105 protein-coding genes, 1 tRNA gene and 5 pseudogenes (2 of these 111 only partly in view) are annotated in these 114,682 nt (G+C 56.7%); 64 read left to right on the plus strand and 47 right to left on the minus strand.

Annotation, left to right across the window (positions count from 1 at the left end; translation table 11 throughout):
• Positions 1-251 carry the 3' portion of a DUF2214 family protein gene (locus tag ACA063_RS10055; RefSeq protein ID WP_497665715.1) on the plus strand. 199 nt of this gene lie to the left of the window's left edge, so 251 of the gene's 450 nt are visible here — the last part of the coding sequence; the start codon falls outside the window, past its left edge; the stop codon is at positions 249-251.
• 93 nt (positions 252-344) lie between these two features.
• On the opposite strand, the gene csrA is transcribed toward ACA063_RS10055, so the two are convergent.
• Complete coding sequence (gene csrA, locus ACA063_RS10060) at positions 345-536, minus strand: carbon storage regulator CsrA (protein ID WP_045057924.1); 192 nt, start codon at positions 534-536, stop codon at positions 345-347.
• Between the two features lie 250 nt (positions 537-786).
• Between csrA and ACA063_RS10065 the strand changes: the two genes are divergently transcribed.
• Entirely contained in the window at positions 787-1,152 is a 366-nt protein-coding gene (locus tag ACA063_RS10065; protein WP_497665716.1) for an SPOR domain-containing protein, read from the plus strand.
• A 101-nt stretch (positions 1,153-1,253) separates the two neighbouring features.
• Positions 1,254-2,165: a siderophore-interacting protein gene (locus ACA063_RS10070; protein ID WP_497665717.1), complete on the plus strand. Its 912-nt coding sequence runs from the start codon at positions 1,254-1,256 to the stop codon at positions 2,163-2,165.
• Positions 2,166-2,220: 55 nt separating this feature from the next.
• On the opposite strand, the gene ACA063_RS10075 is transcribed toward ACA063_RS10070, so the two are convergent.
• From ACA063_RS10075 to ACA063_RS10085, 3 genes are all read right to left on the minus strand, one after another.
• Positions 2,221-2,910, minus strand: coding sequence for an endonuclease (locus ACA063_RS10075; RefSeq protein WP_497665718.1), 690 nt, complete (start codon positions 2,908-2,910; stop codon positions 2,221-2,223).
• Positions 2,911-2,914: 4 nt separating this feature from the next.
• Positions 2,915-3,184, minus strand: a complete 270-nt coding sequence (locus tag ACA063_RS10080; protein ID WP_497665719.1) for a DUF1654 domain-containing protein — start codon at positions 3,182-3,184, stop codon at positions 2,915-2,917.
• Positions 3,185-3,321: 137 nt separating this feature from the next.
• Positions 3,322-4,410, minus strand: coding sequence for an asparaginase (locus ACA063_RS10085; RefSeq protein ID WP_497665720.1), 1,089 nt, complete (start codon positions 4,408-4,410; stop codon positions 3,322-3,324).
• A 359-nt stretch (positions 4,411-4,769) separates the two neighbouring features.
• On the opposite strand from ACA063_RS10085, the gene ACA063_RS10090 reads away from it, so the two are divergent.
• From ACA063_RS10090 to ACA063_RS10125, 8 genes are all read left to right on the plus strand, one after another.
• On the plus strand, positions 4,770-5,213 hold the full coding sequence (locus ACA063_RS10090) for a hypothetical protein (RefSeq protein ID WP_497665721.1): 444 nt from the start codon (positions 4,770-4,772) through the stop codon (positions 5,211-5,213).
• 198 nt (positions 5,214-5,411) lie between these two features.
• A complete protein-coding gene (locus ACA063_RS10095; protein ID WP_497665722.1) occupies positions 5,412-6,368 on the plus strand; it encodes a sugar ABC transporter substrate-binding protein in 957 nt (318 codons plus the stop codon).
• A 55-nt stretch (positions 6,369-6,423) separates the two neighbouring features.
• Positions 6,424-7,977 carry a sugar ABC transporter ATP-binding protein gene (locus ACA063_RS10100; protein ID WP_497665723.1) on the plus strand — a complete coding sequence of 518 codons (1,554 nt, stop codon included), beginning with the start codon at positions 6,424-6,426 and terminating at the stop codon, positions 7,975-7,977.
• The gene (locus tag ACA063_RS10105) at positions 7,974-8,951 is read left to right on the plus strand and encodes an ABC transporter permease (protein WP_497665724.1); all 978 of its coding nucleotides are present in this window, start codon (positions 7,974-7,976) and stop codon (positions 8,949-8,951) included. Before ACA063_RS10100 ends, ACA063_RS10105 begins: the two co-directional genes overlap by 4 nt.
• 3 nt (positions 8,952-8,954) lie before the next feature.
• On the plus strand, positions 8,955-9,974 hold the full coding sequence (locus tag ACA063_RS10110) for a LacI family DNA-binding transcriptional regulator (protein WP_162437724.1): 1,020 nt from the start codon (positions 8,955-8,957) through the stop codon (positions 9,972-9,974).
• A gap of 24 nt (positions 9,975-9,998) precedes the next feature.
• On the plus strand, positions 9,999-10,916 hold the full coding sequence (gene rbsK / locus ACA063_RS10115; RefSeq protein WP_497665725.1) for a ribokinase: 918 nt from the start codon (positions 9,999-10,001) through the stop codon (positions 10,914-10,916).
• Complete coding sequence (gene rbsD, locus ACA063_RS10120) at positions 10,913-11,317, plus strand: D-ribose pyranase (RefSeq protein WP_497665726.1); 405 nt, start codon at positions 10,913-10,915, stop codon at positions 11,315-11,317. The genes rbsK and rbsD overlap by 4 nt, the downstream gene beginning before the upstream one ends.
• 45 nt (positions 11,318-11,362) lie before the next feature.
• Positions 11,363-12,391 carry a nucleoside hydrolase gene (locus ACA063_RS10125; protein WP_497665727.1) on the plus strand — a complete coding sequence of 343 codons (1,029 nt, stop codon included), beginning with the start codon at positions 11,363-11,365 and terminating at the stop codon, positions 12,389-12,391.
• Positions 12,392-12,422: 31 nt separating this feature from the next.
• On the opposite strand, the gene ACA063_RS10130 is transcribed toward ACA063_RS10125, so the two are convergent.
• Positions 12,423-12,635: a hypothetical protein gene (locus tag ACA063_RS10130; protein ID WP_497665728.1), complete on the minus strand. Its 213-nt coding sequence runs from the start codon at positions 12,633-12,635 to the stop codon at positions 12,423-12,425.
• Between the two features lie 132 nt (positions 12,636-12,767).
• Here ACA063_RS10130 and ACA063_RS10135 point away from each other — a divergent pair, with 132 nt between their 5' ends.
• Both ACA063_RS10135 and ACA063_RS10140 read left to right on the plus strand, forming a co-directional pair.
• Positions 12,768-13,073 (plus strand): hypothetical protein, encoded by a 306-nt coding sequence (locus ACA063_RS10135; protein WP_497665729.1) that lies wholly within the window; start codon positions 12,768-12,770, stop codon positions 13,071-13,073.
• A 165-nt stretch (positions 13,074-13,238) separates the two neighbouring features.
• Positions 13,239-13,559, plus strand: a complete 321-nt coding sequence (locus tag ACA063_RS10140) for an I78 family peptidase inhibitor (protein WP_162437718.1) — start codon at positions 13,239-13,241, stop codon at positions 13,557-13,559.
• Positions 13,560-13,631: 72 nt separating this feature from the next.
• On the opposite strand, the gene ACA063_RS10145 is transcribed toward ACA063_RS10140, so the two are convergent.
• Both ACA063_RS10145 and ACA063_RS10150 read right to left on the minus strand, forming a co-directional pair.
• Complete coding sequence (locus ACA063_RS10145; protein ID WP_003179963.1) at positions 13,632-13,844, minus strand: cold-shock protein; 213 nt, start codon at positions 13,842-13,844, stop codon at positions 13,632-13,634.
• 292 nt (positions 13,845-14,136) lie between these two features.
• Complete coding sequence (locus tag ACA063_RS10150; protein ID WP_162437717.1) at positions 14,137-14,439, minus strand: hypothetical protein; 303 nt, start codon at positions 14,437-14,439, stop codon at positions 14,137-14,139.
• A 374-nt stretch (positions 14,440-14,813) separates the two neighbouring features.
• Between ACA063_RS10150 and thrS the strand changes: the two genes are divergently transcribed.
• The 10 genes from thrS to ACA063_RS10200 all read left to right on the plus strand — a co-directional run bounded on the left by thrS (position 14,814) and on the right by ACA063_RS10200 (position 23,100).
• Positions 14,814-16,736 (plus strand): threonine--tRNA ligase, encoded by a 1,923-nt coding sequence (gene thrS, locus ACA063_RS10155; protein WP_497665730.1) that lies wholly within the window; start codon positions 14,814-14,816, stop codon positions 16,734-16,736.
• Positions 16,736-17,287 (plus strand): translation initiation factor IF-3, encoded by a 552-nt coding sequence (gene infC / locus ACA063_RS10160; protein ID WP_172668659.1) that lies wholly within the window; start codon positions 16,736-16,738, stop codon positions 17,285-17,287. The genes thrS and infC overlap by 1 nt, the downstream gene beginning before the upstream one ends.
• A gap of 60 nt (positions 17,288-17,347) precedes the next feature.
• A complete protein-coding gene (gene rpmI / locus ACA063_RS10165; protein ID WP_008145659.1) occupies positions 17,348-17,542 on the plus strand; it encodes a 50S ribosomal protein L35 in 195 nt (64 codons plus the stop codon).
• Positions 17,543-17,569: 27 nt separating this feature from the next.
• The gene (rplT, locus tag ACA063_RS10170) at positions 17,570-17,926 is read left to right on the plus strand and encodes a 50S ribosomal protein L20 (protein WP_007905879.1); all 357 of its coding nucleotides are present in this window, start codon (positions 17,570-17,572) and stop codon (positions 17,924-17,926) included.
• 109 nt (positions 17,927-18,035) lie between these two features.
• Positions 18,036-19,052, plus strand: a complete 1,017-nt coding sequence (gene pheS / locus ACA063_RS10175; protein ID WP_007905876.1) for a phenylalanine--tRNA ligase subunit alpha — start codon at positions 18,036-18,038, stop codon at positions 19,050-19,052.
• Between the two features lie 26 nt (positions 19,053-19,078).
• Positions 19,079-21,460, plus strand: a complete 2,382-nt coding sequence (gene pheT, locus ACA063_RS10180; RefSeq protein ID WP_497665731.1) for a phenylalanine--tRNA ligase subunit beta — start codon at positions 19,079-19,081, stop codon at positions 21,458-21,460.
• Between the two features lie 3 nt (positions 21,461-21,463).
• Positions 21,464-21,766: an integration host factor subunit alpha gene (ihfA, locus tag ACA063_RS10185; protein ID WP_002553164.1), complete on the plus strand. Its 303-nt coding sequence runs from the start codon at positions 21,464-21,466 to the stop codon at positions 21,764-21,766.
• Positions 21,747-22,103: a MerR family transcriptional regulator gene (locus ACA063_RS10190; protein WP_093218077.1), complete on the plus strand. Its 357-nt coding sequence runs from the start codon at positions 21,747-21,749 to the stop codon at positions 22,101-22,103. Before ihfA ends, ACA063_RS10190 begins: the two co-directional genes overlap by 20 nt.
• An 88-nt stretch (positions 22,104-22,191) precedes the next feature.
• A tRNA-Pro gene (locus ACA063_RS10195) sits at positions 22,192-22,268 on the plus strand.
• A gap of 640 nt (positions 22,269-22,908) precedes the next feature.
• The gene (locus ACA063_RS10200) at positions 22,909-23,100 is read left to right on the plus strand and encodes a hypothetical protein (RefSeq protein ID WP_497665732.1); all 192 of its coding nucleotides are present in this window, start codon (positions 22,909-22,911) and stop codon (positions 23,098-23,100) included.
• Positions 23,101-23,128: 28 nt separating this feature from the next.
• Here the strand turns inward: ACA063_RS10200 and ACA063_RS10205 are convergent, their stop codons facing one another.
• Together ACA063_RS10205 and ACA063_RS10210 are read right to left on the minus strand one after the other, a co-directional pair.
• The gene (locus tag ACA063_RS10205; RefSeq protein WP_480422026.1) at positions 23,129-23,611 is read right to left on the minus strand and encodes a flavin reductase family protein; all 483 of its coding nucleotides are present in this window, start codon (positions 23,609-23,611) and stop codon (positions 23,129-23,131) included.
• Between the two features lie 61 nt (positions 23,612-23,672).
• Positions 23,673-24,890, minus strand: a complete 1,218-nt coding sequence (locus ACA063_RS10210; protein ID WP_497665733.1) for an acyl-CoA dehydrogenase family protein — start codon at positions 24,888-24,890, stop codon at positions 23,673-23,675.
• A 137-nt stretch (positions 24,891-25,027) separates the two neighbouring features.
• On the opposite strand from ACA063_RS10210, the gene ACA063_RS10215 reads away from it, so the two are divergent.
• Positions 25,028-25,765, plus strand: coding sequence for a TetR/AcrR family transcriptional regulator (locus ACA063_RS10215; RefSeq protein WP_497665734.1), 738 nt, complete (start codon positions 25,028-25,030; stop codon positions 25,763-25,765).
• A 212-nt stretch (positions 25,766-25,977) separates the two neighbouring features.
• On the opposite strand, the gene ACA063_RS10220 is transcribed toward ACA063_RS10215, so the two are convergent.
• The 4 genes from ACA063_RS10220 to ACA063_RS10235 form a co-directional block, all read right to left on the minus strand.
• Complete coding sequence (locus ACA063_RS10220; protein WP_497665735.1) at positions 25,978-26,217, minus strand: hypothetical protein; 240 nt, start codon at positions 26,215-26,217, stop codon at positions 25,978-25,980.
• Positions 26,218-26,354: 137 nt separating this feature from the next.
• Positions 26,355-26,570, minus strand: coding sequence for a zinc-binding dehydrogenase (locus ACA063_RS10225; protein WP_497665736.1), 216 nt, complete (start codon positions 26,568-26,570; stop codon positions 26,355-26,357).
• Positions 26,570-26,926, minus strand: coding sequence for a hypothetical protein (locus ACA063_RS10230; RefSeq protein WP_497665737.1), 357 nt, complete (start codon positions 26,924-26,926; stop codon positions 26,570-26,572). Before ACA063_RS10230 ends, ACA063_RS10225 begins: the two co-directional genes overlap by 1 nt.
• Before the next feature lie 50 nt (positions 26,927-26,976).
• Positions 26,977-27,729 (minus strand): TetR/AcrR family transcriptional regulator, encoded by a 753-nt coding sequence (locus ACA063_RS10235; protein WP_497665738.1) that lies wholly within the window; start codon positions 27,727-27,729, stop codon positions 26,977-26,979.
• A gap of 412 nt (positions 27,730-28,141) precedes the next feature.
• Between ACA063_RS10235 and ACA063_RS10240 the strand changes: the two genes are divergently transcribed.
• The 8 genes from ACA063_RS10240 to ACA063_RS10275 all read left to right on the plus strand — a co-directional run bounded on the left by ACA063_RS10240 (position 28,142) and on the right by ACA063_RS10275 (position 37,332).
• Positions 28,142-29,368 carry an acyl-CoA dehydrogenase family protein gene (locus ACA063_RS10240; RefSeq protein WP_497665739.1) on the plus strand — a complete coding sequence of 409 codons (1,227 nt, stop codon included), beginning with the start codon at positions 28,142-28,144 and terminating at the stop codon, positions 29,366-29,368.
• Positions 29,369-29,396: 28 nt separating this feature from the next.
• Positions 29,397-29,903 (plus strand): flavin reductase family protein, encoded by a 507-nt coding sequence (locus ACA063_RS10245; protein WP_497665740.1) that lies wholly within the window; start codon positions 29,397-29,399, stop codon positions 29,901-29,903.
• 108 nt (positions 29,904-30,011) lie between these two features.
• Complete coding sequence (gene mdeB / locus ACA063_RS10250) at positions 30,012-32,675, plus strand: alpha-ketoglutarate dehydrogenase (protein ID WP_497665741.1); 2,664 nt, start codon at positions 30,012-30,014, stop codon at positions 32,673-32,675.
• 23 nt (positions 32,676-32,698) lie between these two features.
• Positions 32,699-33,976, plus strand: coding sequence for a 2-oxo acid dehydrogenase subunit E2 (locus ACA063_RS10255; protein ID WP_497665742.1), 1,278 nt, complete (start codon positions 32,699-32,701; stop codon positions 33,974-33,976).
• A gap of 30 nt (positions 33,977-34,006) precedes the next feature.
• Complete coding sequence (locus ACA063_RS10260) at positions 34,007-34,603, plus strand: VOC family protein (protein ID WP_497665743.1); 597 nt, start codon at positions 34,007-34,009, stop codon at positions 34,601-34,603.
• Between the two features lie 5 nt (positions 34,604-34,608).
• Complete coding sequence (locus ACA063_RS10265; RefSeq protein ID WP_497665744.1) at positions 34,609-35,469, plus strand: fumarylacetoacetate hydrolase family protein; 861 nt, start codon at positions 34,609-34,611, stop codon at positions 35,467-35,469.
• Positions 35,470-35,538: 69 nt separating this feature from the next.
• Entirely contained in the window at positions 35,539-35,919 is a 381-nt protein-coding gene (locus ACA063_RS10270) for a nuclear transport factor 2 family protein (RefSeq protein WP_497665745.1), read from the plus strand.
• A 60-nt stretch (positions 35,920-35,979) separates the two neighbouring features.
• Positions 35,980-37,332: an outer membrane beta-barrel protein gene (locus tag ACA063_RS10275; RefSeq protein ID WP_497665746.1), complete on the plus strand. Its 1,353-nt coding sequence runs from the start codon at positions 35,980-35,982 to the stop codon at positions 37,330-37,332.
• Between the two features lie 59 nt (positions 37,333-37,391).
• Here the strand turns inward: ACA063_RS10275 and ACA063_RS10280 are convergent, their stop codons facing one another.
• The 3 genes from ACA063_RS10280 to ACA063_RS10290 all read right to left on the minus strand — a co-directional run bounded on the left by ACA063_RS10280 (position 37,392) and on the right by ACA063_RS10290 (position 40,837).
• Positions 37,392-38,753: an outer membrane beta-barrel protein gene (locus ACA063_RS10280; RefSeq protein ID WP_497665747.1), complete on the minus strand. Its 1,362-nt coding sequence runs from the start codon at positions 38,751-38,753 to the stop codon at positions 37,392-37,394.
• A 58-nt stretch (positions 38,754-38,811) separates the two neighbouring features.
• Positions 38,812-40,146, minus strand: coding sequence for an MFS transporter (locus ACA063_RS10285; protein ID WP_497665748.1), 1,335 nt, complete (start codon positions 40,144-40,146; stop codon positions 38,812-38,814).
• Positions 40,147-40,261: 115 nt separating this feature from the next.
• Complete coding sequence (locus ACA063_RS10290) at positions 40,262-40,837, minus strand: nuclear transport factor 2 family protein (RefSeq protein WP_497665749.1); 576 nt, start codon at positions 40,835-40,837, stop codon at positions 40,262-40,264.
• Positions 40,838-40,950: 113 nt separating this feature from the next.
• On the opposite strand from ACA063_RS10290, the gene ACA063_RS10295 reads away from it, so the two are divergent.
• The gene (locus tag ACA063_RS10295) at positions 40,951-41,859 is read left to right on the plus strand and encodes a LysR substrate-binding domain-containing protein (protein WP_348124490.1); all 909 of its coding nucleotides are present in this window, start codon (positions 40,951-40,953) and stop codon (positions 41,857-41,859) included.
• Positions 41,860-41,873: 14 nt separating this feature from the next.
• Here ACA063_RS10295 and ACA063_RS10300 read toward each other — a convergent pair whose 3' ends face one another.
• From ACA063_RS10300 to ACA063_RS10335, 8 genes and pseudogenes are all read right to left on the minus strand, one after another.
• Positions 41,874-42,647 carry an ABC transporter ATP-binding protein gene (locus tag ACA063_RS10300; RefSeq protein ID WP_497665750.1) on the minus strand — a complete coding sequence of 258 codons (774 nt, stop codon included), beginning with the start codon at positions 42,645-42,647 and terminating at the stop codon, positions 41,874-41,876.
• Positions 42,648-42,684: 37 nt separating this feature from the next.
• Complete coding sequence (locus ACA063_RS10305; protein ID WP_497666500.1) at positions 42,685-43,548, minus strand: methyl-accepting chemotaxis protein; 864 nt, start codon at positions 43,546-43,548, stop codon at positions 42,685-42,687.
• A pseudogene (locus ACA063_RS10310) lies at positions 43,540-44,349 on the minus strand (MCP four helix bundle domain-containing protein); the annotation flags it as partial. The pseudogene ACA063_RS10310 and the gene ACA063_RS10305, both read right to left, overlap by 9 nt.
• 232 nt (positions 44,350-44,581) lie before the next feature.
• Positions 44,582-45,838, minus strand: coding sequence for an MFS transporter (locus ACA063_RS10315; RefSeq protein ID WP_497665751.1), 1,257 nt, complete (start codon positions 45,836-45,838; stop codon positions 44,582-44,584).
• 60 nt (positions 45,839-45,898) lie between these two features.
• Entirely contained in the window at positions 45,899-47,260 is a 1,362-nt protein-coding gene (locus ACA063_RS10320; RefSeq protein WP_497665752.1) for an outer membrane beta-barrel protein, read from the minus strand.
• Between the two features lie 67 nt (positions 47,261-47,327).
• The gene (gene mhpA, locus ACA063_RS10325) at positions 47,328-48,944 is read right to left on the minus strand and encodes a bifunctional 3-(3-hydroxy-phenyl)propionate/3-hydroxycinnamic acid hydroxylase MhpA (RefSeq protein WP_497665753.1); all 1,617 of its coding nucleotides are present in this window, start codon (positions 48,942-48,944) and stop codon (positions 47,328-47,330) included.
• Between the two features lie 119 nt (positions 48,945-49,063).
• A complete protein-coding gene (locus ACA063_RS10330) occupies positions 49,064-49,984 on the minus strand; it encodes a VOC family protein (protein ID WP_497665754.1) in 921 nt (306 codons plus the stop codon).
• An 82-nt stretch (positions 49,985-50,066) separates the two neighbouring features.
• Positions 50,067-50,900, minus strand: a complete 834-nt coding sequence (locus ACA063_RS10335) for a fumarylacetoacetate hydrolase family protein (RefSeq protein WP_497665755.1) — start codon at positions 50,898-50,900, stop codon at positions 50,067-50,069.
• A 179-nt stretch (positions 50,901-51,079) separates the two neighbouring features.
• On the opposite strand from ACA063_RS10335, the gene ACA063_RS10340 reads away from it, so the two are divergent.
• Complete coding sequence (locus ACA063_RS10340) at positions 51,080-51,781, plus strand: GntR family transcriptional regulator (RefSeq protein WP_497440967.1); 702 nt, start codon at positions 51,080-51,082, stop codon at positions 51,779-51,781.
• 256 nt (positions 51,782-52,037) lie between these two features.
• Here the strand turns inward: ACA063_RS10340 and ACA063_RS10345 are convergent, their stop codons facing one another.
• Positions 52,038-53,420 (minus strand): tyrosine-type recombinase/integrase, encoded by a 1,383-nt coding sequence (locus ACA063_RS10345; RefSeq protein WP_497666501.1) that lies wholly within the window; start codon positions 53,418-53,420, stop codon positions 52,038-52,040.
• Positions 53,421-53,965: 545 nt separating this feature from the next.
• On the opposite strand from ACA063_RS10345, the pseudogene ACA063_RS10350 reads away from it, so the two are divergent.
• Positions 53,966-54,499 (plus strand): annotated as a pseudogene (locus ACA063_RS10350) (IS66 family transposase zinc-finger binding domain-containing protein); the annotation flags it as partial.
• A gap of 51 nt (positions 54,500-54,550) precedes the next feature.
• Here the strand turns inward: ACA063_RS10350 and ACA063_RS10355 are convergent.
• Complete coding sequence (locus tag ACA063_RS10355; RefSeq protein WP_497665756.1) at positions 54,551-55,153, minus strand: helix-turn-helix domain-containing protein; 603 nt, start codon at positions 55,151-55,153, stop codon at positions 54,551-54,553.
• Positions 55,154-55,314: 161 nt separating this feature from the next.
• Here ACA063_RS10355 and ACA063_RS10360 point away from each other — a divergent pair, with 161 nt between their 5' ends.
• Positions 55,315-56,037: a B3/B4 domain-containing protein gene (locus ACA063_RS10360; RefSeq protein WP_497666502.1), complete on the plus strand. Its 723-nt coding sequence runs from the start codon at positions 55,315-55,317 to the stop codon at positions 56,035-56,037.
• Positions 56,038-56,934 carry a dihydrodipicolinate synthase family protein gene (locus ACA063_RS10365; RefSeq protein WP_497665757.1) on the plus strand — a complete coding sequence of 299 codons (897 nt, stop codon included), beginning with the start codon at positions 56,038-56,040 and terminating at the stop codon, positions 56,932-56,934.
• A 66-nt stretch (positions 56,935-57,000) separates the two neighbouring features.
• Here the strand turns inward: ACA063_RS10365 and ACA063_RS10370 are convergent, their stop codons facing one another.
• Positions 57,001-57,483: a DinB family protein gene (locus tag ACA063_RS10370; protein WP_497665758.1), complete on the minus strand. Its 483-nt coding sequence runs from the start codon at positions 57,481-57,483 to the stop codon at positions 57,001-57,003.
• 75 nt (positions 57,484-57,558) lie between these two features.
• Between ACA063_RS10370 and thrC the strand changes: the two genes are divergently transcribed.
• From thrC to ACA063_RS10435, 13 genes and pseudogenes are all read left to right on the plus strand, one after another.
• Complete coding sequence (gene thrC / locus ACA063_RS10375; RefSeq protein WP_497665759.1) at positions 57,559-59,124, plus strand: threonine synthase; 1,566 nt, start codon at positions 57,559-57,561, stop codon at positions 59,122-59,124.
• 14 nt (positions 59,125-59,138) lie between these two features.
• The gene (locus ACA063_RS10380) at positions 59,139-59,576 is read left to right on the plus strand and encodes an Lrp/AsnC family transcriptional regulator (protein ID WP_497665760.1); all 438 of its coding nucleotides are present in this window, start codon (positions 59,139-59,141) and stop codon (positions 59,574-59,576) included.
• A gap of 128 nt (positions 59,577-59,704) precedes the next feature.
• Positions 59,705-60,754 carry a homoserine dehydrogenase gene (locus tag ACA063_RS10385; protein ID WP_497666503.1) on the plus strand — a complete coding sequence of 350 codons (1,050 nt, stop codon included), beginning with the start codon at positions 59,705-59,707 and terminating at the stop codon, positions 60,752-60,754.
• A 2-nt stretch (positions 60,755-60,756) separates the two neighbouring features.
• The gene (locus tag ACA063_RS10390; RefSeq protein WP_497665761.1) at positions 60,757-62,175 is read left to right on the plus strand and encodes an aldehyde dehydrogenase family protein; all 1,419 of its coding nucleotides are present in this window, start codon (positions 60,757-60,759) and stop codon (positions 62,173-62,175) included.
• Between the two features lie 100 nt (positions 62,176-62,275).
• Positions 62,276-63,811, plus strand: coding sequence for an amino acid permease (locus tag ACA063_RS10395; RefSeq protein ID WP_497665762.1), 1,536 nt, complete (start codon positions 62,276-62,278; stop codon positions 63,809-63,811).
• 38 nt (positions 63,812-63,849) lie between these two features.
• The gene (locus ACA063_RS10400; protein WP_497665763.1) at positions 63,850-65,058 is read left to right on the plus strand and encodes a trans-sulfuration enzyme family protein; all 1,209 of its coding nucleotides are present in this window, start codon (positions 63,850-63,852) and stop codon (positions 65,056-65,058) included.
• Positions 65,059-65,229: 171 nt separating this feature from the next.
• Positions 65,230-65,547, plus strand: a complete 318-nt coding sequence (locus ACA063_RS10405) for a DMT family transporter (RefSeq protein ID WP_497665764.1) — start codon at positions 65,230-65,232, stop codon at positions 65,545-65,547.
• 193 nt (positions 65,548-65,740) lie between these two features.
• Positions 65,741-66,505, plus strand: a complete 765-nt coding sequence (locus ACA063_RS10410; protein WP_497666504.1) for a transporter substrate-binding domain-containing protein — start codon at positions 65,741-65,743, stop codon at positions 66,503-66,505.
• Between the two features lie 52 nt (positions 66,506-66,557).
• Entirely contained in the window at positions 66,558-67,286 is a 729-nt protein-coding gene (locus tag ACA063_RS10415; protein WP_497665765.1) for an ABC transporter permease, read from the plus strand.
• Positions 67,283-67,993: an ABC transporter permease gene (locus tag ACA063_RS10420; RefSeq protein ID WP_497665766.1), complete on the plus strand. Its 711-nt coding sequence runs from the start codon at positions 67,283-67,285 to the stop codon at positions 67,991-67,993. Before ACA063_RS10415 ends, ACA063_RS10420 begins: the two co-directional genes overlap by 4 nt.
• A gap of 52 nt (positions 67,994-68,045) precedes the next feature.
• Positions 68,046-68,807 carry an ABC transporter ATP-binding protein gene (locus tag ACA063_RS10425; protein WP_497665767.1) on the plus strand — a complete coding sequence of 254 codons (762 nt, stop codon included), beginning with the start codon at positions 68,046-68,048 and terminating at the stop codon, positions 68,805-68,807.
• 12 nt (positions 68,808-68,819) lie between these two features.
• Positions 68,820-69,323, plus strand: coding sequence for an Lrp/AsnC family transcriptional regulator (locus ACA063_RS10430; protein ID WP_497665768.1), 504 nt, complete (start codon positions 68,820-68,822; stop codon positions 69,321-69,323).
• 35 nt (positions 69,324-69,358) lie between these two features.
• Positions 69,359-70,098 (plus strand): annotated as a pseudogene (locus tag ACA063_RS10435) (cache domain-containing protein); the annotation flags it as partial.
• Between the two features lie 292 nt (positions 70,099-70,390).
• Here the strand turns inward: ACA063_RS10435 and ACA063_RS10440 are convergent.
• From ACA063_RS10440 to ACA063_RS10450, 3 genes are all read right to left on the minus strand, one after another.
• On the minus strand, positions 70,391-70,693 hold the full coding sequence (locus ACA063_RS10440) for a PhzF family phenazine biosynthesis protein (protein WP_497665769.1): 303 nt from the start codon (positions 70,691-70,693) through the stop codon (positions 70,391-70,393).
• Between the two features lie 86 nt (positions 70,694-70,779).
• Positions 70,780-71,415 carry a LysE family translocator gene (locus tag ACA063_RS10445; protein WP_497665770.1) on the minus strand — a complete coding sequence of 212 codons (636 nt, stop codon included), beginning with the start codon at positions 71,413-71,415 and terminating at the stop codon, positions 70,780-70,782.
• Positions 71,416-71,593: 178 nt separating this feature from the next.
• Complete coding sequence (locus ACA063_RS10450; RefSeq protein ID WP_497665771.1) at positions 71,594-72,505, minus strand: LysR family transcriptional regulator; 912 nt, start codon at positions 72,503-72,505, stop codon at positions 71,594-71,596.
• A 110-nt stretch (positions 72,506-72,615) separates the two neighbouring features.
• On the opposite strand from ACA063_RS10450, the gene ACA063_RS10455 reads away from it, so the two are divergent.
• Entirely contained in the window at positions 72,616-73,038 is a 423-nt protein-coding gene (locus tag ACA063_RS10455; protein ID WP_497665772.1) for a DoxX family protein, read from the plus strand.
• 169 nt (positions 73,039-73,207) lie between these two features.
• On the opposite strand, the pseudogene alr reads toward ACA063_RS10455, so the two are convergent.
• From alr to ACA063_RS10470, 3 genes and pseudogenes are all read right to left on the minus strand, one after another.
• Positions 73,208-74,444: pseudogene (alr, locus tag ACA063_RS10460) on the minus strand (alanine racemase).
• 434 nt (positions 74,445-74,878) lie between these two features.
• Positions 74,879-76,336: pseudogene (locus tag ACA063_RS10465) on the minus strand (tyrosine-type recombinase/integrase).
• Between the two features lie 464 nt (positions 76,337-76,800).
• Positions 76,801-77,001 (minus strand): hypothetical protein, encoded by a 201-nt coding sequence (locus ACA063_RS10470; protein WP_497665773.1) that lies wholly within the window; start codon positions 76,999-77,001, stop codon positions 76,801-76,803.
• Between the two features lie 433 nt (positions 77,002-77,434).
• On the opposite strand from ACA063_RS10470, the gene ACA063_RS10475 reads away from it, so the two are divergent.
• The gene (locus ACA063_RS10475) at positions 77,435-78,856 is read left to right on the plus strand and encodes a DUF1254 domain-containing protein (protein WP_497665774.1); all 1,422 of its coding nucleotides are present in this window, start codon (positions 77,435-77,437) and stop codon (positions 78,854-78,856) included.
• Between the two features lie 71 nt (positions 78,857-78,927).
• Here the strand turns inward: ACA063_RS10475 and ACA063_RS10480 are convergent, their stop codons facing one another.
• Positions 78,928-80,550 (minus strand): DUF1254 domain-containing protein, encoded by a 1,623-nt coding sequence (locus ACA063_RS10480; RefSeq protein WP_497665775.1) that lies wholly within the window; start codon positions 80,548-80,550, stop codon positions 78,928-78,930.
• 470 nt (positions 80,551-81,020) lie between these two features.
• Between ACA063_RS10480 and ACA063_RS10485 the strand changes: the two genes are divergently transcribed.
• The 11 genes from ACA063_RS10485 (at position 81,021) to ACA063_RS10535 (ending at position 97,491) form a co-directional block, all read left to right on the plus strand.
• Positions 81,021-82,298 (plus strand): OmpP1/FadL family transporter, encoded by a 1,278-nt coding sequence (locus ACA063_RS10485; protein WP_497665776.1) that lies wholly within the window; start codon positions 81,021-81,023, stop codon positions 82,296-82,298.
• Between the two features lie 46 nt (positions 82,299-82,344).
• Entirely contained in the window at positions 82,345-83,019 is a 675-nt protein-coding gene (locus tag ACA063_RS10490; protein ID WP_497665777.1) for a DUF3313 domain-containing protein, read from the plus strand.
• 154 nt (positions 83,020-83,173) lie between these two features.
• A complete protein-coding gene (locus ACA063_RS10495) occupies positions 83,174-83,986 on the plus strand; it encodes a transporter (RefSeq protein ID WP_497665778.1) in 813 nt (270 codons plus the stop codon).
• Between the two features lie 85 nt (positions 83,987-84,071).
• Positions 84,072-86,738 (plus strand): helix-turn-helix transcriptional regulator, encoded by a 2,667-nt coding sequence (locus tag ACA063_RS10500; protein ID WP_497665779.1) that lies wholly within the window; start codon positions 84,072-84,074, stop codon positions 86,736-86,738.
• Between the two features lie 164 nt (positions 86,739-86,902).
• Positions 86,903-88,066 (plus strand): thiolase C-terminal domain-containing protein, encoded by a 1,164-nt coding sequence (locus ACA063_RS10505; RefSeq protein WP_497665780.1) that lies wholly within the window; start codon positions 86,903-86,905, stop codon positions 88,064-88,066.
• A gap of 68 nt (positions 88,067-88,134) precedes the next feature.
• Positions 88,135-89,964, plus strand: a complete 1,830-nt coding sequence (locus tag ACA063_RS10510; RefSeq protein ID WP_497665781.1) for a DUF1302 domain-containing protein — start codon at positions 88,135-88,137, stop codon at positions 89,962-89,964.
• Between the two features lie 33 nt (positions 89,965-89,997).
• Positions 89,998-91,359, plus strand: coding sequence for a DUF1329 domain-containing protein (locus ACA063_RS10515; RefSeq protein WP_497665782.1), 1,362 nt, complete (start codon positions 89,998-90,000; stop codon positions 91,357-91,359).
• Between the two features lie 78 nt (positions 91,360-91,437).
• Positions 91,438-92,496: a WD40/YVTN/BNR-like repeat-containing protein gene (locus ACA063_RS10520; protein ID WP_497665783.1), complete on the plus strand. Its 1,059-nt coding sequence runs from the start codon at positions 91,438-91,440 to the stop codon at positions 92,494-92,496.
• 36 nt (positions 92,497-92,532) lie between these two features.
• Complete coding sequence (locus ACA063_RS10525) at positions 92,533-94,968, plus strand: efflux RND transporter permease subunit (protein ID WP_497665784.1); 2,436 nt, start codon at positions 92,533-92,535, stop codon at positions 94,966-94,968.
• Between the two features lie 14 nt (positions 94,969-94,982).
• The gene (locus ACA063_RS10530) at positions 94,983-95,816 is read left to right on the plus strand and encodes an SDR family NAD(P)-dependent oxidoreductase (RefSeq protein ID WP_497665785.1); all 834 of its coding nucleotides are present in this window, start codon (positions 94,983-94,985) and stop codon (positions 95,814-95,816) included.
• Between the two features lie 40 nt (positions 95,817-95,856).
• The gene (locus tag ACA063_RS10535; RefSeq protein ID WP_497665786.1) at positions 95,857-97,491 is read left to right on the plus strand and encodes a 3-(methylthio)propionyl-CoA ligase; all 1,635 of its coding nucleotides are present in this window, start codon (positions 95,857-95,859) and stop codon (positions 97,489-97,491) included.
• Between the two features lie 112 nt (positions 97,492-97,603).
• On the opposite strand, the gene ACA063_RS10540 is transcribed toward ACA063_RS10535, so the two are convergent.
• The 12 genes from ACA063_RS10540 to ACA063_RS10595 form a co-directional block, all read right to left on the minus strand.
• On the minus strand, positions 97,604-98,872 hold the full coding sequence (locus ACA063_RS10540; protein ID WP_497665787.1) for an anaerobic sulfatase maturase: 1,269 nt from the start codon (positions 98,870-98,872) through the stop codon (positions 97,604-97,606).
• A gap of 114 nt (positions 98,873-98,986) precedes the next feature.
• Positions 98,987-101,212, minus strand: a complete 2,226-nt coding sequence (locus tag ACA063_RS10545) for a DUF3604 domain-containing protein (RefSeq protein ID WP_497665788.1) — start codon at positions 101,210-101,212, stop codon at positions 98,987-98,989.
• A gap of 42 nt (positions 101,213-101,254) precedes the next feature.
• Positions 101,255-102,253, minus strand: a complete 999-nt coding sequence (locus ACA063_RS10550) for a HupE/UreJ family protein (protein WP_497665789.1) — start codon at positions 102,251-102,253, stop codon at positions 101,255-101,257.
• Entirely contained in the window at positions 102,253-103,161 is a 909-nt protein-coding gene (locus ACA063_RS10555) for a peptidyl-prolyl cis-trans isomerase (RefSeq protein WP_497665790.1), read from the minus strand. Before ACA063_RS10555 ends, ACA063_RS10550 begins: the two co-directional genes overlap by 1 nt.
• Before the next feature lie 162 nt (positions 103,162-103,323).
• Entirely contained in the window at positions 103,324-105,687 is a 2,364-nt protein-coding gene (locus ACA063_RS10560; protein ID WP_497665791.1) for an arylsulfatase, read from the minus strand.
• 80 nt (positions 105,688-105,767) lie between these two features.
• On the minus strand, positions 105,768-106,244 hold the full coding sequence (locus ACA063_RS10565; protein WP_497665792.1) for a 2,4'-dihydroxyacetophenone dioxygenase family protein: 477 nt from the start codon (positions 106,242-106,244) through the stop codon (positions 105,768-105,770).
• A gap of 101 nt (positions 106,245-106,345) precedes the next feature.
• Positions 106,346-106,741 carry a hypothetical protein gene (locus ACA063_RS10570; RefSeq protein ID WP_497665793.1) on the minus strand — a complete coding sequence of 132 codons (396 nt, stop codon included), beginning with the start codon at positions 106,739-106,741 and terminating at the stop codon, positions 106,346-106,348.
• An 11-nt stretch (positions 106,742-106,752) separates the two neighbouring features.
• A complete protein-coding gene (locus ACA063_RS10575; protein ID WP_497665794.1) occupies positions 106,753-107,547 on the minus strand; it encodes an SDR family NAD(P)-dependent oxidoreductase in 795 nt (264 codons plus the stop codon).
• A 62-nt stretch (positions 107,548-107,609) separates the two neighbouring features.
• Positions 107,610-108,848: a thiolase family protein gene (locus ACA063_RS10580; RefSeq protein ID WP_497665795.1), complete on the minus strand. Its 1,239-nt coding sequence runs from the start codon at positions 108,846-108,848 to the stop codon at positions 107,610-107,612.
• Between the two features lie 69 nt (positions 108,849-108,917).
• Positions 108,918-110,474, minus strand: coding sequence for a class I adenylate-forming enzyme family protein (locus ACA063_RS10585; protein WP_497665796.1), 1,557 nt, complete (start codon positions 110,472-110,474; stop codon positions 108,918-108,920).
• A 20-nt stretch (positions 110,475-110,494) separates the two neighbouring features.
• Entirely contained in the window at positions 110,495-111,628 is a 1,134-nt protein-coding gene (locus ACA063_RS10590; protein WP_497665797.1) for a saccharopine dehydrogenase family protein, read from the minus strand.
• Positions 111,629-111,676: 48 nt separating this feature from the next.
• Positions 111,677-112,960: an acyl-CoA dehydrogenase family protein gene (locus tag ACA063_RS10595; RefSeq protein ID WP_497665798.1), complete on the minus strand. Its 1,284-nt coding sequence runs from the start codon at positions 112,958-112,960 to the stop codon at positions 111,677-111,679.
• Positions 112,961-113,395: 435 nt separating this feature from the next.
• On the opposite strand from ACA063_RS10595, the gene ACA063_RS10600 reads away from it, so the two are divergent.
• Positions 113,396-114,157, plus strand: coding sequence for a bestrophin-like domain (locus ACA063_RS10600; protein ID WP_497665799.1), 762 nt, complete (start codon positions 113,396-113,398; stop codon positions 114,155-114,157).
• A gap of 36 nt (positions 114,158-114,193) precedes the next feature.
• Here the strand turns inward: ACA063_RS10600 and ACA063_RS10605 are convergent, their stop codons facing one another.
• Positions 114,194-114,682, minus strand: partial view of a formylglycine-generating enzyme family protein gene (locus tag ACA063_RS10605; protein WP_497665800.1) — the 3' end only. The gene runs 606 nt beyond the window's last position; only the last 489 of its 1,095 coding nucleotides appear in the window; its start codon lies off the right edge, out of view — the gene reads right to left on this strand; the stop codon is at positions 114,194-114,196.

The following is a 114,682-nucleotide window of genomic DNA, read 5'->3' on the forward strand; positions in this document are numbered from 1 at the left end:
GGTATGAAAAGGGCACTGACTACTATCTTCAACAGCCACTTTTCCATTTGAAAATGACTTTATTTGTACTGATTTTGCTATTGGAAGTAGCGCCGATGGTGACGCTGATCAAGTGGCGGATTGCATTGGCGAAAGGCAGGGCTATCGATGACCGTCGTGCAAAGCTGTTTGCGCGAATCAGCCATGTCGAGGCGATGCTGGTGTTGCTGATGGTTGTAGCGGCCACGGGCATGGCGCGAGGGGTGGCATGAGGTTAGTCGGGGGCACAGCAGTCACGTTGCGCTTGAATCTTAGCCAGCCGTGGTTCGGAATGCGAACGGGCTGGCTACTGACTGCTGCGGAACTCAGTTTTGCGGTTTGTCCGGAGCGGTCAAACCAGCCTGAATGCGCTGGTAGATCTCCTCGCGGTGCACCGCAACGTCCTTCGGGGCGTTGATTCCAATCCTGACTTGCTGGCCGCTGACGCCGAGGATGGTGATCGTAATGTCATCGCCAATATTTATGCTTTCACCGACTTTGCGGGTGAGTATCAGCATGGTCTTCTCCTTGATTGCTTTGTAGGGCACCTGATTCGAACAGTGCAGAGGTCGGTGGTACGTATAGATTAGTGCGAAGTCTCACAGTTTGGGTGCCTCTTTCTGACGCGCAGATGCTGCATTAATTCCCAAGGCGTAACTATACAGAGGCCGCAACCATCATTCTCGTTGTTTTACGGCCATTTTGCGGCCCTAAAGAACTATTCATGAATGTTAAAATCCCGGCTTTTAGCCTTCAGAGGGAAGCGTCGTGCGCAAATTGGTCTTGGTAATCGCGGTACTGGCGTTAGCGGGATGCGGGGAAGGCAAGCGCGTTGAAGGGCAAAAGCCCCAGTCGGCGGTGTCGACCGCGCCGGTGACGGCTCCTTCACAGCAGTGGGATCTGGAAGTGCGGGGCGAAATTACCCAGGCAGTCAGCGATCTGAGTGGCTGGCTGATCGAACACAGTTTTGTTGCCAATGTCGTCAAGGAAAATGGCAAGACCCGCATTCTGATGGGACCTTTCAATTCGAAAGCGGAGGCCGAGGCCAAACAGGCAGAGGTCGCCGCTGCGCTCACCCGGGCGAAGAAGCAGAACATTCAACTGTTGGTGGTGGAGCATATGGCCGCGCAGTAACAGGCTTACGCCGGCACCGTTGGGCTGAAAAGTCTTAAAGGAATTGGGCGGTGACACGTTTCCAAACGTAGTCACTCTCGATTTCCTTTAGGAGTACCCCCGTGGCCTCCACGACCCCTTACAAGCTTTTCGACGCGGTCCTGCGTCAAAAATCCACGCTCAGTCCTCATCTTATGCGCGTCACGCTGGCCGGTCCGATGGTCGCCGAGATGGCGACCTGGGCGCCTGATCAGCGCGTGAAGCTGTTTTTTCCGGCTAACGACGGAACACCGTCCAGGCTTTCCCACGACGACGGTTGGTACGCGCGTTATCGCTCGATGCCGACAGAGCAACGTCCGGCAATGCGCACGTACACCATTCGACACTTGCGAGCCGAACAGGGTGAAGTCGACATTGACTTCGTACTGCACGGTGAAACCGGTCCGGCATCCCGTTGGGCCATTCATGCCATTGCGGGCGATCCGATTCAAATCGTCGCGCCAGACCAGCGCTTTTCTGCGCTGGACGCGGGAGGTTTCGAGTGGAAGCCACCGAAAAAACTCAAGCACCTGTTGCTGGTGGCAGACGCCACCGCGCTGCCTGCGGCTCTTGGGATTCTGGAAGAACAGTCAGCGCTCGCGGAGCCACCCGTGACTCAGGCTTTTTTTGAGGTGGACAGCCGGGATGATGCGCTGCCGGTTCCTGACTGGCCCGGACTTACCGTTCAGTGGCTGATTCGAGAGGACGTCACTGACGCAGCAGCGGGCTCGCTAATGGTCGAAGCGGTTCGCGGGGCTCATCTTCCGTCGACCTCATCACACATGGCTGGCGCGAGGGAGTTGGCCGAGGTCGATGTAGACGAAGATATTCTCTGGGAGACATCGGCAACGCCGGGCGAAGGTTTTTACGGTTGGATTGCCGGCGAAACGGTTGCGGTAATGGGTCTTCGCAAACATTTGATCAAGGAGCGTTGCATTGCCCGCGAGTGTCTTAATTTGATGGGTTACTGGCGCTACAACAAAGTCGGCGGCTAGAACGAAAAAAGGCCTCGAGGTTTATGCTCGAGGCCTTTGTATTCTTAGCCAGCCGTCAGCCGCAGGTTTTCATGTCCACCGGCCCGACAAACTCGTTGCCACGGCCCATGACGCACGCAACGGTTTGGTTGCGCTGAAGCTCCCAGGCCTGCACTGGATAGGTTTTGTTCCAGGCTTCGTAAAGCTGGCGGTCCTGTTTCGACAAGCGCAAACCGTACTGTTTACTCATATAGAAGTACGTCCGGGCAATCATGCCGCGTATTGAGGGACGCGGCATCACCTTCTTTGCCTTGAAGTCGACCTGAGTCAGGCACGAGCCGTATTGACCGGTTTGTACCGGCAGCCAGCCGAAACTGAAATTGCTCCGATCCCCGTTCACTTCGCCGATGCTGGGGACCAGGTTATGCAGATCGGCCTCGGCCTTCTGATAAATCGGGTCGTAGCGCGTGCAGTTCTTGCGTCCGCCCTCTTGCCAGCATTGGCGCTGATGGCCGATCTGCCAGGCCGGCACAATGTGCTCCCATTCAATGCGAGAAGCGCGTTTGGCACTTTTGCGCGGTACATAACCACAGGCCGCGAGGTTGACCTTGTTGCCGGTGTACTTGCAGCCGCAATAGAACTCGGTCGATTGCGGGGCATAGAGTTTCCAGGCGACTTTCTTGGCTTCTTCAAAGGTGCGAGGGGCAGCAGCTTGTGCGCTCATGGCGAAGAACAAAAACAGCAGAGTAAAAAAACGGACACTCATTGACTCAATCTTCCTTCGGCACAACCCAGAAAATCTGCACACCACCATCGTCGCGATAGGCGAGGGTGACGTTATCGTTTTCGTCGATTTCTTCCAGCAGTTGCTCCCACTCGTCCACCGGCTCTTCCGGCAGGCGAAAGATCAGCGCCGCTTTGGCTTTCTGAGCGGTAGGGGAATTGATGATTTTTTGAACGCGCATGCCCATGCGTGCATAGGCGTCTGGGGAGTCGGAAGTGGTGGCCACAAAATTATCCTTATTAAGCTGTACGTGCATACAGTATTAAACTGTAGGGATTATCGCAACTGCTTAAAATGCAAGAAAATCTTCTGACAGCGTTTTTCGTGGTTTGGTGTAGGACAGGAGAAATTTGTATCGAGGTGCCCGGCCGGAACCGGCCGGGCGAGGGTCAATCAGTATTCCCAGAACATCCGCTGCAGCTCTTTGCTGTCATTGGTCTTGGTCAGAGCGACCATGGCCAGGATGCGGGCTTTCTGTGGATTCAGGTCGTGAGCCACAACCCAGTCGTACTTGTCGTCTGGCTGTTCGGCGTTACGAAGGACGAAACCACCCGCATTGACGTGGGAAGAGCGAATGATTTGTACGCCGTCCTTGCGCAGGGCCTGCAGGGTAGGGACCACTCGCGAGGACACCGAACCGTTGCCCGTGCCAGCGTGAATGATCGCTTTCGCACCCGACTGCGCCAGGGCTTTGTAGGCAGTATCGCTTACGTTGCCATACGAATAGGCAATTTCGACGTCGGGCAAGCTCTTGATGGTTTTGATATCGAATTCCGAGTCCATGGTGTGGCGCTTGGCTGGCAAGCGGAACCAATAGGATTTGCCTTCAACCACCATCCCTAATGGTCCCCAGACACTCTTGAATGCTTCGGTCTTGATGTTGATCATCTTGCTGACATCACGACCCGACTGAATTTCGTCGTTCATGGTGACGAGCACGCCTTTGCCTCGCGCCTCTTTACTGCTAGCCACAGCTACGGCGTTGTACAGGTTCAACATGCCGTCGGCGGACATTGCGGTGCCTGGACGCATGGAGCCGACGACGATGATCGGCTTGTCGGTTTTTTCCACCAGGTTGAGGAAGTAAGCGGTTTCTTCGAGAGTGTCGGTGCCGTGGGTGATGACGATGCCATCAACGTCTTTGCTGTCGGCCAGTTCAGCCACTCGACGACCCAGTTGCAGCAAGTTGTCGTTGGTGATGCTCTCCGAGGCGATTTGCATGACTTGCTCGCCGCGAACATTGGCCAATTGACTCAGCTCCGGAACGCCGGCGATCAATTGCTCGATACCCACTTTCGCCGCTTGATAAGTCGCACTGTTGGCGGCGCTGGCGCCTGCGCCGGCAATGGTGCCGCCGGTGGCGAGGATCACCACGTTGGCGAGCTTCTGTTGGGTTTCAACTTCTTTTGCCTGGAGGGCAGTCGGCAGGAGGAGCAAAAGGGCCAAGGCGCCCGGTACAAAGGTCTTCAAAGCAGATGTCATTATTTTTCTCTCTAGTGGTGAGACGGTGCAGATTGCAGGTTCATCTAGATACGCCTCAGGTCGATCTGAACGCTTGAGGTGGAGGGGAAGGAGCAAGAGCTGTACCAGTCATGTCTAGCGTTAATTAAACAATGTAACTAAATGATATATAACAATTTTTTTGTTTTATACCGCCGTTTTATCGAAATGGATCGTCCGGCTTTCCGAACGTGCGCGCCTTTTCCGTTCGGTCCACCGAAAATTCCTACGCACTTTTTCCTGTGAGACATTTCACCCGCTCATGCTTGCCAAATCACCTCTAAAGAAACTCACGTAACGGTCGATGCCTCCATACGGATCTTTTTTGGGAGGGAGTTCAGATGTCGTTGACGATCAGTCCATCAAATGCAGTTTTGATCAATATTGGCGGTAAGGCGGCGACAGTCGATGCCCTGAATGACGATGCAACGGAAAAGGTTGCACCAGGCTCGGGACTGGAGAATGGCGATAAAAAACCGGTCGGGGCAGGGGGAGTGCATGGCGATTCAAAGACTGAAAGTACCGCCAGCACCCAAAGCATTACAGTGCAGATGCTGCTCAAACGGATGAAAGAGCTGCAGCAACAACTGCGCGAACAACAGCAACAGTTGGCGTCGACGCAGGCGGCGAAATTCGCGAATGCGGAAGCTAAAATGACGGCCATCGTGTCGATGCAACAAAGAATTATCCAAACCACGGCGGCGATTACTGAAGTAGCGGCGGCGTTGGCGGCGGAGCTAACCAAGGGTGCTGCTACCGGTAATCTGGTCAGCACCTCAGCTTGATTCAGTTGTCTTGCTTTTGCAGGCAGTCGCTAAAAATCGGTACGCTCGGTCGTTGACAAATCTCGGCCGGGTTCGCATAGTTCGGTCTACGCAAACGTTTGCGCAATGTTTCAGACGGGCTGATTGTCTCGATAAGCAGTGTGCAGCCTACGTCAGCGCAAGCGTTGCTCACAATAATCATAAGATCGGAGTGAATCCATGAAGCTGCCATTCGCTGGACGCCTTCTCGCTGTCGCTATGCTGGCTGCCGCATCCGCCGCGTTGCCTGTCTCATCGGCCTTCGCCGAAAGCCCTGAAAAACCGAAAGTCGCGCTGGTCATGAAATCGCTGGCCAACGAATTCTTCCTGACCATGGAAGACGGTGCCAAGGCTTACCAGAAAGATCATTCCGCAGATTTCGATCTGATCTCCAACGGCATCAAGGACGAGACCGACACCGCCGGACAAACGCGCATTGTCGAGCAAATGATCCTGGCCAAGGTCAACGCGCTGGTCATTGCACCCGCTGACTCCAAAGCCATGGTCCCGGTGATCAAGAAAGCGATCGATGCCGGTATCACCGTGATCAACATCGACAATCAACTCGATCCTGCCGTCGTCAAAAGCAAAAATATCACCGTGCCCTTTGTCGGTCCTGACAACCGCAAAGGCGCGCGTCTGGTCGGCGAGTATCTGGCCAAGCAACTGAAGGCCGGTGACGAAGTCGGCATCATTGAAGGCGTGTCCACCACTACCAATGCCCAAGCGCGCACCGCTGGATTCAAGGACGCGATGGAAGCCGCCCAGATCAAGGTCGTTTCGTTGCAGTCCGGTGACTGGGAAATCGACAAAGGCAACAAAGTGGCCGCCTCGATTCTCAGCGAGTACCCGCAAGTCAAAGCCCTGCTGGCAGGTAACGACAGCATGGCCGTCGGAGCTGTGTCTGCCGTGCGCGCAGCAGGCAAGGCTGGCAAGGTGCAAGTGGTCGGTTATGACAACATCAACGCGATCAAACCCATGCTTAAAGATGGCCGCGTGCTGGCCACTGCGGACCAGTTTGCCGCCAAGCAAGCTGTGTTCGGCATCGAAACGGCGTTGAAAATCATCAAGGGTGAGAAGGTCGACAGCGGTCCCAATGGCGTGATCGAAACTCCAGTCGAACTGGTGACCAAGTAGTCCTTCTGGTGACACTACGGTGCTCGCCCGTCTGGGCGAGTGCATGGAGATTTCTATGTCAGTTTCCGCCCCGAACGCTGTCCTCTCGGTCAGCGGCATCGGTAAGACCTACGCTCAACCGGTCCTGACCGGCATTGACCTGACGCTCATGCGCGGGGAAGTGCTGGCGCTGACTGGTGAAAACGGCGCGGGGAAAAGCACGCTGTCGAAGATCATCGGTGGGTTGGTGACGCCGACGACCGGCCAGATGCAGTTCCAGGGACAAGATTATCGCCCCGGCAGTCGGACCCAGGCTGAAGACCTGGGAATCCGCATGGTCATGCAAGAACTCAATCTGTTGCCGACCTTGTCGGTCGCGGAAAACCTGTTCCTCGATAACCTGCCCAGCCGCGGCGGCTGGATCAGTCGCAAGCAGTTGCGCAAAGCGGCGATCGAAGCCATGGCCCAGGTCGGCCTGGACGCCATCGATCCGGACACGCTGGTGGGCGAGCTTGGCATCGGTCACCAGCAAATGGTGGAAATCGCCCGCAACCTGATCGGCGACTGCCACGTGTTGATCCTCGATGAGCCGACCGCCATGTTGACGGCCCGCGAAGTCGAAATGCTGTTCGAGCAGATCACCCGCCTGCAAGCGCGTGGCGTATCGATCATCTATATCTCGCATCGACTCGAAGAGCTGGCGCAAGTTGCCCAGCGTATTGCGGTACTGCGTGACGGCAATCTGGTCTGCATCGAACCGATGGCCAATTACAACAGCGAGCAACTGGTCACCTTGATGGTCGGCCGGGAGCTGGGCGAGCACATGGACATGGGGCCGCGCAACATTGGCGCCCCCGCGTTGACGGTCAAAGGGCTGACCCGTTCCGACAAGGTTCGCGACGTTTCTTTCGAAGTCCGTGCCGGTGAGATTTTCGGGGTTTCTGGTTTGATCGGGGCAGGGCGCACCGAGTTGCTGCGCCTGATTTTCGGCGCGGACATTGCCGACAGCGGCACGGTGGCGCTGGGTTCGCCGGCGCAGGTCGTCAGTATCCGCTCGCCAGCGGATGCCGTCGGTCACGGCATTGCCCTGATTACCGAAGACCGCAAAGGCGAAGGTTTGCTGCTGACTCAGTCGATCAGCGCCAACATAGCGTTGGGCAATATGCCGGTGATTTCCAGTGGCGGCATCGTCAACAATGGTGACGAAATGTCCCTGGCCCAACGCCAGATCGATGCCATGCGCATTCGCAGTTCCAGCCCGACGCAGCTGGTGTCGGAATTGTCCGGCGGTAACCAGCAGAAAGTCGTGATAGGCCGCTGGCTTGAGCGCGATTGTTCGGTGCTGCTGTTCGACGAGCCAACTCGCGGTATCGATGTGGGTGCAAAGTTCGACATCTATGCGTTGCTCGGTGAGCTGACTCGCCAGGGCAAAGCTCTGGTGGTCGTGTCCAGTGACCTGCGCGAACTGATGCTGATCTGTGACCGCATCGGCGTGCTGTCGGCGGGGCGCCTGATCGAAACCTTCGAGCGTGATACCTGGACCCAGGATGACTTGCTTGCAGCCGCGTTTGCCGGCTACCAAAAACGTGATGCGTTGCTCAACGAAGCGGCGCCAAGGGATCTTCCATGAAAACTGCAGTACCTGTCGGCAAACGTAGTGGCAACTTTTACGGCCTTGGCACCTATCTGGGGCTGGCCGGTGCCTTGCTGGCAATGATCGCGCTGTTCTCGGTCCTGAGCAGCCATTTCCTGTCCTACGACACGTTCAGCACCTTGGCCAACCAGATTCCGGACTTGATGGTGCTGGCCGTGGGCATGACCTTCGTGCTGATCATCGGCGGGATCGACCTGTCGGTGGGGTCGGTGCTGGCGCTCGCGGCGTCAGCGGTCAGCGTGGCGATTCTGGGCTGGGGCTGGAGCGTGCTGCCTGCAGCGCTGCTCGGCATGGCGGTCGCAGCGCTGGCAGGCACCATTACCGGTTCGATCACCGTCGCATGGCGTATTCCGTCGTTCATTGTGTCCCTGGGTGTGTTGGAAATGGCCCGCGGCGTGGCCTACCAGATGACCGGTTCGCGCACCGCGTACATCGGTGATTCTTTTGCATGGTTGTCCAACCCGATTGCATTTGGCATCTCGCCATCGTTCATCATCGCTTTGTTGATCATCATCATTGCTCAGGCAGTGTTGACCCGTACCGTGTTCGGTCGGTATCTGATCGGTATCGGCACCAATGAAGAAGCGGTGCGCCTGGCGGGGATCAATCCAAAGCCCTACAAAATTCTGGTGTTCAGTCTGATGGGGCTGCTGGCCGGTATTGCTGCACTGTTCCAGATTTCCCGGCTGGAAGCGGCGGATCCGAATGCCGGCTCCGGCCTGGAGTTGCAGGTGATCGCGGCGGTGGTGATCGGCGGCACCAGTTTGATGGGCGGACGGGGTTCGGTGATCAGTACCTTTTTCGGCGTTCTGATCATTTCCGTCCTGGCGGCCGGGCTGGCGCAGATCGGTGCAACGGAACCCACCAAACGGATCATCACCGGTGCGGTTATCGTGATCGCCGTGGTGCTGGATACTTATCGCAGTCAGCGCGCAAGCCGGCGGACCTGATTCATGGCAACTATCAAGGATGTCGCAGCGCTTGCAGGAATTTCCTACACCACGGTTTCTCACGTGGTGAACAAGACACGGCCGGTCAGTGAAGAAGTGCGGATCAAAGTCGAGGCGGCGATCAAGAGTCTCGACTACGTGCCCAGCGCGGTGGCCCGGTCATTGAAGGCGAAAACCACGGCGACCATCGGGTTGCTGGTGCCTAACAGCCTCAACCCGTACTTCGCCGAACTCGCGCGCGGCATCGAGGATTATTGTGAGCGCAATGGCTACTGCGTGATTCTTTGCAACTCCGACGATAACCCGGACAAGCAGCGCAGCTACCTACGGGTATTGCTGGAAAAGCGTATTGACGGACTGATCGTGGCATCGGCCGGTGGGGATGCCGGGCTGGCGGAAGGTCTCGCCGGTGTGCGCACCCCCATGGTGATTGTCGACCGCAATCTGGAAGGCGTGAATGCCGACCTGGTACGCATCGATCACGAATATGGTGCGTACCTGGCGACGCGTCATTTGCTGGAGCTCGGGCATCGGGACATTGCGACGATCGGCGGGCCGGCGAGTACCAGTGTGGCCCAGATGCGTCTGGCCGGTTTTAGCCGGGCCTTGAAAGAGGCGGGCGTCGACGTAGCGCCGGAGCGCAGGCTTGAAAGCGACTTCACCAGCACGGGAGGTTACAGCGCGGCTGCGATCCTGCTGGAAAACAATCCGCCCACCGCTATTTTCGCCGGTAACGACATGATCGGTATCGGTGTGTTGCGAGCCGCTGCCGAGCGCAATATTCGCGTGCCTAGCGAACTGTCGGTCATCGGTTTCGACGACATCCAGATGAGCCGTTATGTTTATCCGGCCTTGACGACCGTGGGGCAGTCGATCCTGCAGCTCGGGGAGATGGCCGCCGAAGTGCTTTTGCGAAGGATCGCCACACCGGACATGGCCACCGATCAACGGATCGTGACGCCCAGTATTGTCCTGCGAGAATCGACTGCGCCATTGGCCGGGGTGTTCTCGGAATATCGCTAAACCAGAATTGATGAGTAGTGACGAATGTCAGCAAAAGTAGTGGTAATAGGCAGCCTGAACATGGACCTGGTCACCCGGGCGCCAAGGCTGCCCCAAGGCGGCGAAACGCTGATCGGTAACTCCTTTGCCACAGTGTCCGGCGGCAAGGGCGCCAATCAGGCCGTGGCTGCAGCCAGGCTTGGTGCACAAGTGTCGATGGTCGGCTGCGTTGGAAACGATCCCTACGGCGAGGAGTTGCGCGGCGCGTTGCTCGCCGAGCAGATCGACTGCCAGGCGGTCACTTGCGTAGACGGGTCCAGCGGCGTGGCGCTGATCGTGGTCGATGACAACAGCCAGAACGCAATCGTGATCGTCGCAGGTGCCAACGGTGCGCTGACGCCTGCGGTCATCGGTTGCTTCGATCCCGTCCTGCAGGCTGCCGACGTGATCATCTGTCAGCTTGAGATCCCTGATGCCACCGTTGGTCACGCGCTCAAGCGCGGGCGAGAGCTGGGTAAAACCGTGATCCTCAACCCGGCGCCTGCCAGTCATCCGCTGCCAGCGGATTGGTATGCGGCCATCGATTACCTGATCCCCAATGAAAGCGAAGCCGCAGCCTTGAGCGGTTTGCCAGTGAACTCTCTGGAAACCGCCAAAGCTGCTGCCACTCGGCTGATTGCCTTGGGCGCCGGTAAAGTGATCATCACGCTCGGCGCTCAAGGCTCGCTGTTTGCCAGTGGCAGCCGCTTCGAACATTTTCCGGCGCCTCAGGTGAAGGCTGTCGACACCACGGCTGCTGGCGACACCTTTGTCGGTGGATTCGCCGCTGCACTGGCGACCGGTCAAAACGAAGTCGACGCGATCCGTTTCGGCCAGATTGCCGCTGCGCTATCGGTGACCCGAGCTGGCGCGCAACCTTCGATTCCCACGTTACTCGACGTACAGGCCTTTAAAACACAATGAAGAAGACACCTTTGCTCAACGTCGCGCTGTCGCGGCTGATCGCGTCACTCGGGCATGGCGACATGATCGTGATCGGCGATGCCGGTCTACCGGTGCCTGCAGGAGTGGAATTGATCGATCTGGCGTTGACCCACGGTATCCCGGACTTCACCAGTACCCTGAAGGTCGTGCTCAGTGAAATGCAGGTCGAAAGCCATGTGTTGGCCCAGGAGATTCTCGACAAAAAGCCGACGGCACTGGCGGCTTTGAACGAGCTGAATACCGCTGGCGATCTGGGACGGCGTGAGCTGCTCAGCCACGACCAATTCAAGGTGCTTAGCCGGCAAGCGCGAGCGGTGATTCGTACCGGCGAATGCCAGCCTTACTGCAACATCGTCCTGATATCGGGCGTTACGTTTTAACAGTCCTTTGACTCATTTTGTTTCCCCACGCACAAGGAGTGCGCTATGCACCGCTATGCTCAGAAACTGCACCAAATGCTTCGGAGTCTTCTGCTTTTGTCCCTGATTACTGCAACAAGCGCCCAGGCGGCGGAAAAAATCGATTTGATTATCGACACCGACCCAGGTGCGGATGACGTGGTTGCCTTGTTGTTCGCCCTGGCTTCGCCGGAAGAGCTGAGTATTCGTGCGCTGACCACCGTGGCCGGCAATGTGCGGCTGGACAAGACTTCCCGTAATGCGCGGCTGGCTCGTGAGTGGGCGGGGCGCGAAGAGGTGCCGGTCTATGCCGGTGCCCCGCGGCCGCTGATGCGGACTCCGATCTATGCCGAGAACATTCATGGCAAGGAGGGGCTGTCGGGTGTCACGGTGCACGAGCCCAAGAAAGGTCTGGCCGAGGGTAACGCGGTCAATTATCTGATCGATACCTTGAAAGCAGCCAAGCCCCACAGCATCACGATCGCCATGCTTGGCCCGCAGACCAACCTGGCACTGGCGCTGATCCAGGAGCCTGAAATCGTTCAGGGCATCAAGGAAGTGGTGATCATGGGCGGCGCCCATTTCAATGGGGGTAATATCACCCCGGTGGCCGAGTTCAACCTGTTCGCCGACCCGCAGGCTGCAGAAGTCGTGCTTAAAAGCGGCGTTAAGCTGACTTATCTGCCGCTGGATGTGACACATAAAATCCTCACCAGCGAGGCGCGCCTGAAACAGATTGCGGCACTCAACAACAACGCCAGCAAGCTGGTGGGCGATATTCTCAATGAATACGTCAAGGGCGATATGGAACACTACGGCATTCCCGGCGGCCCGGTGCATGACGCTACGGTGATCGCCTACCTGCTCAAGCCAGAGTTGTTCACGGGGCGTTCGGTCAACGTAGTGGTTGATAGCCGTGAAGGTCCGACCTTCGGCCAGACCATCGTCGACTGGTATGACGGCCTGAAAGCGCCGAAGAACGCCTTCTGGGTTGAGAGCGGGGATGCTCAGGGTTTCTTCGATCTGCTAACCCAGCGTCTGGCCCGCTTAAAATAAGATTCGCCCGCAGGTGCCAGCCTGCGGGGTTTTACCCTCGGCCTGACTGCGTCACACCTATATAGTCTGCCGGGTACTTTTCGAAGATCTGCGCGATAAATGTCCTCGCTGCTTCGGTACCAAGTTCCTTGACCAAAAGATCTATGCCGATAATTGCCAACTCTTCCGGGCTGCCGGGGCTGTAGGAGCTGTGACCCTGTGGCCACTTGGCTTTGATGTCGGCGTCGATACTTACGGTGGTCATGAAGGCGCTCGTGAAGTCGGGAATGTCTGGCTGTGGAGTTAACCATTTTGCGCGGCATTTGGCACTCCGACTTAGGCATGAGAAGAGGGCTATGCGACACTTGGCCTTTGTAGACTCTCCAAGGACCTCGTTGTGCAGATCGATTTGAACACACCTGACGGCTTGACCCTTGAGTCTGTCCGTCAACTCCTGGCCTCTGCCAGTGATGATGAGCACACTCAGCTGCGGGTGACCAAAGGCGGCATCGCCTACCTGTCTTCAGGTATCGTCGGCGGTACCGATATCGGTGGGCTGCTGTTTCGTCTGGAGACCTGGGCGAAAGGCTCCGGCTATGTCGGACGAGTCGCTGCCAGCGATGAGGTCTGGGTCATGCAAATCTTCAACGCGCTCAAGCAGAACTGGCCGAACCCGCCGTTCGACTACATCGACGTGTATTAAGGACTGTTCATATCCGGTCACGATTGAGGGATGAACAACTGTCCAGCGCTCGGGCAAACTCTGCGTTTAATTCGTTGAGGGCAAGGTGCTACCACGTTGGGTGAAACCAAACGTCGGAACGGTGGTCGCACAATCTCAGCATAACTATTGAAAAGAGGAGGCTGCATGCCTTGGAAGTTCGCGTCATTGGGTATTTTGTTGGGCGCCACGTTGCTGGCTGGTTGCAGCAGTACGTCTACCGAGTCGGCAACTGACCCTGTCACGACGACTGACGCAGGTCATAGCCGTTGCGAAGCAAAGGCAGCCGAATTCACCATCGGCAAAAAGGCTTCCGCTGAACTGCTGGAACAGGCGCGTACCCGCGCAGGCGCACAAAATGCCCGGTTTCTGATGCCCGACGACATGGTCACTCTGGAATACCGCTCCGACCGCTTGAACCTGAACACCGATGCCAATCGGGTGGTCACGCGCGTCAACTGCGGCTGATTGCTCCGGACTTTTGTTTGACCCATAAAAAACCCCGTCACATGGACGGGGTTTTTTTAGTGCGCCTGGAAATTACTCTGGGCGAACTTGAGCAGCTTGCATACCCTTTTGGCCTTTCTCAGCCACGAAGGAAACAGTCTGGCCTTCTTTCAGGCTTTTGAAACCGTCGCTTTCGATAGCTTTGAAGTGTACGAACAGGTCGTCACCGCCACCTTGAGGAGTGATGAAGCCGAAGCCTTTTTCATCGTTGAACCATTTAACGGTGCCGGTTTGGCGATTAGACATGGTGTATCTCCAAGAAACATATATTTTCAGTAGTACTGTGCTGCTCAGGCCAACTGGGCACACCGGGGTATCATAGTCGAAATGTTCGCTTTGGGAGCCCCCCGGAGGAGCTGTTTGCCCTGCCATCACGCTTTTCTTGTTGCTTGAATCGGCTGAAAGCCCCGGTTTAAAGGGCTTTCAGTCGAAAGTAAAGACGATAAAAAAAGCTGTAAAACCTGCATAAATTGTACGAAAAAACGATTTTCAGGGGCTTTTCATGGATCGCTGAGCCCCTCAAAGCACGTCTTTGCGCTTATTTTTTTGCCTTGTTATCGGCCTTGCAGGAAGAAATCTGGGTCAGTGCTTTTTGTTTCAGGGCATCACTGGCCTTGTTGTCCATCAATGCCTGAATGTCGCTGGCCGGGTACGACTTGATCGCATCAGCACCGCAAGCGCAGTGGGCTTTTGCCGCGGCTGCGCCAATCTGCGGGGTGGCCGCCTGGGTGCACTGAGCCATGTATTTCTCGCGCTCGCCCTTGGGCCAGTCGGCATGGGCAGTCAGCGGCAGCAGCAGGACTACGGGGGCGATGACGGCGAATAAACGATTCAGACGCATGCTGGGATGCTCCTTGTGGGTCAATGTCTTGTTATCTGAGGGGTAAAGCCGGGTTCAAGTTCAGCACTCTGGCACAAAAATGCCCGATCTGCCCTTGTCTATAGGCTCGTTGCATCGACGACCGTTCATCTGTGCTAGCATGCCCCGCTCGGGCGTTTGCAGGCTCCGGATGACCTTCAGTCCCGGCAGCGGCGAATGACCGAATAACCCTGATTTGAATCCCAGTCACTCTGGTTCGGTTTTCCGGTTGGCCGCAAGGCTCCTGCCGCTGTAAGGCAGGCGTTCGTTATTGAATGGCCTGGACCGGATCTTGTACTGGCTCATCCCAACCCACGTGACCTTTGGTAGGGGTCACCACTAGGAGAGGAGGCGCCATGCCAACTATTACTCTTCCCGACGGCAGTCAACGTTCATTCGATCACCCGGTTTCCGTAGCCGAGGTCGCCGCATCCATTGGTGCAGGTCTGGCCAAAGCCACTGTGGCCGGCAAGGTCAATGGCAAGCTGGTTGATGCCAGCGACATCATCGACAGCGATTCCACGCTGCAAATCATTACGCCAAAGGATGAAGAGGGGCTGGAGATCATTCGCCACTCTTGCGCCCACCTGGTTGGCCATGCGGTCAAGCAGTTGTACCCGACGGCCAAAATGGTCATCGGGCCGGTCATTGACGAAGGCTTCTATTACGACATCGCCTTCGAACGTCCTTTCACCCCGGACGACCTGGCCGCCATCGAACAGCGCATGCAACAGCTGATCGAGAAAGATTACGACGTGATCAAGAAAGTCACTCCGCGCGCCAAAGTGATCGAAGTGTTCAAGGCCCGCGGCGAAGACTACAAGCTGCGCCTGGTCGAGGACATGCCGAACGAGCAGGCCATGGGCCTGTACTATCACGAAGAATACGTCGACATGTGCCGCGGTCCGCACGTGCCGAACACGCGTTTCTTGAAGTCGTTCAAGCTGACCAAGTTGTCGGGCGCCTACTGGCGTGGCGATGCCAAGAACGAGCAATTGCAGCGCGTCTACGGCACTGCATGGGCCGACAAGAAGCAGCTGGCGGCTTACATCCAGCGCATCGAAGAAGCTGAAAAGCGCGATCACCGCAAGATCGGCAAGCGTCTGGGCCTGTTCCATACCCAGGAAGAGTCGCCGGGCATGGTGTTCTGGCACCCGAACGGCTGGACGCTGTACCAGGTGCTCGAGCAGTACATGCGCAAGGTTCAGCGCGACAACGGTTATCTGGAGATCAAGACTCCTCAGGTCGTTGACCGCAGCCTGTGGGAGAAATCCGGGCACTGGGCCAACTACGCCGACAACATGTTCACCACCCAATCGGAAAACCGCGATTACGCGATAAAACCGATGAACTGCCCTTGCCACGTGCAGGTGTTCAATCAGGGCCTGAAAAGCTACCGCGAGCTGCCGATGCGTCTGGCCGAGTTCGGTGCCTGCCACCGTAACGAGCCATCGGGTGCGTTGCACGGCATCATGCGCGTGCGTGCGTTCACTCAGGACGACGCCCACATCTTCTGCACCGAAGAGCAGATGCAGGCCGAATCTGCTGCGTTCATCAAGCTGACCATGGACGTCTACGCCGATTTCGGCTTCAAAGACGTCGAAATGAAGCTGTCCACTCGTCCGGAAAAACGCGTGGGTTCCGACGAACTGTGGGATCGCGCCGAAGCCGCTTTGGCTGCAGCCCTTGATAGTGCTGGCCTGCCGTACGATCTGCAGCCGGGAGAAGGGGCGTTCTACGGTCCGAAGATCGAGTTCTCGCTGAAAGATTGCCTTGGCCGTGTCTGGCAGTGTGGTACCCTTCAGCTCGATTTTAACCTGCCTGTCCGTCTGGGAGCCGAATACGTCTCCGAAGACAACAGTCGCAAGCACCCGGTTATGTTGCACCGGGCGATCCTCGGTTCCTTCGAACGTTTTGTCGGAATCCTGATCGAGCACTACGAGGGCGCGTTCCCTGCGTGGCTGGCTCCGACCCAGGCAGTGATTATGAATATCACTGATAAACAAGCGGATTTCGCTGCTGAAGTTGAAAAAACTCTCAACGAAAGCGGATTTCGTGCCAAGTCTGACTTGAGAAATGAAAAGATCGGCTTTAAAATCCGCGAGCATACTTTGCTCAAGGTTCCCTATCTCTTGGTTATCGGAGATCGGGAAGTCGAGATGCAGACTGTCGCTGTGCGTACTCGTGAAGGTGCTGACCTGGGCTCGATGCCCGTCGCCCAGTTCGCTGAGTTTCTCGCGCAAGCGGTTTCCCGGCGTGGTCGCCCAGATTCGGAGTAATTATTATTAAGCGTGAAATGAGACAAGATAAACGAGCTGCACCGAAAGCCCCGATCAACGAGAATATCTCGGCACGCGAGGTTCGGTTAATTGGGGCTGAAGGCGAGCAGCTTGGGATTGTGTCAATTGAAGACGCGCTTCTTAAGGCTGAAGAAGCCAAGCTCGATTTGGTGGAAATTTCCGCCGATGCAGTACCTCCTGTCTGCAAGCTGATGGACTACGGCAAATCGATCTTCGAAAAGAAGAAGCAGGTTGCCGCAGCCAAGAAGAACCAGAAGCAGATTCAGGTTAAAGAAATCAAGTTTCGTCCAGGGACGGAGGAAGGGGATTACCAGGTAAAACTGCGCAACCTGGTACGTTTCCTGAGTGATGGGGACAGGGCCAAGGTATCCTTGCGATTCCGCGGCCGTGAGATGGCCCACCAGGAGCTGGGGATGGAACTCCTCAAGCGAGTTGAAGGTGACTTGCTCGAGTACGGTTCGGTCGAACAGCATCCTAAGATGGAAGGACGCCAACTGATCATGGTCATCGCCCCGAAAAAGAAGAAGTAATCAATAGGGCACGGCAGGCCTTCTGATTATGTTTATCAACTGAATGCGGAGTATCCGAACATGCCAAAAATGAAAACTAAAAGTGGTGCTGCTAAGCGGTTTCTGAAAACTGCTAACGGTATCAAGCACAAGCACGCTTTCAAGAGCCACATCCTGACTAAAATGTCGACCAAGCGTAAGCGTCAACTGCGCGGTAGCAGCTTGCTGGCACCGTGTGACGTGGCAAAAGTCGAGCGCATGCTGCGCCTTCGTTAATTTAGTCAAGAATAGAGGAAGTAACTCATGGCTCGTGTAAAGCGTGGCGTCATTGCCCGTAAACGTCACAAAAAAATTCTGAAACTTGCTAAAGGCTACTACGGCGCTCGCTCGCGCGTATTCCGTGTTGCCAAGCAAGCGGTAATCAAGGCAGGCCAATACGCCTACCGTGACCGTCGTCAGAAAAAACGTCAGTTCCGCGCTCTGTGGATCGCTCGTATCAACGCTGGTGCACGTATCAACGGCCTGTCCTACAGCCGTTTCATCGCCGGCCTGAAAAAAGCGTCCATCGAGATCGACCGTAAGGTTCTGGCTGATCTGGCAGTGAACGAAAAAGCGGCGTTTGCTGCGATTGTCGAGAAAGCTAAAGCCACCTTGGCTTAAGTACCCCCGACAGTCACCCGGCCTCATCTCTGTGGGGCCAGGTGTTAAACGTCATAAATAGGGGAAGAGCCTTCAAGCTCTTCCCCTATTTTGTATCTGGAGTCTGTACATGGAAAACCTGGACGCGCTCGTCTCTCAAGCTCTAGAGGCTGTGCAAAGCGCTGAAGATATCAATGCCCTGGAGCAAATCCGGGTTCACTACCTTGGCAAAAAGGGCGAATTGACTCAGGTGATGAAGACCCTGGGGAATTTGCCGGCTGAAGAGCGTCCGCAAGTCGGCGCCCTGATCAACGTTGCCAAGGAGCGTGTCACAGAGGTTCTCAATGCCCGCAAGGCACTGTTTGAAGAGGCCGACCTGGCCGCCAAACTGTCTGCCGAGTCCATTGACGTGACCCTGCCTGGCCGTGGCCAGACCTCGGGTGGTCTGCATCCGGTTACTCGCACTCTGGAACGTATCGAACAGTTCTTCACCCACATTGGCTACGGCATCGCCGAAGGCCCCGAGGTCGAAGACGATTACCACAACTTTGAAGCGCTCAACATCCCAGGCCATCACCCGGCCCGGTCGATGCATGACACCTTCTATTTCAATGCCAACATGTTGCTGCGCACCCATACCTCACCGGTCCAGGTCCGCACCATGGAATCGAAACAGCCGCCGATCCGCATCGTCTGCCCAGGCCGTGTGTACCGTAGCGACTCGGATATCACTCACTCCCCGATGTTCCACCAGGTCGAAGGCCTGCTGGTCGACCGCGATATCAACTTCGCCGACCTGAAGGGCACCATCGAAGAGTTCCTGCGCGTGTTCTTCGAGAAAGAACTGGCAGTGCGTTTCCGTCCTTCGTATTTCCCGTTCACCGAGCCATCCGCCGAAGTCGACATGGAATGCGTGATGTGCAGCGGCAAAGGCTGCCGCGTCTGCAAGCAGACTGGCTGGCTGGAAGTGATGGGCTGCGGCATGGTTCACCCGAACGTGCTGCGCATGTCCGGGATCGACCCGGAAGAGTTTTCGGGCTTTGCCTTCGGCATGGGCGTTGAGCGTCTGGCCATGCTGCGTTACGGCGTGAACGACTTGCGTCTGTTCTTCGACAACGACTTGCGGTTCCTCGCGCAATTTCGCTAGTCGTAACGAATTCTTAGGAGAGCAGGATGAAATTCAGTGAACAATGGCTGCGTGGCTGGGTAAGCCCGCAGGTAAGTCGCGACGAGCTGGTTGCTCGTCTGTCGATGGCCGGTCTTGAGGTCGATAGCGTTACGCTGGCCGCCGGCGAATTCACCGGTGTGATCGTGGGCGAGGTGGTGAGCACCGAACAGCACCCGGACGCCGACAAGCTGCGTGTTTGCCAGGTCAGCAATGGCTCGGAGACTTTCCAGGTGGTATGCGGCGCGCCAAACGTGCGCCCGGGCCTGAAGATCCCGTTCGCCATGATCGGTGCCGAACTGCCGGGCGACTTCAAAATCAAGAAAGCCAAGCTGCGTGGCGTTGAATCCAACGGCATGCTGTGCTCGCAAGCCGAGCTGCAGGTCGGTGAAGGCAACGATGGCCTGATGGAATTGCCGGCGGATGCGCCGGTGGGCCAGGATATTCGTGAATACCTGAAACTCGACGACGCCAGCATCGAAGTCGACCTGACCCCGAACCGCGGCGACTGCCTGTCCCTGGCCGGCCTGGCTCGTGAAGTTGGCGCGCTGTATGACGCCGAAGTCACTCGCCCAGTCGTTGCCAGCGTTCCTGCCGTGCACGACGAAGTGCGCTCGGTTGAGGTGCTGGCCCCAGCGGCTTGCCCACGTTACCTGGGTCGTGTGATCCGTAACGTCGACTTGTCCAGGCCAACCCCGCTGTGGATGGTCGAGCGCCTGCGTCGTTCCGACGTGCGCAGCATCGACGCTGCCGTCGACATTACCAACTACGTAATGATTGAACTGGGTCAGCCGCTGCACGCCTTCGATCTCGCCGAAATCAATGGCGGCATCCGTGTGCGCATGGCCGAAGAAGGCGAGAAGCTGGTGCTGCTCGACGGTCAGGAAGTCAGCCTGCGTAGCGATACGCTGGTGATCGCCGACCACACCCGCGCCTTGGCAATCGCTGGCGTCATGGGCGGTGAGCATAGCGGCGTCAACACCGCGACGACTCGCGATATCTTCCTGGAAAGCGCGTTCTTCGATCAGATCGCTGTGGCTGGCAAGGCTCGTTCCTATGGCCTGCACACCGACGCCTCGCACCGCTACGAGCGTGGCGTGGATTGGCAACTGGCTCGTGAAGCCATGGAGCGCGCCACTGGCCTGCTGCTGGAAATCACCGGTGGTGAAGCTGGCCCGATCATCGAAACCGTCAGCGAACAGCACTTGCCATCGATCGCACCGGTGACTTTGCGCTCCCAGCGCATCACCCAGATGCTCGGCATGGAAATGGAATCGGCTGAAGTCGAGCGCTTGCTCAACGGCTTGGGCCTGAAGATTTCCGCCGATGGGGCAGGGCAGTGGCGCGTTGAAGTGCCAAGCCACCGCTTCGACATCAGCCTGGAAGTCGACCTGATCGAAGAGCTGGCCCGTCTCTACGGCTACAACCGCCTGCCGGTTCGTTACCCGCAAGCGCGCCTGGCGCCGCAAGCCAAGGCAGAAGCCCGCAGCGATCTGCCGGAACTGCGTCGTCTGCTGGTCGCCCGTGGTTACCAGGAAGCGATCACCTACAGCTTCATCGATCCGAAACAATTCGAGTTGTTTAATCCAGGTGTAGAGCCGCTGCTGCTGGCCAACCCGATTTCCAACGACATGGCCGCCATGCGTTCATCCCTGTGGCCAGGTCTGGTCAAGGCGCTTCAGCACAACCTGAACCGCCAACAGGACCGCGTCCGTCTGTTTGAAAGCGGTCTGCGCTTCGTCGGTCAGCTGGAAGGCTTGAAGCAAGAACCGATGTTGGCCGGAGTCGTGTGCGGTAGCCGTCTGCCGGAAGGTTGGGCGCAGGGTCGCGATGTCGTGGACTTCTTCGACGTCAAGGCTGACGTGGAAGCGGTGCTGGGTTTCGCCGGTGCTCTCGATTCGTTCACCTTCGTGCTGGGCAAACACCCTGCGCTGCACCCGGGTCAAACCGCGCGCATCGAACGAGAAGGTCGCCTGGTAGGTTTCGTCGGTGCTATCCACCCTGAATTATCGAAAACCCTCGGTCTCGACCGTCCGGTCTTCGTTTTCGAGCTGGTTCTGGCGGAGGTGGCGTTGGGCAAAATGCCTAAATTCCAGGAGTTATCGCGTTTTCCTGAAGTGCGTCGTGACCTCGCGCTGCTGGCCGACAAAGACGTCGCAGCCAGTGCCGTATTGGACGTAATCCGTGAAAATGCAGGCGAATGGCTGACAGACCTCAGGCTATTTGACGTGTATCAGGGTAAAGGCATTGATCCTGATAGAAAAAGCCTCGCCGTCGGCTTGACCTGGCAGCATCCATCGCGCACTCTTAATGACGATGAGGTGAATACCACGACACAAAACATCCTCACCTCGCTCGAACAAAGGTTGAACGCCACGTTAAGGAAGTGACGTATGGGGGCTCTGACGAAAGCTGAAATGGCGGAACGTCTGTATGAAGAGCTGGGCCTGAATAAACGGGAGGCCAAGGAATTGGTCGAACTGTTTTTTGAGGAAATCAGGCACGCTCTTGAAGACAACGAACAAGTCAAATTGTCCGGTTTCGGCAATTTCGACCTTCGGGACAAACGCCAGCGGCCTGGCCGCAATCCGAAAACGGGAGAAGAAATCCCGATCACGGCTCGCCGTGTGGTCACCTTTCGTCCAGGGCAGAAGTTGAAGGCCCGAGTTGAGGCTTATGCTGGAACCAAGTCATAACGACGAGCTACCCGTCATCCCAGGCAAACGCTACTTCACCATTGGTGAAGTTAGCGAGCTGTGCGCAGTAAAGCCGCACGTGCTGCGCTACTGGGAGCAGGAGTTTCCTCAACTCAACCCCGTCAAACGCCGCGGGAACCGCCGGTATTATCAGCGACAAGACGTGCTGATGATCCGGCAGATCCGCGCGCTCCTTTACGATCAGGGGTTCACCATCGGTGGCGCACGCTTGCGTTTATCCGGCGATGAAGCCAAAGACGACACCACTCAGTACAAGCAGATGATTCGGCAGATGATTGCTGAATTGGAAGATGTGCTGATTGTTCTCAAGAAATAATTTCTGCTTTTAAATACTTCCAGTTTTCAAAAGCTTGCGATATATTCTTGAGCGTCCTTCGAGATGAAGGACGTGTTTAACGCCTAGTCGGGGCGTAGCGCAGTCCGGTAGCGCACTAGCATGGGGTGCTAGGGGTCGAGTGTTCGAATCACTCCGTCCCGACCATATAATTCAAGGGGTTGCGAGATTTTATCTCGCGACCCTTTTTTATTTTTGTTCGTTTTTACCCCCCACAAAACCACTGGCTCTGGGTGGAATCCTCAGCTGATACAAAGGCCAGAGTTTGTCCCGGAAGGCACAAGAAGCACGTGTATGCGTCCAGAGGTGTAATTGCATCTCACTTGACCACCTAATTGCACCGCGACTGACCACCTGTTTGGATTCGACTTGACGAGGCTAGCGGCGGGCCTTCAACGCCTGGGTTCTTCACGGGCGTTCGCATCGTGACAAAAGCCTTGTAGCCTGACGATAGGCGATCAATCTTCACGTTCCATTCATTGCGAGACTGGAAGGGCGATAGCGCAGCGACAGCAGGCGGATGGCGTCCATCTGCCGCCGAGTCAAATCGTTCTACATCTATCTGATGAGGCGCGTTATTTGGCGTCGGAGGCAACGTCTTATCGAGTCTTGCGAGCAGCGGGTCGAGAAAAGAGCGGTATAGTTGTACGGTTGGCGCGACAACTACCGAGAAAAACGCCGCTATCCAGACCCCACAAGGGGTAGCGGGGCAGACTTTGGGCTTAAGTGCACTTTCTGTTCCGTTGCTCCCCAACCCCCAATGCCGTATTGAACGGCCAGTTGATGGATGACCTGCGGGTCTTCCATCAATCCTTCCCGCCCGGACGCCAAATCGGTGGTGCAGGAAGTTGCCCCGCAACACCAGTTAGTCTACAAGACGCTTGATCTACCGTTGCATATCGAGCTGAACACGCTCAGCCGAACCGTTGAGACGCAGGGTACGGTGAAGGCGTACCTGGCGTTGGCGCGGGAGCAATGAAGCCGTCTCGCCGTCGACCCTCCCGGCCTCAAGCTGCGTTCAACTTGCCGTATTGGCCGGAGAAGAACAGTAGCGGTCGCGCCTGTTCTGCTTCGACAAGCTCGACCACCTCAGCGATGTACAGTTGGTGGTCGCCGGCCGCATGGATCTGGACCACCCGAGCAACAATGTGGGCCAGGCTGCCCTCGATGATTGGCACGCCCTGAACCTTGTTCATGGCCACGTCCAGTCCCTCCACAGCACGCCCGGCGAAGTGGCCGCTAAGGTGCTCCTGTTGTTCGGTCAAAAAGTTCACGCCGTAACAGTCGCCTTGCTTGATGTGGTTGCAAAAGCGTGACTCGTTCTTGATCGACACCAGGATCAGTTGCGGCTCCAGTGACACCGACAGGAACGCATTGGCCGTCATACCTGCCGGTTGGTTTTCCCGTTCGTAGGTCACTACCGTTACACCCGTGGCAAAGCGGCCCATCACGCGGCGAAATTTGGCAGCGTCATTGTGTGCATTATTCATTGTCATTCTCCATTCGTTTGCCGAGCGGCCAGTGCGCGTGGCCGCCGCCTGAGTCGTGCTTTTACACCAGGGGTGTATTGGCCTCTTTGCCACACAGGATTCGCCCAAACAGTTCCAGATTGGTGGAGGTACACACCACACCGTGCAGATTGGCCACTCTTGCGTCGCGCCACAGGCGGTTGAATGGGTTGGAGGTGCCAGCCAGGGAACCGCCACTGGCGGTGGCCAGCAGGTCGACGCCTTCCCAGATCAGCTGGCTGGCATAACCGGTGTCGCGGCGGATGCGCGCGCGCGTTTGCCGGTCCATCGCCGAGCCGCCAGCGGCACAGGCGTCTATTTCGTCCACGCAGCGCTCCACGATCAAACGTGCAGCATCAAGCTTGGCCGAGGCTTCACCTACCTGCAGGTGGGTCACTGCTGCCTCATCCTGTTGGTTGTACCAGGTGTACTGGATGCCGCGGCCTGGTAGTTTAGTGAGAAAGGTTTCCATTGCTGCCTTGGCGATGCCCAATGCCGGGAAAACCAGGATGATTGCTAGCAGCGGGATGAACGCGCCACGATAAAGTGCTTCACCTTGCAAGTGTGTGGAGGCGTACTCGCCGGCGATGGCTTTGGACACCGAGGCGATGCGCTCATCGGGTACAAACAGATTTTTTACCGACACCGAGGTACTGCCGCTACCCCGAAGTGCCATGGTGTCCCAATCGTGCAGCAGGGTAATGTCCTGAATCGGGATGAGCGCCAGTCCTTGGTCTACGGTTTCGCCAGCATCATTGACGATCGGAATCCCCAGCATGTCCCACTGTGCGTGGTACACACCGCTGTTGAATCCCCACAGGCCTTCTTCGATGAGGATACCGCCTGCCTGGCGCTTGACCTTGGCTTTGCGTGGCGACAGCACGCCGCTGCTGCGCACCTTGCCGCCGCTGGCGAAGATGGGGTCGCTGACCACCTTGGGGTATAGGGTTGCGAGCATCCAGTTACAAATATTGATCAGCGCACAGGCCCAGCCGGCCGAGGCATCTCCACGGCCGATTTCGCTGACCACTTCCATGTAGGTCCTGACGCTTGTTTGCAGGCCTCCATGCTGGCGTGGAATCATCAGGTCGAAGGCGCCGATGGCGTCGAGGTCGGCCACTGTGTTTTCGGGCAGACGGGCCAGTTCATCGACTTCACGGGTACGCGAGCGCAAGGTCTCGACCAAACCGCTGGCGCGGGCAATAAGATCGTTGTTATCAACGTGAGCATCGACAATCGCATTGTGGAGGACGGCATTCATGGCTTTTCCTGTTATTGGGATTATTTGGATGAGCATGTGACACAATAGTGACGAATTCGTCACGGTGACAAATTCGATACTAATTAAAATATATTTTAACGGTCAAGATATATATTAATTTAGGCGAGTGCGATTTGATGCGAAAAGACATAACGCAAATGGAAAGTCCGGCCACAGTGAGCGAGGACATGGACGCACCGCAGGATCACCGAACCGTGACCGCTCGGCGCAAACGTGATGCGATGCGTGCCCGAATACTCTCGGCGACCATGGATTTGCTAGCCGACCCTGCAAAGGTTTCGGTCAGCATCGAGGATGTGGCCCGCATGGCGCAGATTTCCCGAGGAGCGTTCTACAAACACTTTGCTTCACTGGAGGATGCATTGGCTGCCATAGGCCAGGAAGCCACCGACGGCATGACCCTGCATATCCTGCCCGTGTATGACGTGCTGACTCATCCGTTGGAGCGCATCAGCACGGCGATGCGGCTTTTTCTGCTTCGTGCGCATACCGATCGCCGCTGGGCGGCGTTTTTCCTGAGGGCCGAGTTAGTGTTGCACCAGTCGATCCTGCTGGAGTACGTATTCGCCGACCTGGAGGCGGGGCGGCGCGCCCACTTGCTTGACCTACCCTCAATGCAGGCAGGCGTCGATGCTCTGATCGGCGCGACGCTGGAAGGGGTTCGTAGTATGACCCAGCGCAAAGTGGACGACCCGGAGGTCTACATCGACGCGGTAATTTTGATGGTGCTGCGCGGTTTCGGTGTGGCTAACGCGCAGGCGCAGGGGGCGGTGGCGTTTTCCAAGGTCTACCTGCAGGCGCGAGTGGCATCGGCTGCGGGTGACCCAGCGAGCCCCCAGACTAGTGCGCTTTGACTTTTCTACCGCTTGGCTATGGTGATCGTGTCGCCTGAATGATCTTGCGGCGATACCCCTCTCAAATCGAAACCTGAAAGCCAGGGGGGGGGGGCAGCGCAGCGATCATGGTAGGAGGGGTTATGAATCGGCAGCCACCGAAAACACATGAGGCGCTGAACGCGAGAACTCCAGGACCGTAAAACCTTGTGTGAGGTACGTGGCTGCTATCGTTATAGGGCAAACACCAGCCGCGATGAGCCCTCATGCTGCCAGGCGCTTTTCACATCCTCCAACGCGGAGGCAATCGACAAGCCGGCGCTGCCGATTGCCCGTAAAACCCCACCCACCGCCTGGACCAGGCCTGCGTTGGAAACGCTGCCCAGGCCGCTGCCCATCAGCTCAAGGCCGGAACTACGCAACAGTGAGCCTGGCAGATTAATGTTGTTGCCGGTCATAGAACCAATCTGCACAAATCGAATCCGTGGCTCACCTGAATGATGACCTTGCCCGGCAGCTGCATTCAGCAAGCATTCGGCAGAAAGTCCCCACAGGTAGTCGAGTACCACTCTGACTTTGTGCGTATGCATTGCTTCGAGGAAGGTGTCTTTTAATTCATCTGCCGGTGCATGAGAGGGATCACCAAGTCGGCTCCCAGCTCCCGCAATCCCTGGACACGTTGAGCGTTGCGACCGGTGACAATGACTGTTGCAGCACCAAGATGTTTCGCGATCTCAATCGCCAACCGCCCGGAAACGCCAGTTGCGCCATTGATCAATACGTTTTCGCCGGGAACAAATTTTGCCCGGTCGAGAAGGGCGTCCATTACGACATCCCGGGGTTACCAATTGCCGCCGCCGTGACGTCATCTACATCATCGGGAATGTCCACGCAGTTCTCCAGTTGCACAACACTTGTCTCAGCCATCGAACCGAACAGCTTTCGTGGAAAGGCGAAGTAGACTCGACGGCCGTCGGGCAGGATTCCAACGCCGTCCACACCGGAAACCAAGGGCAGTATCTTGCCGCTGCTGTAATGACGGCCACACGCCTGGGCTTTGACCAACTGGCTAAGTGCAGCGGCTCGAACCTGAACGAGCGTTTCGCCGGCCTCCGCTATCGGAGTGGTCAAATCGTCGTAACGCGGGGGCGCGTTGAAATCGTGGACTACGGCAGCTTTCATAAGCAATTCCTAAACAGAACGGGTGTAAGGGTGAGAAGGGTGAGAAGAGTTCAGGATTCGGTTTCAGGCGAATAGGCAATAAATTGCCGGGCGGCTTCAGCGTTCATATTGAGCGCCCAGTCAGGCTTGCTCGCCGTCAGGTCGCCACTCATCCACGACTGCAGATACGCCACGGAAAATGTCACGCCGGAGTCGCACATTTCAGCGCTGCAACCCAGGCTTGTCAGCGTCAGTCGCACGCAGGCATCCATGTATTGATTGGGTCGCTCTACACCTTGTTGAATGGCCTGTATGCCATGGGCTGAAGCGCCCATCAGAAAGTCTGTCGCCGCGTCGAGACGGTCAAACCTGAAGTCACCTGCGGCCTTACCGTTCTCAAGGTCCTTGGCCATGTATTCCGCGACCAGCGTGTTGTGCTGCCAGGCGTCTGCGCGCGTGACAAATCCGGCCCATTTTGGATCGAGAAGGGCACGCATCAGGAACAGCCTGGACGCCACAGCCGCACGCTGCCAAGGTTTGGTCAGAACGTCGTAGACCGGAAGGATGTCGGTGGTCATCTGGTTGTTGAGCTCCTGGCCGATAGCCACGAGCACTTGATCCAGCGAGTCGAAATAGTTGTAAAACGTGCCTCGCGATACGTTGGCTTCACGGATCACATCATCAATAACCGGAGGCGAGCCGCCCGGTGCCGCGAAAACACGCATCGCCGCGTCAAGCAATTTACTGCGCATGACCTCACGCTTCTTCTTGGCGACTCTGGGGCGGTGATCGGAAACAGCTGTATCGATTTCTGGTAGTTGCACGGTAGGGCCTCCTGCAATGACATCGTGTCAGAGTGACAATTTAAAGCTTATTTTTCAGAATGACAAATATGTCTAATTAAACCTTGCGCGGCGTAAATTCTTGTCCTACATTCAACTCAATTGTCGGAATGACAATATCGTCATAAAAATAACAGGAGACGAAAATGTTCAACCCCTCACGCCCCGCCGCCCGACCTCATCCAACGTCCCCTTGTGCCCGCTCGAACTGGTACACCAGCGTTTTCAAAAGCCATCGCGTCACGGCGTTTCCTCGCTGACAGCCAGATCCTGACGATTTAACCCTATCGGGTGAATGACCCGCACACGGCTGAGCAATCAACGCTCGCCGGGGTTTTCGCTCACCCGGAATTTATAAATGACATTTTAGTTCGTTATGACATTCGAGGTTGGTATGAGCACAGAAGTGATTTTTCAGAACGTCGATACCCTCACTGCCGTTGATCCGGCACCGACGCTGGCAGAGCTGGTCAAGCGCGCCGAGGCGCTGCAGCCGCTGCTGCGCCAAAACACGGCGGCCTGTGAAAAAGCGCGCCGTACATGTGACGAGAACATTGAGGCCATTCGTGAAGCAGGGCTGTTCCGGTTGATGGTGCCCAAGCGTTATGGCGGCTACGAAGGCACGCTACGTTCGCACCTCGAGGTGTCCGCGGCGCTGGGCGAAGCGTGTGGCGGCACCGCGTGGGTCGTCGCATTGACGAACGTGTGTGCCTGGTTCACCAGTCTGTTTTCGGAACAAGCGCAAAACGAGGTCTTCGGTGCTAATCCGGACGCACGCGTCGCCGGGGTGTTCAACGCGTCGCCGACCACTCGCCGGGTAGACGGTGGCCTGATTGTTTCTGGCAAGTGGTACTCGTCGTCGGGCAGCCTTCACGCTGACTGGGCGGTGGTCGGCGCCGAGGAGCGCGATACCAATGGCACTGTGGTCGCGCAATACCTGGCGCTGATGCCTAAAGCCGATTACAGCATTGACGACACCTGGTTCACCGTCGGCATGCGCGCGTCAGGCAGCAACTGCATCGTTGCAGATGAAGTGTTCGTACCCAATCATCGTCTGCTGAACATGGCGGGTGCGATCGAGGGTGAATACGCCACTGAGTTCAAGGATGAAACCGCTTACCGTGGGCTGTTTGTGCCCTTTGCTTCGTTGATTCTCAACGGCCCGCAACTCGGCCTGGGTCGCGCGGCGTTGAAGTACGTGATCGACAATGCGCCGCGCCGGGCCGTGGCTTACACCTCTTTCGAAAAACAAACTGATTCGGTGGTGTTCCAGACTCAGATCGCAGAAGCCGCCCTGAAGATTGACACCGCTCACCTGCGTGCTTTCCGCGCCACCGATGAGATGGACGCCGCCTCACGCCAAGGCACCAAGCTGGATAATTTGACCCGTGCGCGAATCCGCGCCGACGTTGGCCTGATCAACACCCTGATCACCGATGCAATCAACATCCTGTTGTCCGCGCACGGTGCCGGGAGCTTTTCCGAAGCCAGTCCGATGCAACGCTGGTGGCGTGACTCCAACACCGCCGCGCGCCATGCCGTGGCGCTGCCCGCGGTCGGGAACGAGCTCTATGGCAAGGCGCTGCTCGGCGTGGAAAACACCGTCACGCCGTTGATCTGACCGCCGCCACGAACCTGAGGATTTTCCTATGGACGCCAAACTCCTGCGCTCGGTCATGGGCCAGTTCGCCACCGGCGTGACCGTGGTGACCTTTGTCGCCGACGGCCACCCCGCGGGCATGACCGCCAATGCCTTTATGTCGGTCTCTCTGGAACCGCCGCTGATCCTGATTTCAATCCGCAACGCGTCGAGCTTCAACCAGTTTGTGGGTGAGGGCGTGCGGTTTGGGGTCAATTTTCTTGCCGAAAGCCAGCGTTGGCTGAGCGGCCATTTTGGTGGGCGGCCGGAGGAGGGCGCTGTGTTGCCCTTCTCCTACCACGGGGACACGCCATTGCTGGACGGCAGTCTCGTGCACCTCGTTGCCCGTACGGTCGACGTGCACCCGGCCGGTGACCACCTGCTCTACATCGGCGAGATCGAACATCTGCGCGTCGGCGCACAACGCAAGCCGCTACTTTTTTACAGCGGCCGCTACCACCAGATGCACGCCCGCGCGCCCAGCGCCGAATGGAGTGGTTGCGTCGACGTCTGGTGACGTCCGTCCGTAGCAATAAATAGGCGCCTGACACAACCCGATGAGGTATTCCGCGAGGAATGCCCAGGGGCAGTTCATGCCGATTAAATGTAAACCGAGTGATTTGCCATGACCGCTAGCATCCGAGAATTGCCTGTGCAAACAGACAACGACATCGATAAGCAGGAAACCCTCGAGTGGCTCGACGCGTTGGAAAGCATCGCCCTCCATGCAGGTTCCGAACGTGTGGATTTCCTTCTGCAACGTCTCGCTGAACATGCCAGCCACTTGGGTGTGCGGCGTTCCGCTCACCCCTATTCGCAGTATCAAAACAGTATCTCTCTGGACAAGCAGCCGGCCTATCTCGGCGATCTGGCGATGGAAGAGCGCATCACCTCGATCATCCGCTGGAATGCTTTGGCCATGGTGGCCCGGGCCAACAAGGCGTATGGCGAATTAGGCGGTCACATCGCCAGCTATGCATCGGCCGCGGAGATTTTCGAAGTCGGTTTCAACCATTTTTTTCGCGCCGACAATGCCGAATCGAAGGGCGACCTGGTCTACTTCCAACCGCACTCGGCGCCTGGCGTTTATGCGCGCGCATTTCTCGAAGGGCACCTTGATGAGGCGCAACTGGCGAAATATCGCCAGGAAGTGGATGGAGGCGGTTTGTGCTCCTACCCACACCCTTGGTTGATGCCGGACTTCTGGCAATTTCCGACCGGTTCGATGGGCATCGGCCCAATCAGCTCGATCTATCAGGCGCGCTTTCTGCGCTACCTGGAGCATCGCGTTATCGCTGACACCTCGACGCGACATGTCTGGGGGGTATTCGGCGATGGCGAGATGGACGAGCCGGAATCCATTGCTGCGCTCTCCCTCGCGGCGCGAGAAAACCTCGACAATCTGACGTTTATCATCAACTGCAACCTGCAACGCCTGGACGGGCCTGTGCGCGGCAACGGTCAGATTATCCAGGAGCTGGAGTCGCTGTTCAGTGGCGCCGGCTGGAACGTGATCAAGGTGGTCTGGGGCTCGGATTGGGATGCGTTGTTTGCGCGTGATCGCAACAACGTTTTGCTACGCCGCTTCGCCCACACCGTTGATGGCCAGTACCAGACCCTGGGTGCCAATGACGGCGCTTACAACCTCGAGCATTTCTTCGACCTCGATCCAGAGTTGCAGGCGTTGGTGTCGCACATGACGCCGCAGGAAATCGACGGGCTGCGCCGTGGCGGTCACGATTTTCGCAAGCTTTACGCCGCGTTTGCAGCCGCCAAACAGCATAACGGTCAGCCCACGGTGATCCTCGCCAAGACCAAAAAGGGCTATGGCATGGGATTGGCTGGCGAGTCGCGCAACACGTCGCACATGCAGAAAAAGCTCGACGTCGAGGCGCTCAAGGCATTCCGCGACCGCTTTGCGCTTCCGATGGATGACGAAGCGCTGGAAGAAATGCGCTTCTACAAACCCGCTGAAGACAGTGCAGAAATGCGCTACCTGCATGCCCGGCGCACCGAGCTGGGTGGCTACATGCCGCGTCGCAAGACTCAGGCTGATGCGCTGTCGGTGCCGCCGCTGGCCAGTTATGCGCAGTTCGCGCTGACCCCGGACGAGCGTGAAACGTCGACGACGACAGCGGTCGTGCGGTTGTTCACCAACCTGCTGAAGGACAAGCAATTGGGCCCGCGCATCGTGCCCATTGTCGCCGACGAGGCTCGCACCTTTGGCATGGCGAACTTGTTCCGGCAGATCGGAATCTACTCACCCGTCGGGCAGCTCTACGAACCGGAAGATGCCGGGGCGATGCTCTACTACAAAGAGTCCAGGGACGGTCAGCTGTTGGAAGAGGGCATCACCGAAGCCGGTGCCATTTCCTCCTGGGTGGCGGCAGCCACGTCCTACAGCGTCAACGGCATCACCATGTTGCCGTTCTACATCTACTACTCGATGTTTGGCTTTCAGCGCATCGGCGACTTGATCTGGGCTGCCGCCGATCAGCGTGCCCGCGGTTTCCTGATCGGCGCCACGGCCGGCCGCACCACGCTGTCCGGTGAAGGATTGCAGCACCAGGACGGCACCAGCCAACTGATCGCTTCCACGGTACCGAATTGCCGCGCCTACGATCCGGCATTCGCCAGTGAGGTCGCGGTGATCATCGATCATGGCAGCCGACGCATGCTCGAAGAGCAGCATGACGAGTTCTACTACCTGACGGTCACCAACGAGAATTACAGCCAGACGCCACTCACTGAAATCGATTACGACGCGGTGATCAAAGGCATGCGCTGTTTCGGTGATCGCGGCGACGAGGGCGTTGCCCCCGCCGTGCGTCTGCTTGGCTCGGGTTCGATCCTGCGCGAGGTCATCGCTGCCGCTGAATTGCTCGCCGAGGATTGGGGCGTCGCCAGCGAAATCTGGAGCGTCACCAGCTTCTCCGAGCTGGCACGCGAAGCCCGTGAAGTGGAGCGCAGTGCACTTTTTGGCGGCGAACTGCAGTCGCAGAGTTACGTGCAGCAATGCCTGTCCGGCGACGTGCCGGTTGTGGCCGCCACCGATTACGTACGCGGCTATGCGCAACTGATCGCCCCCTACATCCACGCGCCCTACATCGCCCTCGGCACCGATGGCTTCGGCCGCAGTGACACCCGCCCGGCCCTGCGCCGTTTCTTCGAGATGGATAGCCAGCACATCGCTGTCGCCGCATTGGCTGCCATTGATCCGCAAAAAGCGGCACAAGCCCGTGAGCGCTACGGCATCGACGTCGCCCTCGACGCCCCGTGGAACCGCTGAATCGAGAACAAGGAGACTGACTTATGCAACAACTCATGGTTCCCGATATTGGCGACTTTCAGAACCTGCCGGTGATCGATGTACTAATCAAACCCGGTGACAAGGTCTCGGTCGAGCAGGCGCTGATCACCCTTGAATCCGACAAGGCTGTGATGGATGTACCCAGCACCCGCGATTGCACGATTCGTGAGGTGCTGATCAAACCCGGTGACTGCGTTTCCAAAGGCAGTGTGATCGCGTACGTTGAGTTCGCCGACTCCGCCATTGCCCAGCCGGAGTTAGCGGCAGCACCTGCGCCAGTACCGGCGCTCGCAGCGGTTCCTGCTGCGGTGCCGGAGGTAGCCACGCCGGCGTCGATCCAAGTGGCGACACCTGATGCGGAAAAACCGCGTAGCGCATCGCTCGCGCTGGCCGGTCCCGCCGTGCGCAAGCTTGCACGTGAACTGGGTGTCGATCTGAATGACGTCAAGGCCAGCGATCCCAGAGGTCGGATTCAGCGTGACGACGTCAAGGCGTTCGTCAAGGCGCAGCGGGCCAATCCCGCGCCGGCGGCTGGCGTGGGCACGGGCCTCAATGTGCTGCCGTGGCCAGAAGTCGACTTCGCCAAATTCGGGCCGATCGAGCGTCGTCAGGTTTCTCGCATCAAGCGTCTCTCGGCGGCCAACCTGCATCGCAACTGGGTGAGCATTCCACACGTCACCAATCACAGCCAGACCGACATCAGCGATCTCGAATCGCTGCGTGTCCAGCTCAATCAGGAGGCGAAAGCGGGGCAGGCCAAGATCACCCTGCTGGCGTTCCTGATTAAGGCATGCGTGGCGGCGTTGCAGCGGTTCCCGCAGTTCAACGTCAGCCTGGAAGGCGATGAAATCGTACAGAAGCAATACTTCCACATCGGCTTCGCCGCAGACACCCCCAACGGTCTTGTGGTCCCGGTGATTCGCGATGCGGATCGCAAGGGGATCGCTGCGCTCGCCGCTGAAATGGCCGAGCTCTCGCAACTGGCACGAGACGGCAAGCTTTCCGGTGAGCAGATGCGTGGAGGCTGCTTCACGGTGTCGTCGCTGGGCGGGATCGGAGGCGGGCATTTCACCCCGATCATCAATGCTCCGGAAGTGGCGATCCTCGGCGTCGGCAAAGCCTCGATGCAACCTACGTGGGATGGTTCGACGTTCCAGCCACGCCTGCAACTGCCATTGTCGCTGTCATGGGATCACCGCGCGGTGGACGGCGCTGAAGCCGGCCGATTCCTCGCTTACCTGGCAACACTGTTGGCGGACTTCCGCCGTGTCTCGATCTGACTCGTCACAACAAAAACAAGGAGAACGAACATGACTGCACTGCAATCAACCGGCCTAGATACCGGCGCCCAACGCATCGCGCCGTTCAAGATGGCTCATCTGGTGTACCGCTGCGCCGATCGCAAATCCATGGTCGATTGGTACCGGAAAATATTCCAGGCCGACCTGGTGTTCGAGGACGACATTCTGACCTTTATCACCTATGACGATGAGCACCATCGCCTGGCCTTTTTTAACATGCCGGATCTGCCGGAAAAAACCGACAACATGGTCGGTGTTCATCACATTGCTTACAGCTACCAGAGCATTGGTGAAGTGTTGGCGACGTATGAACGCCTCAAGGGGCTCGACATCATGCCGGTCTGGACCATCAACCATGGCCCCACCACGTCGGTTTACTACCGCGACCCGGAAGGCAACGACATCGAGTTGCAGGTCGACAACTTCGCTGATGCCGCCGATGCCGCTGCCTTCTTTCATTCCGAGACCTTCGCCGCTAACCCGATTGGCACCGAATTCGATGCCGATGAACTGGTTGCGATGTGGCGTGCAGGCGCCAGCGATGAACAACTGTGCGCATTGGGCACTGCCGCCACTGGCGTAAACCTCGGCCCTCAATACAGGTAAACAGCATGAAACTGTGTACGTTCCAGATCCAGGATGGCAGCCCTGCTGTTGGTTTGGTTGTCGGTGAGAAGGTCATTCGCATCAGTGATCATTTCAACGCGGCACCCGCCAGCATGATCGAATTGATCAGCGCGTGGGCCGATTGGCGCGAGCCTCTGCAACAGTTGGCCGGGAGCGGTGCGAGGGGCATTGCACTTGATCAGGTCACGCTACTGGCACCGGTGCCGCGCCCGGGCAAGATCCTCGGCATCGGTCTCAATTATGCCGACCATGTCGAGGAGTCGGGCATGGACAGGCCGGCGGACCAGTTGTGGTTCGCGATGATGAGCACGGCGGCCAATGGTCCATTCGCGCCTGTCGATTTGCCGAAAGTGTCCGAGACCCTCGACTACGAAGCTGAAATGGTCTTCATCGTCGGGCAGCGCGGTCGCCATCTCACCCCGGAGACTGCGCGGACGGCGATCTTCGGTTACTGCGTCGGCAACGACGTCAGTGTCCGTGACTGGCAACTGCGCACTTCGCAATTCACCTTGGGCAAGTCGTTCGATACCCACGCGCCATTCGGCCCGTGGATCGTCACGGCTGATGAGATTGGCGATCCTCATCAACTGGGCATCAGATGCTTTGTGAATGATGAAAAGCGTCAGGAATCAAACACCAGCCAGCTGATTTTCGATTGCTACCAGCAAATCGAACACCTTTCCAAAGTCATGACCCTGGAGCCTGGCGATGTGATTTTCTCAGGTACGCCGGGGGGCGTCGGCGCGGGTTTCAAACCGGCACGCTGGCTACGCAAAGGCGATCGGGTACGTGTCGAGATCGACGGGCTGGGCGCCATCGAAAACGTGGTGCGTAGCGAGATTTGAGTGCTGCACGGCGAGGGCCGCGAGTGTGCAGCACGCGGCCCTTGTTATTTCCTTTCGGGAGAAACACCCATGAATGATCAAGCAATCGCCAACGCCATAATCGATTTGGAAAATGCTCGCTGTCGTGCATTGGTGGACGGCGATATCGGCGCTTTGGAAGAGCTCGTTGATGATCAGTTGGTGCATATCCATGCCACCGGCCAGGTCGACGATAAACCGGGTTACTTGCGGCTGGTCGAAACGGCCATCCGATTCTTGCGGGTGGAACGGCAGCAGGATTTTCACGTTCAGGTTCACAGCGACATCGCGATTGCCACCGGGCGTCTGGTGCAGAGCATCGAATTTCGCGCCACCGCAGAGCGTCGTGAAATGGATGTGATCACCACGCAAGTCTGGCTGCGCCGTGGTAACACGTGGCGCCAGATCAGTTTCCAGGCCACCAACCTCTAACCCCCACTTACGGCCCACCCCTAGAGGTGGGTTTCTGATAATAAGAACAAGAGACAGAAAATGAAAAACGTCAAAGTGAAAGCGCTTGGCGCGGTTCTGGCCGCCCTCGCGATGGTGAACTGCTATGCCGATGAAACTGAAAAGACCGGTGAAGGCACGTTATTTCGCAGTGTGTTCGGCGACAGCCTGGAGCGCGATTACGGCATCACCGTATCGAACCTGCTGGACATCGCCTACTCGCGCAATAACCGCTCAAACCATAAAGAGCGAGAAGACGGACTGAGCAATTTGCCCATCACGGGCATGTCTGATGAAGGGTTGGAATTGGGTAGCCTCCACCTTTTCGTCGATAAACAACTCAAGGGCAACTTCATCCCGCGCATCACTCCGCTGCCAGGGCCGAAGCCAGAAGATTTTTCTTTCGGTTTTACTGCCGAACTCAACTATGGTCGTAACTCGCAATTCGCCAGGACCTACGGTTGGGATATGGCGTTGGACATGAACGAGCAGATCAATTCCAAAGCCCAGCGTGACAAAGACTATTTTCTCTCGATCCCCAATTCAGCCGTGGAAATGTATGTCCCTTATGGCCCTGGTGTCAGTTTCATGGCCGGCGTATTTGGCCCGGCGATGGGCTATGAAATCCCGCCCAATGTGCGCTTTGCGCGAAACCCTTTCGCCAGCAAAACCTACGCCTTTGTCAGCGAGCCCGGCACCGTCGCCGGGGTGCTCGCCAGTAGCCGTGTCTACAACGGTAGCTCGGGTATTTTGGGGGTCGAGGTGGGGGTGGTGCAGGGTTGGAATAACCTTCGTGACAATAACGACGACAAGTCGCTGACGGGGGCGGTGCGCTGGCGCACGCAGGACATGAACACCTGGATCGATTACGAATTCATTGTCGGAAATGAACAGAATGACGACTTCAGTGACGTGCAGGCACCACCCTCGAGAATCGTTTCGCCGTCGGGGCAATTCAAGCAGCAACACTCGTTGAATGGCTGGCACAAATTTGACCAGTACTGGTCGATGGGCGCAGAAGTTGTGTATGGCCGCCAGAATGGGGATGGAAAAGCCTCGACGGTCGATGTCGTCAAGGGTCCAGGTTTCGACGGCGCTTCCTGGTGGGGAGCCAACGCGGTGGTGACCTATCAGGTTCAACCGCAGCTGTCCTGGTCCCTGCGGGGTGAACACTTCAGTGATCCCGATGGTTTTATCCTCTTCCCGACAACGACTGCCCGAGGTGACTTCAACGCGGTCACCACGGGGTTTCGTTATGACGTCAACAAGAACCTGTCGCTGCGCCCGGAATTTCGTTACGACTGGTTCGATGGTCGAGATCATGACCGTCCATACGGCAACGGTCGTGATCGTACGCAACTGAGCACGATGGTCGAGGCGCTCTATTATTTTTAGTACGGCTTCAACGCCATCGCTCTGTAGTGAACTCACCGAGCGATGGTTTTTTGCGCCTCTCAGAAGTACACCAGCGCTTCCACTGTAGCGGTCAACTGGTTGCGGGCATCGCCTTGACCAAACGGATGGGCATCGTCGCGGCCATTGAACCAGTCGTATCGCAACTCCGGCCGCAGGGTCAGGTATTTGTTGAAGTCGTAACGGGCCCCCGTCGTCAGTGCGTTAAACGCACCGCGAGCGGTGGAAGAGGGGAACAGGACGTAGCCGTCCGGGTCGTCGAAATGCTCGACGCGTACTGAGAACGACAAGTCCTTGCGTTGCTGGTAGGTCAGCACGACGTTGGCACCCCACCAATGCGCGCCATCAAAACCGGGTCCCGTGACGATGTCGACGGTAGAAGCCTTACCGTCTCCGTCCTGGTGGCCGTAGACCATTTCCCCACCCATCGACCATTGCTCATTGAACCGATGCCAGCCATTGAGCGAGTGCTGTTGCTTGAACTGGCCATCGGTTGAAATCAGTCGACCGCGCGGCGTCTGGATATCGCTGCGACTGTCGTTCTGTGAGTCGCCGACCAGAAACTCATAATCGATCCAGGTGTTCATGTCGGGCGTGCGCCAGCGCAACGCACCGAGCAGCGCCTTGCTGTCGTTGTTGTCGCGCAAGTTGCCCTGACCCTGAATCACCCCCAGTTCCGCACCGAACAGCATGCTGGAGTTGTTGATCAAGCGTTTGCCCAGCAGGAAGCCGGATACGGCGCCGGACTCGGTCATGAAGGCATAGGAGCGGCTGGCAAACGGGTTGCGTGCGGCACGGATGTTAGGTGGTATCTCGTAACCCAAACCTGAGCCAAAGATACCGGCGATCGCGGTGAACCCACCTGCATAGGGCAAGTAAGCGGTGGCGGCAATGTTGGGTACAGCCAGAAAATTCTGCTTGTCGCGCCGGGCCTTGTCCGCATCGTTATCGCCGGGCGAGTTGATGCCCCAATGCATATCCCAACCATACGTGCGCGCCTGCTGGGCATTACGACCATAGGCGGCTTCAAGGGTAAATCCGAAAGAGGCCTCGGTCGGCGCCGGCCCCGGCAATGGCGTGACACGGGGAACGAAGTTGGCCTTCAACGCTTTATCGGCAAACAGGTGAAGGGTGGCCAGTTCAAATCCTTCGTCCGAAAAGCCAGCGATCGGTGTGTTGGTTTGCCCTGACTTGCGGTCGTCGCGGGATGAGTTGTTATTGCGTGAGTAACCGGCGTCCAGCAGGCCGGACACTGTGATGCCGTAATCGCGCTCCAGAGAGTCGCCGACAATACTGCGAAACACGGTGCCTTCGCCGACGTCTGCACGCTGCCCGGCCAGGCAATGGCTTGTTGCGAGCGCGAGCAAAACCGCACCAAACGATTTGATGTTGATGTTCTTCATGGGGTTTCTCTTATTTTTGTTGGGGAAGCGGCCATTCGCTGGCCTCTCGCGGCGGCCGTCAGTTGGTAGCGGGTATTCCCGCGGCTCGGTTCAGGCGCCAGAAGCTGAAGATGCCAAGCGCCGCGATGGCGGCGGGAATGGCGGCGGCCACCAGCAGATCACTCGTGGACCACTGCAGGTGCAGCAATGTGGCGCCAATGAACGGTCCACAGATGCCGCCCAGGCGACCGACACCTAGCGTCCAGCCAGTACCGGTGGCGCGCAAGGCGGTCGGATAAAAAGTCGCGGTCATGGCGTTCAATGCCGCCTGGCCGCCGAGGATGCCAAAGCCTGCGACAGCGATAGTCAGGTAAGCGAGATTGATCGAAGCGTAGAAATGGCTGAACAAAAGAATGGCAATGGCAGACACGATAAACGTGGGCACCAGCACGGTGCCGAAGCCGCGGCGGTCGACAAACCAGCCCAGCAGCCAGCCGCCCGCCAGGCCACCCAGCCACATGGATGTGCCCGCAAGCACCGCTTGTGAAGGGGTGTGGCCTGCGCCGCTCATCAGTACCGGCGTCCATGAGGCGAGGAAGTACACGCAGAGCATGTTCATAAAGTTGATCAGCCACAGCAGCAGCGTGCCCGGCAGCCGACCTTCGGCGAACAATAGAGAGAACGACAGGCCTTTCTTGCGCGGTTCACCGATGACCAGGACAGTCTGCGGATCGATCTGCAGGCCAGGCTCAATGCGTTTCAGGATGGCCCTGACACGGTCGAGCTGGCGTGCACGCAGTACGCTCCATTGAAGCGATTCGGGCAGGGCAAAAAACATCAGCACACCCACGCACAACGGTGCGATGGCGCCCAGGTAGAACACCGCTTGCCAGCCGTACTGTGGAATCAGCGCGGCTGCAATAGCGCCGCCGACCAGGCCGCCGACCACCATGCCCGAAGACACCAGCGTCAACAGCGTGACGCGGTTGTGCCTCGGTGCAAATTCCGTCACCAGGGTAGCAACGTTCGGCACGATGGCACCCATGGCGATCCCGGTGAAAAACCGCAGCGTCATCAGGCCATCCACCGTCGTCGCGTGGGCGGTGAAAAACATCAAGACCGCCATCACCAGCGAGGCGGCTACCAGCACGGGTCGCCGACCCATGCGGTCAGCCACCGAGCCCAGCGCAAGCGACCCGATCAACATACCGAGCATGCTGATGCTGAACACCGGACCCAGGTTGGCTTTGGGAATACCCCAATCGGCAATGAGGCTGGGGGCTGCATAGGCCATGGCTTGAATATCGAAGCCATCGACGACCATGCACAGGAAGCATTGAACGAGCACAAGCAGCTGAAAGGCGCCCAACCGGCTTCTTTCGACGATCGCGCAGATGTCGAGTTGATTGTTCACAAGCAAATACCTCTGTTGTAATTATTTTCGGTAATAGCGGTGTTTGGTTTGCAATATCGGAACGAGTGGAGGGTGCGGATAAGCTCTCGGTTAAAAGGTTGGTAATCGCGGCTTGTCAGTCAGCGAGCCATGCGCGAGCTTCGGCCCGCATGCCTTGTTCAAGCTCACTGCCGCGAGTGGCAAACAGACGATTGAGTGGAAAACCGCTCTTATCCAACAGATAGGCCAGTGGCGCGTATTCACGCGGATAACGCGCTACGAGGTCACGATCAATCTCGACCAGGCCTTGTGGGAAAGTGAAGCTACCCATGTCATAGATGCTTTGGCGTTTGACCAGCTTCCACAGGCCTTCGCGTTTTTCGGCCAAGTCATAGAAACGGTTGTGTACGCTGCACCCCAGACCCAGCTTGACGTTTTCGGCCACGATTACCGCGTTGGTTTCGACAATGGCTTTATTGCCGTTGAAGGTCACCACCGGGGTGCCGATCAAGTGTTTGGTGCGCAGGTCGGAGTTGCCCATGCGCTTGGAGCCTTTGACAAACTCGGCGAACGGCCCTTCAAACCAGGTGATTTCAATGGTCCCGTCAGGATGAGCGAGGTTGGCCAACTCATCCCATTGGCCCAAGTCACGATGAATCCAGCCGGTGATCAGGTCAGTGATTTGAAACCGGTCTTCGAGGTAAGTCTGCATGAGGTGTCCTTGGCAGGTAACGGAGTGTCGGATTCAGCATCGTCCTCTGGACAGATAACTTCAAATAGATTGATATGAACGATCAATCATTAAATCTGATGAGGCTTACGGCAATGGATCTGCGGCATTTACGTTATTTTCTGGCTGTTGCCGAGGAAGGCCATTTTGGTCGGGCCGCCCAGCGTCTGCACATCGTTCAGTCCGCCCTGAGCATGCAAATCCGTTCCCTGGAGGAAGAACTCGGCGGGCCTCTGTTCTTGCGTACCAGCCGTCGCGTAGAGCTCACGGAGGCGGGTGCCCTGCTGCGTGCCGAAGCACAACGCACCCTCGATCAGGCGGCGCACGCCCAACAAGTGGTGCAGCGGTCTCTGCGCGGCGAAATGGGCACCGTACGGATTGGCTTCGCCGGCAACGCCGTGTTCAGTGGCAGGTTAATGGCCGACGTTCGCGCCTTTCGTAAGGCGTTCCCGGACGCGGAGGTCGTCCTGCGCGAGTTGGCGCCGCACCTGCAGGTCGAAGCTATTCAGAACGGCCAGCTGGATTTGGGGTATGCCCCCAGTCATGGCGGACAGGCTCTGGACACCGCACTCCTGTTTGAGCGAATTGGCACGTGGCCCTTGGTCGTTGCAATGCCCGAGGACCATCCGTTGGCCAATCAACAGCCCTTGCGCGTGCCGATGCTGGGTGCCGAGTCGTTGATCGTCTATGCCGCCCACGGTGCGGATGAACACATGCTTGCCGCGCTTCGCAAAGCACTGGGGCGTGAGCCCAAGGTTCAGCGCACCACCAGCACCTTGAGTGTGCTGGCATTGGTGGCCGCTGGAATGGGCGTAGCGCTGGTGCCCGAGCCGTTGACACAAGTGATGATTCCCGGCCTGATCTATCGAACCTTCGATGACGTCGAACCCCAAGCCGACCTGTTGCTCATCAGCCGTGTGAATGAAACGGCGGGTACGGTGCATGCGTTCCTGAAGGTGGCACGCCAGGGAGGAATGGCCGCTGCGACTCCAAGACAGTCCTGACTGGCAAGCTTCTCTTAGTCGTGCCAGCAGCGGTACCAGCCATTTTTCTCGCTGATGTGTAGCGGGGTCTGATACAGCTCTGACAAGTTTTCACTCGTCAGAATGTCGGCTTTTGGGCCGTCAGCAATAATTTGTCCTCGGTTGATCAGCACCACGCGGTCAATTTCGGGAATGATCTCGTCAACGTGGTGAGTGGTGATGATCAATGACCGGTCCTTACTGCAAAAGCTGCGCAACAGCGTCAGCATGGCCACGCTGGCGCCCATGTCCAGGCCATTGGAGGGCTCATCGAAAATCAACGCCTCGGGATGATGAACAAGTGCTCGGGCCAGCAGGAGACGCCGCCTCTGGCCCGTGGAAAGGCGCTGAAACATGCAGGCCTCTTCCTGCGCAATTCCGAGTCTGGTCATCATTGCCCGCGCCTGATCAACCTGGATATTCGTCGGTTGAAGGTGTTCATGACTGCCAATGGCACCGAAAAAACCGGAAACGACAACCTCTAATGCCGTGGTATAGGGCGTGTAGTTCTCTTGCAGGTCGTGCGAAACAAAACCGATCCTGTCCCGCAACTGCCAAAGATGAATCGTTTCGCTGTCAAAAAGCTTCAGGTAGCTGCCTTCCTGCGCAACGGGATACAGCTCCCGGTTTATCAGTTTAAGCAGGGTGCTTTTACCCGCGCCGTTGGGGCCCAGGATTGCCACGCGCTCGTGCGGTTCAATCTTCAACGACAACCGATTGAGCACCCGTGTCTGTTGTTGGTACGCGGTGACTTGGTGGAATTCGATCATGTATAAAACCTCGCGCAAAGAATGCTGAACGCCCGAGCTAGAGGCGAAACCTGTTGATGTGTCCGCGCAGACCCGTGGCCAGGAGCGACAGTTCTTCGCTGGTCGAATGAATCTGTACCGCGCCCGCCGAGGTTTGCACCGACAGATCACGAATGCTGATCAAGCTCCGGTCAATTTCCCGAGAGACTTGGGCTTGCTGCTCGGACGCGGTGGCGATGACGATGTTCATTTGACTGATTGACTCGACTGCAATGGTTACCTGTTGCAACGCCGAATCCGCCTCTTGAGCAATGCCTAAGGTTGAGTGGACACGATCCGTGCTCAGTTGCATGGACGACAATGTGTGCGCCGCCACGCTGCTTAGCTCGCTGACCATCTGTTCAATCTCACCCGTAGATTGCTGCGTGCGAAAAGCTAATGCCCGCACTTCCTCGGCGACGACGGCAAAACCTCTACCTGCTTCCCCCGCCCTGGCGGCTTCAATGGCCGCATTCAGCGCGAGAAGGTTAGTCTGCTCGGCAATAGACCGTATTACTTCAAGCACCCGGTTAATGCCGGACACGCTGCTTGCAAGTGCTTCTACGCGATCTGCGGTAATGGTAATGCGCTCCGCTAATAGTGAGAGCGACTCAAGCGTCTCGACGACTCGGGCTTTCCCGGTTTGTGCCGCCACATCCGTGGTTCGTGAAGCGTGTGCCGTTGCCGATGCATTTCTCGCGACTTCATCGACCGCAGCGGTCATTTCATTCACGGCCGTGGCGGCTTGCTCGATTTCCCTGTTCTGTTCCTGAAGCCCGTTCGTAGCGATCGCTATCACTGAATGAAATTGCTGCGAGGACGAAGCCAGCAGGGTGGAAGAGTCCGTTATACGCAGGACGGTGTCGTGAAGATTGCCCTGCATGGCCCTCAATGCTCGAAGCAATAAGGCTGGCTCATCGTTCCCCGTATCGTCGATTGAAGAGGTCAAATCACCTTGCGCAATGTTCTCCGCTACCTTCAGAGCGTCGAGCAGAGGCTGGTTAATACTTCTGGTGTAGAGCGTCGCCAACAGTACCGTCAGCAGGGCGGCCAGTGCCATTGCCGCAATGACCCCAGTCACGACTCGATCACCTGTCTGCTGTTCGTTTTCAGCGGCCTGGTGATAATGCTTCAGATAAAAATCCAGCAGTTGACCCGAGCTTGCACCCAGCTCCATGGCAAATTTATCGATAGGCCCATTGAGTATTTCTGTCGCTGCCTGCTGTTGACCCGCGGCTGCCAGGCGGATCACTTCAAGCTGTTCATGCCGGAACGCTTTCGAGGCGACCACGTAGCGTTCGAAGATTTCCTGCTCCGGCTTTTCGTGCAGGTGCGCGGCAAAATCATCTTGCTGCTGTCGAACGCTTTCGAGTACTTGCTTCAACGCAGTCTGATTGGCGGCCAAGGCAACGGGATCCTGTAGAACTACCATCCTGAAGGTCATTATTCCGGCTCGATCCTCCGTTGTGTTCAACGCTGCAAGCCGGATGATTGCGGGGACCCAGACCTCTCTGATGGCTTCGGACTGCACGCTCATTTGCTTGACCATACTCAATGAGAACAGGCCAAGCAGCAGGACGACCAAGCCAATCAAGCCAAAGCCGAAAATTGAGCGCGGTGCCAACTTCATTTTTCTGAAAAACAACGGATTTGTCCTCAAAGAAGGGGATCGCAGCGTGCGCATTGATGGATGCTTTGTTTTTTTGCCGCTGTCTTGGCGAACATCAGATGAGACGGCGCCGGCATGTGGCCGGCGCCTTACTTCGATGAAACGCTCAAGGGATAAATCAGCGCCGGGCGATCGTGGCGCCTGGCGCTGGCACGCTCATCGTGTGCGTGGCGCGGGAGAGCTGTTGTTGCGAACAAACAATCCCATTCCGACCTCCTGTCGCTCCCCGGGTGGAGAGTGAATTTTGTTAAACGCTGTCGATGCCTTCGACCCCAGGCTCGGCCACTCTGGCGGGTGCGGTTTCACGTAAACAGGTCGCGACCAGCAACCCGACCACCACCGCGCCGAGTGCCAGATACATCGTGTTTTCGATCCCGTGATGCTGTGCGATATAACCCGCGATAGCCGGCGCGACACCGCCGCCAAAAATCTCACCAATGCCCACCACCAACCCGGTAGCGGTAGATGTCAGCGCGGCCGGCACGGATTCACTGGTGAGTGGCCCGACCGTCATGCAGATCATGCTGAAGTTGAAGAAAATCGTCAGAAACAGTAGCGCGAACAACTTGACCGGCTCGGCACCAGTGCCCATCAGCAACCAAAGAAAGGCGCCGGTGGCGACGAACGATATGAGCACCACCGGTTTACGGCCGATGCGGTCTGACACGGCAGGCATGATCAATTGCCCGAGAAAACCACCCAGGCCGATGGCCGACATGACGAAGCCCATCTGCTGTACTTCCAGGTGCAAATAGTCCATCAAGTAGTTAGGCATCATCACGCTGATCACGAACAGGCAGGTCAGCATGCAGAACATGCCGACGATGTTCAGCAGTACGTTGCGATAGCGCAGGGCATCCAGCCAGCTCGGGCAGTCCACTGCGGCACTGGCTTCGGCTTTTTTCGCAGTGGCTGCGCGCGTTTCCCGCAAGTAACGGTACATCGCCAATGCCAGCAGGAAACCCGGCAGCGAAACGATCACGAACACCCAGCGCCACGAAGGCACGACGAGCAACAGCTGTGTGGCGAGAATGGGCGCGAGACCCAAGCCGAGGATCGGGAAAAACGCCTGCTGAATGCCGATGTTCATCCCGCGCCGGCGAGGATGCGATGACTCTGCCGTGGCCGCCAGAGCTGTTGGGGTGAAAGCGCCTTCGGAGATGCCCATGATCGCGCGGATCAGCATCAACCCGCCGATGCCGGTCGCCAAACCGGAAAGGCCTGCGAGCAGCGAAAACATCAGCACGGCCGGAATCAGCACTTTGCGTCGACCGATGCGATCGGACAGCCGCCCCATGAAAATCGAAGAAATGCCCCAGGCCAGGCCCAGTATCGCGGTCACGTTGCCCAGATCCTGATAGTTAAGGCCCAGGTCTTTCATCATCACCGGGAATAGCGGCAGGATGATGAACCGGTCCAGGCCCACGAGGCCGAAGCCCAAGGCCAGCAGAGCTACCGCTTTGAACTCGTAACGCACATCCCACGCATGCTTATTGTTATTCATGGTTGTTACTCGGGTGGAGTTGAGGGTTAGCGGCCGTATGCAAGCCCGGCCGCCAAGGGCTTAGAAATAAAACAGCGCTTCAACCAGGCCGGTCATCTGCGTGCTGTTGCGACCCGCGCCAAACGGGTGATCGTCGGCATTGCCATCGAACACGTCGTAACGCACTTCAGGGCGCAACGAGACGTACTTGTTCAGGTCATAGCGCAGGCCCGCAGTAAGGGCATTGAAATTGCCGCGAGCGGTAGAAACCGGCAGCAGGATGAACCCGTCGGGATCGGCAAAATGTTCGGCGCGCACCGAGTAGGAGAGGTCCGGGCGTTGCTGGTAGGTGAGCACCGCGTTGGCACCCCACCAATGGGCTCCATCGAAACCAGGGCCGTTGATGATGTCGACGGTTGTGGCCTTGCCGTCACCGTTCTGACGGCCATAAACCAGCTCGGCGCCCATCGACCAGTTTGAGTCGAAACGATGCCAGCCGTTGAGCGAGTGTTGTTGTTTGAACTGACCTTGTGGCGACACCAGGCGCGACGTTGGAGCCTGTACATCGCTGAAGCTGTCGTTCTGTTCATCGCCGAGGATGAACTCGTAGTCGATCCAGGTCTGCATGTCTGCGGTACGCCAACGCAGGGCCCCCATCATCGACTTCTGATCGTTGTTGTCGCGCAGGTTGTTCCAGCCCTGGACTACCCCCAGTTCGGCGCCGAGAAGCGACGATTCGCCGTTGTACAGTCGAGTGCCGAGCAGCACGCCACTTACGGTTCCCGGCTCGCTAACGAAGGCGTAAGTCTTGCTGGCAAACGGGTTACGCGCGGCACGAATGTTGGGCGGGATTTCGTAGCCCAAGGCCGGGCCGAATACCCCGGCCATGGCAGTTATTCCAGGGCCGTAAGGCAGGTAGGCGGTGGCGGCGATGTTGGGGATGGCAAGGAATTTCTGCTTGTCGCGCTGGGCCTTGGCGAGGTTGTCGTCACCGGGAGAATTAACGTCCCAGTGCATGTCCCAACCCGTGGTACGGGCGAACTGGGCATTACGCCCGTAGTTCATTTCGAAGGTAAATCCGAAGGATGCTTCGCTCGGCGCAGGACCTGGCAACGGTGTGATACGTGGCACCATGGTGCCCTTCAGTTGCTTGTCGACGAAAAGATGCAAACTACCCCATTCCAGCCCCTCGTCGGCGAAACCAACCACCGGGAGATTACTCAAACCGTCCTGACGCTCATCGTGTGTCGAGCGATTATTGCGAGAGTAAGCGGCGTCAAAAAGGCCTGAGACCTGAATCCCGTAATCCTTCTCCAGCGTGTCCCCAAACAGGCTACGAAACAGTGTGCCTTCACCCGTTTCAGGGGGCTCGGCTGCGTGTGTGTTGAGCGTTGCGAAGGCGGCCAGAACCGCACCAAGCGTTTTCACCTTGATGTTGATCATTATCTGTCTCTTGTTTTTTTTGTCAGAGTTTTAGAGAGAGGGGCGTCCATGCCACCGGGAAATCGTCTCAGGCGTGGCGGGCCTTTCCACCATTAACAACGTGGGGTTGGCTGCTTTGTTGCAATTGCTCGCGCAGGGAGTTGAGCAATTTGGGTAACGCGGACAGTTCTGCAACGCCGCCATAGCAGTAGTAGTCGGGGCGCACGATAAGGGCTTTGAGTCCGGCCTCGGCCATGAAGCGCAGGTATTTGCCGGAGACGTCGCGATAGATGCCTTTGCTGCTGTCAGCCGTTTGCGCGAGTCGAACGACTTTCAGATCGTAGTCATGGATGAAGCTCTGCTGCTCAGGCGTGAGCGATGCCAGAGGATCCTGGTCACCTCGGACAAGCAGGTGGAAACCGCGTCCAATAACTTCGTCATACCGGCTGACCTTGCCACCGATTTCGATCGAGCCGTGAACCCCAAGAATGCCGCGCAATTGGCCATCCTTCTGCAGTAAACCATCGGTTAAACCCGGGAACGGCGGCAGTGGTGCGACGTTGCCGCTCATATAGGCTGCATCGCGCTCGGCGGCCTTCACCGGGTCCGATACACAAACGACTTTACCCATGGCCATGGACGCTTCGATCACGGCGCGGATCTGCGGTTTGCGCTCCAGTGTGTAGCTGTCCAATAGGGTGTCGTCAGCCAAACCGCGCAGCAGCAAATCGAGACGCCAGGACAGGTTCCAAGCATCCCGTATCCCCGAGCACATGCCTTGGCCCATAAACGGCGGCATTACGTGGGCGGCGTCGCCAGCCAGCATTACTCGACCGCTGTGCCAGTTCGAGGCAATGCGTGAACGGAACTGGTAAACCGCATGGCGTACCAAGTCAGCGGTGTCCGGCGTCACCCAGCGCGACAGCAGCGACCAGACCTTGTCGGTGTCTTGCAAGTCTTCGATGGTTTCATGGGGCAGGCGCATGAATTCCCATCGGCGGTAACCGGGACCGCCAGGGACCATGGTGGTTGGTCGTTCGGGGTTGCACCATTGGCCGATGTCCGGCACATCCAGTTGCACCCCAGGCTTGGGTTGCAAGTCGACCACCAGCCAGTCTTCCTGAAAGCCCAGGTCCTGCCATTCAATGCCCAGCGACTGGCGCACGAAGCTGTTGGCGCCGTCGGCACCGATCACATAACGAGCCCGGACACTTTGCTGCTCTTCACCCAGTGAAAACTTGCCGTCTTCGCGAATGACCCGATTGAGAACCATATCGCAGCCTTGGGTGTCTTGTTTCAGTGCAGTTGCTTCCCAGCCCTGATGGACCTGCACGTTGCCGATGCTCTTGGCTTTGCTGTCCAGTGCGGCTTCCAGCGATGGCTGATTGAACAGGTAACCGAACGGCCCGTCACTGATGGATTCAGCCGACCAATCGATCTCTACCAGGACTTTCCAGTCAGCGTTGAACCACTGATAGCGTGCCGACGGCTGGGAGATTTTCGCCAGTTCTTCGCCAAGGCCCATGGAAAGGAAAATGCGGCGAATCTCATGATCGTAAAACACTGCCCGCGGGAGCGGGTAAAGCGCTGGCCAGCGTTCGAAGACGGCGACTGAATAACCCATTTGGCCCAATAGAATGGCCAGGGTCTGGCCCACGGGGCCGTAACCGGCAATGGCGACATCGACTGTAGTGTGCTGGTTCATGATCTGTGCCTCGTGTACTTCGCAATGATTTCCGGACATGGCCGGGCCTGTTGCGCGAACCAGGGAGGCTCGCGCAATACAGGAATTCCAGTTTTTTTAAACAATAAGCGGCAGGCGACTCAGGCAGGTGCCGGGGTATCCGCTTCAGTGTTGAAAATGAAGTTGTCCGGCACGTCCGGGCCCCAGAGGTACAGTGAGTTTTCCGGGGGGTAATCGCCAGCAGGCCATTCGCTACCTTCGGAGATGTAGTCCATGTCTGCCGAGTACTCGCAGAACGAACCCCACGGATCCTGCACGTAATGAAAGTAGTTAGAACCCAGGCAATGACGACCCGTGCCCCAGCCTTTCACGTGTCCCGCCGCTGCCATTTGCGAAGCGCCCGCGCCGACTTCATCAATGCTGTCGACTTCCCACGCAGCGTGGTGCCAACCCTTGGCGCTACTCTTGGCGAACGCCACCAGATGATGGTCGCAACCGTGCGCGGCATGACTGAAGGCGATAATGTCCATCGACTTGTCGGAGAGCTTCAAGCCCAGGGCCTGTTGGTAAAAGTGCAGCGCGCCAAGCACATCGGGGGTAAACAACAGGACATGGGACAAGCGGCGAGGGCGGACCTGCGCCATGGCGTCGCGGGTCGTCGCGCCGCGGCTGTTGGACGGGGTGATGCTGTTGTGGTGGTCGGACTTTTGATCGGGCATGGTTTTTTCGCCGACCTTCACCTGCAACAGGTTGCCGTCCGGGTCGCGAAACCACATTCCTGCTTCGGGACGATCTTCGAACAGCCCGCCAGCGGTTTCGATCTGCTGGCGTAACGCAGCGTAATCCTGCTCGTAGCAGTTGAAACTCAGATAGGCGAGGGACTTGGAGGCCGCAGGGAAAATTTTTGCCCAGACATGGCCGTCAGTTGCTCGTAAGAGAAGCTGGTTCTGTTCACGGAGAACGTCGAGGCCGAAGCTTTCGAAGAACTGGCAGGCTTCGTCCAGAGACGGGACGTTCAGCGCGTAATGATCGATTGAATGCACACCATGGGACACGCTCATGATTGCCTCCATTTTAATTATTCTTGTAGTGGGGCGCAGGGGCGAGGTCGGCCCCGCGCCAAGTTTGAAGCTGTGTCTGTTATCAGACTTCGTCGACAACCGGGTTGACCAGTTTGCCAATGCCCTCGATCAATATTTCGACCACATCGCCCGCTTTCAGATAAACCTTGGGATTCATGCCAAAACCAACGCCAGCCGGGGTGCCACTGACAATCACGTCGCCAGCTTCGAGAGTGACCGCTTCACTTAGCGTAGAGATGATGGTGGCGACGTCGAATAGCATGTCGTTGGTGTTGGCCGATTGTACAACCTTGCCGTTGACGCGTGTCTCAAGCAGCAAGCCTTTGCCACCCGCAGGCAACTCATCTGCGGTCACCAAAATCGGCCCGAATGCGCCGGTGTCATCGAAGTTTTTACCGACGGTCCACTGCGGCGAGATGAACTGGTAATCGCGTACCGAGCCTTCGTTGAACAGCGCATAACCGGCGACGTGTTCGAGTGCGTCTTCCTTGCGGATGTGACGGCCGCCGCTTTTCAGAACCACAGCCATTTCACCTTCGTAGTCGAGGGTGTCGGAGATGCGCGGACGAATCAGCGGTTTGTTATGGGCTGTCAGGCTGGAGTTCCAGCGAGGAAACAGGGTGGGGTAGGTTGGTTGAGCGTAAGGAGACTCTTTGGTGTGATCGGCGTAGTTCAGGCCGACGCAAACGATTTTGGTCGGACGCTCCATCAATGGCAGGTAAGCGTCTTCAGCGATTTCAACGATAGCGCCATTGGCCCCTTGGGCATGAGTGGTCAGATCGACACCTCGCGCCAACAACGACTCCAGCGTTTCGGTTCCCAGTACTCGTACGCCGTCGGCGGTGACGACACCCAGAACAGGTTGACCTTGATTGAGGAAGCGGACGTAGCGCATGACAGGTTTCTCTTGTTGATTTGATGGGCGCCGGTGGTGAAGGGCAGTACCGACTGCGTGTTGACAAAGCTAGAGCTAAAAAAATATACCGTCAACAAGAAAATATATATTTCAGATAATGTGAGAAATTATTCATCCTGTGTATGATTCGTGCAGACAAGCGAAAAATGGAGTCGACCTTGAATTCCCCTTTGATCAACTGGCAATCGGCCGAACCCACCGAAAAGCGCACCATGGCTTCGCAACTGGAAGAACGGATTCGCCAGGACATCATCAATGGCCAATTGGCTCCGGGCATTCGCCTGCGTCTCAAGGAATTGTCCGAAGCCTACGATGTCGGTGTGATTCCGCTGCGTGAAGCCTTGTCGCGCCTGGCCAGCAGTGGCTTTGTATCTGCCGCCGATCAGAAAGGTTTCAGTGTCGGCCGTATCTCTGCAGCAGAAATCGCCGACATCACCGCCGCGCGATTGCACATTGAATGCAAGGCGCTTGCCGATTCGATTCGTCAGGGTGATGTGGAGTGGGAGAGTCGTGTTCTTGCCGCTCACCACCGACTGGATCGCCTGACCATCGTCGAAGGCCCGGAGCGACTGCTAAAACCCGAGTGGGAAAAAGCTCACGAAGTATTCCACCAGGCGCTGATCTCCAGCTGCAATTCACCGACATTACTGCGGCTGTGCTCGTCACTGCGAGACCAGACAGCGCGCTATCGTTTTCTGTCGATGCACTATGCCGACAGCAGCGCACGTGATGTGCCCAACGAACACCGTCAGTTGATGGATGCTGCGCTGGCCAAAGATATCGACAAGGCTTGCGAATTGCTGTCCAGTCACTATCAGACCACGACCGACTCGGTGCTCGAACACGCACTACTGGGATAGCGGTGCCGTTCTCTCGATCAAGTTTTGTTGCGAAGCCTGGTGTGCCACAGGTTACGTAGATAAAACTAAATGACCGACATTTATCATTTGTGAGTGACCGCTGTTGGCTGATTTCTGCCGGGCACGACAGGCCGAAATCGACCTCACGCAAGCGCTCAGCGATGTCTACAAAACTTTAAATCTGACCTATGGGGTCGGCAGTGATCCAGAGGGGGGTGGGCTGGAAAAACATCATCGACTCGGTCGTTGGGTGCTCTTAGGTTGAGGACAGCACGGCGCTGAGCCGATCGCCCAGCAGGTTCCAGGCGCGTTTCTTCTCTTCGGCATAGTCGTGATGCAGGTAGTGGCGTCTCACCCGAGAACCCGCCAGCACATGGTTTTGGCAGCGATCTATCACGTCCAGGCTGACCCCCAACGCCTGCATCATGGTCGCGCCCGTGCGCCGTAGGTCATGCGGTGTCCAGTCGCCGTTCTGGCCGTCGGCAAGCACCAGCGTGTCATCATGACGCCGTCTGGAGAGAGCCTTGCGGTTTTTGAACCGGGCCTGACGGTCACCGACCTGCTTGCTCACCACTTTCACGTCCACATGCCCATCATCCTGCTTGTTGGGGAAGCACCACTGGGAATGTCCCGTCAGGCTCTTGAGTTCCTGAAAGAAATGCAGGGCGAAGGGGGAGAGGAAGACATGGTGGTCCTGTTTCTTGCCGCGTGTGCCTTTGACGTTTTCGCTGGGGAGGAACCAGGTCTGCTGGTCCAGATCGACATTTTTCCATTCGGCCTGGAGCAACTCGCCAATCCGGCACAGCGTGCCCAGGCTGATCCAGAGTGCGAGTTGGGTTTCTTTCTTTAGCGGCCGTATGCCGTCGTATTTTTGCCCGGCGGGGAGGGCGTTGTAATCGGCGGTCATTTGCTGGAAGCGGTTATGCAGTTCCAACAGCTCAGCCGGTGAAAGGATGCGGCTTCTTTCGGCCTCGTAGTCGGCTGGGATGAGAGGGGAGATGTCGACCAGTTCCGTCGGATCACCCTCGATCAATAAGGCCCGCCAAGGTTGGCGCTTTCTAGCCCAGCTAAACATCTGGGTGAGGTCGGCGAAGAAGCTGATGGCTTGCCGGTAAGCGCCGCGGTTGACCACGGCCCGGATCAGCGCCCGAACATCGTGTTCTGAAACATTGTTCACCGCTGTCTTGCCAAGTGCGGGTAAAAGGTCCTTGTTAAAGCGTCGTTGCAACTCGGCATTGCCGTCTTTGCGCGCCACGCCATCCAACAGCCAGGCCTTGGCCAGATCCTGGACGGTCAGTGTTTTCACCTTCGTCGTTTTTACTTGTTCAGCCTCTACGTTAGCAGCGGCGTATGCCTGTGCCTTGGCGGTTTTCTTGTGCTCGTTGGGATTGATTTGCTCATCAATAAGCGCGCGAGCCTGATTTCGAGCCTTGCGAATGTCCGTCAGAGATTTGCGCGGCCAGGACCCGCAGGCGTACTCTTTGTTCTGGTCGCCCCAGCGATAGCGATAGAAAAAGCTGACCGACACGCCGTCCTTACGCACGGAAATTCGACCGGCGAGATTGCCATCCTCCCGAAGGATTCGGCCGGCATCGTTGGCGGTCAGCGACTCGAGTTCTTTGATGGTGATTTTGGCCATAAAATGGGTTCCCCCTACTTTTACCCCCACAAAAACGTCGGCTCTTTATGGACGTTACTGGACTTTCGTAGAGCAGAACATCGCTGGAGCTCAAGTAAATACTCGCTTAGAAAAATCCAGAGTAAAATTTTGGAAGCTTTCAAGAAGTATGAAAAAGGAGATGGGGTGCTAGGGGTCGAGTGTTCGAATCACTCCGTCCTGACCATATAATTCAAGGGGTTGCGAGATTTTATCTTGCGACCCCTTTTTATTTTTAGGGGTTTTTACCCCCACAAAACGACTAGCTCTCGGTGGAATCCTCACCTCATTTGGAGGAGATGGGCGCAAGATTCTGTAAGGCACGGCGCTGAAGTCGAATTGGATGCCAAGGAGCTTCAGGCTGTGGTACTTGGTTTGCCTTGGCAACGCGTCGGCGCCGGTGGCGTCATCTCGGTGCTCTAAGCCAGTGATAACCTCTAGCCCGCGCAATTGGCCCATCAGTCTGTTGTCGCCCTAGCTCTCTCTGGCAAAATCGGCGGCAAGACTTCGCTGCAAATCTCGACAATCTGAACCCTGAAGAACTGCGCCCCCTGACGGCGCAGTTGATGCAGCGCGTCGAGACGATGGACAAGCAGATCAACCATCACAAATCGGTCAAAGAGAAACTGGCCCACGAGATCACGCTGCTCAATCGCTTCAAATTTGCCAAGCGCAGCAAGTAATTGAGCCCGGATCAGGCCAGCTTGCTCGACGACTTGATCGACACCGATATCGCCGCTATTGAAGCTGAACTTGAGGCGCTGCAACCGGCAGCAGTCGAAGCCAAAGTTCGCCAGCAGCCCAAGCGCGCGGCGCTGCCACCGCAGTTTCCTCGTACGCTGATCCATCACGAACTGGACAACAGCCACTGCCAGTGCGGCTGCACCGTTAAGCGCATCGGTGACGATGCCAGCGAAAAGCTCAACTAGACGCCCGGCGTCTTCACCGTCAAACGCCATATCCGCGGGAAAAGGGCGTGTGAACAGTGTGAAACACTGATCCAGGCGTCAGTACCGGTGCATGTCATCGGCAAGGGCAGACTGACGGCGGGCCTGCTGGCCCGTCATTGCTCAATAGGATTCTCACCAGACCCGACGAGCTTGAGGGCTCACTTACTGGTGTATTTCAGTGACAGACATGGTGAAGACCAGCCGGGATCTACCTGCATTGGCGTAGGAGTGTGGAACGTCCGTTTTTGCCACTGCGGAGCTTCCAGCAGGGATGACTAATTCGGTTTCCCCGACAACACATTTCAGTGTCCCTTTCTCCACATGGAACAATTCAAGTGTGCCCTGAGGGTGTGCTTGTGACGAAAAGGATTCACCTGGGAACATTTCCCAACGCCACAACTCAATCATGTTGGGCCCTGTCGTTCCTGCAAGAAGCCGGGCTGTCCCACCCAGATCACCGGTCCAGAGAGTAGGGATCTCCTGACTGTCGATAATGTGGGCAGCAGGGGCGTCCGTCACATTGACGATGTCTGCAACAGAAAGCCCCAGCGCTGCGGCGATTTTGCAAAGGATGCCAATGCTCGGGTTAGCCGTACATTTCTCAATTTCGACGACCATTCCTTTACTCACGCCTGAGCGACGGGATAGCTCATCCAACGTGATTTTCTGATTCTTTCGTGCCTGTTTGAGCGTGCGCGCAACTGCCAGGCTCACAGTCTGAGCATCAGCGCCAGGCGCGGTCGATATACCGGTATTTATGGTCATTGTTGATGATCATGAGAAAAAGATGAAAGGGATTCTCGACGCTTGCCGCTAGTGTCGTCAATCTGCTCTGTAGTTATGTCTGATCAGTCAGGTCGATATATTGACTTTTTTGGTCGCCAGTGGCTAGCATGAAACGACATGTGGATCACTGGAGATTTTTGATGCTGTCCGTACTGCCGTTAATTGACCAAACAGTTGCAGAGCTGGCACCGGGCTTCAGGGCGCTGAGCATCGTAGTGCGGGCTGCGCCCCTCACCAACCCTGGCGTTGCTCAAGAGGCCTTGGATCGCGCTTGCCTGTCAGTGTTGTCAGATGGACCCGGCTGGGGAGAAGCCCATCTGGCAGCATGGGCAGAGACCTTTCGAAAATTCGGGGCTAAGCCGCAACGTACGCCTTGCTCAGCCGAAGCGTTGCGCAAGCGGGTTTTGCGTGACGGCAGCTTGCCGAGCCTGGATCCCATAGTTGATCTCTACAATGCCATCAGTATCGAGTACGCGATCCCAGTAGGCGGGGAAAACATAGACGCCTATGTGGGCTCGCCGCAGCTCGTGGTCGCAGATGGCACTGAGCCTTTTGACACCATGAAAGTAGGTGCTGCAGCTTACGAGTATCCAGACGCCGGCGAAGTGGTATGGCGTGACGATAGAGGCGTGACATGCCGTCGTTGGAATTGGCGGCAAGGTGTCAGAACACGGCTGAGCGCTGATGCAAAACACATGTGGTTCATTCTGGAAAGTTTGCCGGCGATGCCTCTCGAAGCGCTGACGGAAGCAGGTGACAAGCTTATCGAAGGCCTGCAACTGATGATGCCAGGCGTTCAGATTGAAAGCTCACTGATTGGTCCTGGAGCCAATCAGTCAATAGACGAAGCCATGGAGTCATGAATGATGTTTACCGGCCTTAGTGCATTTCCTTTGACGCCTATGAATGAGCAAGGTGTGGATGAAAATGCCTTTACTCGTCTTGTTGAGCAACTGGCAGCAGCGAATGTCGACTCCATCGGTGCACTCGGATCTACCGGTAGCTATGCGTATCTTTCTCGGGCTGAGCGCTCTCGCGTTGCGCAGTTGGCAGTAGAGGCAGCGGGCAATGTGCCTGTCATGGTCAGCATTGGATCGCTACGCACGCGTGACGTGCTATTGCTGGCCGAGGAGGCACAAAAGGTGGGGGTCAAAGCCTTGTTGCTGCCACCTGTTTCCTATCAGAAGCTATCTGCGGAAGATGTCTTTTCGTTGTATGAAACGGTCACGGCCAATATCTCAGTTCCGCTATGTGTCTATGACAATCCCGGTACCACCCATTTCGAATTTACTGACGAGCTGCATGGGCGCATTGCCGAGTTGCCATATGTGAGCTCAATCAAAATCCCTGGCGTTCCTGAGGCACCCTATCTTGCCAAGGCACGCGTGGATCGTCTTCGAGAGCTGGTTCCGAACCACGTTACGATCGGGGTGAGCGGTGATGTCTTTGCAGCTGTCGGCATGAATGCTGGCTGTGACGCCTGGTACTCCGTCATGGGAGGGCTGTTCCCCAAGACGGCGCTAGCGATTACGCGAGCGGCATTGTCTGGTGATGCCCATGAGGCCACACGCCTTTCTGAATGCTTAAAACCACTCTGGTCGTTGTTCAGGCAATTTGGAGGTAGCTTTCGTGTCGTGGCGACTGCCGCAGAGCTTCGTGGATTTACCCAGCATCCAAGCGTGCCCCTGCCGCTCCGAACGATAAGTGGTGAAGGGCGTAAGCAAATTGCCGCGGTGATCGACGAGCTCGAACTGAACTGAGCCTGGCTTCTTACGTAGAAGGAGGACGCCTGCCCACCATGTTCCATGAGGCAGGCGAACAGGTTTCTAGCGTTTCAAAAACGTTGTGAAGTGGTCCTGGTGATCCTGCAGGATCTCGCGTGGCAAGATAGTTCCGATACCCCCTCGATGTTGCAGACCGTGGGAAAGCACATGCGCCAGGATTTGCTCCTTCGTCATGTTGCCTGGCTTCCCGTCCTTGAAAATAAACGCCACTGGACCAGACAACTCCATTGCGGTGACTGTTTTGGTGTAGTCAACAAACCATTGATTCGCTATGGAAAATTGTTCTTCTAGCTGAGTCAGGTTCGGCGGTTGGTCAGTCACGACGGAGTCAAATTCGTCTGGGTTTCCTTGCAGTCTGGCGATGAACAGCTGATCAACAATGTTGATGTGGCTGAGCCAGTACGTCGCTTTCGCCATTTCGTCTGGATAGGATTTCGCCGCCGGGGCTTTCAAGCATTTGAATAGCTCCTCCTCAGACCATGCCTTGTACTGGTAAAGCGAATGCAGAAGGTTCTTGGCACACATGGTTTTCTCCCGGATTTCTAAACTGACAGATGTCTTGTGCTATTCGATGAGGTAGCGCCAAAGGCCTCTTTGCGTATGGCTGAAAAAGGCTATTGGACAAATGGAATAGTCACTATATTGACTTTTATAGTCAATGGACGGAAGCTGGATGGCAAGCGATTTAAATCGTCGCATTGGATTTCAGCAGAGCACCGCCAGAGAGGCGGCTGGCTCAAAGATTGCGAGAGGGTGTCTCAGATTATGAAATACGTCAGCACGCGGACCCCTGGCAAAACATTCGAGTTCAGTGACGTGCTCATGGGCGCGTATGCACCAGATGGAGGGTTGTTCGTCCCTCTCAAGGTTCCTCGCTTCAAAAAGGAGGATCTCTCCAGGCTGGAATGGCTTCCTTTCCATGAACTGGCGCGCCATGTGATTGAACCGTTTATGGGTAGCTGGATCCCTCAAGATCACCTGTCTCAGATTCTCGAGGAGACGTTTGAATGCTTCAAAAGCAAAGCGGTTGCACCGCTTTACCAAACGGCGAGTAATGAGTGGATATTGGAATTGTTTCATGGGCCAGCAGGCGTCTATCAGGACTTTGGTCTCCAATTGATGGCTCGCCTGGTTGAGCACGGTTTACTGAAATCTGGAAAGAAAGCGCTTGTTGTAGGTTGCACCGGTGGAGACACAGGTGCTGCTGCTATAAAAGCTTTCTCTGGTATGCAAGGTGTGACCGTAATTGTGCTGCATCCCTCCAGAGGAATAACGGAAGAGCATAGACGCCGCTTATTGAGTACGGGTGAAAAAAACATAGTTAATGTTGCTGTCGAAGGGGATTATTCTGATTGCCATCGCCTCTGCGAACAGTTCTTCAAGCACAATAACGAAACGCAGCAGCTGATATCGTTCAATTCCGTGAATTGGATTCGAGTACTTGCACATCTTTCCTTCTATTTTTATTCGGCGCTTCAACTAGGGGCACCTAACAGAGAAGTTGCCTTCAGCGTACCCTCCGGGAATTTTGGTGCGCTGTATGCGGGCTACATTGCCAGGGAAATGGGGTTGCCGATCCGGCAATTGATCGTGGCCACCAATGCCAATGCGGGGTTGCATAACTTTCTCCAAACTAATCTCTACAGTCGTAATGAAATTCGCATTACCAATACCCCTAGTATGAACGTTTCACTGGCCTCGAATTTTGAACGTTTGCAATGGAGTATTCTTAACCGGTGCGGAGAAAAAGTAGCCCGAAATATGGAGTTATTAGAGGGCGAGGGTTCGATTCAGTTAGAGCAAGACGAATGGTTGGAGGCGCGTAAACTTTTCGACTCTCTGGCCGTGGAGGATTCGGATGCTTTCAGGAGCATTCATGAGGTGTTTGCGCAGAGTGGTTATCTGGTCAGTCCCAACACCGCAATTGGCCTGCGAGCTGCTCGTGTCAGCAGGCGCAGCTTGCTTATTCCGATGATCTGTCTGGCGACAACACGCCCATCGAAGAGTGCTGTAGTGACTGATGAATCAGACGCGCTGGGTGTCATCAAAGGGATCGGTGCTCCTCCTAGACCCGATTATAGATGCGTTTCAATTCCTAACGATGTTGGCGCACTTAAGCAGCTCATCGGGACGTTGTCCACAGACCCGGAGTCTCGCTCGTTATAAGTTTGGAGTTAGAGATGAAACGTGTTTTAGATAAAGTTGATGAGAAAATATTGGAAGAGCTCACGCGTAACGCGCGGCTTGCTCATAATGATATTGCAATGAAAGTTAACTTGTCCCGGAATGCGGTCAGGCTGCGGATTGAAAGATTGGAGCGCGATGGATACGTCAGGGGCTATACGATCATTAAAGGTATGCCCTCCACGGATGCCGGACCCATCAACGCGTTAATTTTCGTTTATCGTAAAGACAGGATGCGTGATGCTGAAGTTGTCCGTTCTGTTGTAGCAATACCTGAAGTCATCTCGTGCAATGTGATGAGTGGCGATCTTGATATTGTATTGACGGTCGAGGCTATGAGTTCAGATCGTATCCACAGGGTCTGGAGTGAAATCTCAGCGCTGCCAGGGGTTCTAAATACTGTGACTTCCTTCGTTTTATCCTGCACCAAGTAGTGTGGATAAAGCAAGGTGCGCTGCCGAACGAGCATTTTGCTCGCAATTACGTTCTGTTTGCCATATTCGTGAAAGTGCGTTGGCGACTTACTATTTCAGCACCAAAACATAACAATGAGATCTTTGTCGTGACTGAATATAAAATTGCTCTGCTTGGCTTCGGTGGCGTCAATCGCGCCCTCACTCAGCTAATCGCCGATAAGAACTCGCGCTGGGCGAATGAATTGGGTTTCAAACTGAAAATTGTCGGTGTCAGCGATCTTTATCTTGGCTCAATTATCAACAAAGACGGTCTGGATGCACATGAATTGGCCGCGGTACCTGCCGCCAAAGGTGGTTTCAGAACCTTGCCCGGCGGCAGTGCTGAGCCAGCTAACGAAACGGTCATCCGCTTCTCGGGTGCAGATATCGTTGCTGAGGCAACGTACACAAACCCCGTGGATGGGGAGCCAGCCACTACGTTCTGCCGCTGGGCTTTGGAGAAGGGCGCCAGCGTTGTGACCACCAACAAAGGGCCGGTGGCACTGCATGCTGATAGTTTGAAAGCGCTTGCAGAAAGCACCGGCGCCCGCTTCGAATTCGAAGGCGCGGTGATGAGCGGAACGCCGGTTATCCGTTTGGCCAAGGAGTCCTTGGCCGGTTCGGAAATCAACGGTTTCAAAGGGATCCTCAACGGTACGTCCAACTTTGTCCTTTCCAGCATGGAAACTGGTCTGGACTTCTCCGAGGCTGTCGCAAAGGCGCAGGAGTTGGGTTATGCCGAAGCTGATCCAACAGCGGATGTGGAAGGCCATGATGTACGTCTGAAGGTCGTCATTTTGGCGAATGAACTGCTGGGGGCAAAGCTCAAGCCTAGTGATGTCCTTTGCAAGGGTATTTCTGAAATTACCGCCAAAGATATTGCTGAGGCGACTAAAGCCAATGCCCGGTGGAAGCTTATCGGCAGTGCAGAGAAACGGAGTGATGGCTCGATCTCGGCCTCTGTTAGTCCTCAGTTATTGCTATCCAATGATGCACTCTGCGGTGTGAGTGGAGCGACCAACGCCATTACGTTTGATACCGCCATTCTCGGCCCTGTAACCGTGGTGGGCGCCGGTGCCGGTCGCTTTGAAACTGCCTTCGCCTTGCTCGCCGATATTGTGAGCATTCACAAGCACAAAACCCAGTCAGGTAAGTAATCATGAATAGCTTGAGTCTCTCACTCGCTGCTGATTATAAAGCCATTACGGTGCTTAGCCCGTTTGACGGTAGCAAGGTGGGTGAGGTGGCAGACATCCCTGCTTCATCAGCCACCACGATAGTCGACACGGCTATTTCGGGTGCCTTGATTGCCAAGGATCTGCCGCGACATGAACGTGCACGCATATTGGAAAAAGCTGCGTTCTCGGTTGAACGCGATAAGGATGCCTTTGCCAAACTGATTGTGGCTGAGTCGGGCAAAACGCTGAAGCAGGCGAGAAAGGAGGTGTTGCGCTGCGTTAATACCTTGAAGTTGTCGGCTGAGGAAGCCAAGCGTAATGCCGGCGAAGTGATCCCTTTCGATGCTTATGTCGGATCCGAATCTCGCCAGGGATGGTTCACTCGTGAGCCCCTTGGTGTAATCGTCGCGATCACGCCTTACAACGATCCCCTCAATCTAGTCGCACATAAACTTGGGCCAGCAATTGCGGGTGGAAATGCGGTTGTACTCAAACCGTCTGAGCTCACACCGCTATCAGCGATCAAGCTGGTGGATTGTCTTATCGATGCAGGCCTACCTCCAGTTGTTGTGACAGTCGCCACAGGAGGTGCTGCGCTGGGCAAGGCCTTGGTCGCGCACCGGGCGGTACGTATGGTTTCGTTCACGGGTGGCTTCGTCACGGGTGAACAAATCTCGCGTACAGCCGGGCTCAAGAAACTGGCGATGGACCTGGGAGGAAATGCCCCAGTCATCGTGATGGCCGATTGTGATTTGAATGAAACAGTCGACTCGTGTGTGTCGGGTGCTTTTTGGGCTGCCGGCCAAAATTGTATTGGTACCCAGCGGATTCTGATTGAGGCGCCGCTCTACGAAGCATTCAAAACACGCTTCGTTGAGAAAACCAGCCAGTTGATCGTGGGTAATCCTGCAGATGAGCAGACGGATGTCGGCCCGATGATTACTGAGGCGTCAGCCAAGCACACCGAGGAGGTGGTGAATGACTCCATCACGAAAGGCGCGACCTTGCTGTTTGGCAATGTACGCAACGGATCGCTGTATTCGCCCACTGTCCTGGAAAGTGTCGACCGGCACTGCAAGCTGTGGTGCGAAGAAGTGTTCAGCCCTGTCGTGATACTCCAGAGCGTAGGTTCCCTGGATGAGGCCCTGACGCTCGCCAATGAACCAGACTACAGCCTGCATGCTGGGATCTTCACCAGTAATTTGAATGTTGCGCTGAAGGCAGCCAAACGGCTTGAGGCTGGCGGCGTCATGATTAACGACTCCTCGGATTATCGATTCGACGCAATGCCTTTCGGTGGTTTCAAGTACGGGAGCATGGGCCGTGAAGGTGTGCGTTTCGCGTATGAAGATATGACGCAACCCAAAGTGGTTTGCATTAACGGCGTGAGTGGGAACTAAACAAGTCGCTCCTGTAGGGCTTGAAGCTTCAGCGTGATCCTTGGCGAGACTCTTCTGCCTTGAAGAGTCTCGTCCAGAATAAAAATAAAAGGTAACAGAGATGAGTATTAGCGATTTAAATCCTGCGCCAGAGCAGGCATCCCGTGTCGCTCGAAGAACAGACTTCAGCGCTGAGGAATCGGGTTACCAACAGGTGCTCAAGCCGCGCCAGGTTCAGATGATAGCCATTGGTGGTGCGATTGGCAGTGGTCTTTTCATGGGCGCTGGAGCGCGTCTTGCAGAGGCGGGGCCTTCTCTTGTTTTTGTCTTCGCTATATGTGGCTTCTTCGCCTGGTTCATTATTCGAGCTATGGGCGAGCTGGTGATGTACAGGCCTTCATCAGGTTCTTTTGTTTCTTACGCTCGAGAATTTTATGGTGAGAAATGGGCGTTTGCAGTTGGTTGGATGTACTGGACCGACTGGGTGATGGTGGCTATTGCAGACCTTACTGCTACCGCGCTCTATCTGAACTTTTTCAAGTCCTATGTACCCTTTATGGGGGACATTCCGCAGTGGTTGCTTGCACTTGCCGCGTTAGCGCTCGTCACCGCGATCAATCTGGTGTCGGTAAAGATTTTTGGCGAACTCGAGTTCTGGTTTGCCCTTATCAAAGTGGCTGCGTTGACTACGTTTCTGGGTGTAGGCGTGTATATGGTTCTATTTGGCACGCCACTCCCGGGACATGAAGTTGGATTCAAACTCATCGCAGACAATGGTGGATGGTTTCCTGCAGGGCTTTTGCCCGCAGTAATCATGATCCAAGGAGTGGTATTTGCCTACGGAAGTGTGGAGTTAGTCGGTACTGCCGCGGGTGAAGCCCAGGATGTCGCCAAAGTCATGCCTAAGGCCATTCGCGCAGTGGTGTTCCGCATCATTGTTTTCTATGTAGGCTCCATACTGCTATTGGCAATGCTGCTCCCACACACTGCATATTCAGCAGGCGTAAGTCCGTTTGTAACCTTTTTTGGATCACTGGGAATCAAGGGCGCGGATGCCATTATGAATATGGTCCTGATCACGGCGGCCGTTTCTTCTCTGAACGCGGGTATCTATTCAACCGGTCGAGTACTCCGTTCCCTGGCAATCAGCGGTTCAGCGCCTGGTTTTCTGGCGAAGATGAACCGTCAGGGTGTTCCATTCGCCGGCATCATGCTGACAACAGTTGCGTCCCTGATCGGGGTCTTTCTGAATGCAATTGTTCCGGGGGAAGCATTTGAAATTGCGTTGACCCTCACTGCTGTAATGCTGATTGGATCATGGTCAACGATCATTTTGTGCCAAATCAAGCTCTTCAAATATGCCCAGCTTGGGGAGTTGGAGCGACCGCAGTTTCGTATGCCTTTTGCTCCGTACAGTGGTTACGCCACGCTTATTTTCTTTGGTTTGGTGCTGATATTGATTGCGATGGATTATCCGGTTGGGACGTATTCAATTGCTTCGCTGCCAATCTACGCTGCGGTGTTGGTAGTCGGTTGGTACATGGTACGTGGTCGTGTGCGTGCGATTGAGTCTGGTGCACTGGTATTCGATGAGAACCAGGATTTGGTTCCGGCCGATCAGGCCCTCCACCACTCGCGTACTCCACTTCAAAATTGAACAAGCAAAACGACAATGCACTTTGGAGGAATATACCCATGCGTCCTGACAAGAAAAATCTCACCACGCTTTCTGCGGCAACACTGGCTGTTCATGGGGGCAACGTAATTGACACGACGACTGGCGCGGTGCGTACGCCATTAGTCATGGCCAACTCCTATCTACTGCCGGATGATCCTTCGACAATGGATTGGTCCAGCCCAGATGGCCTTGTGTATACCCGGAATCAAGGGCACAACCAAGTGTGCCTGGAGAAAAAGCTCGCAGCGCTGGAGGGGACTGAGTCTGGTGTTGTGTTTGCAACCGGCGTAGCTGCGTTGCATGCAGTGTTTTTTACTTTTTTGAAAAGTGGTGACCATGTCCTGGTTAGTGATGTCACCTATGAAGCCGTATGGCGGTTGTTCGCCGAACTTCTACCTGAACGCTATGGTATTGAGGCAACGTTTGTGGATATGGGCGATCTGGATGCTGTCCGGCAGGCATTCCGGCCCAATACAAAGCTGCTTCACACTGAAACGATCGCGAATCCTACGACCAAGGTAGCGGATATCGCTGCCTTGGCCGAGATTGCGCACGCTCAGGGCGCGTTGATCTCTGTAGATGCAACGTTTACACCGCCACCCTTTTTCCGCGCCAGTGAGCATGGTGTAGACCTGGTTGTTCATTCGTTGACCAAATACATTAACGGTCATGGTGACTCAATGGGTGGTGTGGTCTTGGGTTCTACCCAGATGATGAATCACATCAAGCACGACGCACTGGTTGACCTTGGCGCAACTATCTCGCCGTTCAATGCCTGGTTAATCATGCGGGGCTCAGTCACGCTGCCTTTGCGTTTGAAGCAGCACCTGAGCAATGCGGAAAAACTGGCCATATATCTCGAGTCAGATGACCGTATTGCCTATGTTTATTACCCGGGGCTAGCCTCTCATCCACAGCATGAATTAGCTCAGCGGCAATTTGCCGGTCGTGGTTTTGGGGCGATGATGGCCTTCGCAGTGAAGGGCGACCCTGACACCCAGAATCGCTTTGTTTCTAACTTGCGCATTATCACTTCTGCCGTTTCGCTGGGGCATGATGAAACGCTCATTGTTCATGTGGGAGCAGAGGGGCGTGGTGGCTTCGATAAGTATCCCAAGGAGTTTCAGGAGTACGGCCACTTGCGTTTGTCGGTCGGGCTCGAGGACGCTGATGACCTGATAAAAGATATTTGCTTGGCCTTGGATGAAACTTTCAAGTTGATCTGATCATTAGTTGTAGTGTTGTGGCGTCACGCAAACAGGGTTTGGTCAACCCGTCTTTACCCCCGTGCACGCGGGGGTCTTTTTAATTCGATGATGAGTTTGCCATGTTGCGCCGGGTCTCCTCCGAAGCGCAAAGCGATCTATTTATTAATAACTTTTTAAAGGAGTCTAATTGTGGCTTGGATAAGTTTGATTGTTGCAGGATTGCTGGAGGTGGTATGGGCGTTTTCGATGAAGCAATCTGAAGGCTTTACGCGTGTAGTACCCACTGTCGTGACATTAGTTATGGTGGTAGCCAGCTTCGCCCTGCTCTCGTTCTCGATGAAAAGTCTTCCACTCGGTACCGCCTATACGATTTGGACAGGTATCGGGGCGGTTGGCGCTTTTTTGGTGGGCATCGCTTTCCTCGGAGAGCCTGCCAGCATGTTGCGGGTTGCTGCCGCAATTTTAATCGTCGGCGGTCTGTTGATGATGAAATTGGCCTCAGCATAAAGGCGCGAGCATTTTGCTCATGAGATTGATCAATTTGCCATATTTGTTAAGTCATAGTATTCAGGTAATGTTCAAGTTGAGGCGATCGCCTCAAAAATAACTTACAGAGTTATGTGTTAAAGCTGTCAAGCTCTTACTGCCCTTGAATCCAATTACAATACCTAGGGATGTACATATGAATTCGCTAAGAAAAATGTGTTTTATAGTGCTCTTTCCACTGTGCTTGAATGTGGCGTGGGCCAAAGACTACACAACGCTGCGCTTTGGCGTAGACGCTAATTATGCTCCATTTGAGTCCAAGGCGGCCGATGGCAGTCTGAAGGGATTCGACATTGATTTAGGTAATGCCATTTGTGCCAAGCTTCAAGTTAAGTGCATCTGGGTTGAAAGCGATTTTGATGGTTTGATCCCTGGCCTGAGAGCGGGCAAGTTTGACGGGATTCTCTCGTCCATGACGGTCACTCCTACGCGTGAAAAAGCCATCGATTTTTCTAACGAGCTGTTTTCCGGGTTTACTTCCTATGTATTCAAGAAAGGATCGGGACTGAGTGAAGATGTATCCTCGCTCAAAGGCAAAACGGTCGGTTACTTTCAGGGCAGCATTCAGGAAGCCTATGCAAAAGCCGTGCTGGACAAAGCCGGTGTAAAGATTCAGTCCTATCAAAATCAGGATCAAGTGTATTACGACCTGGTAGCAGGGCGGCTGGATGCGTCTATCCAGGACACACTGCAAGCCAAGCTTGGCTTTATAAATTCGCCGCAGGGCGCTGCCTACGAAATCAGTTCGTCAGTTGACAGCCCTTTACTCCCCTCGAAAACAGCGATCGGCATTGCCAAGGGCAATGCTGAACTCAAGGCGCAGCTGGATAAAGCGATCCAGGCGCTACACAACGACGGCACCTACGATTCGATCCAGCAGCAACATTTCGGCGATCTGAATCTCTACAGCGGCAAATAAACCCCTGACGCTCATCCGCTGGATGGGCGTTTATCGCTATAGGTTGCTGATCATGTTCGAAACACTATTAAGCGCACTGGGACTTTCTGCATTCAGCATGAAGGGCTTTGGCCCTCTGCTGTTGGAAGGCGCCTGGATGACCGTCAAGCTGTCTATTGCGTCATTGATGCTCAGCGTGTTGTTGGGTCTGGTCGGGGCCAGTGCCAAACTCTCCAGCGTCAAAGTGCTGCGTTTGTCTGCCCAGGTGTACACCACGCTGATCCGCGGTGTGCCGGACCTCGTGCTGATGCTGTTGATCTTCTACAGCCTGCAAACCTGGTTGACCCTACTGACCACCTCACTGGGCTGGAGTTACGTCGAGATCAATCCATTTGTTGCTGGAATCACGACCCTTGGATTTATCTATGGCGCCTATTTCACCGAAACTTTCCGTGGAGCAATGCTGGCAGTGCCCCGTGGCCAGGTTGAAGCAGCCACCGCTTATGGGTTGAGTCGCACTCAGCGTTTTCGTTTTGTGGTTTTCCCTCAAATGATGCGATTCGCCTTGCCGGGTCTTGGCAACAACTGGATGGTGATTCTCAAAGCCACTGCACTGGTGTCAATCATAGGCCTGGCTGACTTGGTGAAGGCCGCCCAGGATGCGGGAAAAAGCACCTACCAGCTGTTCTTTTTCCTGGTGCTGGCTGCTTTGACGTATCTGGTCATCACCAGCATCTCCAATTTGGTCCTGCGCTGCCTGGAACGGCACTACGCAGTGGGTTCACGGGAGGCGGTGCGATGATCGAACTTCTACAGGAGTACTGGAGGCCTTTCTTCTACAGCGATGGTCAGCAGATAACCGGGCTGGCCATGACATTGTGGCTGCTAAGTGCCTCACTGTTCATCGGCTTTATTGTGTCGATTCCGCTGTCCAACGCTCGAGTGTCGCCCAGGTTTTATGTGCGCTGGCCGGTGCAGTTTTACACCTATCTGTTCAGGGGGACGCCGCTCTACATCCAGTTGCTGATCTGCTACACCGGGATCTATAGCCTGGCTGCCATACGAGCGCAGCCGGTGCTTGATGCTTTTTTTCGCGATGCGATGAATTGCACCATTCTTGCCTTCGCACTGAATACTTGCGCCTACACCACGGAGATATTTGCGGGGGCTATTCGCAACATTGCCCATGGCGAAGTTGAGGCTGCGAAAGCTTACGGCCTCTCAGGTTGGAAGCTCTATGCGTTTGTGATCATGCCATCAGCCTTGCGTCGCTCGCTGCCGTATTACAGCAACGAAGTCATCCTGATGCTGCACTCGACCACGGTGGCGTTTACCGCAACTGTGCCGGACATTCTTAAAGTCGCCCGCGACGCGAACTCCGCGACCTTTTTGACCTTTCAATCGTTTGGGATTGCGGCACTTATTTACCTGGCGGTGACCTTTGCACTGGTCGGCCTGTTTCGAATCGCCGAGCGTCACTGGCTGGCTTTTCTTGGTCCGACTCACTGAGCCCAGTATCTGACACTGCTGCTCCAATCCGCGTTAGAGGATGATTGCAAACATGTACAAATTGACTGTTGAAGGGCTACACAAAAGTTACGGTAGCCATGAAGTACTCAAGGGCGTTTCCCTGCAAGCCAAAACAGGCGACGTGATCAGCCTGATCGGCGCCAGTGGCTCTGGAAAGAGTACTTTCCTGCGCTGCATTAATTTTCTCGAAACACCCAACGACGGTGCCATGAGTCTGGATGGCAAACCGATCTGCATGGTTAAAAACCATATGGGGCTGCGCGTGGCGGATGACAGTGAATTGCAACGATTGCGCACCCGCCTGGCCATGGTGTTCCAGCACTTCAACCTGTGGGGCCACATGACCGTGTTGGACAACATCACCATTGCACCACGGCGGGTGCTGGGTGTCAGCAAAAAGGATGCGGAAGATCGTGCCCGGCGATACTTGGAAAAGGTCGGGCTGCCGGCCCGTGTTGCCGATCAATTCCCTGCGTTTCTCTCTGGTGGTCAACAGCAACGGGTAGCCATCGCTCGCGCACTCGCGATGGAGCCTGAAGTCATGCTGTTCGACGAGCCTACATCGGCGCTGGATCCTGAAGTGGTGGGCGAAGTGCTGAAAGTCATCCAAGGGCTCGCAGAAGAAGGACGGACCATGATCATGGTGACCCATGAAATGGGTTTTGCCCGCAAGGTCTCGAACCAACTGCTGTTTCTTCATCAGGGTCTTGTCGAAGAGCAGGGCGGGCCAGAAATTCTGGATAACCCGCGCAGCGAGCGTCTGCAACAATTTCTGTCCAATGGACTGAAGTGAAAAACCTTCCGTATGAATAGTGGAAGTAAAGCCCTGAGGACTTTTGAAACTTTGGGGCGTATCGACGAGGCAATCATTGATGTGCTGCGCCACAACGGGCGCATCACTTATAGAAAACTCGCCTCACTTGTGCATTTGAGTGAGAGCCCTTGCCAGCAACGTGTACGTAAGTTGGAAAGGCTAGGGGTCATTCGTGGTTATGGTGCCTTCATCGATGAGCACAAGCTTTCACCTGGTTTATCTCTGCTGGTGCTGGTTGGATTGGCTGATGGCAAGGGGCTCGCCGCGCAAAAGGCGTTTGAAGCCGTAGTCGGTGCTTGCCCGCAGGTCATTGAGTGCCAACTCATCAGTGGTGCGCTTGATTACTGTCTGCGGATGCGTTGCCGGGATATGGAGCATTTCCGCTTGCTCACTGAACGTTGGTTGGAGAGTACTGAGCTGCATATTGAGAAACTGGCGGCCTATCCAGAGTTGGCCGTTATCAAGCACTCATCGACGCACCTTGGCATCGAATAACAACTACAACACTCCCGGTCTTCGGATACCACATGATGATTGCCAACCTGAAGTTCAGTCATAAGGTACTGCTTGCTGCATCGCTCGTCGTCGTCGCAGCGTTTTCCCTCTTTACGCTGTACAACGATTCGATCCAGCGCAAAACCATCCGCACGAACCTTGAAAACCACCTTGAAGAAATGAGCAAAATCACGGCGAGTAGCGTCCAGAGCCTACTACCGGCCAGTTGATGATGACGATTGCGACGCCGGTAAGCCGTGACGGCCAGACGCTTGGGGTGGTGGGAGGAGACCTGACACTGGATACATTGGCAACGATCGTCAGCTCACTCGATCTGGGCGGAATCGGATATGCCTTTTTGGTCAGTGCCGATGGCAAGGTATTGGTCCATCCGGACAAAGATAAGGTGATGACAACGCTGAGCGAGATCTTCCCGCAAAACCCTCCTACTCTCAGTACCCATATCAGTGAGACTGAGCAGGAAGGGGAACCTCGGATTTTGATGTTCTCCCCGATCGAGGGGTTGCCCTCGGTGAACTGGTACATCGCTTTATCGATCGACAAAAATAAAGCCTACGCAGCACCGACGGATTTTCGTATCTCGGCTTTGTTGGCCGCGTTTATAGCGGTAGTCGTCACGCTTTTACTGCTGGGTCTACTGATCAGTGTGTTAATGCGGCCGATTAAGGTGATGGGTAACGTCATGCGCGATATCGCTCAGGGAGAGGGTGATCTTACCCGATGGTTAGGGATTCACTCACGCCGGTCACAGGGTCTTCGGGGATTCCGGCACCTGGGGCGAAGTAGCGCGACGAAGTCGTACGTTTCGCCGGCAGCCGTGATCACCACACCGACCTGCCCCAGTTGCGCAAGCGTGTTGAGGTCCGGTTGATAGGCGCGAACATCCCTCTCGGTGGCAACCTGAATAAACACGTTCTCAAAGTTCTTGAAGTGACTGACGGCATTGTCGCGAAGCCGCGGAGCGATGCTATCGGGCAATTGAGTGGGGTGTTCCGGCTCAATGCATGGCAGGTCCAGCAGGTATTCGTTTCCCAATGCCTGCACTTTCAGATCACCCACTCGGGTGGAGAAGCATAACGGGCTGGGCACATCGTATCGGTTATCAATATATGGGCGGTGGCCAGCGTTGCGTGGCCACAGAAATTAACTTCAACAGTTGGGGTAAACCAGCGTAGCGCCCAGTGGTCTCCGGATGGCTTTACAAATGCGGTCTCTGCCAAGTTGTTTTCATTGGCAATCGATTGCATCAGTTGATCGGGTAGCCAGTCCTCCAGCAGCAGAACCGCCGCTGGATTACCACCGAATACGGTCTCGGAAAAAGCATCTACCTGGAACATTTTGAGCATCATACGCATCTCTTTTTATAATGACTTAAAGGTCAATATACCGACTGTACGTGAGCCGGGGGAATGCTATTTGTTTTCTGCTCGTTGTTTCAACTGCGTGAGAGCAGTAGCTTTATCCCTGCTGCACCGAACACAAGTGCAAGGGTTCCTTCAATCCAGCGCCGAGCCTTGCGGTAGCCTCGAATCATCGGTGCAGTGGAGAAGACAATCGCGTAGCCACAGAAGATTGTGATGCTCAATACGGCGCAACCGGCCAAGATAATTGCGACCGTCGTTGGGGTGGCTTCAGGGCCCAGGCCGAGGGTCATGGTTGCGATCCAGCCCAGCAGCGCCTTTGGGTTTGTGAGGTGCATGAGCAGGCCTCGTCGGTAGAGACTGAAGCCCGAAACAGTTGGCGCAGCAGCCATCATTTGTTCGATTCGCTTGTCAGAGGCAAGGGCAGAGCGGCCGGCTTTGATAGCGAGAAAAATAAGGTAGATTCCACCGATAATTTTCAGTGCGAAAAGCGCCTGTGCAAACTGCGCCAGAATGGCTGAAACGCCCGTGGCGGCCATTGAGCCCCAGAAAAAAGAGCCGCTGATTACACCGGCCGCCAGCAGCAACGCAGGCTTGCGTCCCTGGTGCATCGCGACGCCCATGATTCGCATATTGCTCGGCCCTGGGCTGGCTGCTCCGACGATGTATGCGGTAAACACGAGCAGCAGGTGATGAAAATCAAATGACATTGGTAACCCCTAAAACATACATTCCGGTCAGCAGCTTAAGTCTTTGCAACATGCCCGTCATTTCGTTATTCACTTAGATCCTCCGATCGAGTGGTTCAAACGCTGATACTCCGTGCAGCACTTAGCCAACTGCCGGCAGTTCAACGAGGGGGCGACAGCTTTCTCATTTGAGTCCTGCTCATTGTTCCGAAGGTGCTGAGGTTTGCGCCGGTCCAGGCCAGGCATGTTGAAGTGCTTCACTCACAAAACGGGTGAAGGCCCGCACCCGCGCGGTATGCCTCAGGTCCTGATGGGTGAGGACCCAAAGTCCCGTTTTAAGGGCGTTGAGTCCTACGTACGGGACCCGCTCAAGTCCGGGGGTTGAATCTCCCAAATAGCAGGGGAGTGCGGCTATTCCCAAGCCGCCCAGCGCAGCCTGCCTAAGGGTGACCAAAGAGTCGGCCTTGAAAACAATGGACGTTGCAGGAACGCTGGCACGCAGCCATTTCGCGATATCCATTTGACCGAGCGCGAGATCCGGTGCCAGCCAACGATTGAAGTGCGCTGGATCAACGCTCCCATGACGATCAGAAAAACCCCTGGCAGCATAAACGGCAAACCCGACATCAGCGATTCGCCTACCGATCAATGTGTCGGGAGGGCTGTCACCGGTTCGTATTGCTACATCTGCATGCCGTTGGGCCAGGTCGCTGATGAAATTCCCTGTGGTGACTTCAAGTGATATCTCGGGATGGAGCGCACTGAACCCTCCAAGTGCTCCCGGTAAAATGGATGCCATTAAAGTATCGCAGGTGGTAATGCGGAGTATGCCCTCCAATCGCAGATCCTTGCCTTCTAGTTTGCGGGACAGGTCGCTGACGGCGATATTCATGGTCTGTGCGGTCTGCAGTAATTCTTCTCCGGCGTCAGTCGTTGTGTAGCCGGTCGAGAGGCGTTCAAACAGTCGAAATGCATGAAGTTTTTCGAACGCATTGATACGCCGCAGCACCATGGTGTGATTAAGATGAAGCGCGCGTCCGGCAGCGGCAAAAGACTTGTGTTCGGCAACGGCAAGTATCAGGCGCAGATCGTCCCAGTCCCAAGTGTGCATATATGCAGTCCGTAATAGCTAAATTGCAGATTGTAGGGTTGCTGAGTACCCGCAACAATATATTCGGAAGGCAGCGCACTGTGCGCTGTCAGTATTATTTTGGAAGTTGTATGGACGATTATAAAAGTACCTCCTATGGTGTTTTATTTCTGCGCCTGACAGCGGGCATTGCGTTGCTGGCGCACTCTCTGTATTTAAAGGTTTTCGTTTTTAGAATGTCTGGTACTTCAATTTTTTTTGAGTCGATTGGCTTGCCGGGTGTGTTGGCGTGGCTGGTTCTCGCAGTTGAGGTCTCCACGGGTGCAATGCTGGTGCTGGGCTTTAAAACTCGCTATGCAGCTTTGGCGGCCATTCCTGTTTTGCTGGGTGCCACTTGGGTGCACTCGAGTAATGGCTGGCTGTTCAGCAATACCGGCGGGGGCTGGGAGTACCCGGCATTCTGGACGGCGGTGCTGATTGCTATCGCTCTGTGTGGCGATGGTGCTTATGCCGTAACGCGGCAGCGTGCATTGGATAAAAATGCCGCCAGCTGAAAAACCGAACAGACGTCCTGAGAAAACCAAGACCACTGCCTAGCCCGAAGCTCCGTTGCCAAGTGAGCCCTGGTGCGGTTTTTGGCCTGCTGGCGGATCAGCGCAACTCGGCGATGAAAAGCCACCCTGATGAGGTGGTTTTTCATCACGCGCGATGGGGCCGTTCGCTTCAGTCGACCAGTATTCGAATGTTTGATGTGCCCCACATGGTGTAAACGTCAGCAAGAAGTACACCGTTATTGATGTCTTCCAATTCAGCTTGTGTGATCTCCGCATCGCCTTGTTTGCCATAGAGCGTTACGGTGTCGCCGGGCTTGACATTTTTTATGTCGGTCACATCCACCATAACTGTGTTCATCGAGATTTTTCCGACCGTGGGCACTTTCACACCATCGATGACGACAAAAGACTTGTTGGTAAACACTCGGCGGTAGCCATCTGAGTAACCTACTGGGATGTTGGCGAGTCTGGAGTCTGGAGTCTCGAGTCAGTGTGAGGGTGCGGTCATAACCCACTGTGTTTCCGGCAGGATAAGTGTTGACGGCAGCAACCTTGCTTTTGAGTGACATGACGCGTTTCAGTTCGGCACGGCCGATCAAATCGCCGTAAAGCGCTCCGCCTACGCGCACCATGTCCAAGTGTGTTGCGGGGACGTCAAGCGTTGCGAACGAGTTGGCACAATGAACGGTGATTTCGTCACGGTTCAAGTGGGCTGTCTTGATGATCCAGTCCTGCTCCGACATGAACTTGTCATAGGCCTCCATGACGAAGGCCTTATCCTCGACGGCGAAGTGCGTCATGATCCCGGTGACCTTCAATCCCTTCATTGAGGTGATTTCCAGTACGTCTTTTTTTCCCTGCTCGGTGGCAAGCTCCAAGCCATTCCTGCTCATGGCACCCGCATTGGTAACCAGATGAATTTTGATGGGCTTGCCATTGTGTTCTGCCAGCGCGCTGATGGCTCGGGCTACCTGCGCATTGCCGATAAGCTCTTCAATCTCATAGGGCAATGCACTGACGATTTCTCCCTCCGTAGCTTGCCGAACGCGGATTATTTTTCCGGTGTAACCCTCTTTTCTGGCAATTCGCGCTTCTTCATTGCTCGCAATACCGATGCAATTAATGCCCGCTTCCATGATCGTCGGAATCAATAATGCAATACCGTGACCATAAGCGTCTGCTTTCATCACAGCGCACAAACTACTGCCTTTCGATAATCCGCCTTTTACGAATTCGATATTTTGCTTGAAAGCAGATTTACTGATCTCTAACCAGGCGTTTGTTTGGGCTATTGTTGTATTTATGTCCTGCTTGAAGTTGTACTCCTGTAGCAACGGTGCAGCGACAGCCTGAGTGCCGAGTGTAAGGAAACCAACAGCAACAAAGTGAGAAGATATTATTTTCATTATTTCATCCTTTGAGTTTTTTTTGTAGCGGTAGTTGGTGTCGTGTTGTTCACTCAATGCTACACCGCCAATAAACGGGTGCCAGTTGGCAAATAGCTTGTTGCATAGAGCGTTTTGCTCGTTGCAGCAAGCTAATTGCTCGTATGGGTTATTCTGAAGTTAGTATCATTACTGTTTCTGCCGGATGGGCGGCGGGGCGGTGTGGGAGCGGTTCGTGAGAAGGGAGTTGGTTTTCAATCGGCGCCGATATAAAGATCAATTCGTGGATTGTTTGTTGGTTTCTCCCTTGATACTTTAACTGAATCCGTTACTTCCATGGTTGACCGAAACCTATCATTTCTTGAGTTGAGAATCGGCCGTCGGTTGAGCGCGAATGCCAAGTCACAGCACGAATTTATTGCTGATATTGAGATCCGGAAAACTCTGGATGCGGTTCATCTATGAGGGTGTCGCGTCTCTGTCGCCGCGTACGCTGGAAAAGACAGCATCGACTCGTTTTGCGTGTGCTCGTAAGTTGAGGACAGCACGGCGCTGAGCCGATCGCCCAGCAGGTTCCAGGCGCGTTTCTTCTCTTCGGCATAGTCGTGATGCAGGTAGTGGCGTCTCACCCGAGAACCCGCCAGCACATGGTTTTGGCAGCGATCTATCACGTCCAGGCTGACCCCCAACGCCTGCATCATGGTCGCGCCCGTGCGCCGTAGGTCATGCGGTGTCCAGTCGCCGTTCTGGCCGTCAGCAAGGACCAGGGTATCGTCGTGACACCGTCTCGAGAGGGCCTTGCGGTTTTTGAATCGGGCCTGGCGATCGCCCACCTGTTTACTCGCCACCTTCACGTCTACATGCCCATCATCCTGCTTGTTCGGAAAGCACCACTGGGAGTCTCCCGTCAGGGTCTTGAGTTCCTGAAAGAAATGCAGAGCGAAGGGGGAGAGGAAGACATGGTGGTCTTGTTTCTTACCGCGCGTGCCTTTGACGTTTTCACTGGGGAGGAACCACGTTTGCCGCTCCAGATCGACATTTTTCCATTCGGCCTGCAGCAACTCGCCGATCCGGCACAAGGTGCCCAGGCTGATCCAGAGCGCGAGCTGCGTTTCCTTCTTTAGCGGCCGAATACCGTCGTATTTTTGGCCCGCGGGGAGGGCGTCGTAATCGGCGGTCATTTGCTGGAAGCGGTTGTGCAGTTCCAACAGCTCAGTCGGGGAAAGGATGCGGCTTCTTTCAGCTTCGTAGTCGGCAGGGATCAATGGGGAGATGTCGACCAGTTCAGTCGGATCACCCTCAACCAGTAACGCCCGCCAAGGTTGGCGCTTTCTAGCCCAGCTGAACATCTGGGTGAGGTCGGCGAAGAAGCTGATGGCTTGCCGGTGAGCGCTGCGGTTGACCACGGCCCGGATCAGCGCCCGAACATCGTGTTCGGAAACATTGTTCACCGCTGTCTTGGCAAGTGCTGGCAAAAGGTCCTTGTTAAAGCGTCGTTGCAACTCGGCATTGCCGTCTTTACGCGCCACGCCATCCAACAGCCAGGCCTTGGCCAGATCCTGGACGGTCAGTGTTTGGGCCTTCCGCGTCGTTTCCTGTTCGGCCTCTACGTTAGTCGCGGCGTGCGCCTGTGCCTTGGCTGTTTTCTTGTGCTCGTTGGGATTGATCTGCTCATCGATGAGCGCTCGAGCCTGGTTGCGTGCCTTGCGGATATCCGTCAGGGATTTGCGCGGCCAAGACCCGCAGGAGTACTCTTTGTTCTGCTCGCCCCAGCGATAACGATAGAAAAAGCTGACCGACACGCCGTCCTTACGGACTGAGACTCAACCGGCGAGATTGCCATCCTCCCTGAGGATTCGGCCGGCATCATCGGCGGTCAGCGACTCGAGTTCTTTGATGGTAATTTTGGCCATGTAATGGACTCCCCCTACTTTTACCCCCACAAAAACGTCGGCTCTTGGTGGACGTTACTGGACTCTCGTAGAGCAGAACACCGCTGGAGCTCAAGTAAATACTAGCTTAGAAAAATCCAGAGTAAAATTTTGGAAGCTTTCGAGAAGTATGAAAAAGGAGATGGGGTACTAGGGGTCGAGTGTTCGAATCACTCCGTCCCGACCATATAATTCAAGGGGTTGCGAGATTTTTTCTCGCGACCCCTTTTTGTTTTAGATCGTTTTTCCCCCTACCAATTCACTGGCTTTGGGTGGAATCCTCACCGCGCTCACGTGAATTGAAACCTCATTCGCAGTCTTCTCATGGGTAAGGCCGAAAAAAAATCACGGATTTTTACAATTGGTTTTTTGTTACTCGGAATGATACTGGCCGACAAAATTAGCAGTGCTTTAACGCCTCGTAAGGCTCACTTCTTTGGTTTGGGTCATGTGTACTTAACGGCGTTCTCGATCAGGTTGATGAGGACGAGTTCGCTCAATACCGTGTGTAAATCATCGTCAAGAGCGACCTGAAACGACTGCCTGCCCAGAATCGGCTGGACCTCGCGCAGGGCACTGCCCACGAGATCTTCGATAGGTTGCCACTGCTGATTCAGGACCACTTTGCTGGATTCGAGGCGTGCCATGTCCAGCCGGTTGTTGACCCGCGTATTTAAGTGCTGCGCAGATTCACCCAACGCTGTGGCGATCTCGATGGCTTCGCCAGTTAGGTCTTTGGCGATGTGAATGTAGTGAATCCGTTCGAGCTAGAGGTCAGCAAAAACGCGCAGGTATCGAGCAGGCGTCACTGCTCCGGCACTACCAACCACCTTGTGTCTCGCGGGTGCACTGCCAGTCACCCCCAATGTTTCCGCTCACAAGCATTAAGGCTTACATGCCTTATTAGAGTCTCATTCCCTTCGTTGTCCCCCTTAGAGTTCTTCCCCCCTCGTCAACGGGGGGGCACCGATTCTCAAAACGGTCAATCTGTTCAAGTTTGGCCGATGTCGAGCAGAGAAAAGTCTCGACACTCGACGCGGAAAAAAAGCGCCGACTTCCAATATCTCCTGAGGAGACACAATGAATCTTTGTCCTACCATGCTGCGCAGTGCGCTTGCTGCCACCGTCTTGTTATTGGCCAATCTGGCCACTGCGCAAACGCCTCCCCTGGAACATGACGCCAGCGAAGCCGCGCGTATTCAGAGCATCGCCGAAGAAGCCTATATCTACGGCCTGCCCATCGTGATGAATTATGGTGTGATGTATTCCTATGCCGTAGACAAAGGTTCGCCGCAGTACAAGGCGCCATTCAATCAATTGCACAACATCCCCCGCGTGTTCACACCGGAAGACAAGGCCGTGGTCACGGCCAACAGCGATACTCCCTATTCCTTCGCTTCGCTGGACCTGCGTGCCGAACCGATGGTGCTGAGCGTGCCGCCGGTAGAAAAAGGGCGCTATTACTCTGTGATGTTGTGTGACGGCAATACCTACAATTACGGGCTGATCGGCAGTATCGCCACCGCTGGCGAACCGGGCGACTATCTGGTCGTCGGCCCCGACTGGCAAGGCGAGACGCCCAAGGGCATCAAGAAGCTGTTTCGCTCGACGACGCAATTCTCGTTGGCGGGCTACCGCACGCAACTGTTTTCACCGCAAGACATCGAGAATGTCAAAGCCATACAAGCCGGCTACAAGGTGCAGCCCCTGTCGAGCTGGTTGAAGCAACCGGCGCCACCGGCTGCTCAGCCCCTTGATTTCCCGCCCGCAGACAGGGAATCCATCAAGAAAAACTTCTTTACCTATCTGGACTTCGCATTGCGCTTTGCGCCCGCTGCGCCTGAAGAAAAAGCCATCCGTGAAAAACTCGCGGGCATCGGTATCGGCAATGGCGAGACAGATCATTTCAAGCGCATCGCCGCCGTCTATGGCAAGGAACTCGCTGCCGGGGCCGCTGCCGGCGACCTGCGCATCAACCAGGGCATTGCGCACCACGGCCAGCCCATCAACGGTTGGATCCTCATGAACGAGGGCGGCGGCGATCGTCAGCGCTATAACGGCGATTGGCAGGCCCGCGCCGTCGTGGCCAAAGCGGGCATTTACGCCCTGGATGCCTCCGAAGCGCGCTATGCACTGACCCGTACGCTGCCCACTGGCGAGACGCTGGATGGTAATAAACACAAATACAGCCTGACGTTTGCCGCAGGTCAGTTACCACCGGCGAACGCGTTCTGGTCAGTGACCATGTACGACGGAGCCACGCAGTTGCTGGTTGCCAATCCGATCCAGCGCTATCTGATCAACTCGCCGATGCTGTCGAATATGCAGAAGAATGCCGACGGCTCGCTGACACTCCACATCCAGAAGGACTCACCGGGCAAGGACAAGGAAAGCAACTGGCTGCCTGCGCCCGACGGTCCGATCTACTTGGCGCTGCGCATCTATGGCCCGCAGGACAAGATGAATAAGTGGCAAGTACCACCACTGGTGCTTGCCGACTGAGCCATCCGCAGAGATCGGCGCTGGTGAACAGCGCCGACCACACTCGAGCCTGACAAAGACCGGTGGCCCCTTCACCGAACCTGTTCGATCTCGCTCGGCCGCCACGTTTTCGTGAAAAACGATTCAAGCGGGCTGTAGAGGCGCAGGATCGTGAACCAGCCCTTGTCAGGCGTGGTCTGAATCCAGTTACCCGCCTTGGCGTCGGCTGGCTTGGAAGGACCGAAATAGATCGTCGTGGAGCCATCCGCGTTCTCGACAGCCGCCGGTGAAGGGTAGGTCTGACTGCCTGCTCGTGGGTAGCGCTGCGGTGTCTGGAGCATGGAGCGCGTCTGGTTGTCGTAGACGGTGAACGACCAGAACTTGGCCGCTGGAATCTTCGGTGGCAGGGTCACCTTGTAGGTCTTGCCGCCATCAAAGGGATTCTTTTGCGCATCCGAGAAGCCCATGAGGTACTGCGAGCCCACGTTCGGCACTCGCATGATCATGCCCGGCGAATCCATGGTGTAGCCGTAATAGAAGGCTGTGCGCGAATCAAGCGTTCGGGCGCCTGTCGGTGGTAATGCCTTGAACAAGCCTTCCTTGGTGATCATTGGCGGCGGTGTCTCGAAGTCGAAACCGCCCTGCCATAGCATGTTGGCCCACATCGAATTCGGGTAGTAAGCCCAGCCGGGATAATCGGCAGCACGAAAGTTCAGTGATCGTCCCGCCGCATTGCCCACGGCCGCTGCGTCGGTGAGGATCTTTTTCATCCGCTCGTCCGGAGCAAAGGGCTTGCCCTTGACGATGCCAATGGCCGCCAGTTGGCCCAGGAGTTCCGGGTTGAACGAGGTGGCGGGTTCCAGCTGCACAAGCTTGTCCAGCGTCTCGTAATAGGCGAAGTCATTAGGAGGAATAGTGTTGAAAGATTTGCCGCTGCCTTCCACGAATTTTGTCGGCGGTATCGGCGGATTCGGCTCCAGCCTGATTTGGCCCGCCAGTGCCGTGGCAATGCTGGTGCCGTAGCCGCCTGGTGTGTAGGGATAAATTTTCAGCTTGTCTTTGATCAGGTCGACAGCAGGCTTGGGATCGTTGTTCTCCATAAAGGCACGAACGGCGTACAGCACATGGTTGGTTTTCGATCGGCCTACGAAGAAGCCACTGTCCGGAAGCGGACCCTCGTAGTCCGGCGGTACGATCAGGTATTTGCCGCCTTCACCCCGATCAGGGCCAGGTGCGCCAATGTCGATGATCCAGCCGAACCACATGTCATTTAGCGTGCCGAGCGACTTTGGTGGCACTTCAACCACCAGCGGCCCCTTTGTCAGATCGAGGACCGCGAGTGTATAGATAGTGTCGGCGTTGGCGGTGAGAAACAGCGATTGGGAGTCCATCAACTCGGAGAAGATGATCACCGTGTTGTCGTCTGCCCCAATGCTGTGGAAGCCCTCGCGAATCGCATAGGCTGATGCGCCTGAAAAACTGTTCATGAACGCATCTATGCCGCGAGTGAAAGCCAGGGTGTCGTAGACGTCCTGTGTGGTTTTTACGCTCGGTGCGCCGTCCTTGAACTCCAACGTACCGATACGAGTCTCGATGCGATCGGGTGTAGTGATTCCCGGGGGAATTTCGGTGGCCGCCTGCGCCGCGTTTATCACAGGTATCGCCAGCGCGGCAAAAGCTGCCAGAACGGTGATTGGTTTGAGAATTTGCGTCATGAAGTTCTCCCTGATGAATGCCAAATGCATTGACTACCCAAACTTAGGAACTAATGGCGCAGTGACATTTCTCAGGGCGCGGTCAATCACTCTCCTTGCGCTCTCGTCATCACTGAGGGTACTGACATTGATTCGCTCGGATGACCTTTTACAAATGTTGGGCACCATAGTCGGAGCAGCACAGTCTGCTTGATCGATTTTTCCAGCAAACCAAGCATAGGTGCACATTTGCCATTGCTCCAGCTCAATGGCACCGAAAGATACCCCCCGTGAGTGGGGGGGTGCGAAGTGCTTCAACCCCCTCTAATGCAACCATCTGTCCGGTAAAACCACGATTGGCGGCTTACTTGCGGTTATGACAGGGCGCAAATGGAAAATGTCGAATCATCAGCAATACTTCACTTCGCCATAAACACCGGTTGCGCTGTTACCTGATCGAAAGTGATTGAACATCATTAGAGAGGGACTTCATGCAGTCGAATAAAAGTGCGCTGTCTATTTCACTTGTTGGATTGTTGACACTCCTGGTGAGTGGGCGAGGTGTTGCTGGCGGGCTGATGCTGTATGAAACCGCCACGGATAATACCGGCCTGGCCAATGCCGGCGCAGCGGCGAGGGCGCAAGGCCCTTCGACCATTGTCAGCAATCCCGCAGGTCTGAGCTATCTAAGTGGCACTCAAATCACCGCCGGCGCGCAGGTCCTGTTCGGCAATCTATCGTTCGAACGCGACAGTGATACCAATACACCAGGCTCCGGCAGCGGCAACGTGCTTGATCCAATACCTGGCGCCAGTTTTTTCATCAGCCATCAGCTGGATGACCAGTGGTCCGTCGGATTCGGTTCCTATGGCGATTTTGGTCTCGCGGAAAACTTCGACAACGACTGGTCCGGACGTTATTTCGTGCAGAACGCGAGCATCGCCGGCTTGTCATTGGTGCCCAGCGTGGCTTATCGCTTCAATGAGCAATGGTCCGTCGGTGTCGGCGTGAAAGCCATGTACGGCATGCTGAAGTCAGAGGCTGCGATTGACCAGTCGCCCCTTGGTTTGACGGATCGTGCGGATGGTCAATACAAATACAAGGATAGCGATTGGGGTTATGGCGCCAACGTTGGCGTGATCTATGCCCCGCAACCGGGCACTCGTATCGGCCTGGCTTACACCAGTCAGGTCGATCTGGATTTCGAAGATCGCCTGGATGTGAAGAGCAGTGGTCCGCTGGTAAGTCGACTCAATGGAACCAATACCGAAATCGATCTGAAAGTACCGCAGACCGCCACCCTCAGCCTGTATCAGCAACTGGACCCGCAATGGGCGTTGCTGGCCTCGGTCAATTGGCAGGACTGGTCGAAATTCGGCGACATAGGCATCGACGTGGACACCAACGCCGGCGGTGCCCGGGCGACCACGATCGATGCGCATTACAAGGACACCTGTCAACTGGCCCTGGGCGCGCAATACCAGATGAACCTCGATTTGCTCTGGGACTTCGGTGTTGCCTATGACACCTCGGCCGTGTCCGATGGCAATCGCACGCTGACTGTGCCCATGGGCGCTTCCTGGCGCTTCGCCGCTGGCCTCACATATTCGCTGAATAAAGAGAGCGACCTGAACTTCAGTTGGGTCACCGTGTGGATGGGCGATATGTCCATCGACCAGACCAAATCCCTGTCCGGCAATCGCACTTCAGGCGAGTTCGACAACGCCTGGATTCAAGCCCTGACGGCCAACATGACTTGGCGCTACTGAACAGAGTCTGGTCATGTAGCACCTCAACCCCAAGGAGTATCGTGTTATGAGTCGTTCCCATAAATGGATCGTAGGTGTCGCACTCAGCAGCCTGTTGTTGGCAGGTTGTGTTTCAAAGGTCACCGAAAAAGAACAGTACTCCGGATTTCTCAAAAGTTATGACGGCTTGCAGGAAACAAAGTCCTCGAGCGGGGCAACGGTGATGCGTTGGGTTGCACCGGGGTTCCAGCCTTCGGCCTACTCGACCGTGGTGTTCGAGCGCCTGGAACTGTATCCGGCCCCGAAGCCGAATGAACGTGTGGATATGAAAACCTTGCAGGAGTTGCAGGCTTTCACCACTCAAAGCGCCAGGCAGGCGTTGGAGCAGAATTACCGGGTCGTTCCGAGCGCGAGGGACGTTCGCAAGGGCGAACGCGCACTGATCCTGCATGCGGCTATCACCGGCGTGACGGCTACAAACGAAGGCATGAAGTGGTACGAAGTGGTCCCCGTCGCCGCTGTAGTGGGGGCGACCCAGGCCGCGACCGGACATCGTGATCAGAACACCGAGTTGTATATCGAGGCTGATCTGGTTGATGCCAGCACCGGGCAACCGGTCGCCAAAGTCGTGCGCAAGGTCTTTGGGGAAAACCTGCAAAACACCAGTCAGAAAATCACGGCCAACGACTTCAAGGCGGCTATCAAGGCGATGACCGGCGATCTTCAATCGTTCCTCAAATAGGTGAGAGCGGATCTTTATTGGCCGAAATCCGAAGCACTTGAAGGCCGGTGGACCAAGCCAGTGTCAGCGCAAATCAAATAGCTTCGCGGCTGACGCAACAGACGATGTGGCGGATCAGGTTCAGCCGATCTGCCACATCGATCGGGAGTTCGACATGAACAAGCGCATTGAGCTGCCTCTGGTGTCACTTATCGCTTTGAACGTTTCCGTGAACAGCTTCGCGGACAGCCAGGCCGAGCTGGCCAAGCAGGCACTGAACCCGGTCGCGGCGCTGTACAGCTTGCCGATCCAGTACAACTGGAACCAGAAAATGGGGCCCAGCGGAGAAGGGATTCAGAGCGTGACCAATATTCAGCCGGTCTTACCGTTCAACCTGAACGAGGACTGGAACCTGATTTCCCGCACGATTCTGCCGATCATCGACCAGCATGGGCTGGTGCCGGGCGGTGGCGCCGATAAAAGCGGCGTAGGCGACACGTCGCAAAGCTTTTTCTTCTCGCCGAAAAAGCCAACCGAGGGTGGCTGGATCTGGGGGGTAGGGCCAGCATTGCTGTTGCCCACCGGCAGCGATGAATTACTCAGCAGCGAGCAGTGGGGACTAGGGCCGACGGCGGTCGCATTGAAGCAGGAACACGGCTGGACGACGGGTATTCTCGCCAACCACATCTGGTCGCTGGACAACAGCCCGCCCGATGACAAAGAAAAAGTGAACCAGACTTACCTGCAACCGTTTCTGGTGTACACCACGAAGACTTACACCAGTTTTGGCATTAACACCGAATCCACTTATGACTGGGAGGCCAAGGAATGGAATGTACCGATCAATCTGTTCGTGACTCAGTTGTTCAAGGTCGGCAAGCAACCCATGAGCCTCCAGATCGGACCACGCTATTGGGCAGACAGCCCTGAAGATGGCGCTCATGGCTGGGGATTTCGGATGGCGTATACGCTCCTGTTTCCAAAATAACAGGAATCGCTGCAAATTTTTCAGCGTTGCTTGAGTAATCACGGTCTACGGCCGAGCCCACTGTTCTGTATTAAGGCCTGAAGAAATGGATCACATAGAACCACAATTGATCCTCAAAACCACGCCGCCGCGCAGCCAGAAGTCGGCGCGGATCCGTAGCCGGTTGGCCCTCGATACCCCAGAGCTGACTGACAAGGTGGTGATCGCCGTTCACGCACCGGCAGGCTTTGGCAAGACGTTTCTGCTGACCCAGTGGCGCCGTGAGTGTCTGTCCTATGGTGCGGTGGTGGCCTGGTTGACCCTGGATGCGCATGACGACAGCCCCCGGTTTGTCCATGGGCTGGGCACAGCCATGGCGATTGGTAGTGGCCGGCCGTCCTTTGCTCGTGCCTTCGAACGTGTTCCGGGGCTTGGTCGTGACGAGTTCGAAGGCTTGACACAATGGTTGGCGGAAGTTGCCGATCTGGGCAGCGAGACCGTGTTGATCCTGGATGAAGCGGACGCCTTGCCCGAGGTGACAGTCAGCCATTCCCTGACCTACCTGTTGCATAACGCGCCAGCCAACCTGCGGGTCATCATGGCCTCGCGCGGGCGTTTGAATCTGCAAGTGGCTGACCTCACAGCACGGGGGCGGTACGCGACAATCACCAGGACAGCCTTGCGATTTGGCGTTGAAGAAGCGGTTGCGATACTCACGGCGCGCTTTGGCGCAAAGATCGACGCTGATCTCTGTGTACGCCTGCATGAGGTGACCGAGGGTTGGCCCCTGGGTTTGCAGCTGGCCATTTCGGCAATGGAAAAGAGCCCGAATCCAGGTGCGGCCATCGAAGAGTTGTCGAAATGCACTGGCGATATCCAGCGCTATTTCGTCGATAGCCTGGTGGCCCAACTCTCGGAAGAACAGGTCGGGTTCCTGACCGGGGTTGCCTTGCTTGAGATGGTTCATCCTTCTTTATGCGTCGCGCTCACAGGCAATCCGCGCGCAGAAGAGTTGCTCCAGGAACTGTGCGTCTCGACACCTATTTTCGTCGAGAGTGTCGACAGCGACTGGGTACGCATTCATCCGTTGGCCCGGGAGTTCCTTCTGGGCCGTTTTGAACAACTGCCCCCGGAACAGCGTCAGGGTGTTCACGAACGTGCCGCGGACTGGCTGCAACAGCACGAATTCCTGGAGCAGGCAGCGCGTCAGTATCTGTTGGCAGGTCTGCCCAACCCCGCTTACGCAATGATTGAAAAATGCTTGTATGAAGTAATGTTGCGTGGCCAATTCAGTCGAGTGCTGGAATGGATTGAAGAGCTTGAGCCCGAGGTTGTGCTGTCGCATCCGCGCATCTGCCTGGCCGCCGCGTGGGCGCTGGCGATGGGCGAGCGTCAGGCTGAAGCCGCACGACTGATTGCCGCCATCGAACAACATCCTTCCGCCGACGAGGCCACCCGATGCGAGGCTGCCGCCATTGAAACCGCAGCGGCTTATTTTGCCGATCGACCGGATGAGTCTTTGGCACTCATCTCACCTTGGGTTGATCGGTTGCCTTCGTTCCCGATCAAAGTGCAAGCCATTGTGGCGAATCAGATTGCCCGACTGACCCTGTCTCAAGGACAACCGGAAAAAGCCCGGCGGATCTTTCAACGCGCCCCCCTGTACGAATGGAGTTCCGGCCTGGATGCCATTCGCGGTTTCGGCGAGTGGGTGGTCGGCCTGACTTACCTGTGGGAAGGGCGAATGCTGTCGTCGGAAACGGCCTTGCGCGGCAGTCTTTTGCGGGCTGAGCGTGACATTGGCCGACGCAGCCCGATTGCCGTAATGATGGCCACTGCTCTGGCGACGGTAATGCTCGAGCGGGGGGAGACTCAGGAGGCCAGTACAGTATTGGCGAACCGGATGGACATGGTGGAGCGTCTCGCTTCGCCGGATGCGATTGTGCTGGGTTATATCACCGCATCCCGTCTGGCCTCGCTGCTGGGGCAGGGACATCGCGGGCAGGACCTTCTTGAAGCGTTGTTTGCCCTCGGAGAAGAGCGTGGCATTCCCAGGTTCTGCATGGCGTCACTGGGCGAGCAGATTCGTCTGCATGCCTTGCAGGGGCGCAGCGATACCTGTCAGGCGTTGCGGCGACGGCTGGACGCTGTTACGCCCATCGATGCCCGCGAAGCGTCCGGGTTGCTCGGTACGGAGCTGGTCTTGCTGGCGGGAGTAGCCAACGCTTATGTCCTGCTGGCCAAGCGGGATTGGGAGGCCATGCTCGTAGTGCTGGACAAGGTGAGTGACACAGCAGAGCGCTTGCGCCGCGGCCGGGAAATTGTCCAGATCAAACTACTCAAGGCATTGGCGCTCAGGGCGACGTCCGAAGAGGGAGAGGATTTCTTGCTCGAAGCGGTCAGTCTCGCACAAGAAAATGGTATGCAGCGCGTGGTGGAGGACACCCATCCAGACCTGACCAAATGGGTACAGGCGCTGCAGCGTAAAACTGTCCAGGCTGCCGCAGCAGGACCGGTGCCCATACCTGTTTCGGCAGCGGAGTCCACACTGTCGAGTGTTTCACCTAGTCGATTGCTGACACCCAAGGAACGCGAGGTATTGCAGCTGCTGGCTCGCAACCTGTCGAACAAGCAAATCGCCCTGGCCCTGAATGTCGGCGAGGAAACCGTGAAGTGGCACCTGAAAAACTTGTTTGGAAAATTCCAGGCCGGTACGCGGCAGCATGTCGTGGCGCGAGCGTACATGCTGGGGATCCTCGAAACAGCGGGCTGATGCCCTTCCACAGCGCAGGGTGATCCGTCCGGAACATCCTTCAAATCCCCCAATCCGATTTCCAGCCACCCCCCCTGTCAATGGGGGGTTGTGCTGTTCGGCTTCGCCATAGTCTGGCCCCAACAAGAGCGCCAATGCGCATCGGCAGGTGGGGATCAGGGTTTATGTCTGGAAAAGTGCTGGTCGCCGGCGCGGGAATGGCGCCGTTTCTGCCGCTGGGTGGCTGTGACAGTCACGCGACATTGGCGGGGCAGGCCATTTGTGCGGCGCTGGCCGATGCGCGAATCGACTATGACCTGGTCGATCAGGTGTTTACCTCCTGCGTCGACGGCGAAGCGGGTATTGCCGAGCAGATGCTGTCGCAGATCGGCTACTCCGGCGTGCCGGTTTTCAGTCTCGCCGATGGCTGCGCCTCTGCCAGCAGCGCGTTTCAGTTGGCCCGCAACAGTGTGCTGTGTGGTCAGGCTGAATGCGTGTTGGTGGTGGGTGTCGAGTGCATGCCTGCGCGTATTTCCAATCGTGAGTTCTTCGGTTTGAAAGAGCTCGCTCGGGATGGGGCGGCAACGGTCGTGCAGGGTGACAGCACCAGCGCTTTTATCGGGCGTCGACAGCACCCGGCGATGCTGTTCGCGGCCCAAACCAGTTGGCTGCTGACGCGGCTGGGCGTTGCCGAAAGCAGCTTCGACCACGTGCTGGAGCGGGCGCAAATTCAAGCCGGACTGAACCCATATGCCGTATTGAACCGTGTGCCGGATCGCGACGGCTGGCTTCCACCTTATCTGTGCCCGCCAGCCTGCGGTGCGGCGGCCGTGCTGATCTGCACGCCGGCCTTCGCATTGCGCTTCGGCGCGCGGGCGGACGTCGCCGTTTTGGCCAGTGTCAGAGGCAGTGACAGCACCTCGGAGCAGGAATCGGATTGCGTGCTGGATGTGCTGGGCCGGGCGACCACTCGGCGAGTGGCGCAGCAGGCTTATCAGCAGGCGGGACTTGGCGCGGAAGACATCGACGTGGCTGAGTTGCATGACCAAAGCGTCGGAGACTTCATGGTCAACAGTGTCGCGCTGGGCTTTTGCCGGGAGGAAGACATCGACCATTTTGTGCAGCTCAACGGCCCCTTGAAAGGCCAGATGAATGCAGTGAACCCGTCGGGCGGCTTGCTGGGGCGTGGACACGCTCCGGGGGCTACCGGGCTGGCGCAACTGGTCGAGCTGGTCTGGCACCTGCGCGGCATGGCCGACGGGCGGCAAATTGCCGGTGCGCGTACGGCTCTCCAGCACAGCACAGCCTTGGGCCGGGTAGTGTCGGTCAGCATTTTGCAGCGCACCTGAGAGGAGGCTCAGTGCACCGCGATTCACCCCATGACTTTTCGTAAACCATAGAGCAGGTGGCACGTTTGATGAACAAAAATAATAAGATCTGCCATGCAAACTTCCGCAAGAGGTTGCTGACCTCGGCCATTCTCACCGGCCTTGGCATTGCGCCTGTACACGCCGTCGAGATCAACACGGGAAATGAAGATTTTACGGTTCGTTTCGACAACACGCTGAAGTTCAACTACGCCCAGCGCGTGGAGTCGCCCAACAGCAAGTTGGCCAATTCCTGGAACAACAATGACGGGGATCGCAACTTCTCCTCCGGCAGTGCGGTTTCCCAGCGACTGGACGTGCTGTCCGAACTGGACGTGGTTTACAAAGAGAAACTCGGTTTCCGTGTCAGCGCCAACTCCTGGTACGACCACGCCTACGACGACATCGGCAGCGACAACGCTTCGACCAATCAGCTCAACAGCGGCCAGCCGGATTCCCGTCACCAGAGTGGTTACGCCGATCGCTATTACAACGGGCCTTCTTCGGAAATTCTCGACGCCTTCGTGTTCGGCAGTACGGAAGTCGGCGAGGAATCGCTGCTCAGCGGCAAGGCCGGCAAGCACACTGTTTATTGGGGCGAAAGCATTCTCGCCTTTGCTCATGGCAACAGTTACGGCCAGTCGGGTCTGGATTTGTCCAAGGCTCTGGCAGTGCCGGGAACAGAAGCCAAAGAGCTGTTCATTCCGCGCAATCAGTTGTCCACCAGCTTCACACTCAACCCGGAACTGACCCTCGCCACGCAGTACTTCCTGGATTGGGACGCGGCACGGTTGCCGGAGTCGGGCACTTACCTGGGGTTCAACGACGGCATTCAAAATGGCGGGCATAACCTGTCATCGATCGGCGGGCAGAATCCCCGTTTCGGTACGCCCGGCCCATTGGGCGCCAATCAGTTTCTGCGGCTTAACAACGGCCACACCTTCAAGCCAGACAAACAAGGTGACTTCGGCCTGATGGCCAAGTGGAGCCCAGAATGGCTGCAGGGCACGCTGGGTCTCTACTACCGCAAGACGTCCGATATTCTGCCCAACCTGGCGTTGCAGCCTGTCGCGGTAGGCCCGGCGCAACTGATCTCCAGCAATGCCGGCAGCTACAACCAGTTCTATGTCGATGACATCGATATCTACGGCATCAGCCTGTCGAAAAGCTTCGAAGGCGTCAGCGTGGGTTTCGACCTGAACTATCGCCACAACATGCCGCTGGCCAGCGTGCCGGCAACGGTCAATCCGGCGGCGGGTGCTGCGGGTCTGCCAGGCTTCATCAGCAATTTCGACGGCGACAACGGCGTGGCCCGCGGCAACACCGTTCACGCAGTACTCAACGGCTTGACCACCTTTGGCGACACGCCGGTCTGGGACAGCTCGAACTTGCTGGTCGAACTCGCCTACAGCCGCTGGCTGGACGTCACCGAGAACAAACAACTGTTCAAGGGCGAAGACTGGTATCGCGGTGTCGACAAGGTCACCAAGGACAACTACGTCCTGGGCGTCAACTTCACGCCGACCTGGTATCAGGTGTTCCCCGGCATCGATATGTTCCTGCCGATGACCTACAACGTTGGCCTCAACGGCAACTCGGCTATTCAGCTGGGGGGTAACGAGGACTCCGGCAGTTACTCGGTGGGCGTCGGCATGGACGTGCACAACCAGTACCGGTTTGACCTGAAATACGTCGACAACTTTGGCCCGTTCGACACCTGCGATTCCGCCGGTAGCGCGGGTGCACAAGGCGCGGGCGCCGCACCCGGGGCCAATGGTCAATACAACTGTGTACCGGGGCAGACCACTGCTTTCGGCGGTACGCCACCTCAGCTCAAGGATCGAGGCATGGTCACATTTACTTTTAAAACGACCATTTGATCGAAGTCTTTGCTTGATAGCAGGAGTTTCTCCATGAAGTTCGTCAACACGCTTTTGTTTACTGCCTTGACCGTTGCCATTTCAGGCGCGGCACACGCAGCCGTTTCCCCCGATGAAGCTGCCAAACTGGGTAGCAGCCTGACCGCTGTCGGCGCTGAAAGAGCCGGCAACGCCGACAACACCATTCCGGCCTACACCGGTGGTATCACCGCGCCGCCGGCCAGTTACCAGACGGGCAGTTCGTTTCGCCCTGACCCTTATGAGGCCGACAAGCCACGCGCGGTCATTGACGGTAAAAACATCGCTCAATACGCCGACAAACTAACCGCCACCACTCAAGAACTGCTCAAGCGTTACCCGACGTTCCGGGTCGATGTGTTTCCGACCCATCGCAGCGTTGCACTGCCTCAACGCTTGCTCGACAACACCGCAAAAAACGCCGTCGGCACCAAAACGCTAGAGGGCGGTGTAGCGCTGGAAAACGCGCTGCCGGGCGTGCCGTTCCCAATGCCGAAAGATGGCTATGAGGCGATGTGGAACCACCTGTTGCGCTATCAGGGTTACGCCACCAACCTCAAATACGATTCCTGGAACGTTGACGGTTCGGGCAGGGCGATTCTGGCCACCACCGGTAACGCTTATCTGGAATACACGCTCTACGATCCGAAACGGACGGAGCCGGCAAAAGAGACCGATCTGTTCTTCAAGACCAAACTCTATTACCAGGCCCCGGCCCGCCGCGCTGGTGAAGCCATCCTGGTGCAGGATGCCGTCAATCCGCTGAAAATGGAGCGTCGTGGCTGGCAGTACCTGCCGGGCCAGCGCCGCGTGAAACTCGCGCCGGACATCGCTTACGACACGCCGAACCCGGGCTCGGCCGGTGCCTCGACCTATGACGATGCCTGGGTGTTCAACGGTGCCATGGATCGCTATGACTTCAAGTTGGTAGGCAAGAAGGAAATGATCATTCCTTACAACACCTACAAGCTGAACTACCACAAGGAAGCGGCGGATATCACCACGCCGCACTTCGTCAACCCGGACTTGATGCGCTGGGAGCTGCATCGCGTATGGGTGGTCGAGGCCACGCTGAAACCCGGCAAGCGTCACATTTACAGCAAACGCACCTTCTACATTGACGAAGACAGCTGGATTGCCCTGGCCTCCGATGAATACGACGCCAGCGGCAAGCTGTACCGCGGTTCCTTTGCGCACATGGCTTACAGCTATGACGTGCAGGCGCCGAACTCCGACAACCACATGATTTATGACTTTGTCACCGGTAGCTACAACATCACCGGCGTCTATGGCCCGTATGGCGGCGTCAAGTACATCGACCCGCTTTCGAAAGCGCAGTGGGCACCTGAGTCATTGGCTGGCACGGGCATTCGCTAAGCCAAAGCCACAGGTGTTTTTTTGTCGCCGGCAGTGGACTCCTCGCTGCCCGGCGGCTTTTTTTGCCGAGTAAACCTCATGAATGCATTTAGATGGATAACGCTCGCTGCGCTGAGCGTGGCGGTGGCTGTGCCATTTACCCGATCTGTGGTCGCCGCGGACTTCGTCGATGTACTGTCGAGCCCCGCGATTCGGAGTGAAAAGGCGATTCGCGGGATGTTCACCGGGATGGCCAGTGCAGGTAAACGTCTGGTCGCCGTGGGCCAACGCGGCCATATTTTTTATTCAGATGATGCTGGCGTCAGCTGGCATCAGGCACAAGTGCCCGTGAGTTCCGATCTGGTGGCCGTGCAGTTCCCCAGCCCGACAGAGGGCTGGGCAGTTGGACACGACGGCGTGGTGTTGCACAGCGACAACAACGGTGAAACCTGGAAGCTTCAGCTCGATGGCCGTCAGGTCGGGCAGATCATGCTCGAACACTATCAGCGGCAACCGGAGCCGGACGACGCTTTACTGGCTGATGCCCAACGAATGATTGATGAAGGGGCGGATAAACCCTTTCTGGATGTGTGGTTCGCTGACGAGAAAACCGGCTACATCGTCGGCGCGTTCAACTTGATTTTCCGCACCGACGATGGCGGCCGGACCTGGGTTCCATTAATGGACCGCACCGACAATCCAGGCGCGCTGAATCTCTATGGGATGCGGGCAATCGGCAGTGACCTTTTCATTGCCGGCGAGCAAGGCCTGGTGCTGAAGCTGGACCCTGCGACTCAACGATTCGTCAGCGTGCCTACGCCTTACAGCGGCAGCTATTTCGGCATCACCGGCAAACCGGGTGCAGTGCTCGTTTATGGCCTGCGGGGCAATGTCTACCGCAGCGTCGATCACGGCGCGAGCTGGGAAAAGGTCGAGCTGGGCGTGTCTTCAAGCATCACCGCCAGTACGGTCACAGCAGACGGCCGCATCATTCTGGTCAGCCAGGCCGGCCACGTGCTGGTGAGCGCCAACGACGGTGCAAGCTTCACGCAACAGCCACAAACACGCCTGGGTCCCGCCGCTGCGGTGCAGACCATTGCGTCAGGTTCCGTGGTGATTGCAGGCGCACAGGGCTTGCGCCAGTTGCCTCTTGAATGAGCCCACTTCACACAATAAAAAGAGACGAGCCACGTCATGGGTAATTACAACCTTGATACGATGCCGGTGATCCGAGAGCTCAAAGGCTTCGATGCACGCTCCGGCAATTTCCTTGAACGCCTGATTTTCAACAACCGCCTGTTGGTGGTACTGACCTGCCTGCTCGTAACGGTGCTGCTGAGTTATTTCGCGGCCACGCGGCTGACGCTCAATGCCAGCTTCGAAAAGATGATTCCGCAGAGTCAGCCGTACATCAAAAACTACCTGGAGAATCGCCAGTCCCTGCGTGGGCTGGGCAACACGGTGCGGGTGGTGGTGGAGAACACCGACGGCGACATCTACGACCCGAACTATCTGGAAGTGCTCAAACAGGTCAACGACACGTTGTTCCTGACGCCGGGCGTTGACCGCGCATGGGTGAAGTCGTTATGGACGCCGGCCGTACGCTGGACCGAGGTCACGGAGGAGGGCTTCCGTGGCGGCCCGGTGATGCCCGACTCCTACGACGGCTCAGCCAACGGCGTCGAGCAACTGCGCTTGAACATTGCCCGTTCCGGGATCATTGGCAGCCTGGTAGGCAACAACTTTAAATCGACCATGATTGTGGTGCCGCTGCTGGAGAAGGATCCCGTTACCGGCGCCGCCATCGACTATCACCAGTTCTCGCGCATGCTCGAAGAACAGCTGCGCAACAAATTCGAGTTCGACGGCAGCAACGCGGTACATAAAGCGGGCGAGGAGGGCAAAGGCCCGATCAAGATCCGCGTGATCGGCTTCGCCAAACTGGTCGGTGACCTGATCGATGGCCTGATGCTGATCATGCTGTACTTCGGTGCGGCCGCGTTGATCGCCACCGGCATCATCTATGCCTTCACCCGTTGCGTGCGCAGCACCACGCTGGTGATTCTGTGTTCGGCAGTGGCGGTGGTGTGGCAACTGGGCTTGATCACCTTGTTCGGTTACGCGCTTGACCCCTATTCGATCCTGGTGCCGTTTCTGGTGTTCGCCATTGGCGTTTCCCACGGCGCGCAGAAAATGAACGGGATCATGCAGGACGTGGGACGCGGCACGCACCAACTGATTGCCGCGCGTTATACCTTCCGCCGCTTGTTCCTCGCCGGACTCACCGCGCTGCTGGCCGATGCCGTGGGCTTTGCGGTGTTGATGCTGATCGACATCCCGGTGATCCAGGACCTGGCGGTCACCGCGAGCATTGGTGTGGCGGTGTTGATCTTCACCAATCTGGTGTTGCTACCGGTGCTGCTGTCCTATTGGGGTGTCAGCCAGAAAGCGGCGGCGCGCAGTTTGCGTCAGGAAAACAAGGAGCTCAAAGGCAAGGGGCTCGGCAGTCTGTGGAACCTGCTCGACCGATTTACCGAGCGCCGCTGGGCGACGGTGGCCGTGGTGGTTGCCGGATTACTGGCGGTGGGCGGCTTTGTGGTCAGCACGCACTTGAAGATCGGCGATCTTGACCCAGGTGCGCCCGAACTGCGCGCGGACTCACGCTACAACCGCGACAACGCCTACATCACCGCGAACTATTCGCTGTCCAGCGACCAGTTCGCGGTGATGGTCAAGACCGCCAGCGAAGGCTGCCTGAAATACGAAACCCTGGTGGAAGCCGATCGTCTCGGTTGGTTGTTGCAGCAGCAACCGGGTGTGCAAACCACTGTGTCATTGGTCAACGCGGTGCGGCAGATCACGGCCGGGTCCTACGAAGGGAACCCGAAAATGCTGACCATCGCGCGTAATCAGAACGTGCTGAACTACGGCGCGCAACAGGCCTCGGTGAACAACCCCGAACTGTTCGACAGCGACTGCTCGATGATGCCGGTGATTGCTTATCTCTCGGACCACAAGGCTGAAACCCTCGATCATGTGGTGAAGGTCGCCGATCAGTTCGCACGCGAACACAGCACCGATGATCGTCAGTTCATGCTCGCCGCCGGCAGCGCGGGAATCGAAGCGGCGACCAACATCGTAGTGCGAGACGCCAACCGCACCATGCTGTTTTACGTGTATGGCGCGGTGATCGTGCTGTGTTTCATCACCTTCCGCAGCTGGCGGGCCGTGGTGGTGGCTGTCGTGCCATTGATGCTGACGTCGATTCTCTGCGAGGCGTTGATGGTCTGGCTGGGCATGGGCGTCAAGGTCGCGACCTTGCCGGTGATCGCCTTGGGTGTCGGTATCGGTGTCGATTACGCGCTGTACCTGCTCAGCGTTCAGCTGGCGCAACAACGTGCCGGTCTGTCGTTGACCGAAGCCTACAAAAACTCCGTTGCGTTCACCGGCAAGGTTGTGGCGCTGGTTGGCATCACCCTGGCGGCAGGAGTTATCACCTGGGCCTGGTCGCCGATCAAATTCCAGGCCGACATGGGCATCCTGCTGACCTTCATGTTCATCTGGAACATGATTGGCGCCCTTGTGTTGATCCCGGCGTTGTCGCATTTCCTGCTCCGTCGCGTCCCTTGAAAATGGAAAACCACATGGCCATTCCCGAACTCAAAAACAAGAAAGTCATGATCACCGGTGCCGCCTCGGGCATCGGTCGTGCGGCGGCATTTGCATTTGCCCGCCGCGGAGCGCACATCATCGCCACCGACGTTAATCCACAGGCGTTGAAACAGCTCCAGGTCGACATCGTAGCCCTGGGCGGCATTTGCATGATCCATCAGCTCGATGTCTCAAATAACGAGGAGATGCGCGCGTTCTCCGAGCATCCCTATATGAAGCTGCGCCCGATCGATGTACTGATCAATAACGCCGGCATCGGTTATCTGGGCCAGTTTCTCCAGAGCGACCTGACCCACTGGCAGCGGGTCATGGACATCAACCTGATGGGCGTGGTGCATGGGTGCTATCACTTCATCCCGCAAATGATTCAGGCCGGCGGGGTGCGACAGGTGCTGAATGTGGCCTCGGCGGCGGGCATCTACCCCTCACCGACCATGGGCGCTTACGCCGCCTCCAAACATGCGGTATTCGGTTTCAGTGAGGTCCTGAAGATGGAACTGGCCGATTCCAATGTCCGTATTACCACGGTCTGCCCCGGCATCATCAATACCGCCATCACCCAATCGCGCAGCACTGTCTCGCCTTCCATCAGCGAAGAGCAGCTCGCACGACTGCAGGCTTACTACAAGGCCAAGGGTTGTGAGCCGGAGCTGGTCGCCGAGGCGATGGTTCGCGCCGTGCAAAAAGGCCAGGACCTGGTGCTGGTCGGGCCGTTTGCCAAACTGATCTTCCACCTCAAACGCCTGTCCCTGCGGCTGATGCGCCGGGTGATCCTCAGCGACGCCCGGAAGATCGGCTACCTGTGATCCGCGCAGACTCAAACAAGAATAAAAGGAACACAACACCATGCTGGGATTGATGCAGGATCAACCGTTGTTAATTTCTTCCGTTCTGGAACATGCGCTGAAGGCGCATCCACACACTGATATTGCCTCGCGCACGGCCGATGGTTCGGTCCATCACTGCACCTATGGCGATATTGGCCGCCGTGCAAAACAAGTGGCCAACGCACTGGTTGCACTCAATGTGCAGCCCGGTGACCGAATCGGCACCTTGGCGTGGAACGGTTATCGGCACATGGAACTGTACTTCGGCGTGTCGGGCATGGGCGCGGTGTTGCATACGATCAACCCGCGGTTGTTCGCCGAACAGATCGAATTCATCGCCAACCATGCCGAAGATCAGTACTTGATGTTCGACCTGTCGTTCGCCACGCTGGTCGAGCAAATTGCGCCTCATCTGAAAACGGTCAAAGGCTTCATTGCCCTGTGTGATCGCGACCAGATGCCGGCGATCTCGGTGTCGAACCTGATCTGTTATGAAGACCTGATCGCCGGGCACAGCAGCGATTTCGTCTGGCCGGAGTTCGATGAGCGCACCGCGTCATCGATGTGTTACACCTCGGGCACCACCGGTAATCCGAAGGGCGTGCTGTACTCGCACCGTTCTTCGATTCTGCATTCGTTGGCCCTTTGCACCTCGGATGGCTTTGGTTTGTCGGCGGCGGATTCGGCGTTGCTGGTCGTGCCGATGTTCCATGTCAATGCGTGGGGAATGCCTTACGCCGCGGCCATGTGCGGCGCCAAACTGGTATTGCCGGGTGCCGCGCTGGATGGTGAAAGCCTTTACTCGCTGATGCGCGATGAGCACGTCACCCTCGCGCTGGGCGTGCCGACGGTGTGGATGGCGTTGCAGCAACATGTAGAAGCGCAGGGGTTGCAACCGGCTGCCGAGCTCTGCCTGAACCGGGTGGTGATCGGCGGGGCCGCCGCGCCTCGAATCCAGGTCGAGACGTTTGAGACGATCTTCGACGCACGCGTCTTGCATGCGTGGGGCATGACCGAGATGTCGCCACTGGGTACCCTCTGCATTCCCTTGCCGAAGCACCGCGGCGCACCGCTCAATGAAGTGCTCGATTTGCAGGCCAAACAGGGGCGGGCGCTGTTTGGTGTGTCGATGAAGATTGTTGATGATCAGGGCGTTGAACTGCCACGCGATGGAAAGGCCTCCGGTCTGCTGCTGGTCAAAGGACCGTGGATTGCCAGTCAATACTATGGGGGTGAGGGCGGGCAGATTCTCAATAGCGAGGGCTGGCTCGATACCGGTGACATTGCAACCATCGATGCCGATGGCTACATGCAGATCACCGACCGCGCCAAGGACGTGATCAAGTCGGGGGGCGAGTGGATTTCCTCGATTGACCTGGAAAACGCTGCCGTCAGTCATCCGGCCGTCGCCGAAGCGGCGGTGATTGGCATCCCTCATCCGAAATGGCAGGAACGTCCCTTGTTGGTGGTGGTGCTCAAGCCCGGTAGAACCGCGAGCAAAGACGATCTGCTGAAAGTGCTGCAAAGCCGCGTGGCGAAGTGGTGGCTGCCGGACGATGTGGCCTTTGTCGAGACATTGCCGCATACCGCCACCGGGAAGTTGCAGAAAATGAAGCTGCGCGAGCAGTTCCGTGACTTCCGTTTTCAACAATAAGAGAGTCACTGTGGCGAGGGAGCTTGCTCCCGTCGGGCTGCGAAGCGGCCCTAAAAGAGGGATTGCTACGCAGTCCAGCGCGAGCAAGCGCCCTCGCCACAAGGTCTTGCGGCTATTTATCCAGCGGCACGATCAGTGGACCGGCGAAAGCCTGCATGATCAATGCCGCCGGTTGCTTGTGGCTCACCAGTTGGGCCATTGCGTTCATGTAGGGCGTCAGGTGGCGGAAGTATTTTTTGTAGCTTGGGCAGAGGTAGTTCAGGCCTGGCTCGCCATTTGGTGCATTCATGAAGCGGTTTTTCGGGCACTCGCCATGACAGGCGAAGCGGTAATCGCATTGCTGACAGTAAGCCGGCAGGGTCACTTCCTTGGCTGCGCCGAAGGCTTGTTGAGCGGGGGAGGCGAGTAGCACGGCGGGGTCATCGGTCTTCAGGTTGCCCAGCAGGTACTCGGGGTACATGTAGTGATCACAGGAATAGACGTTGCCGTCATGCTCCACGATCGCTGCTTTGCCGCAACGCGGACTGAACAGGCAGACCGAGGCTGGCAGCTGGCACCACGAGGCCAGTGCCCACTCGAAATTCATGACGTGAACCTCACCGACATCCTGACGTACCCACTCGTCAAAAATCTTGATGAGGAAGTCGCCATAAGCCTCTGGCCCGACGGTCTGCTCCGTCACCATCGCCGGCTCCGGCACCGCATGCAGGCGCAATTCCGGCGGGACCGCGAAGTGCAAGCCCTGACTGATTTGCGGGGCGTTCGGCTGGCGCTCCACCACCGGATTGAACTGGATATGACGAACACCTTCAGCCTTGAGGTAACGATAGATTTCCAACGGATGATGGGCGACATCGCGCGCCACGGTGACCAGCACATTGAAATCGACGCCGTAATGCTTGAGCAGTCCGAGCCCGCGCATGACCTCATCGAAACTGGAACGACCACGCTTGTCGGGGCGGTACAGGTCGTGGACGAAACGTGGACCATCGAGACTGATCCCGACCATGAAACGTTCGCGAGCCAGAAACTTGCACCAGTCATCACTGAGCAAGGTGCCGTTGGTTTGCAGGGTGTTGCGAATGACTTTGTTGCCCGCGAATTGACGTTGATACACGACTGCACGCTGGAAAAAATCCAGGCCGAGCAGCGTCGGCTCGCCGCCTTGCCAGGTGAATTCGACTTCGGGGGTGGTCTGGGCTTCGATGTAGCGCTGCACATACAAGCGCAACACGTCATCGGTCATGCTGAAGCGTTCCCGGGGCGGGTAAAGCTGTTCTTTTTCCAGATAGAAGCAGTAACTGCAATCGAGGTTGCAGATCGGCCCGACGGGCTTGGCCATGAGATGCAGGCCCTGGGGCGGGGTTTCGTGGGTAGGCATGGTGGCAACTGCGTTTGGACCGCCCGGCGGATCGCCGCGGTTCCAATGATAGAGGCTAGGCGGAGAACACATATTGGCCGCCCCCCATGATTGGGGGGCTGCGATGCTGCGAGTTTACTTGACCTCCTCGACCTCATAGTTCACGTAGCCAAACTCACTGCTGCGAGCCGCCACGTATTTGCCGTTTTGCTCGAAGACAGTGGCCTCGAAGGGCGAGCCGCCGAGGGTCGTCACCAGATGCCCGTCCTTGATCTCGTAACTGGCCGGAACGCCGAACTGGCCGCCGTGCAGCATGTTCAGGTATTCACCGTCTGAAGGTGGCTTGCCGTCAACGCTGATCACCGAGCGCTGCCCGTCGGAGCCATAAGCGATTTCGAAGGTCTGGCCGGTCACCGTGTTGCGGACCTTGATTGTTTTGCCCACCGCGAAGGCTTGCAATTGCTCATTGGTCAGCGCCTTGGCTCCTGCAGATTTCAGGTCATCAATTGTTTTTCCGTGTGCCGTCAGTTTGCCGTCCTCGGCGTTCGGCGAGTACCAGATCGGGGAGGTCCAGGCGCGTTCCTGCACAGTGGCCGAGACATCGGCAGGCGGCGGTACTTGCAACTTGGCCGCGTCGTAGGTGCTCCAGCGTGGTGTTGGGATCTGTAGCACGCGGGCGTAGTAGAACGCGTGCTGGGCCGGATCAAAATCTGGGTCGACCCAGATTTTTTTCAGCTCGGTGGCGCCAATGGTATTGGTGTAAGTGGCCTTGGACACATCGACCGTGGAGCCCACCGCCGGGACTTTTCCTGTGGACGGATCCGGTACTCGATCACCGGACCAGGCGACGTCGTAAACCTTCTCGAAGGTCTGCCCGTTTTTTGTCCAGCCCTTGATGATCTGGATCCGGTCGAGGTTGCCGTCATCAGCATCCTTGACCGCCCACACCACGAAGGACGGCGCGTCTTTACCGGGTTTTTCCGGCAGGTCACCGCCCATGGGAACACCCTTGGCGTAGGCGGCCTGCACCCAGTCTTTCTCGTTCCACAGGTTACTGTCGAAACCCCAGCCGCCAAACAAACGCACGGGAATGCGCACTCCGCTGGTGCCATACACTTCCTTGCGTTTCATGGCATCGAAAATCGACTCACGGGTGTTTTCTTCGGCCCAGACACCGGCGAGGCCGGAGGTGCTGGTTTGCAGTGCCGCCATGCCCGAGTTTTTCTTGCCGGAAAGCCGTAATTGCGGATCGCTGTCGGTAAACCCGTGGGAACCGAAGTTGTTGTTCTGTGCGTACGGAATCACCCCGTTGTGGGAGTCGCTGGCGCCCACTACCCCCATCTTGTAGGGGTTGAAGCCTTTGGCTTCTTGCAGGGCCATGCCGTTTTGCCAGGCTTGGCGGACGTAACTGCCATTGAGTTTGGAGGTGCTGTTGTCCAGGCCGATCAGGAAGCTCATGATTTCGTAGTTGGCAAACTCGTCGGTCGGCGACAGCTCCGGGTGGGTTTCGGAAGTGCCTTTGACCTGGTGGATTTCGGTCAACGATTCGTTGCGCATGCGTGTTTCGGCCCAGGCGGCATCGATGGGACGGCCACGGTCATCGACGTCTACCGGGAACATGAGACCGTTGCTGAGGTTGGCGTTGTGCGAGATCGCCAACACCTCATTGCCTTGCTTGCGCTGATCGTCCATCCAGCCCCAGAGATCCTCGGGCTTGTTCGAGTCAAGCGCGGTAAAGGGCAGGGCGGGGACCTTTTTCGAATCGCGAAAGAACACGTTGCGGTGCATGTTCTGGTTACTCGGCGCCGAGGTCCACTCATAGGCGACGAAGGTCGTGAACTTGCCGGGCTTGTAGTATTTGTCGGCGATGGCAACGGTTTGTTGCCAGATGCCGCCCGCGACCTTCGGGTCGATCAGCTCTTCAATTGGTTTGCCGCTGATACTGCCGGCAATCCATTTGAAGATCCGGTTGAAATCCTCCGGGGTTTTGGCGACCAGCTTTTTCGCGATGGGGAGTTTGCTGAAGTCCGATTTCGGATCGTTGGCCAGCGCGATCACGCCCACGTATTCCGAGTGATCGGTCACGCCATGGAAATCCAGCGGACGACCCTTGAGCTGCACTTCAAAGCCCATCGGATGCATGACTGGCATCCCCAACGAATATTTGTAAGCTTCTTCCGGTCCGACCAGATGATTACCAATCAGGTAGGCATCGATCGACCACGACGTATGCGAATGCGTCTGGCCAAAATAAACCTCACGATCCGGATTGCCGTCCGCCATGACCTGTGTGCTGACGGCGAGGGCGAGCAGGGCGAACCTGAACAGTGATGGTGCGGTAAGGTGATGATTGGTTTTCATAGTTCACGTCTCCGGAACACGGCAGTGACAGGACGGTGCAGTTCAGAACCAAAAACTCGAGACACGCTCGAAAAACCAGAAAGCGGCCAGCGTTCCCAGCCCATAGGAAGCCATCGGTTGGGCATACAGCAACGCAGGCCGTGGCAGTCGACAACGCAGCAACAGCGCCCGAAGGCTCAGCACCAGGGCGACGAACATCAATTGGCCGATCTCGACCCCGACGTTGAAGGTGAACAACGCTAACGGCAGGTCCTGTTGCGGCAAGCCGATTTGCGCCAGCGCACCGGCAAACCCAAACCCGTGCAGCAAGCCAAAACAGAAGGCCACGACCCAGGGCCATTGCGCCGTGAAGCTGGGTTCGCCGCGATTCTTGCGGGCGATTTCCACTGCCAGCAGCAAAATACTCAAGGCGATCGTCGCCTCGACCGGAGGGCCGGGAAGCCGCACGGCGCCCAGCGCGGCGAGCGCCAGGGTGATGGAGTGGGCGAGGGTGAACGCGGTGATGGTTTTGACCAGCATCCAGCCGTTGCGTACCAGCAGCAACAAACCAAACACGAACATCAAGTGATCGAAACCGCCGAGGATGTGCTCGATACCATGAACCAGAAACGCACCGGCCACCGAGAATGCTCCCGGCGTGGCGGCGATTTCTATCCAGGGTTGTGTGGGTTGGACGAGCGTGGTCGACAGGGTTCCGTCCAGGCGTGAAACACGCACCAGTACATCGGTGATGCTCGCTTGCAGGCCGATGAACTCGATACGCTGCCCGACCAGCCCTGCGGGACCCGTATCGATCACCCGGCGCTCGATCAGTGAATCGTTGAGTTCGCTTTCCACGGGTTCAACGACCGTTCGCACGCTGTCGGGAAACCTCAACGCGATCGGCAGGCGCATGCCTGAGAGCACCGGCGTGCGCCACAGCACGTCGTAGCGCCCAGCAGCGGTTTCGTTGATCTCCATATACGCGGGGCGGGATTCATGGGCGCTGGCCGAATGCCCCATGAACAGCAAAAGCAATAGCCACCACACAGAGCGACCCATCACGGTTGCTCCGTTTGCGTAGCGGCAATCCCGCTGGCGGCCGTCGGTATCATCACCACGACCTCATAGCGTGCCTTCAGCGCATCAAAGTGTGTGCGTTTCGATTCAGTACGTTGCTGCGAAAGCCAATCCGATTTCACCTGCTGCGCGACAGTTTCAAAGGGCGGTGCTGCCGGTTTTGACAGTGCGTCAATCCAAACCAGGTGCCAGCCAAAACCCGACTCCACCGGGCCGACCCATCTTCCCGTGGATTGTTTAAACAAGGCGAGAGCGAACTTTGAACCGAAGACCCGCGCCACTTGATCCTGCGATTGTTCGGCGTAAGCGTTTTTAAACATGAAGGCATCGCCTTCACCGCTGTTTTTATCCGACAGACTGGCCAGTGCTGCCTGGGCCTGTGCTTGCGCCTGCGAACCGCGCTTGTCCGAAGCGAAGAACACATGATGAAACGTCGCCAATGGCGGCGGCGCGTATTGATCCAGATGCTGGTTGTACCAGGCTTCCAGCACTCCCGGTGCAGGTTCTCGAAGGGCGGCGACGTCCTCTGCGAGAAAGTCCATTTTTTGCGCCAGTCGGCGGCGAATGATGGTGTCGTCTTTATCCAGCCCGAGTTTCAGCGCTTCGCGATAAAGAATTTCCTCTTTCACATACTCATCAACCATGCCTTGCAACTGCTGATCTGTGGGCGGCCGTTGCCACCGCGCCAACCAGGAAATTTCGATGCGACGAATATCATCCGCGGTAATTTCAATGCGTTGGGGATCTTCGTTGACCGTTGCGCTGTGCAAACCACCGTAGAGCACAAACAGTCCAAAACCGGCGATCAGGAAATGCAATAACGGTTCGCGAAGGCAGCGCTTGATAAAAGCAGATTTGGAATTTTTTGTTTCGGAGACGGCTAAGGTCATCACTTATTGCCCCACGCTTATATCGAATGTTTTCGATGCGAACTGGAGTATTGCCGCTTAGCTAAAACTTTCCACTGAGGCTAATCACGATAAGCACTAAGCCTTAGTCGAATTGGTATTAACGCAACAGACGCCGCCCGAATTAACCGGGCGGCGTTACAACTAAGGCCTATAAGTCACATGAACATTATTGACCTTGCCGTTGAAGGCGAAGGGCGCGCGGTCGAAGTAGTCGAGGGTGACGGGAGAGCCCAGGTCCTCAGCTACGTCGAAGGTTTCACTGGCGGTGAACGTCAGGGACGGAGTAAACGGCGTCACGCCTTTGGCAACTTCCTTCCCATTAAGCAGCAAGCTCAAGTTGGCTGGCGCACCGAGTTTGGCTGACGACATCGTGGTGAGTACTTCGATGCTGACTTTGCCGGCGGGTACTCGTTCGGTGGACCGGAGTTTGACGCGAGCAATGGCCAGGTCGTTGTATTCGTACACCAGGAAACCGTCATCCATGTACAGACTGACGCCGCCACCAATACCGCCCAAGGCGTACAGTACGCCGCTGGCGTTTGCCGGAACTTCGGCGTCCACGACAACCGTGCTGCTCTGGTTACGCAGATTAGGTGCGGCGAACTCAGGGAAGCGCTGGACGCGATCGCTGAAGTGCCACTCGTGCTGGGTGGTGCCAATACGCGCTGCCGGATTGAGGAACGGGTACAGACCGGCACCAATCGGGTAGACATGGTTAGCCTTGGCCTGCACGTCGAACTCCGCCTTCAGCTCAGCCAGTTTTTCCGGGTTGGCAGCAGCGACGTCTTTGGCCTGGGAGTAGTCATCTTGCAGATTGAACAGCAACCACTGATCCTTCTCGGGATTCCAGCCCATGAACTGTGCGAAGCCTTGTACCCAAGGTTTGCGCGGACCAAAAACCGAAGCCATCCAGCCATCCTTGTAAACGCCCCGACTGCCAAATACTTCAAAGTACTGCGCCAGCTTTTTCGACTTAACCTGAGCGTCATTGAAGGTGTAACGCATGCTCACGCCGTCAATCGGGTCCTGCACGATGCCGTTGACCTCTTTTGGCGGCGTGATCGACAGCACGTCGTAGACAGTCGGGGCGATATCGTTGACATGGTGGAATTGCCCGCGAACCTTGGCGTCTGCCTTGATTTGCTTCGGCCAGGAAACGGCCAGCGGCGTCCGCGTACCGCCAAAGTAACCGGCGACCAGTTTAGTGCCTACAAACGGTCCTGACCCTGCCCAGGCCCATGCGGCGTTGTACATGCTTTCAAGCTTGGGGCCACCGAGCGCAGACAAGCCGCCATACATCTCGTTGAGCACCTTGAGCTGTTGGTCTTTCGGTACTGGAATACCGTTCTGCGCCAGCAACTCGTTGATCGTGCCCTCCATGCCCTCGGACGATGCACCGTTGTCGCCGAAGACATAAAAGATCAGCGTGTTGTCCCGTTTTCCTTCGCGTTCCAGCTCGTCGAGAATTTTCCCGGCCTGGGTGTCCGCGTGTTCCAGGAAGCCGGCATACACCTCCATCAACCGTGCCTGATACTGTTTTTGCTCGGCTGACAAGCTATCCCAGGCCGGTAATTCCGCCGGGCGCGGGGTCAGGACCGCGTCCTGAGGGATAAAGCCCAGGGCTTTCTGACGAGCGAAGGTTTGCTCGCGATAGGCATCCCAGCCACCGTCAAATTTACCCTTGTATTTGTCTGCCCACTGCGCGTTCACCTGATGCGGGCCGTGCACGGCACCCGGCGTCCAGTACATAAAAAACGGCTTGTCCGGGGCGTAAGTTTTTTGATCCTGCAGCCAGTTCACAGCCTGATTCGCCAGGTCTTCACTGAGGTGATATTTCGGGTCGCGTGGTGGTTCGATCGGCGTAGTGTCGCGGTACAGGCGCGGCTCGTACTGGGAGGTTTCGCCGGCCAGGAAACCGTAGAAATGTTCAAAGCCGTAGGCGGTCGGCCAGCTATCGAATGGGCCGGCAGCCGTCGTTTCCATCGGCGGCGTGTTATGCCATTTGCCGAACGCAGCGGTGCTGTAGCCGTATTGCTTGAGCAATTCGGCCATAGTCGCCGAGCTTTTTGGAATCTTGCCGGTGTAGCCATCCCAATCGGTGGCCAGTTCAGCGATCACGCCGTTGCCGACGCGGTGGTGATTGCGCCCGGTCAGCAGTGCTGCACGGGTGGCGGAGCTGATGGCAGCGGTATGAAAGGCGTTGTAACGCACGCCGCTGTCGGCGACACGTGTCAGGGTCGGCGTGTGGATCGCGCCGCCGACAGTGTCGGACTGCGCGAAGCCCGCGTCATCGAGCATGATCACCAGAATGTTGGGTGCGTCGGCCGGCAGGTGGGATTGCTGCTGACGTTTCTGGTGCTTCGATTCTTGCAGCGTCGGTTTAGCGTCACTGGCCGAAGGCGCAGGCGGGAAGGGCAGTGAGTCCTGTGCGGATGCGACCGAGCTGGCCAGCAGCGCGCAGAGTTTCAAAGTGAAGCGCCCGACGGGTTGCAGCTTCTGGGACATGGATGTCTCCGTTTTTTTTTGTTTTTGCAACAACACAGCCGCCCGGTCGAAACCAGGCGTCTGCGAGACTGGAAGGCTGGTCAGACCGAAAAGCTGGTGATGTCTTTGGGCTCGATATCATTGGCTTTGCAGAACGCCAGATAACGCTCAACACTGGATTTCCAGTTTTCGATGGCGACAATGTTGTTGTTCTCGTCGTAATACAGCAGGTCACCCACGGTAATGTTCAGGGTAATGATTTCATCGCCATATTCAGTCAAACCGATCGGTGTGTGACTGGTGCCGGCGGTTTCGAACACCACGCCGCCTTGTTTCGAAATCCAATCGTGTTCCAGGTATTTCCAGGCACCCTTGATGGTGTAGACGACGACCGTACCGGAGTGATGATGCTTGGCCAGAGCAGTGCCCGACGGAGCCTTGAGCAAAGTGATGGTCTCGCCGCGAATCGGGTCGCACTTGAGGTATTTGATGAACACTTCATCGCTGTAAGGCGTGAACGGAACCCATGGCAGCTCGTCTGGGTCGATGGAGGCGGTGTCGATGTTTTCATAAAACATGCTTGTTGTTCTCATGTTGGGTGAAGGTTGTACACGGTGTTTGAAGAGGCATCCTGAAGGGAGGCTTCAATCATTACCCCCCTCTTGGCGAGGGGTTGCGACTAGTAGCATTTGGCCGCGGCGTAGCGGGTGCTGCTCAAGTAACGCCAGAACAGCAATGCAAAGACGATGTCGCCCGATGCCAGAACGGGCAGCTGCAACGGGATGCTGCCCGCCAGCCAATGCCCGAATACGAGGATGCCTACCATGATTTTCAGGAGCAGTCCGAGCACGATGTAGGGCCTGAAACGAACCGGATCGCGGCTGACCATCCAGTAGGCTCCGCCAAACATAACCACCAGCCCCATGGTGATTTGAATGAACAGAGCAGACGTCGGCGTGATCTCCAGTCCCATCAGATCGGCAACCGGACGCATGGCTATCAGCATTGGCAGGCCGGCGAGGACGTTGAAGCAAGCGGCGGACTTGAACAGTCCATTGGTGTATTTGGTTTGCATGATTCGTTTCCTCAGGCCATCAGTTTGAGCAGTTTTGGATAACTGTTCGGGAACAGTCGGCTGACCCAGAACACGGTTCTGGACTTGTTCCCGGTCATGATGCGTTTCGAGCCTCTGCGCAGGCCGTTGATAATGTCTGCGGCACACTCCTCAGGGGGGGTCAGCAGCATGCCGGCGGCGAGGGTCGCGAACGCCTCTTCTTCCGGACCGGCGGCCTTGCAGCGCCGGCTGGATTTTTCGATGTTGGTCTTGATGCCGCCGGGGTGAACACACACCGCGCGTACGCCAGTGTTCTCAAGCTCCGACCACAGGCATTCGGTCAAGCCGCGAATGGCGAACTTCGACATGTTGTAGGCACTCTGCATCGGATAGCCCAGCAAACCGAAAATACTGGAGATGTTGACGACGCAGCCTTCGCGCTGCTTCAGCATCATCGGCAAAAACGCCTTGGTGCCGTACAGCACACCCCACAGGTTGATGCCCAGTTGCCATTCGAACTCTTCGATCGAAGTGTTGTTGACCGTGCCGACAACCGTGGCGCCTGCATTGTTGATGACGTAGTGCGCGGTGCCAAAGTCGTGTTCTACCTCGGCGGCATGGGCCTGAAACGCCTCCCACGATGCCACGTCCAGGCGATAGCTTTTGGCTTCGCTACCCGCCGGAAGCCTTCTTACGGTTTCATTCAGACCGACACTGTTGATGTCCGAGAGCGCGAGGCGTGCACCGGCTCCTGCCAGTTGAATCGCCAGTTCCCGGCCGATACCGGAACCTGCGCCAGTAATGACCACCACTTTGTTTTGAAACATGTCTTTCTATCCTTCTTGTTTTGATGTTTCACCCGCCACCGCCCTTCGCAAGGGCTGGGGGGTTACTTACTGAGAATGTGAATGGCGACCGCGGCTTCTTCGATGCCTTGCAATCCACCACCGTTTTCCTGAATGGCATGGCGTGCGCCTTCGACCTGGCGTTTGCCGGCCTCACCGCGCAATTGCGTGACCAACTCGCAGAGCTGGCCGATGCCGGTAGCGCTGATGGGATGTCCCTTGGATTCGAGGCCGCCCGAGGTGTTGACCGGGATTCGCCCGCCGAGCGTAAAGTCGCCGCGTTCGGCACACGGTCCGCCCATGCCGGGTTCGGCCAGTCGCAAGTTTTCGACCTGGATGATTTCGCCCATCGCCGAAGCGTCATGGACTTCGGCGACATCGATGTCCTCCGGCCCCAGGCCCGCTAGATCGTAAGCGTGATCGGCCGCCCGTCGAGCGATGTTCAGTTCTGGCTGATCCAACCGACGATGGCTGAAGCTACGAATGACGCTGGCGGCGACCTTGATGCAGCGACTGCGATCCGCACCGATGCGTTTGAGTCCTTCCTCGGTGCACAGAATCGCCGCAGCGGCACCATCGGAAAGCGGTGCGCACATCGGCAAGGTGATCGGGTAGGTGATGGGGGGGGCCGCGAGGATTTCTTCGATGGTGAACGGCTTGCGAAACTGCGAAAACGCGTTGTGCACTGAATGGTTGTGGTTTTTGGCCGAGACCGCGGCGATTTGCCGTTGCGTGGTGCCGTACGTTTTCATGTGATAGCGGCACATGGCGGCATAGATCGCCATGAACCTGCTGTAGGGTTTGTCCGACTCCGAACCTTCTGGAATGTCGACGCCTTCCCCCATTTTTACCAGTGTCTGATAGTTCTCCTCGACACGAGACACGTCCCATCCGCCTTCGAAAATCTGGAAGGCTTTCAACTTGTCGGGGATGTTCATTTTTTCGGCGCCCAGTACAAGCGCAACATCGGTGGTTCCGGCCTGGAGACTTTGCACGGCAAGGTTGAACGCCGAACTGCCCGAGGCGCAGGCGTTTTCAATGTTGTAGACCGCAATGCCCTCGATGCCGATCTTGCTGAACACGACCTGGCCCGGAATGGAAATCTGGCCTTGCAACGGGCCGTTGGTCATCCCGGCATAAAAGGCAATGCCCAAATCCTTACGGCTGCAATTGGCGTCTTTCAGCGCGCCTTCTAGCGCTTCGCGCGCCAGGTCGTCGAGGCTGCGTTCCAGATGTCGACCGAAGACCGTCATCGCGATGCCGGCAATGTAAATAGTGCTCATGCAACTCTCCTGATGGACGCCGCATGACTGCGGCGCCATTTCATGATGGTGGGGGCGAGGGTCGGTGAATCAGATCTGACGTTGCGCGCCATCCCAGTAGCGGGCGCGCAGATCTTTCTTCAGCACCTTACCCACCGGGCTGCGGGGCAAGCTGTCGATGAAATCCACGGACTTGGGCGCCATGACGCCCCCCAGGCGGGCTTTGCACAGGTCGATGAGTTCCTGCGACGTGGCGGTCTGGCCGGGATTGAGTTCAACCACCGCCTTGACCGCCTCGCCCCATTTCTCATCGGGCACGCCTATCACGGCGCAGTCCTGCACGGCCGGATGGCTCCACAGCACTTGCTCGACTTCGCTCGGATAGACGTTGAAGCCGCCGGTGATGATCATGTCCTTCTTGCGATCGGTCAGGTGCAGGAAGCCTTCGGTGTCGATATGGCCGATGTCGCCCGTGTGCAGCCAGCCGCCGACAATGGTTTGCGCGGTCACTTCCGGCTGCTTGTAGTAACCCTTCATGATCAGGTCGCCGTGTACACAGATCTCACCGGTCTCACCACGGGCCAGAATCTGCCCGGCATCATTCATCACCTCGACCCGTATCAGAGGATTAGGGCGGCCGACCGAGGACAGGCGGCTGTCGCTGGCCAGTTCACCGTTCACCAGGTGCTCGTCCGGGCGCAGGTAGGCGATGCTAGCCGGGGCCTCGGTCTGACCGTAGCCACCCGTCATGATCGGGCCGAAGACTTCGATGGCTTTTTTCAGCTTCTCGACGGACATCGGTGCGGCGCCGTACAGCAGGTATTTGACCGAGGAGAAGTCGACGTTCTCGATCCCAGGGACTTCCAGAAGCCTGTAGATCACCGTCGGAGGCAGAAAGAATTCGCTGACCTTGTGTTGCGCAATGGACGCCAGCATCAGCGCCGGATCAGGCTTCGGGAGGACAACGACTGTGCCACCCTGCGCCGTGCACGGTACCGCCAGCAGGCCAGCGGTGTGGGTCATCGGTGCTGCGGCCATGTTCACCGGTTTAAGACCGTCGCGATAAGCACAGGCGAGCATGAAGTGCGCAATGAACGTTTGCGCGCTGCGGTGGGTATTCATCACGCCTTTCGGCTTGCCCGTGGTGCCGCCAGTCGGCGAGAGCATGACCACGTCGTCCATGTCGTACGCAACTTCCGGACGCGTCGACGGCTGCCCTGCGGTCCAGGTATCCAGCGACGGTGTATCGCCGTCGGTGGCGTCAATGCAGATCCAGTGCTTGATCTTCGGCAGGGCAGGTCGGATATCGGCCATCACGGCGGCGAATTCATGCTGGTAGAACATCACGTTACAATCGAACGCGTCGAGAATGTCGGTGTTTTCCTGAACGGGGTTGCGCCCGTTGACCGGAATCCACGTCATGTTTGCGCGCCACAGTCCCAGGGTGCAAGCCCAGGCCGTTACGTCATTGCCGGCCCAGATTGCGCCTTTGGTTTCCTTCGGCAGGTCCAGCGCCAGCAGCGCGTTGGCGATGCGGCAAGACAGTTCACCGATCTCATTAAAGGTAAAGGCACGCTCGCCCTGGATGTAGGCGATGGCGGCCGGATCCGTGCGCCAGCCGCGGTCGTAAAAATCGATAATAGCCATGTGAGTTCCTGAGTTGCAGGTCAGAGCTGGGTAACGGTGGCGCGAGCCAGACCACGTTCTTCAAGGAAGCCCAGCAGGTAGCGATGGCCAAAGGCTTTAGAGCCAGAGACGAAGCCGACCTTGTTGGTGTCGCCATCGATCAGTTTGATCGCCGCTGCAGTCTGCAAGGCGCCGGTGGCGATGTAAGCGGTGGCGCCATGCACGGTGGCGCGCACGGCGGACAGCTGGCCGCGGCCAATGGCGGTATCGACCATGCGTGTAATGGTGGTGCGCTCGCGCGGCGGCATGGTCGGCGTTGTCGACTGGACCATTTGCTGGATGACGGCGTCCTGCTGTTCAGGTGGCAGGAACTTGTACTCCGACTCCCACTTCTGGCCCACGGCATGCACCATTTTCATGACGTCGTTGTCGTAGAAGCCGACGCAGGAAACGCAGGAACGCACCCGTGGATCATTCTCGAAATACACCGGCAGCGAGGTGCCGCCCCATGGCAAGGCGAAGACCGGGGTCAAGAAGTCAGGCGAGGCGATGTTGAAGGAAGTGCCCATCGGGTGTGGTACGAGCTTTTTCTCCCACAGGTAGCATTGTTCGGAGCGAAACAGCTCGAAAATCGATGCGGTCGAGCCGACAGTGACACCGGCTGCGCCGCCACGCGGACCACGGCACAGTGTCGAGGTTTCCAGCGCGTCGATGCCCGGGTGTTCCAGGGCCAGTTCGGCGGCGATTTCAGCGTAGGTGTACATGTAGGACAGCGAGGGTGACACCACCAGACCGGCCTGGGCATACAGCTCGCCGAACTGCTCACGGACCTGGCGCATGTAGCCCTGTTCACCGGTGGTGTCGAGGTGATGGCAACCCGCTTTGAGTGCTGCTTCAACGGTGGTCAGACCGAAGTGGACGAACGGGCCGACGGTGTTGCAAACGACCTTGGCGCCTTTGAACGCGTGGGTGAGTGCTTCAACGGTGTGTTCCGCTTCGATGATTTCGTAGGTGGCCGATTCAAGACGAACCACCCGTTGCGCCATCATTTCTTGTGCGCGCCTGGCATTGCGAGCGACGGCCGTGAACGGGATGTTCTGGTCAATCAACCAGTCCATGGTCAGCATGCCGGTGTAACCGCTGGCGCCATAAACTACTACGGGGTATTTAGCCATTTCGTGTGATCTCTTGTTTTTGGAGTGTTGCTGGATAGGTTGCCGAGGTCAGTTCTGCGACCAGCCTTCGGCGTAAAGCTGCTGGCACAACAGGCCAACACGCATCGTGATGACGTAGTTCTCGCCGTCCTCGATCAGCGCCGAGCGCGCGTCGCGGAAAATCTTTTCGATCGGGTATTCTCGGGAAGTGCCCGCACCGCCGAATAACTGCAGGGCTTCGCTGGCGACCTTCATGCACTCTTCGGTGACGGTGACCTTCGCCGAGGCAGTGGCGTAGGGGTGGGAGTGCGGAGAAAGGCGGGCGTAGGCCAGCGAGCGACGCGCGACACCGCGTGCCAGCTCGATGCGGCGCATCATGTCGCCCAGGCGATAGCGGGTCAGTTGATGGTCAATCAGTAAGTGGCCACCTTGTTTGCGCTCGTGGCAATACTGCAAAGCCAGCTCGAAGGCCGAGCGGGCGACCCCAGTGAATACCTGCGACATGTGCGTGCCAGCGTAGGACCACGCTGAGGACTGGTTGCCGTAATACTCATCTTGCAGGGCAATCGCAAAGCGCCGTGGCACCTTCACGTTGTCGAAATAAACCTCACCTTGCGGCAAGGATCGCTGGCCGATTTTGTCCAGCGGCTTGCCACGTGAAACGCCCGGCAGGTCAAGCGGGATAATCACCGCCAGGCCATGGGGCCGACCGTCGGCATCGAAGTAACCATTGCCATAGTCGGCAGCGATATAAGCCAGCGCGACCTGAGCGACGGCACCGTTGGAAACCCAGGCTGAGCACTGCCCGTTAATGACGATGTCGTCGTTACCGACTTTCGCGCAGAGATTGCCCTTATTGCCGGTCTGGTCCTTCGGCCATTCACGCTTCATGTCGTACACCATGATGTCGCTGCCCTTGTCCGGATGAGTGATCATCCAGCAGCCAATCTTGCCGGTGCAGAGTTCCACCAGTTCCTGGTTGCCGACGGCCATGGCCATCTGCAAGGGGAAGCTGGCCGCGGCCAACGAAATGCCCAGGCCGGCGTCACCCCAGCCCATTTCTTCGCCAATCAACGACTCAAGACGAATGGCGACATCGGGTTCGAATTGAGAAAAGAAATCGGGATCAAGTCCCAGTTTCTCGGCTTCCTGATAAACCGTCCAAAAGGGTGAGCCTGGCGCGCAAACATCGGCGGCGCTCATTTTGTCGAGCTCCTGGCCGATGGGACGCAATACGTTTTTGGCGAATTGATGCACGGTCTGTTGAATGGCGCGCTCGACTTCGCTAAGCGGTGTTTCAAAACCGGTCAGTCCAACATCGGGTAGTTTCAAGCTATCGTGTAATTTGATCATGGGGTCTTTCCTCGCGATCTACAGCGCATGTGGCCACGTGTTGAGCGCCTCAGCGCAGAGAAGCAAAACTCACCTCAGGCCTGAAGCAGATGTTCCGGCTCGACTGGCAGTCGCTCGTAACGGGCATGTGCCTGCTGGGGTAGGAAAGTGACGTGATTTGTCTTGCTGCACCCCCCCATCGGCGAGGGGGGAGCAGCAGGGGGGGCGGGGGTGACCTACACCCTGGGCTTGCAAGCCAGCTCAGGATCACGAAGCGAGGAAGGATTGTTTGGTTTGCCAGGCGAAGCCGAATCAACTCGCCCCTGATAAAGCGCCTATGATTCTTCTGATGCGCTCAGAAGTTTTCGACTTGGCTGCGCAGGTCACAGACGTCCGCCAGGCAATCGTTATTGCTGCACAAAGATAAGGGTCGCCGCAGATTTAAGGAGATAACAATTGAGCTCCATCATCATCGGAGTAACTGTTTTCGCCTGCCTGTTCGGGGCCACACTAATCGGAATTCTGCTGCGCATTCGCCTACCGATTCACCATCTTGATGCCGAATCCAAGGACGTGATCCGCCTCGCAACGGCCGTTGTGGGAACGTTGTCCGCTCTCGCACTTGGGCTTCTAATTGCATCCGCCAAAACTGTCTATGACAACAACGAGACCGAGCTGCGGACATCGGCCGCACGCATCGTTCTTCTCGACAGAGTCATGGCACAGTATGGTCCCGAGACGGCGCAGGCGCGAATCCGTCTCCGTCAGTTGATTGAAACAAGGTTAAGCCAGGGGTGGGGTAATTCGTCCTCAAGGTCGGCCCTTGTCGATCCATTTGATGAGTCCCCAGGTATCGAGCCAATTCAGGTCGAACTCCGGGCGCTTAAGCCCAAAGACGAACCTCAACGGATGCTTCAGGTCCGCGCACTGGAAGTCAGCGGACACTTGGCGGAAGCGCATTGGATACTTGTCGAGAGCAGTACGGAAGGACTGCCGACTGCGTTTCTTGTCATCCTGACTTTCTGGCTGGCTTGGCTGTTCGCGACGTTTGGCCTCCAGGCTCCGGCAAATCCCACTGTTATCGGCGTCATGTGCATCTGCTCCATGTCGGTTGCCGCAGCGGTATTTCTGGTTGTCGACATGGCTCATCCTTACATCGGGGTGGTCCATGTTTCGGATGTCCCGTTGCGGTCTGCTCTCAAGCACATCGGTAAGTGATAGAGGTGTGAGGGCGGGGACCGGGCATTGGGGCAATCAGCGATTTTTTTCCCATTGATCATTGCTCATCGCCAGGCGAAAGCCGAGATGCGACATGGAATTCATTGGGTCCGCGCCCTGCCTGGCACTGGTTCGAAAGCTCGTGCAGTAGCTGTCGCTACATAGAAAGGATCCCCCTCGAATCACACGCTGCGGTGCGTTCGCGGTTACCCCGAGATCTGGGTCATAGCTGTCGGATGGGCCCACCGGGTTAAACACTACTTCACCCGCGGACTGACGCTTGAGCCCAACTTTAAACGCATCAGCACGATACCAATCGGCGACCCACTGCCAAACGTTCCCGGACATGTCATATAGCCCGTAAGCGTTAGGCCTGTAACTGCCTACCGGCTTGGTGCCGATCTTGAATTTGTTGCTGGCCCCGGACACGGGAAACGGTTGTGCCTCATTCCAGGTGTTGGCCATCTTTTCTCCATCAGGCGAGAAATCATTCCCCCACGCATAGTTCGCTTGTTCCAGTCCGCC

It is taken from the genome of Pseudomonas sp. LBUM1643 (assembly GCF_059716215.1).

Excerpts from the sequence above, each read along its gene's own strand:
- ACA063_RS10125 (WP_497665727.1), top strand. The coding sequence starts at position 11,363 with ATGCACCGCTATGCTCAGAAACTGCACCAAATGCTTCGGAGTCTTCTG.
- ACA063_RS10595 (WP_497665798.1), bottom strand. The coding sequence starts at position 112,960 with ATGATCAAATTACACGATAGCTTGAAACTACCCGATGTTGGACTGACC.
- ACA063_RS10290 (WP_497665749.1), bottom strand. The coding sequence starts at position 40,837 with ATGCAGACTTACCTCGAAGACCGGTTTCAAATCACTGACCTGATCACC.
- ACA063_RS10205 (WP_480422026.1), bottom strand. The coding sequence starts at position 23,611 with ATGAATAATGCACACAATGACGCTGCCAAATTTCGCCGCGTGATGGGC.
- ACA063_RS10440 (WP_497665769.1), bottom strand. The coding sequence starts at position 70,693 with ATGATGCTCAAAATGTTCCAGGTAGATGCTTTTTCCGAGACCGTATTC.
- ACA063_RS10200 (WP_497665732.1), top strand. The coding sequence starts at position 22,909 with ATGACCTGCGGGTCTTCCATCAATCCTTCCCGCCCGGACGCCAAATCG.
- ACA063_RS10080 (WP_497665719.1), bottom strand. The coding sequence starts at position 3,184 with ATGCACGTACAGCTTAATAAGGATAATTTTGTGGCCACCACTTCCGAC.
- ACA063_RS10500 (WP_497665779.1), top strand. The coding sequence starts at position 84,072 with ATGGATCACATAGAACCACAATTGATCCTCAAAACCACGCCGCCGCGC.
- thrC (WP_497665759.1), top strand. The coding sequence starts at position 57,559 with ATGGCTGAAAAAGGCTATTGGACAAATGGAATAGTCACTATATTGACT.
- ACA063_RS10360 (WP_497666502.1), top strand. The coding sequence starts at position 55,315 with ATGCTGTCCGTACTGCCGTTAATTGACCAAACAGTTGCAGAGCTGGCA.
- ACA063_RS10495 (WP_497665778.1), top strand. The coding sequence starts at position 83,174 with ATGAACAAGCGCATTGAGCTGCCTCTGGTGTCACTTATCGCTTTGAAC.
- ACA063_RS10110 (WP_162437724.1), top strand. The coding sequence starts at position 8,955 with ATGGCAACTATCAAGGATGTCGCAGCGCTTGCAGGAATTTCCTACACC.
- csrA (WP_045057924.1), bottom strand. The coding sequence starts at position 536 with ATGCTGATACTCACCCGCAAAGTCGGTGAAAGCATAAATATTGGCGAT.
- ACA063_RS10095 (WP_497665722.1), top strand. The coding sequence starts at position 5,412 with ATGAAGCTGCCATTCGCTGGACGCCTTCTCGCTGTCGCTATGCTGGCT.
- ACA063_RS10480 (WP_497665775.1), bottom strand. The coding sequence starts at position 80,550 with ATGACGCAAATTCTCAAACCAATCACCGTTCTGGCAGCTTTTGCCGCG.
- ACA063_RS10075 (WP_497665718.1), bottom strand. The coding sequence starts at position 2,910 with ATGAGTGTCCGTTTTTTTACTCTGCTGTTTTTGTTCTTCGCCATGAGC.
- ACA063_RS10475 (WP_497665774.1), top strand. The coding sequence starts at position 77,435 with ATGAATCTTTGTCCTACCATGCTGCGCAGTGCGCTTGCTGCCACCGTC.
- ACA063_RS10455 (WP_497665772.1), top strand. The coding sequence starts at position 72,616 with ATGGACGATTATAAAAGTACCTCCTATGGTGTTTTATTTCTGCGCCTG.
- ACA063_RS10090 (WP_497665721.1), top strand. The coding sequence starts at position 4,770 with ATGTCGTTGACGATCAGTCCATCAAATGCAGTTTTGATCAATATTGGC.
- pheT (WP_497665731.1), top strand. The coding sequence starts at position 19,079 with ATGAAATTCAGTGAACAATGGCTGCGTGGCTGGGTAAGCCCGCAGGTA.
- ACA063_RS10320 (WP_497665752.1), bottom strand. The coding sequence starts at position 47,260 with ATGATCAACATCAAGGTGAAAACGCTTGGTGCGGTTCTGGCCGCCTTC.
- ACA063_RS10365 (WP_497665757.1), top strand. The coding sequence starts at position 56,038 with ATGATGTTTACCGGCCTTAGTGCATTTCCTTTGACGCCTATGAATGAG.
- ACA063_RS10145 (WP_003179963.1), bottom strand. The coding sequence starts at position 13,844 with ATGTCTAATCGCCAAACCGGCACCGTTAAATGGTTCAACGATGAAAAA.
- rbsK (WP_497665725.1), top strand. The coding sequence starts at position 9,999 with ATGTCAGCAAAAGTAGTGGTAATAGGCAGCCTGAACATGGACCTGGTC.
- ACA063_RS10535 (WP_497665786.1), top strand. The coding sequence starts at position 95,857 with ATGCTGGGATTGATGCAGGATCAACCGTTGTTAATTTCTTCCGTTCTG.
- ACA063_RS10380 (WP_497665760.1), top strand. The coding sequence starts at position 59,139 with ATGAAACGTGTTTTAGATAAAGTTGATGAGAAAATATTGGAAGAGCTC.
- ACA063_RS10265 (WP_497665744.1), top strand. The coding sequence starts at position 34,609 with ATGAAACTGTGTACGTTCCAGATCCAGGATGGCAGCCCTGCTGTTGGT.
- ACA063_RS10580 (WP_497665795.1), bottom strand. The coding sequence starts at position 108,848 with ATGAGCACTATTTACATTGCCGGCATCGCGATGACGGTCTTCGGTCGA.
- ACA063_RS10590 (WP_497665797.1), bottom strand. The coding sequence starts at position 111,628 with ATGGCTAAATACCCCGTAGTAGTTTATGGCGCCAGCGGTTACACCGGC.
- ACA063_RS10305 (WP_497666500.1), bottom strand. The coding sequence starts at position 43,548 with ATGCAGGGCAATCTTCACGACACCGTCCTGCGTATAACGGACTCTTCC.
- ACA063_RS10225 (WP_497665736.1), bottom strand. The coding sequence starts at position 26,570 with ATGGACGCCCTTCTCGACCGGGCAAAATTTGTTCCCGGCGAAAACGTA.
- ACA063_RS10150 (WP_162437717.1), bottom strand. The coding sequence starts at position 14,439 with ATGCGTCTGAATCGTTTATTCGCCGTCATCGCCCCCGTAGTCCTGCTG.
- ACA063_RS10270 (WP_497665745.1), top strand. The coding sequence starts at position 35,539 with ATGAATGATCAAGCAATCGCCAACGCCATAATCGATTTGGAAAATGCT.
- ACA063_RS10545 (WP_497665788.1), bottom strand. The coding sequence starts at position 101,212 with ATGAAAACCAATCATCACCTTACCGCACCATCACTGTTCAGGTTCGCC.
- ACA063_RS10345 (WP_497666501.1), bottom strand. The coding sequence starts at position 53,420 with ATGGCCAAAATCACCATCAAAGAACTCGAGTCGCTGACCGCCAACGAT.
- ACA063_RS10550 (WP_497665789.1), bottom strand. The coding sequence starts at position 102,253 with ATGGGTCGCTCTGTGTGGTGGCTATTGCTTTTGCTGTTCATGGGGCAT.
- ACA063_RS10210 (WP_497665733.1), bottom strand. The coding sequence starts at position 24,890 with ATGAATGCCGTCCTCCACAATGCGATTGTCGATGCTCACGTTGATAAC.
- ACA063_RS10400 (WP_497665763.1), top strand. The coding sequence starts at position 63,850 with ATGCGTCCTGACAAGAAAAATCTCACCACGCTTTCTGCGGCAACACTG.
- ACA063_RS10260 (WP_497665743.1), top strand. The coding sequence starts at position 34,007 with ATGACTGCACTGCAATCAACCGGCCTAGATACCGGCGCCCAACGCATC.
- ACA063_RS10505 (WP_497665780.1), top strand. The coding sequence starts at position 86,903 with ATGTCTGGAAAAGTGCTGGTCGCCGGCGCGGGAATGGCGCCGTTTCTG.
- ACA063_RS10585 (WP_497665796.1), bottom strand. The coding sequence starts at position 110,474 with ATGGCTATTATCGATTTTTACGACCGCGGCTGGCGCACGGATCCGGCC.
- ACA063_RS10450 (WP_497665771.1), bottom strand. The coding sequence starts at position 72,505 with ATGCACACTTGGGACTGGGACGATCTGCGCCTGATACTTGCCGTTGCC.
- ACA063_RS10100 (WP_497665723.1), top strand. The coding sequence starts at position 6,424 with ATGTCAGTTTCCGCCCCGAACGCTGTCCTCTCGGTCAGCGGCATCGGT.
- ACA063_RS10190 (WP_093218077.1), top strand. The coding sequence starts at position 21,747 with ATGCTGGAACCAAGTCATAACGACGAGCTACCCGTCATCCCAGGCAAA.
- ACA063_RS10330 (WP_497665754.1), bottom strand. The coding sequence starts at position 49,984 with ATGAGCGTGTCCCATGGTGTGCATTCAATCGATCATTACGCGCTGAAC.
- ACA063_RS10555 (WP_497665790.1), bottom strand. The coding sequence starts at position 103,161 with ATGACCTTAGCCGTCTCCGAAACAAAAAATTCCAAATCTGCTTTTATC.
- ACA063_RS10490 (WP_497665777.1), top strand. The coding sequence starts at position 82,345 with ATGAGTCGTTCCCATAAATGGATCGTAGGTGTCGCACTCAGCAGCCTG.
- rbsD (WP_497665726.1), top strand. The coding sequence starts at position 10,913 with ATGAAGAAGACACCTTTGCTCAACGTCGCGCTGTCGCGGCTGATCGCG.
- ACA063_RS10515 (WP_497665782.1), top strand. The coding sequence starts at position 89,998 with ATGAAGTTCGTCAACACGCTTTTGTTTACTGCCTTGACCGTTGCCATT.
- ACA063_RS10425 (WP_497665767.1), top strand. The coding sequence starts at position 68,046 with ATGTACAAATTGACTGTTGAAGGGCTACACAAAAGTTACGGTAGCCAT.
- ACA063_RS10370 (WP_497665758.1), bottom strand. The coding sequence starts at position 57,483 with ATGTGTGCCAAGAACCTTCTGCATTCGCTTTACCAGTACAAGGCATGG.
- thrS (WP_497665730.1), top strand. The coding sequence starts at position 14,814 with ATGCCAACTATTACTCTTCCCGACGGCAGTCAACGTTCATTCGATCAC.
- ACA063_RS10280 (WP_497665747.1), bottom strand. The coding sequence starts at position 38,753 with ATGAAGAACATCAACATCAAATCGTTTGGTGCGGTTTTGCTCGCGCTC.
- rpmI (WP_008145659.1), top strand. The coding sequence starts at position 17,348 with ATGCCAAAAATGAAAACTAAAAGTGGTGCTGCTAAGCGGTTTCTGAAA.
- ACA063_RS10335 (WP_497665755.1), bottom strand. The coding sequence starts at position 50,900 with ATGCGCTACGTCCGCTTCCTCAATCAAGGTCAACCTGTTCTGGGTGTC.
- ACA063_RS10525 (WP_497665784.1), top strand. The coding sequence starts at position 92,533 with ATGGGTAATTACAACCTTGATACGATGCCGGTGATCCGAGAGCTCAAA.
- ACA063_RS10575 (WP_497665794.1), bottom strand. The coding sequence starts at position 107,547 with ATGTTTCAAAACAAAGTGGTGGTCATTACTGGCGCAGGTTCCGGTATC.
- ACA063_RS10230 (WP_497665737.1), bottom strand. The coding sequence starts at position 26,926 with ATGAAAGCTGCCGTAGTCCACGATTTCAACGCGCCCCCGCGTTACGAC.
- ACA063_RS10415 (WP_497665765.1), top strand. The coding sequence starts at position 66,558 with ATGTTCGAAACACTATTAAGCGCACTGGGACTTTCTGCATTCAGCATG.
- mdeB (WP_497665741.1), top strand. The coding sequence starts at position 30,012 with ATGACCGCTAGCATCCGAGAATTGCCTGTGCAAACAGACAACGACATC.
- ACA063_RS10140 (WP_162437718.1), top strand. The coding sequence starts at position 13,239 with ATGCCTTGGAAGTTCGCGTCATTGGGTATTTTGTTGGGCGCCACGTTG.
- mhpA (WP_497665753.1), bottom strand. The coding sequence starts at position 48,944 with ATGAACCAGCACACTACAGTCGATGTCGCCATTGCCGGTTACGGCCCC.
- ACA063_RS10520 (WP_497665783.1), top strand. The coding sequence starts at position 91,438 with ATGAATGCATTTAGATGGATAACGCTCGCTGCGCTGAGCGTGGCGGTG.
- ihfA (WP_002553164.1), top strand. The coding sequence starts at position 21,464 with ATGGGGGCTCTGACGAAAGCTGAAATGGCGGAACGTCTGTATGAAGAG.
- ACA063_RS10315 (WP_497665751.1), bottom strand. The coding sequence starts at position 45,838 with ATGAATAACAATAAGCATGCGTGGGATGTGCGTTACGAGTTCAAAGCG.
- ACA063_RS10105 (WP_497665724.1), top strand. The coding sequence starts at position 7,974 with ATGAAAACTGCAGTACCTGTCGGCAAACGTAGTGGCAACTTTTACGGC.
- ACA063_RS10445 (WP_497665770.1), bottom strand. The coding sequence starts at position 71,415 with ATGTCATTTGATTTTCATCACCTGCTGCTCGTGTTTACCGCATACATC.
- ACA063_RS10300 (WP_497665750.1), bottom strand. The coding sequence starts at position 42,647 with ATGATCGAATTCCACCAAGTCACCGCGTACCAACAACAGACACGGGTG.
- ACA063_RS10275 (WP_497665746.1), top strand. The coding sequence starts at position 35,980 with ATGAAAAACGTCAAAGTGAAAGCGCTTGGCGCGGTTCTGGCCGCCCTC.
- ACA063_RS10215 (WP_497665734.1), top strand. The coding sequence starts at position 25,028 with ATGCGAAAAGACATAACGCAAATGGAAAGTCCGGCCACAGTGAGCGAG.
- ACA063_RS10530 (WP_497665785.1), top strand. The coding sequence starts at position 94,983 with ATGGCCATTCCCGAACTCAAAAACAAGAAAGTCATGATCACCGGTGCC.
- ACA063_RS10295 (WP_348124490.1), top strand. The coding sequence starts at position 40,951 with ATGGATCTGCGGCATTTACGTTATTTTCTGGCTGTTGCCGAGGAAGGC.
- ACA063_RS10085 (WP_497665720.1), bottom strand. The coding sequence starts at position 4,410 with ATGACATCTGCTTTGAAGACCTTTGTACCGGGCGCCTTGGCCCTTTTG.
- ACA063_RS10410 (WP_497666504.1), top strand. The coding sequence starts at position 65,741 with ATGTGTTTTATAGTGCTCTTTCCACTGTGCTTGAATGTGGCGTGGGCC.
- ACA063_RS10570 (WP_497665793.1), bottom strand. The coding sequence starts at position 106,741 with ATGCAAACCAAATACACCAATGGACTGTTCAAGTCCGCCGCTTGCTTC.
- ACA063_RS10565 (WP_497665792.1), bottom strand. The coding sequence starts at position 106,244 with ATGTTTTATGAAAACATCGACACCGCCTCCATCGACCCAGACGAGCTG.
- ACA063_RS10130 (WP_497665728.1), bottom strand. The coding sequence starts at position 12,635 with ATGACCACCGTAAGTATCGACGCCGACATCAAAGCCAAGTGGCCACAG.
- ACA063_RS10245 (WP_497665740.1), top strand. The coding sequence starts at position 29,397 with ATGGACGCCAAACTCCTGCGCTCGGTCATGGGCCAGTTCGCCACCGGC.
- ACA063_RS10355 (WP_497665756.1), bottom strand. The coding sequence starts at position 55,153 with ATGACCATAAATACCGGTATATCGACCGCGCCTGGCGCTGATGCTCAG.
- ACA063_RS10255 (WP_497665742.1), top strand. The coding sequence starts at position 32,699 with ATGCAACAACTCATGGTTCCCGATATTGGCGACTTTCAGAACCTGCCG.
- ACA063_RS10420 (WP_497665766.1), top strand. The coding sequence starts at position 67,283 with ATGATCGAACTTCTACAGGAGTACTGGAGGCCTTTCTTCTACAGCGAT.
- ACA063_RS10560 (WP_497665791.1), bottom strand. The coding sequence starts at position 105,687 with ATGTCCCAGAAGCTGCAACCCGTCGGGCGCTTCACTTTGAAACTCTGC.
- ACA063_RS10485 (WP_497665776.1), top strand. The coding sequence starts at position 81,021 with ATGCAGTCGAATAAAAGTGCGCTGTCTATTTCACTTGTTGGATTGTTG.
- ACA063_RS10240 (WP_497665739.1), top strand. The coding sequence starts at position 28,142 with ATGAGCACAGAAGTGATTTTTCAGAACGTCGATACCCTCACTGCCGTT.
- ACA063_RS10395 (WP_497665762.1), top strand. The coding sequence starts at position 62,276 with ATGAGTATTAGCGATTTAAATCCTGCGCCAGAGCAGGCATCCCGTGTC.
- ACA063_RS10390 (WP_497665761.1), top strand. The coding sequence starts at position 60,757 with ATGAATAGCTTGAGTCTCTCACTCGCTGCTGATTATAAAGCCATTACG.
- pheS (WP_007905876.1), top strand. The coding sequence starts at position 18,036 with ATGGAAAACCTGGACGCGCTCGTCTCTCAAGCTCTAGAGGCTGTGCAA.
- ACA063_RS10430 (WP_497665768.1), top strand. The coding sequence starts at position 68,820 with ATGAATAGTGGAAGTAAAGCCCTGAGGACTTTTGAAACTTTGGGGCGT.
- ACA063_RS10510 (WP_497665781.1), top strand. The coding sequence starts at position 88,135 with ATGAACAAAAATAATAAGATCTGCCATGCAAACTTCCGCAAGAGGTTG.
- rplT (WP_007905879.1), top strand. The coding sequence starts at position 17,570 with ATGGCTCGTGTAAAGCGTGGCGTCATTGCCCGTAAACGTCACAAAAAA.
- ACA063_RS10470 (WP_497665773.1), bottom strand. The coding sequence starts at position 77,001 with ATGGCACGCCTCGAATCCAGCAAAGTGGTCCTGAATCAGCAGTGGCAA.
- ACA063_RS10540 (WP_497665787.1), bottom strand. The coding sequence starts at position 98,872 with ATGCCTACCCACGAAACCCCGCCCCAGGGCCTGCATCTCATGGCCAAG.